Genomic DNA, 93025 nt, shown 5'->3' with positions numbered 1-93025 from the left:
TCGTATTTCTTCGCTGTATTTGACCATAAAGTAAAATCCGCACCCTTTCTTCTTAGAGGATTATATCATGTGTCTAAGATTTGGGGTGCGGTTCATAACTGGTCGGCGGGGATTGTTTTTTTTGATTTATCAGCATTGGTTTTTGGTTGAATTTTTCTACATGAGCAATGATTTTACAAATGTAATCATCTGTAATTTTTTCTGGAAAAGTGTCGCTACGATCTCGAATTATTTTTTCCAGTACCCAGGCTTTGCGCGTCCAATATTCATAATCCTCACCGGCAATTTCAGCATATTTTTGGGAATCTCCCTTTTGTTCAATGCCCTTTTTGATTATCCGCAATGAATTGTACCTCTCAGTACGCTCCTGGCGCACCAGACGCAAAAGCATAATTCATTGATTCGTAGGCCATTCCATAAGTCGTGAAGTGTTCTCCCTGGCATCATCTATAGAAACGTCACTAACGGAAAATACCTGAAGAGCGGAGTGATGGAAAACGGAATATGCCGCAAAACAGAAGAAGGTTCTCCGCAGGGCCGCTGTCGCCCCGCATGGCTGGAATCCCAAAGTATCGCACATTTTAAACAAGTGTTATCAATATACATCGATTAATACAATAATAAGTTGCCTAATGGCATGGGATCAAAACCTTATGACGGAATGGCATATCCGGTACCTCGGCCGCGGCGTCATGATTTATGGGCACGTTGAGAAGAATGACGTAGATTCACACGGCCAGAGCGAGGTTGCGTTTGCATTTTTAAACTCTGTTAAAACAAACATTGAATCGCATCATATTTCGTTGACAGAGTCCACAAAAATCATTAATATAATTGTTGCATAAGTCCACTAAATAGGGGGAGTTATACATCAATATAGATGCTGAGATCATTGCAGATATGAGGCGTTTCAATCGATTTTATACCAACATACTGGGTTTATTAGATAGACATGTGCTGGATAGTGGATATTCCTTTACCGAGGTACGCGTCATTATAGAGATCGGTATGATTGAGCCATGTATAGCCAATACGTTAGTCGATTCTCTTAAAATTGATCGCAGTTATATGAGTAGAATCATAGCTAAACTTTACAAAGAGGGCTTTCTTGTTAAGGAAAATTCTTCGGTGGATAATAGAACAAATCTGATTCGTTTGACGCCTAAAGGAAAAGCATTCTATCACCAACTGAATGAAAGATCTGACGAACAAGTTATACAATTAGTTCAAGGTCTATCCGAGGAAGAGGTTAAAGAATTACACACTTCTATGGTGTTCATTCAGAACAAACTAGAGAAATTGGAGAGAATACAAAATGATTCGATTTGAGTGCGACTATACCGAAGGTGCCCACAAGCGTATATTACAGCGACTATTGGAGACGAATGACGAACAAACTGGCGGCTATGGTGTGGATGAGCACTGTGAAAAAGCCAGAGCTTATATTAAAAAAGCATGTGGCTCTCCCAATGCAGATGTACACTTTTTAGTTGGAGGCACACAGACCAATACAACGATTATCTCTTCTATGTTGCGTCCACATCAAGGTGTCATTGCTGCAGTTTCTGGACATATTGCCGTACATGAGACCGGAGCGATTGAAGCTACTGGCCATAAAGTACTTACTTTGCCAAGTGATGATGGGAAAATCCGGGTCGAACAGGTAAAGGACCTGTATGATGCTCACTGGAATGATGCCGCTCCTGAGCATAGTGTACAGCCCGGTATGGTTTTTATTTCTTACCCTACCGAAAATGGAACGATCTATACTAAATCCGAGCTGGAAGCGTTAAGTCAAGTCTGCCGGGAATGTGGTTTACCATTATTTATAGATGGTGCCCGATTGGGGTATGGTTTAGTTGCAGACGACAGCGACGTATCTATAGCAGATATAGCAAAGCTATGCGATGTGTTTTATATTGGCGGGACCAAAGTGGGAGCAATGATGGGAGAAGCGGTAATCATTATAAATGATACATTGAAAAAAGATTTCCGATATATGATCAAGCAAAAAGGAGGACTGCTGGCTAAGGGAAGAATGTTGGGCATTCAATTCGAAACTTTGTTTGAAGACGGTTTATACTTTGAAATTTCCAGACACGCTATAGATATGGCAATGCTGCTTCAAAAAGGATTATCTGAGCAAGGTGTTTCTTTTCAATACCATTCTACAACCAATCAGCAGTTTCCAATTTTACCAGATCGTATACTAAAGGCAATAAGAGAAAAATATACTTACTCCTTTTGGGAAAAGGTTGATGATACACATAGTGCTGTTCGATTTTGTACCAGTTGGGCTACGAAGAAAGAAAATGTTGAAATGCTGATTCAGGACATTAAAGCATTGCAATAAAGGTAATGGAAAAATCGGTTCATAGATTCTTAAAGATGTAGAATGACTATGTAAGTGGATATAAGAATGGAAAAACAAGACAAGACAAGAGCAGATATATAAAATCGGCTTACTGCTGACGAAGCCAGTCAGGTACACAGTTAAAGCCGTTCTGGGCGGGAAAGATCATTGGAATCCGTGATGTTCAATGTATAAGCGGGGTATTCGCTTGAAGCGAATACCCCGCTTATTTGTGTGTTTTGCAATTATGTATTCGGAATATATGTAACCGTGAGATGCAACCACTACAAATGGGGTTAACACGCTGTTAATAGATTCATTTCTCTCGATATTTAAAATACTTGTTTTTATGGTATATATTATCTATATTAAGTGATAGATGTATTTCTTTCTAGTCTTACATTTATTATTCATTGGAATTTATTATGATGTTGGAGGTGTAGGGGATGGCACGTGTGTTGGTAGTGATCACACCTGCTGAAGGCCATATTAATCCGTCATTAGGATTAGTTAAGCAGTTGGTCGACAGTGGTGAGGAAGTGGATTATGTGTGTACGGAGGAATATCGTACGAGAATTCAACCAACGGGAGCAAAACTGATAACCTATCCTTTTAGTAAGGATGCTTTTTCTCGTAAATCTGAGTTAATGCCGGCTGAATACAAACATCATTACCAGTTCGTGAATATGATCGTTACAGGTTTGATTGAGCCGATTATTCCAAAGGTTTTGAAAGTAATCGAAAATAAGGTGTATGATTATTTGATTTATGACTTTTTGCTGGGCTGGGGAGGCAAGATTATTGCAGAGAAGCTGGGAATACCTGCAATATGTTCTAATGCTTCCTTTGTTTTCGTAGAGCCTTTGGGATCTGGTCAAGGCTTGGATGAGAATGACAAAGAAGTGAAAAAGCTTTATGAGGACACAATGAAAGTAACACGTCAATTAGCTAACGAGCTTCAGGTTGCCGTCCCTGCTATTGAGGAGATTTATTCACATTCAGGAAGCTTAAAGATCGTTTATACAAGCCGTTATTTTCAACCGCAAGCTGAAAAGCTGGATCACAGTTATATTTTCACAGGCCCTTCTATTGTACCCCGTACAGATGCACCCTCTTTCCCGTTCGAACAACTTCATGCTCTGCATCCACAGGCTGTTTACATCTCATTGGGAACCATTATTAATAGAAACTTAGATTTTTACAAGCTTTGTTTTGAAGCATTTCACGATTTACCTGTGCAGTTTGTACTTTCATCAGGCAAATATACAGATATGAAGCCGTTGGCCGATTGTATCCCTGACAATTTTATTGTCAAGCCCTATATTCCGCAGTTGGAAATGCTGCAGCATGTAGACGCTTTTATTACACATGCGGGGATGAACAGCACAAGCGAAGCCTTGTATAACAATGTGCCCCTGGTCATGGTTCCTATGACATCGGACCAGCCTGTCGTGGCCAATCGGGTGCAAGAGCTGGGAGCGGGTATTACTGTGGATAAAAATGAGCTTACACCCGCTATTTTGAGAGCTGCCTTAATAGAGGTTTTGAATCATTCTACCTATAAACAGCAGGCCCATGTGATTGGCGAATCATTACGTCAGGCTGGCGGGTACAGATATGCGGCAGATACCATTATGAGTCATTTCTCCACAATAGAAAAATAAGGTGCCAGACTATAGACTGTGATTCCTTTCTTGTAGAGCATCCGATTTTTCAAACTCTAATTTTTTTGAAATCGCCAGAAGACCAAGGGAGCAGAGGATCAGGGCCAAACATATCCAATAGGAGTTTCGATAGCCCATCCATTGAGCGGTTAATCCGCCCATTAAGCTCCCCGCCAGTCTTCCGATGGTTGTTGCATTGGAATACAGCGTCGAGGCGTACCCAGGAAGAGATGGCAACAAATCCTGCATGTAGCTGATGCCAATGGCTGATATCACTGCAACAAAGAAGGCTAGAAGAAGCTGCCCCACTAATAACTGCCACATCTCCGTAGACATAAGGACGAGGAGATAATAGACGACCCCGGTTAAAGCCCCCCAAAATACAAGCAGACGGTTGGAGTATTTAGCAGCAAGTACGCCCAACATGATCATCAAAGGTATTTCTAAAACCGCGCAAATACTGGATACTAGAGCAACGTCACTCATGTTTCCTTTTAAATTATGAATGATAAACAAGGAAATATTTAAACTATTCATCCAGTGAGACACATAGAGCAGAGTAAGAACTGAAAACGGTATCAGAATTTCAATATTTTTATGTAATTTAATGTGATAAAGTGAAGGTTGATTCTTACTTTTGAGCCGAGATGGGGATTGCTTCATAAAACAGAATAGAAGAATAGCTATAAGTATAAAAATGGAAGTCGTCCCTACAAAAATACCTTTAAAACCAGTATGTGAAATCAGAAAAGACCCAAGGAGCGGCCCCGTGATAAAGCCAAGAGAAAACATAGAACGAAGTGTTGAATTGGCAAAGGTATGATCTGCTGCCTCACTGCGATCAACCGCTTCACGTGCACTAGCAAATAACTGCGGCATTCCAGGTGCTCCCATGGCTGTGAAGACAGTCATATATACAAAGAGTACATAAAAGTTTTGAATGACAACATATCCTGCAAATGCTATCGCATTAAATAGCGTACAAATCACTAAAATTTGTTTACGGTCTAATCCAGTATCAGAACGTTTGGCAATAAGAGAGCTTATCCCTATACCACAAATCAAAGTCACAGCGGTAAAAATACCAAAGGTTCCAACAGATACGCCAAGTTTTGTTGTGAAATATACAGCCAAAAAAGGTGCGCTGATCGATATGGCCATACCTTGCAATAACATACAGATCATGAATAATGGGTAGTTAGGGATAACGAAAAGATTTTTAATACGCTTTAGCATTTCATTTGTACACCCCTTCAGATTTAGAAGCAGAACAATAAATATGTATCCTGTCTAAACTATATATGAAGTTAGCATAATTTGTATATTTACATTGTGAAAAATATTATTTGAAGCGGTCAACGAACTGCTTGATCCGTTCGTTCAATAGTCCGGCGGCCTTCGTAGGAACGCGGTGATCGACTTTTTTAATGAAAACCAGTTCACTCTTCGGCAATTGTTGGTGTAATATTTTGGCATAAGGTTGAAAGAGTTTATCATCCTCCCCATAAACGAGCAGGACAGGAAGATGGATTTCCCCGAGCCGCGAGGTACAGTTGTACTTCAAGCTGTACCGGTAATATTGTTCGACATTTCTGGAATTTCCCTGTTTCGCATCGTTGAATAACTCACGAAATAAAGAAAACTGTTTCGTCTGCGACCAAGCATTAGAAATCGCAATCGTACCGACTGCTCCGATTTTGGAGAGAGCAACGGCCAAAGAAATTTTGTTTCTTAGTCGCCATTCATTTACTTCCGACATTCCACTGATCACGATGCCTCCCCATGCCCGATCCGGATAAGTTAGGAGAAATTCAAGCACGATCGAGCCTCCAGTAGAATATCCACACAAAAAAACTTTATCAATACTCATCCGGTCCATCAACTGTTTAATATCCTGGGCGATTAGAGGGTAAGTAACCGCCTGTTCGGAAGGCTGACTCTTACCGTGTCCTCTGATGTCAAAAGCAATCGTTCGAAAATGAGGCGATAGCCCTTGGATTTGGTATGTGAAATTTAAGCTTGTGAGTACCGGAGGATGAATGAAAAGGATGGCGATTCCTTTTCCGGAATCAATATAATGCATCGAGTATCCGTTTATGTTTGTAATAGTCATCGTTATACTCCCCGTCTCTTTAATGATTTTGGTCTTACTGTAAAAATAACTCATGAATATAAAAAACATTAGAGATAATTTGGCCTATTAGATCAAAAAAATTCATGGAATAATTTTTTTAGGGTAAGAAAAAATAAAAGAATCAAGGGAACTGTGTTTTTCAAAGAAGGGGACACACACATGGGAATAAAGAATAAAATGACCATTGTACTCGTGCTAAGTTTAAGTTTACTGATCGTTGGTTGCAGGGCGAACTCCAGTCAACAGCTAAAGCAACAAAGCGTCAAACCCCATATCACAGCAAGTCAAAATGTTAAGCCTGTCATAGTTATTTTGATTGATTCTTTAATGAACAAGCCTTTACAAAAAGCGATTCAAGAAGGCCGCGCACCCGCAATGCAATATCTCCTTAAAAAAGGGCAATACTTCCCACAGGTTGTGAGTTCATTTCCCACGATGTCCGTGACGATCGACAGCACATTATTAACGGGGACGTATGCAGACCGACATCATGTGCCCGGACTTGTGTGGTACAGCGACCCAAGGAAACGCATGATTTTCTACGGAAATGGTATCAAAGAAGCCTTCAAGATAGATCAAATGCAGGTATTTATGGATGCTATCTGTCAGTTAAATCAAGTTCATTTGAACAAAAAAACAAAAACCATTCATGAAGAGTTGGCCGACAAAGGAAAAGAATCCGCGTCAATCAACGCTATTGTTTATAGAGGAAGAACAGAACATGTCCTAAAAGTGCCTCGCTTCATAGCGAACAGCAACCGTGTGCCAGAACAATTGAGAATAACAGGACCCAAATGGTTTTCCTATGCAACTTTTGCACAACTGGATCCGAAGAACAGCTGGAATACTCCCCCGTGGAAAAAATTCGGGATGAACGACGAGTTTTCCGCAAAAGAAACCGCTTTTTTAATCAATCAAAAAAAACTTCCAGGCGTAACCATCGCATACTTTCCAGAGAATGATAATTTGGTGCATAAAAAAGGCCCGACTCAGTTGGAGGGAATTGAAAAAGCGGATCAAGCGCTGCAAGGCGTGCTTAACGCACATGGTTCCTGGGAGCAGGCTGTAAAAAATGCTATATGGATCGTCATGGGTGACAGTGGGCAAAGTGCGGTTTATGATGACCGACAGGCAGCAACTGTTGAGATAAAGCCGCTGTTGAACCATTACCGCATAGCGAAGTTAAATCAATCTGTAAGAAAAGAAGACCAAATTGTGATTTCCACGAATGAACGAATGGCTTATGTCTATGCGATTGATGATAACGTTGAGTTATCCGATGTAGTGAAGCATTTACAAAAAGAGGAAAAGCTCGATATCATCGCAATGAAAGACGATAAAAATAATATTCGTGTTACAAGAGGGAAAAATAATACCATGTTTTCTTATCGTCCCGGTGGAAACTTTACTGATGAATATGGGCAATCGTGGACATTATCGGGTGAAACAAGCCTTGTCGATATTACGATAAATAACAACCGAATCAAGTATGGAATATATCCTGACGTTTTGGCGAGGTTATACGGGGCCATGTATTCTCATGAAGGAAGATACGCTGTTGTGACGGTCAAACCCGGATATGAACTCGTTGGTGAAAGTTCTCCTACCCACATCGGAGGAGGGGCTCATGGTTCGCTGCATGAAAAAGATTCCCTTGTCCCACTAATTATTTCCGGAACGAATACACGGCCAAAGACACTGCGAATTGTTGATATTAAAGACTGGATTCTGCAATTGGTGAACGGATAAGTTTTAAATTGGATAGTATATGACCATACTTAATCGGGTTAATATTTTCCCTGAATTATGATAGGTATGGGGTCTGTCAGCTTTGAATCGGATGGAATCACCGCTTCTTATTGTATATTCAAGGTCATTTACACGGACGGTTAATTCTCCATCAAAAACAGTTAAGAACTCCTCCGTTCCCTCTCCATGCGAATCAGCACTTAGGAAGCCGTTTTGTTCTATCTCGATGGAATAAACTTCAAAGCGTCTATCATCTTCGAAGGGGAAGTGGGGATAGACTCGATATTTTCCGTTGTCTTCCGTTAATATTTGAATTTCACTTCCTAAAACCACTTTTGTATCTGGCTGCGGATTATTTATGAGTGAAGTAAAAGAAATTTTTAATCCATTGGCTATTTTCCAAATCGTTGTAATCGTAGGGCTGGATTCGCCTCTTTCAATTTGACCTATCATCGTTTTACTTACTCCTGTTAGTTCTGAAACCCTTTCAAGACTTAATTTCTTATTTTCTCTAAAGGCTTTTAAGTTTTTGGCAATGATCAGATTGATAGTTTCCATAAATACCTCCTGAATCTGTGTACAATATAACGTCTGTATTGTACAATAAAACGTAAGACGTTATATTGTTCTTTTTGTACATTATAGCATACATCGAAGAGGGGGTTCCAATATGCCTTTATTATCGTTTTTGTTATATGTTTTTGTTACCAGTTTTACGCCAGGCCCCAATAACATTATGGCCATGCTCTTTGCTAATAAATTCGGGCTTAAAAAGACAATTCGATTTTGTTCAGGAGTAGGTGCAGGTTTCTTTGTGATCATGTTATTGAGTAGTTATTTTAATTTGTTGCTTGAAAATTTCATCCCCAAAATTCAATTTGTGATGACGATCCTGGGTGCAGCTTATATGCTATATCTGGCTGTAAAAATAATTATGAGTAAAGATAATGATGGGGGCAAGAATAACAGTTTTCTAACAGGTATGCTTTTACAATTTATTAATCCGAAAGGAATTTTATATGGTATCACTGCTATATCAACCTTCATCCTTCCATATCACCATTCAAATTTCAGCTTGATGATGTTTTCGTTATTTCTAGCTTTTGTTGGTTTTATGAGTACATTCTGTTGGAGTGTGTTTGGCTCCGTTTTTCAAAAGTTGTTATCCAAATATAGAAGTCAGTTTAATATAATAATGGCTTTGTTATTAGTATATAGTGCAGTTTCGATTCTTGTAGAATGAAGGCATGCAAGTAATACAAACAGTCCCATTGAAGGAACTCTTCATTGGGACTGTTTTGTATTTAAGCAGATAGCAGATGAAGCGATGGCGAAAAGGCCGTTCAGTCTGCTTTACTTTTTTTCCACACAAGGCTCTTCCACAGAATATTCCTCCAGCACCGTTGTTTTATCACCATAAACCCTGTCTAAGTGTTCTTCTCCCCATAAGCAAAAACGATCGAGCAGATCTTTAAAATCCCATCCGTATTCACTAAGCTCATACTCTACTTTGGGTGGAACCTGGTTATAGATAATTCGGTGGATGATTTCGTCCTTTTCCAGCTCTCTAAGCTGCTGTGTGAGCACTTTTTGGGTGATTTTCGGAATGAGCTGTCGGAGCTCGTATGTACGTTTTCTGCCGCTGGTTAGATGGTGCAGGATGATGGCTTTCCATTTCCCGCCGATGACCTCGAAGGTCGCTTCAATCCCGAGCATATATGTTTTGGCGTTATCTTTCATTTATTTTTCTCCCCTCGGATCTGTAGAACATGAAAAGTACTAAGGAACCTTAAAGTGCCTACAGTACCTTGAGGTGCGTACTTCACACCTTGTCGTATATCACCCATAATAGCATTTGTAGACAGGGTTCACCAATCACAAGGAGAAAGAAGGTTACGAATACATGAAAGTTTTATTGGTCGTTACGCATCCTAGAGAAGATTCACTTACCCTTGCGGTCATGAATCGTTTTGTAGAGGGATTGAAAGAGAATAAGCACGAGGTAGATATTTTGGACTTGGATCGGGATGGATACAATCCGGTGTACAGCGCAGCAGATGAGCTGGATTGGAATACGCCTCATAAACAATATGCTCCTGAAACACGGAAAGAAATGGATAGAATTGTTGCCGCGGATGCTCTGGTCTTTGTGTTTCCATTATGGTGGTACAGTGTCCCGTCCATGCTAAAGGGATACCTGGATAAAGTGTGGAACATAGGTTTACTTCAGGAGTTTACGAAAAAGCAGGTTTTGTGGATGTGCTTGGCGGGAGGGACGAAAGAACATCTGATCGAGTATCAATACCACGATATGGTAACTAATTATTTGAATAAAGGCATTGGTGGTTACGCAAGAGTAAGAGAGTCCAAGGTTGAGTTCTTCTATGATACTTTGTCCGAATCGAAAGATTACATTGAAGGTCTGTTGGAGCAGTCTTATCAATTAGGTCTGGCATATAAGTAAACCTGGGGAGCTATCCCAAAGCACCTTCAAAACCACTTTTATAGTGATTTCAAAGGTGCTTTTTTATTTTAAGTATGAGCTGAAGATTTTGCTGGACCAACGGAATGAGTTGCCCCCATTCCAGAAGCATCGCCTGTAGCATTTTTGGCCAGTTTTTGCTTTTCCCACAGCACTCTGGCTATGACCAGCATGGAGAGTACACCGACATATAGTAACAGCCTGTATGAAATCTTATTCGGAATGCTTTCTTTCGGCAGCTAGAGTGCGCTGAGTATGATCTTTTACACGATCCCGCTTTACTCGATTGCAAACCATGTGTTTTTGCTTAGTGCATGGGTAACAATGGCTTCAAAAGAGGTGAAATATCTTCCGTATGCTTTGTGGATAAAAGCGTTCATTATGATGCTTCCGTTCTCCGACATTTCGCTGAGTGGTTTGATACCTGTGGCAGTATACGCCTTTTTGGGATATATCCTGTTTAAATATTCGGCTACCGAATATGCAGTGAAGTAGGCTTTACATATCTATTGGCACGTAAATCACATCGTGTGAATAAATATGTAATTCCAGCCACAAAGGCCTTCATTCAAATGCTGGAAGAACGGCTTTTTATCCGCATGGAGGGGGTCAGCCATGTGATACGGGAACGATTTAGGGCATTCCGGTGGTAGATGCTTTTCTGGAAGAGGGCGATATTTGGCATCAGGTCTTTGAAACAAAATCATTCTGTCGCATAACGGTACACAGGATGTTGCCTGTGGAGCGTATTTTAAAGAGCATCTGGGCGCGTTTCAGGGAAAGGGTGGCGGCAGCAGCCAGTTGGCTCAGGCAGCATTCTCGTCCCATGAAGACCTTTTGAACTTTTTTGAAACCGCCCAGCGGCAGTTTATTCAGTGCTAATGCAGGATTAGTGGCGAAGGGGCATTCTCCACTTATGTTCTTTTTCCGTAAATAAAATAAAAGAAAAAATGAGTGCCACAACAGCGCCCCAGATGGCTTTATCCCCAATAGCTAACGTCAAAAATCCTCCCAGAAAAGCCCCGACCAGAAAGGTGATCAGGATGACACCGTAACGCATGGCGCGAATGGCAGCATTTGTGTCCTTGGTCGTAATGGCGATATACACCGCCTCTGTGGCAGATCTGAGGTTCCCCGTGCTGACGGTGGAAGTGTACGGCGCATCAATGAGCTTACGGAAGGAAGTCATTTGTACGGAAGCGACGAACGAGACGATCACCGTCACCACCGTATTGGGAACCGACTGCGGAATCAGACCCACGATGAAAAAAATGAAAATTTCCAACAGTATAATGGTACGGGCCCAGTCCGGTGTCAGGCGATGGGTGGATTTTCTCTTGATTCCCTCGGCTACAAAAACACCCAGCGAAAAGGCGATCAGGGGCGGGATATGGGCTAACGCCTGACTCCAGTTCCCCTGAATGGCTTTGACAGCCAGCAGTACGATATTGCCTGTCTGTGCATTGGCGAACACGCCATCTCTGCCGACAAACGTATATGTGTCGAGAAAACCCCCTACTAATGAAAGCAAGGCGCCCAGTCGTAGCGATTCGGACGTTACTTGATGTAAATGGATTTTGCCTTTCATATTCACGGCATAAGCCTCCTATGCTACAACGTCGATTTCTCTAACATAGCACGACTATTCCGATCTGACAATTCAATTGGACACTGTGGCACGAACAACAGGTGTAAAAGGAGAAAAAGCCATAGAGAATAAAGGATTTGTGGAGGCAATTCGAGCATGACTGCGGGCGAACAAAGACTATGGCTGATAGACATCATACAAGTGACAGAAGCTGTGAAACGGAACGAAGCTTATAAAGATGATTTGTATGAGCATGTGGCAGCTTCAGCAGGGGAACAATGCCCTCGAGCAGGTGGGGCTCCGTTTGACCATGTATCTGCTGAGGAATATGTGTAACGGAATTTGGGTTAAAAATGCGGCAGATGCTTACAGCCGTGTATTTAAACGTCCGGATGCTACAGGCTTACGATCAGGCGAGATATCTGCCGACAAACTACAAGCTATTCTAAATCGAGAGGTGTATCCCGAGGTGCCCTCAAAGGTGGAATATTCGATGACCAAGCTGGGGATGACCATTTTGCCGATTGTAAAGATGATGTATGATTGGGGGAACAAGCGGGTGCAATCTGTCATATGAAAAATAGAACGCCTTGCGTCATGAGTACGAATTGTGCTCGGGGCAAAGGCGTTCTTTGGCATGTTAGCAGTCTGTGTTCGTGTTGGTTAATGCAGGTTATTGCTGCTCAATTGCTGGCAAAATTTCAACCCAGCGGGTAGCCCAAGTGCCGATAAGATCAAACAATGGAGCTAAATCGCGTCCCTTATCTGTAAGGGAGTATTCGATCCGAACCGGCTTTTCGGGATAGACCATACGTAGTATAATTCCTTCTTCCTCCAGCTCTTTCAAGCGATCGGAAAGGACCTTCCCGCTTAAATTGGGGATTGAATTCTCAATAGCGACGAAACGTTGCGGACCGTTAGTTAGCTGAAATACGATTAACACCGTCCAACGTTTGCTCAGTAACTCCATAGCTTTTTCAAACCGTGGGCACATTGGTGGAATGTTCATGTGATCACCTCATGCACCTATTATTAACGATCAACTGTTAAAAGTAAATGATTTTACTTTACATAAATTTATTACTTGACGAAATCGAATGATATAAATATACTTTGTTACATAAAGTAACTTAATGGGTTCAACACGAAGATTCATAATATAAATGATGAAGATTGATATAGAGAATATGAAAAAGTTAAATCGGTTAGGTATGGGCTAACAGTTCACATTCCACAGCTCCGTTTTTTAGAGGCTCTGCTGAAGCAGGCGTCAATGTTTCAGTAGCCGCAGTGATACGTGGTCGCAGAACGGACTGGTCCTCATTGGAGATGCGGCGCATACCATGACACATGACACCTACCGGAGCTTTTGGCTTGAACGCAGCGTTGAAGGATGCCGATTACGATGGAATCCACATTTCATATACATTTTTTACAAGCAGAAAATCAAATCATATAGAAGTAAGCTTATATAAAGGATGGTGTAGAGAAATGAACCCAAAAGACGTAGCTATGCTACTTAACGATAAGATTCAAACGATTCGTGGAGAGCAATCTTCGATGATTTTGGTAGGGCCGATTAAGCTGCCGGTCAATTTGGAAGGGGAAACGGTTGTTTTTCAATGGTATTGCTGGTTGCCTGTACGGGATGAGGGAGATCGTCAGGACTTGCTGAATGCCACCGCTGACACGATTGTGAAGCGATTGTCGACACTGAATTTGGCAGAGGGACAACAGTCAAGTGTATTAGTGTATGGCGATCTTCACCAGTCGGAAAATGCACTTGTTCGTATGCATAGTATTTGCCATACTGGAGATATTTTTGGTAGCAAGCGTTGTGATTGCGGATTTCAGTTTCACCAATCCATGAAAATGATTGTGGAACATGGAACGGGTGCGTTGTTCTATCTGGCGAACCATGAGGGCCGTGGGATCGGCTTGTTCAGCAAAGCGATGGCTTACATTTTGCAGGAGGAAGGTATGGATACCGTCGAAGCTAACCACCAATTGGGCTTTGAAGATGATACCCGCAATTATGCGGATGCGATTCATGTACTCCGTCACCTGAGACAAAATCCGGTAACCTTAATTACGAATAACCCCAAAAAGCTGGAAGCCTTGAAGCAATCCGGTATGAATGTCGCAGGACGCATGCCCCTGTGGGGCGATGTGTCGCAATATAATGAACGTTATTTGAATACGAAGGTGGAACGGTCCGGCCATTTGCGGGATTTCGATTTCAGGGAGGTTCTATGATCACTCACGAGAAATATATGCGCCTGGCACTGGAAAATGCCAACAGCGCAAAGGGACAAACGGAACCGAATCCGCTCGTCGGCTCGGTCATTGTGAACAACGGCCGCATCGTCGGGATCGGCGCTCATCTGAAGCCCGGCGAGCCACATGCGGAGATTCATGCTTTGCGTATGGCGGGTGAACATGCCCGGGGAGCGACGATATATGTGACGCTGGAGCCGTGTTCCCATCATGGACGGACAGGCCCGTGCGCGGAAGCAATTGTGAAGGCTGGCATTCGTCGAGTTGTTATTGCAGCGCTGGACCCGAACCCGCTGGTTTCGGGCAGAGGGGTACAAATCTTGAAGGATGCGGGTATTGAGGTCATCGTTGGGGTATGTGAGCAGGAATCTGTCCGCATGAATGAAGTGTTTAATCAATATATCGTGAGCAAGCGTCCTTTTATCACGATCAAATCAGCGGTAACACTGGATGGCAAAATTGCAACTCGAACCTCGGAAAGCAAATGGATTACGTCCGAGGTGGCACGGGAGGATGTGCATCGCCTTCGTAACGAGCATGTAGGGATACTGGTCGGTGTACAGACAGTCATTCACGATAATCCGCAGCTGACGACTCGTCTGCCGGAAGGTCGGAATCCGATTCGCATCATTCTGGACAGCACGCTTCGCATTCCTTTGGATGCCCGTGTCATTACAGATGGTGAGGCGCCTACCTGGATATTTACAGGACGTGCTTATGATGGAAGCAAGCGGAATCAGCTGGAACAGTTGGGTGTAAAGGTATATCCGACACAGGATGAAAACAGTGATTGGGTCAACCTGCCGCAAATGCTGGATATTCTGGGCGCAGCGGAGGTGTCTTCGGTGTTCGTGGAAGGCGGGGCCGAGGTGAACGCTTCGTTCGTGCAGCAAGGACTGGCAGACAAGCTCGTGCTGTATATTGCGCCGAAGCTGGTCGGAGGGCGTGGAGCACCGGGCTTTCTCGGGGGAGAAGGCGTGTCCGCTATGAGCGATGCGGTAGCGTTACAAGATTTGAGCGTGACGCAGGTCGGTGAGGATTGGAAAATAGAAGGGTATTTTGGGCGGGAAAAATGAGTGAAGTTGTGGGTGGGGGAAGGGCTATAAGCCTGAAAAATTCTTTTTTTGTATCCTAAACATTTATTAGAAAGAATGGTTAATGGGATGAATAACTCATGGAGTGAACACCTAATGATGTGAATGGTTTAGGGAATGAAGAAGTTTACATACATTGCAATATGATAAAAGACACGAGGGGAGCGAATGTGCTTCTCAGGTGTCTTTTTTTGTTTTATTTAGGGGTCGTAATACTTTCGCCATGTCCGTGAGTGCGGGTGTGCGTAATGATGATAAAGGTTGATACAGAAAGATATTACTGAGGTGAGGATTTCAGTGACTTCCTTTCTCCTCAAGCTTTGGGTGGTATTTTACATCAATACGCTTAATTCGTCTTGGTTGAAGCGAGAAAAGCATCCATATCGATCACTGGAACGAGGGTGCCCTGTTGCTCCAGCACGGTAGGAAACAGCTCGCGCTGCCACCCTTCCTCGTTGCTTTTTAACTGGCTGTCCAGGGCGGAGGCCGTATCCTCTACCTGATCAACGAGCAAAGCAATTTTCGCCCTGCTGAGCAAAATCATTTTGTCCTCGGAGGACTCGTCTGAAGCGGGAAGCAGTAGTTTTTTTCTTAAATTAAGGATCGTAAATACGCTGTCGCGGATGGTAACCATTCCTTCATGCCACGCCTCGGAAAAGGGAAGCGGTGTCCCTTTCCTGGCATTCATGACTTCTTCCACTTCCAGAAAGTTTAAAGCGAATTTTTTGTCCGCAAGACTGCACACAATAAACTCAGACATAGCCATTCTCCTTACATATTCAGATAAGTCCACTACAGGTTTTTGTAAAGTGACGGTAAAACCGGTTAACTATTGCGTTTTGGCACATGGAACTATAAAGTTGAGGATGCGGTGAAGCTGCTTCAGTTAATCACAGAATATCACAAACTAGCAGTTAAATCTTCCAAAAGAGTAACTCAGGTGGCCAAAGCATAGCGTTCATTTTCCCTTCATGTATGATATTAGGGGTTGAGGTTGTGTCCGATGGCACTACATTTTAAGATAAGCGGGTTGAGGTAGAATGGATCATGAAAAGCAGCGATTAAGTATCGAGGCAGCCAGATTATACTATATGAACGACTATAGCCAGCAAGATATCGCGGTCAGACTCGGGGTTTCGCGTCCTACGGTATCGCGGCTGCTTCAGGCTGCCAAGGAACAGGGATACGTGCGGATCAGTATTGTTGATCCAATGGAGGATATGGATGCACTCGGAGAGCAGGTCAAGAAGAAATACGGTTTGGATACCGTTCTGGTCTGCTATTCTCCGTTAAATGAATATCAGGAGATCAAGAAGCATATTAGCAAAAAAGCTGCTGATTATTTGCATGAAACGGTACAAGATGCGGATATTATTGGAGTAACGTGGGGGACGACGATGCATGCGGTGGCGCTTCATCTCCAGCAAAAGCAGGTGAAGGGCGTCGAGGTCGTTCAGCTCAAAGGAGGCGTAAGCCATTCGCATGTCAACACGTATGCCGTGGAGACGGTGAATTTGTTCGCGGAAGCCTTTCACACGATTGCACGCTATTTGCCGCTGCCTGTCATTTTTGACAATCACGCCGTCAAGAAAATGGTCGAGGAGGATCGGCACATCCAGCGTATCATTGAGCTTGGCAGGCAAGCGAACATAGCCGTGTTTACGGTGGGTACGGTCAAGGAGGATGCGCTGTTGTTCAGATTGGGCTATTTTAACCATGAGGAGCAGAAGCTGTTACAGAAAATCGGCAAGGGCGATATTTGCTCACGTTTTTTTGATGATGAGGGTAATATATGCAGTCAGGAAATTAACAGCCGCACCGTTGGCATTGATCTGCCTGATTTGCGCAAGAAGGAGAAGGCGATTCTCGTAGCTGGAGGACAGCGCAAAGTGGAGGCCATACGGGCATCGTTGCGCGGTAAGTATGCGAATATTTTGGTGACAGATCAGTTTACGGCACAGGCACTTTTACAGTAGAGCATTTGATATCAACCAGACTAAACACATCGTTTTGGCGTGCGCCTATAGGGCAATGAACTGTAGGTGATCGTCCCATGTATAGGCTTGAACATAATTTCAAAATGTATTTTACATATGTTCAACACCGTGCTATGATGACCTTATCACAGAGAAGTAAAGGACATCGATCCTAACATATCTTTCTAATGAAGGAGCGTTTTGAGAATGAATATTGCAGCATTGATCGACCATACATTGTTGCGCGCAGATGCAACCAAGGATGAAATTATGGAATTGACCGCTGAGGCGAAGAAGTATCAGTTTGCTTCTGTATGTGTGAACCCGGCGTGGGTAGCTTACTCCGCAGAGCAACTGGCAGGTACAGGCGTGAACATTTGTACCGTTATTGGTTTCCCGCTGGGAGCCAATACGACGGCAACGAAAGCGTTCGAAACGAAGGATGCTATTGCTAACGGTGCGACTGAGGTTGATATGGTTATTCATATAGGCGCTTTGAAGGCGCGTGATTTACAGCTTGTTGAGCAGGACATCCGTGCAGTCGTGGAAGCAGCCGCGGGTACACTGGTAAAAGTAATCATCGAAGCATGCTTGCTGACAGACGAAGAAAAGGTACTGGCATGCGAGCTGTCCGTCAAAGCAGGAGCTAATTTCGTGAAAACCTCGACAGGCTTCTCTACTGGCGGAGCAACTGCGGAAGACGTGGCTTTGATGCGCAAAACCGTAGGACCTGAGATTGGTGTTAAGGCTTCCGGCGGTATACGCAGTCTGGAAGACGTACAGAAATTAGTAGAAGCTGGCGCAAGCCGGATTGGTGCAAGTTCCGGTGTGAAAATCATCGAGGGTGAGCAGTCTACATCTTCCTACTAAGTTCATTTTAAAGTCATGGAGGGATTCGCGATGAAGGATCAATTGATTCAGGAAGCGCTTGAGGCACGTAAACAGGCATATATTCCGTACTCGAATTTTCAGGTCGGTGCTGCGGTTCTCGGAAGCGATGGCACGATTTATCGCGGATGTAATGTAGAAAATGCTTCCTACGGCTTATGTAATTGTGCGGAACGGACAGCGATTTTTAAAATGGTATCTGAAGGCTGTCGTAAAATGGATGCCATTGCGATTGTAGCTGATACGGCAGGACCTGTGTCTCCATGCGGAGCCTGTCGTCAGGTGATTTCCGAATTTGCCCAACCAGAAACTAAAGTCTATCTGACCAACCTTCATGGCAACACGGAAGAGTGGACGGTGGACCAACTACTGCCGGGTGCATTTCGACCTGCTGATCTGGGGAAATAAGAAAAGAATGCCTCTTTCGGGGCGTATTCTTTTCATGGGTAATGTAAGCGCTTATGTAATAAGGGGGAATTAAAATGAAATATGTAATCGCTCTGGTGGGACTGCTCGTTGTGTTTGCACTTACTTACGTTGCCAGCAGTGACAAACGTAAAATCAGGTATCGTCCGCTAGTGGTTATGGTTGTTTTGCAGGCAGCGCTGGCTTATGTATTACTGAATACAAAGATTGGTGAAATTCTGGTCAAAGGTTTTGCAAAAGGGTTTAATAGTCTGATTGGATACGCTATGGAAGGGATTAACTTTGTATTCGGCGGAATTGCGAATGAAGGGGCTGCGCCATTTTTCATCGGTGTACTGCTGCCGATCGTGTTCATATCCGTGCTGATTGGGATTTTGCAATATGTAAAAGTGTTACCTTTTATCATTAAATATATCGGGCTCGTCTTGAGCAAAGTAAACGGAATGGGTAAACTGGAATCCTACAACGCTGTAGCTTCGGCTATTCTGGGTCAATCCGAGGTGTTTATTTCTGTTAAAAAGCAAATTGGTTTCCTGCCAAAGCATCGACTGTATACGCTGTGTGCGTCTGCGATGTCTACGGTGTCTATGTCGATTGTGGGAGCCTACATGCAAATGTTGAACCCCAAATATGTGGTTACTGCTTTGGTATTGAACCTGTTCGGCGGCTTTATTATCTCTTCGATTATTAATCCGTACAAGATTGAAAAGGAAGACGATTTGCTGGAGGTTCAGGAGGAAGAAAAGCAGTCCTTCTTCGAAATGCTCGGGGAGTATATTATGGACGGTTTCAAAGTCGCAATTACGGTAGCTGCGATGCTGATCGGTTTTGTGGCGCTGATTGCCATGGTTAACGGGATTTTCTCCTGGTTGTTTGGAATCAGTTTTCAATCATTGCTTGGTTATGTGTTTGCTCCTTTTGCCTTTGTCATGGGTATTCCATGGAGTGAAGCAGTTCGGGCAGGCAGCATTATGGCCACCAAGCTCGTATCCAACGAATTTGTGGCGATGCTGGATCTGACCAAGCAAACGGGCTTGTCGGAGCGCACGGTCGGGATCGTATCGGTATTCCTCGTATCTTTTGCAAACTTCTCGTCCATCGGTATCATTTCCGGTGCTGTGAAGGGGCTGCATGAGAAGCAGGGGAATGTGGTGGCCCGTTTTGGTCTGAAGCTGTTGTACGGCGCGACGCTGGTTAGCGTGCTGTCGGCAATTATTGCAGGGTTGTTTTTGTAAAAAAAACAGCGAGTTAGGAAAGGAATTTCATCATGTCTAAATTCAAACGGATTCACTTGGTTGTCATGGACTCTGTGGGGATCGGCGAAGCGCCGGATGCTGCCCAGTTTGATGATTACGATGTAGATACACTGGGTCATATTGCCCGCGAACGTGGTGGTCTGAACATGCCGAATATGGGTGAGCTCGGTTTGTCGAACATTCGTTCCATAGAAGGGGTGCAAGCGGCGGAGAAGCCGCTCGCGTATTACACTAAAATGCAGGAAGCGTCCAACGGCAAGGATACAATGACAGGACATTGGGAAATCATGGGCTTGAATATTGCGGTTCCTTTTCGCGTATTCCCCGATGGCTTTCCGGATGAGCTGATTCAGCGCATTGAGGAGCATACGGGCCGCAAAATCATTGGCAACAAGCCAGCCAGCGGAACGGAAATCATTGATGAACTGGGCGAGGAACATGTGAAAACAGGAGCGCTCATCATCTATACATCGGCGGATTCGGTGCTGCAAATTGCGGCGCATGAGGAAGTTGTACCTTTGAAGGAGCTTTATGAGATTTGCGAGTTCTGCCGTAAAATCACGCTGGAAGACCCGTACATGCTGGGCCGGATTATTGCGCGTCCGTTCGTAGGTGAGGCGGGAAACTTCTCCCGTACCTCCAATCGCCATGATTATGCGCTCAAGCCGTTTGGTCGTACCACGATGAACGAGTTGAAGGATGCAGGTCTGGATGTGATCGCATTGGGTAAAATCTCCGACATTTATGACGGCGAGGGTGTGACGAAAGCAGTGCGCACCGTGTCCAATATGGACGGCATGGATAAGCTGGTGGCTACGCTGGATGAAGATTTTACCGGATTAAGCTTCTTGAACCTGGTCGACTTTGACGCTGTATACGGTCACCGCCGTGATCCGCTAGGATATGGTCAGGCTTTGGATGATTATGATGCCCGTCTGCCGGAGGTATTCGCTAAAATGACGGATGAAGATCTGTTGATTATCACCGCAGACCATGGGAATGACCCGACGTATCGGGGAACGGATCATACCCGCGAATATGTGCCTTTGCTGGTGTATTCCCCACGTTTTGCAGCTGGAGGCAAGGAGCTTGCGGTACGTAAAACGTTTGCGGATATTGGAGCTACGGTAGCGGATAACTTTGGTGTGAAGCTGCCTGAACACGGAACGAGCTTTTTGGCAGAACTTCAATAATCAGGACGCAAGCAAGAATACAAGGAAGATCATAAGTAACGATATAAGCACGGACAAATGGGACGGAGGAATAAAAACATGAGTGTACACATTGGAGCCAAGCCAGGAGAGATTGCGGAAACGATTTTGCTGCCAGGAGACCCGCTGCGGGCGAAATTTATTGCTGAAACCTATCTGGAAGACGTGACCTGCTACAACGAGGTGCGCGGAATGCTCGGATTTACGGGAACGTATCAGGGTAAACGCCTGTCTGTACAGGGAACCGGAATGGGGCTACCGTCTATCAGTATTTATGTCAATGAACTGATTAGTGAGTACGGTGTGAAAAACTTGTTCCGCGTGGGTACATGCGGAGGAATGAAGGAGCATGTGCATGTTCGTGACGTGATTTTGGCACAGGCATCCTGTACGGATTCCGGCATGAACCGCCATATCTTTGGTGGCTATGATTATTCGCCGATTGCCAGCTTCCCCTTGTTGAAGGGCGCTTATGATCGCGGTGTTGCCAAGGGCTTGAAGATGCATGTGGGTAACGTATTCACCTCGGACAGCTTTTACCGTGATGACAAATCAGTAGTACAAAAGCTGATGGAATACGGCGTGCTGGGCGTGGAGATGGAAACTTCGGCTTTATATACGCTGGCAGCCAAGTTTGGCGTAAACGCACTGACGATTCTAACGGTAAGCGATCATTTGCTGACGGGTGAAGAAACGACAGCGGAAGAACGGCAAACGACCTTTAAAGAAATGATGGAAGTTGCCCTGGATACAGCAATATCCCTGTAAACAGCAATATCTCTGTTCACGATCATACGCACAGTGAGGAGAAATGACATATGAGAATGGTAGACTTGATCGAGAAAAAGCGCGATGGAAAAGAACTTACCACTGAGGAAATTAATTTTATTATCCAAGGTTACACTCAAGGTGAAATTCCTGACTATCAGGTCAGTGCATTGGCGATGTCCATTTTCTTCAAAGATATGACCGAGCGGGAACGTGCTGATTTGACGATGGCAATGGTTCATTCAGGGGATACGATTGATCTGTCCGCAATTGAAGGTGTAAAGGTAGATAAGCACTCCACTGGCGGTGTAGGCGATACGACAACGCTGGTACTGGCTCCACTCGTAGCGGCTTTGGACATTCCAGTAGCGAAAATGTCAGGTCGCGGTCTCGGACATACCGGGGGAACAATTGACAAGCTGGAGGCAATTGCCGGCTTCCACGTAGAAATCAGCAAGGATGAGTTCGTGGATCTGGTCAATCGCAGCAAAATTGCGGTAGTCGGACAAAGCGGCAACCTGACGCCTGCGGACAAAAAGCTGTATGCCTTGCGTGACGTTACGGCGACGGTAAATTCGATTCCGCTGATTGCCAGCTCGATTATGAGTAAAAAAATCGCTGCCGGTTCCGATGCTATCGTGCTCGATGTAAAAACAGGTGCAGGCGCGTTTATGAAAACGGTAGAAGATGCCCAAAAACTGGCACATGCGATGGTAAGCATCGGTAACAATGTGGGTCGCAAAACGATGGCAGTCATTTCCGATATGAGTCAGCCGCTGGGGCTGGCCATCGGTAACTCGCTGGAAGTCAAAGAAGCGATTGATACACTGCGCGGTGAAGGGCCAAAGGATCTGGAAGAGCTGTGTATGGCCTTGGGCAGTCAGATGGTATTTTTGGCTGGCAAAGCCAATTCCCTCGAAGACGCCGAAGAGAAGCTCAAAGAAGTCATTCGCAACGGCAAAGCGCTGGAGAAATTTAAAGAGTTTATTGCAAACCAGGGTGGTGACGCTTCGGTTGTGGATCATCCAGAACGCTTGCCACAAGCACAGTATCTCATTGAAGTGCCTGCGAAGCAGGATGGTGTGGTGGCTGAAATCGTAGCTGACGAAATCGGTACCGCTGCGATGCTGCTTGGAGCAGGACGCGCAACCAAGGAATCCGAGATTGATCTGGCTGTCGGCCTGATGCTGAACAAAAAGGTCGGCGATGCTGTAAAAGTGGGCGATTCACTGGTTACCATCCATGCGAACCGTGAAGATGTGGCCCAAGTGCTGGAAAAAATATACGCCAATATCCGTATTGCGGATCACGCGGAAGCGCCTGTGCTGATCTACGGAACGGTGACAGAGTAAACCGTATTCATAAAGTCGTAATTAATACCATGGTTATCGAGCCGGAGGTCCCCAGTTTAGGGGCTCCCGGCTTTTTTGTTGTTCTCGTTCTCGACAATTGCGAGAAAGGGATACGATGCGGCCTCAGTCCCGTAACACGCTGAACGTACAAGCTGCTATTACGTATGAATGATAGAGCGCTATCGTGTGGATGTCTTTGATCAAGTTTGTAAAATATTACAGATGGACTCATAATGGATATGAGTACGGCTTTTTTATGAAGGAGGAAACCAAATGGTGGAGAAATGGGTTTGGATGGGGGTTGCGGGGGCGATCGTGGTTTATGCCACTTCTGCCAGCTTATCGACGACCACGCATACTACATCAACGGCGAGTGAGGCGCACCCGGCTGCTCTGTTAAGTGTGCAGAATGAGCAAGGGGGCGCAACGAAGCGTATTGTACATGATCAGACTACGCAATTTGGGGGAGAGGGAGGAATGCTCTTTAGGTTTGAAGAGGGACGAAAGTTGTATGTGAGTATCAAGAATACGGGGAAGCAGTCTATACAGTACAAGATTACATCCTCGGCTACCTCTAGCTTGCAAGGTCAAACGGAGGGACTTTCCAGCCGAAGATTACAGCCGGGAGAACGGCATGATCTGTTGTTTATGAAGCCGGAGGGGCAGAATGGGGCTGGAAGCCAATCTTCCAACGAGCTGTTTTTAGATGTAGTAACTGAAGATGGCTCCACAGGTTCAATCAAAACCTTCGCCTATATCACGCTGTAAGCCCCCTCCATATGTGCACGACATGCGGTCATTAGCCTACTTATGTTACAATAGAACGATTGAAGACTTAATGAACAGAATAGGTCAGAGCAGAAAGGATGACCCGTTGTGCCCAAAACCCAAGATTACGGTAATCAGAAAATGTCACGGAGGCTGTCACTCATAGCCATTTTACTTACACTTACATTCATAGCTCTCGCTGGCTGCGGTCAGGATAAGAATGCTGAAACCGTCGAGATCAAAAGCGACACAAGTGCGATAGAGAATGGAACTAATGCGGATCGTAGTGGTTCAGCCCAAAATGAAAAAGTAGCGAAAGAGGGACAGAATGCGGAAAACAACGGAAGTGACGTGAAAAAGTCAAGTCCATCGGCCCCGGCTACTTCATCGGATGCTTCACAGGATGCTTCTTCTTCCCCAGAATCCGTCAATCCATCCCACAATCCTTTTGAGGTAGCAGGTATTCAGGACCCTAATGCGTTTTTAAACACATTCAAAGCATTACAGAAGGCTGTTGCTGACAATGACAAGGAGAAGGTGGCTAATTACATTTTCTACCCTCTGCGTGTCAATGATAGCGAAAAGGAGCTAACGATTTCGAACAAGAAAGAGTTCATTGCCAAGTACGATCAGATGTTTACGGACGCAATTCGTGAAGCGTTGGTGAATCAAAAGACAGACGACTTGTTTGTCAATTATCAGGGAGTCATGGTTGGCTCGGGCGAGCTGTGGTTGAGAAGAGATACAGACAATCCGAAGCTTTTTGGAGTTTTTTCCGTCAATCTCGAAACGGTCGCTAATTAAGCAGTCGGGAACATGCTAATGTTCCTGACTTTTATCCCCTCTGATCCCCTCAAGCAAGCCAAGCACAGATCATCCATGCCAAAAAAAGATTTGACAATGCTCGTAAACTCTCGTATTATATCTACATAACTCATTAAACAGGTAGGAATTATGCAATTAAAGTATGATCTCGCCATTATGGCGGAGAACCTCTAGGAACAGCAGGCAGACACTGTCCACGCGACAGGTTTGACCTATCAGGGCTGGGCTGCATCAGAGAATTCTCCGCTTTTTTTGAATATGTATGTAAATAACAGGCGTAAATGAATTTGTTTCCACAAATTACATAGAATTAGGGGTGTCTTGATGAAAGGGAAATGAAAAAGTGGACTTATTCTCGGACTATCTTTGGTTCTGACGATGACGTTAAGTGCTTGCGGAGCAAGCAAGGGGGAAACAAAGGCGAAAGGTAGCTCTGCTGCTGATTCCAAGGATGTGGAACTGCTCAATGTTTCTTATGATCCGACCCGTGAGCTGTATGAGGCGTATAACAAGGCGTTTGCCACCCACTGGGAGAAGGAGAAAGGGCAGAAGGTCACGATTAAGCAATCTCATGGAGGATCTGGCAAACAAAGCCGTTCTGTGCAGGATGGGCTGGATGGGGACGTAGTTACTTTGGCTCTGGGCTACGATATTGATGCGCTACAGGAAAAAGGGTTGATTAAAGAAGGATGGCAAAATAAAAATGAGCATAACAGCTCTCCATACACTTCAACGATCGTGCTGTTGGTACGTAAGGGCAATCCGAAAGGAATTAAGGACTGGGACGATCTGATCCGCGGCGATGTGCAGGTCATTACGCCGAATCCCAAGACATCGGGTGGAGCCCGCTGGAACTACCTGGCGGCATGGGCCTATGCGCTCAAGAAAAACAACAACGATGAAGCTAAAGCCCAGCAGTTTGTACAGGAACTGTATAAGCATGTGCCGGTACTCGACAGCGGTGCGCGTGGAGCGACAACGACCTTTGTAGAGCGCGGGATTGGTGACGTGCTGATCGCTTGGGAGAATGAAGCGCTGCTTTCCGTGAAGGAGCTGGGTACGGATAAATTCGATATCGTGTATCCGTCGATCAGCATTTTGGCCGAACCTCCGGTAGCGGTGGTCGATAAGGTTGTGGATAAAAAAGGTACACGCGAGGTAGCAGATGCGTACTTGAAATATTTGTACAGCGAAGAGGGGCAAACCATTGCTGCCGAGAACTATTATCGTCCAACGCTGGATAGCGTAAAGGCGAAGTTCAAGGATCAATTTCCCGAGCTGGAGATGGTGACCTTGAAGGATGTATTCGGAACGTGGAAGGAGACGCAGCAAAAGCATTTTAGCGACAAGGGCATCTTTGACCAAATTTATGTACCTGGAAGTTAATGAATTGCAGAGAGGGATGGACAGAACATGAGCCAAGTGCAAGTCACCCGAAAACGCGTACTTCCCGGGTTCGGGTTAACGATGGGATATAGTGTGCTGTACCTCAGTCTGGTGGTACTGTTGCCTTTATCGGCGCTGCTTCTGAACTCAACCGGACTGACGTGGGAGAAGTTTTGGGATGTGGCGACTGACGTCAGGGTACTGGCTTCTTACAAGGTAAGTTTTTTGTGCGCTGCGGCTGCGGCGCTGATCGATCTGTTCCTCGGTCTGCTGATCGCTTGGGTGCTGGTACGTTATGAGTTTCCAGGAAAACGGATCTTTGATGCGGTGATTGATCTGCCCTTTGCTTTACCCACGGCGGTTGCGGGTGTTGCTTTGACGGCTCTATATGCGCAAAATGGCTGGATCGGCTCGTTGTTTGAACCGCTTGGCTGGAAGATGGCATACTCGCAGACGGGCATTACGCTCGCGCTCATGTTTATCGGCATCCCGTTCGTCGTGCGGACAGTCCAGCCGGTGCTCGAGGAGCTGGACAAGGACGAGGAGGAGGTCGCTGCTACGCTGGGAGCGAGCAGATGGCGCACCTTCCGCAGCGTTATTGTGCCGGAGCTCGTGCCGCCGCTGCTGACAGGTTTTGCGCTCGCCTTTGCCCGTGGCATCGGGGAGTACGGCTCAGTCGTCTTCATTTCCGGCAATATGCCGATGAAGACCGAGATCGCTCCGTTGCTCATTATGTCCAAGCTGGAGCAAAATGACTATGCAGGAGCTACGGCGGTAGCCTTGATGCTGTTGGTCATTTCATTCCTGCTGCTGCTCGTGATTAACAGCATTCAGCGCTGGTCGCGGCGGCGTACCGTCTAACGTTATCACGCAGGACAGTATGCGCTTTGTTCACACGATAGCGGTACATCCGCTGTTTAAGGAGGAAGAAACATCATGTCACAAGCGATAACCAGACAGGAGCTTATCCATGCACCTGTGCCTTCATCTGCACCGCCCAACAGGGTCACAACCGAAGCCCCTTGGGTGAAGTGGTCGCTGATCGGTGCCGCTTTTCTGGCTTTGCTGTGGGTGCTGGTACTGCCGCTGATCGTCGTACTTACCGAAGCCCTCAAGCAGGGCTGGAGCGTATATGTTGAAGCGTTACGCGACCCGGACGCCATGTCGGCGCTGCGGCTAACGCTGCTGGTAGCAGCCATAACGGTACCTCTGAATACAGTATTTGGCGTAGCGGCCGCCTGGCTGATTACAAAGTTTCAATTTCGCGGCAAGGGCTTGCTGGTCACCTTGATTGATTTGCCCTTTGCCATCTCTCCTGTCGTCGGTGGATTGATGTATGTGCTAGTATTCGGCGCACAGGGCTGGCTTGGTCCGTGGCTGGATGAGCATGATATCCAAATTATTTTTGCCTTGCCGAGCATTATATTGGCGACGCTGTTCATCACGTTTCCTTTTGTAGCGCGGGAGCTGATTCCGCTAATGGAGGATCAGGGACAGCAGGAGGAAGAAGCAGCGGTCACGCTGGGCGCACGCGGCTGGCGTATTTTCTGGAAGGTGACGCTACCGAACATCAAATGGGGCCTGCTGTATGGCATTATTTTGTGTAATGCGAGAGCCATGGGTGAATTTGGGGCGGTGTCCGTTGTCTCAGGACATATTCGTGGAGAAACGAACACACTGCCCCTGCATGTGGAAATTTTGTACAACGAATATCAGTTCTCGGCATCCTTTGCGGTGGCTTCGCTGCTGTTGTTGCTGGCTCTCGCCACCTTGGTGCTTAAAAGCTGGTTTGGACGCAAACGGGTTCACTAATGAAACGAAGGAACGTGCTCGATCCCACAGGGCCTCTCTTCGCGTCTATCGTCTATGTTCGGCGATAAGATGGAAGGGAGGCTCTTGTTCTAAGATGGCTTTTATTTAAATGACGGATTGTCAAGCCACGTGGGACAGTTCCTCTAAAAAGGATTCGTGATCCGTTTTCCATCCCAAACCTTTTCCAAGGCTTCATCCGTGATTTGGGCGAAATCCGTCCCTTTGGGAAAGAACTCTCGCAGCAAGCCATTGGCATTCTCATTAGAGCCGCGCTGCCAGGAAGAGTAAGGATCAGCAAAGTAGACCTGAATGCCATGCGTAGCTTCCAGGCTGGCATAACAGGCAAACTTCTTGCCTCGGTCAGCGGTAGCGGTCTGAAAGGCTCCGGTTTGCTGCGTTCGATTAGGCTAAGATGAGTGTAGCTCATGGTGGATTCTCCTTGTGTAAATGGGGCGTGAGAACCTTCATTCTACACGAATCCGGCCATGGGCCCTTTGTTTATTGATTTCCAGTAGGTGTCGCCCTTCCTATTACAATCCGTTATGTCCTGAATCGCGTTTAAGTTGTTGACCTCCCATATAATTAGACATATACTTTGATTAAACAAATTTTGGTTTAAAAGGTAATGGAAAAGTCACCATCATTTGATGGAGGGGGTGTCCATTTGGAAAAAAACACCACGATTCGCGCAGAAATAGAAAAGTATATTCAAAGTGAAGGCATTTCGATGCAATGTTTCGCAGATGCTTCCAAGATAAATCCGGGTACACTTAGCGGCATACTTAACCGGAATCCACCACGGCCGATCTCAGTCAATCAGCTTGATCTGATTACCGAGGCGATGGGTTTGGAAGAAGGGTCTTTATTCGAGATGTATGTGGATGAATGTTTTATTCATTCCTTACCACACTGGAGGAGGTTGCGTCCGTTTCTTCTCCGTTGCTCAGAGTTGAACAAGCTGGACTGTATACGCAGTGTGCTTGGCTATTTGATGGACGATTTATCAAACATTTCGGCTATTTTTGAAACCGCAGAAGCGATGTTTGAGGTCGACAGATATGAAGCCGCCATGCTTCTGTACAATTGCGTCATCGAGAGTGAGAAATATACACACTCCGAGCGGTTGGCGATCAGCTATTTCCGCATATTCCAGATTAAGATCAAGGATAACAAACGGAGCTTGAAGGCTGCTGTACAATTTCATTTGTATCGTAGTCGTCTGCCGGAAACTTATGCATTGGAAGGCTTACATATGCTATCTCAAGTGTTTGCGTTAAAAATGCAATGGTCCGAGATGGAAATGTATGCGGACGAGCTGCGAGAATTGGCTCAGGCGTTATACCGCAATCGGAACCGCTTTGGAGATGAGCATCTGGAGTTGCTCAAACCGCTTGTCTACTATTATGCACAGGGTCATCTGCTCAAGGCCAGCTGCTATGAGTTTCAGGGCAGGTATGAGGAATCCAAGAAATGGATTGATGGGTATGCAGATTTGAGCTGGTTTGAAGGATTGGACGAGGAAGGCCGGAAAGTAGTAGATATGCATCGTGTGTATGCTCAAGGTAATCGGCTTTGTATCGAAATTAAAATGGGCAATACCTCTGCAATTTATGAATATATTACGTATTTGCGCGAGCATCCGGGCGAGACGCTGGAAGGCTTGAACACGCTGCTGGAATCAGCGAACAGGTTCGGTTATTTTGTGGATGCCGAGCTTGGACTATTCAGTCAGCAACTCAAGAGCTTCTGGGAGCTTGCCCCGAATCAATGGGACACTCACTACCGCAAGCATTTTAATGCATTCCGCTTCGCCTCCTTTTGTAAGGTGTATGCCGAATATCATTTTCGGAAGGGTGATTATGCGGAGGGACTGGGGCAAACAATGCACTGCTTACAGTTGTCTGTGAACAATAGTTATACGGAGTATATTATCGGTTGCATGGCTTTGTTTGAGCAGCACCGGAATTTTGCTTCCTCGGAACAGCAGCAGTTGTATCAAAGCCTTTGTTTGGGCGTACGGGAAAATGAAAAAAACCATGCCTATGATCACAGTACCGGTGGGTATTTGTAATTCTAACTTTCATTCAAACTCTTCATATAACACGTTCTTGTGACTTTTATCATAGGAAGAACGCATTGCGCGTTGACAAGTTTCGCATGCGGAAATAGGATAAATGCAGCAGTAAGTGAAGGAGAGCATGTGAAAATGACGGTTCCCAAAACATTAACAATAGCCGGCTCCGACACCAGTGGCGGTGCGGGTATTCAGGCAGACCTGAAAACCTTTCAGGAGCTTGGCGTATATGGCATGACTGTATTGACCACCGTAGTTGCGATGGGACCTAAAACTTGGGACCATCTTGTATATCCTGTTGCGTTGGATGTGGTAGAAGCGCAGCTGCGTACTGTATTGGAAGGTATTGGTTTTGATGCGATGAAGACCGGTATGCTTGGCTCCGTTGATATTATCGAGCTGGTTGCCAGCCATTTGAAAAAGCATGATCTGAAGTGGATCGTAATTGACCCGGTTATGGTCTGCAAAGGTACGGATGAAGTGCTGCAGCCGGAAAATACAGAAGCGATGCTGGAATTTCTGATCCCGGGCGCTGATCTGGTAACGCCGAATTTATTCGAGGCTTCGCAATTGGCGAAGAACGGACCGATCACGACGGTGGAACAGATGCAGGAAGCGGCAGCGATTATCCATGAGCGCGGTGCGAAGCACGTGCTGATCAAGGACCGTGGCAAAATCCGCGCAGGTAAAGTGATGGATCTGCTTTATGACGGAATCACCTTCGACTGGTTCGAGGCGGATGTTGTGAAAACAAGCTTCACCCATGGTGCAGGCTGCACAACTTCGGCAGCGGTAACGGCTGGCTTGGCCCAAGGGCTGACCGTACGTGAAGCGGTGGATCAGGCCAAAAAATTCATTACACAGGCGATTGCAGGCGGCTTCAAGCTGAACGAATTCGTTGGTCCGACTTTGCATGCGGCACATCGCTTGCAAAATCAGTAAAACATGAATGCACTTATAAAATCATGATTTTGCAAAATTCGATCCCAGTCGCTCCAAAGTGCAATATATAGACGAACTAGATCATTTCGATCCATACATTGTTCATGCGAAGTCGCTTATTGGATTTTTGCAAACTCCTCAAATGCCTGCATTAGGCAGTGCATCTACGATATTTAGCGTTAGGCTAGCGTCTTGAGCCGCAATACAGGGTATTGCGGCTTTTATTTTGTATTTTTTTGGAATTCCACCTTCCAGTTTTGTCTATTCGTACTGTATAATAGGCATCAGATTTATTAAATTTAGGGAGGACTCGAAGTAATGACATTATTCAGCCAAATGGCTTATACCCGACCAGAGCAAGCTGAAATTGAACAGCGGTTTAAAACGCTTTTGCAGCAGTTTCGCGAAGCGGACAGCGTAGAGCGTCAAAATGAAGTCATTCATGCCATTAATAAGCTGCGCAGTAACGTGGAAACGCAATTGCAATTAGTAGAGGTTCGACACTCCATTGATACGGAGGACGCATATTACAAAGCAGAGCAAGAGTACGCTGATGATTTCACGCCAGTCATTCAGGAGTATGTAACCGATTACTACCGGGCATTGGTAGACTCGCCGTTCAGAGCCGAGCTGGAGAGCCAGTGGGGTAGCCAGCTTTTCAGTATTGCCGAGGTATCACTCAAGTCGTTCCACCCGGATATCATCGAGGATTTGCAGCAGGAAAATAAGCTGACCTCCGAATATGCTCAGCTCATTGCTTCAGCCAAGATCCAGTTTGAGGGGCAAGAACGCACGTTAGCGCAGCTTTTGCCTTTTGAATTGGCTACAAACCGAGAAACACGCAAACAGGCCTCCGAGGCCAAATATCAATTTATGAGCGAACATGAGGGCGAGTGGGATCGGATTTATGATGAATTGGTCAAGGTCCGCACACGCATGGCACATAAGCTGGGCTATGACAACTTCGTAGAACTGGGCTATGCCCGCTTGGGACGTACAGATTACAATGCTGCGATGGTTGCCAATTTCCGTGAGCAGGTGCTGAAGCACATCGTTCCGCTGGCAACAAAGCTCAAGGAGCGTCAGCGCGAACGGATCGGTGTAGATCAGCTTCGTTATTATGATGAAAGCTTCAATTTCCTGTCAGGCAACCCTACGCCTAAGGGCGATCCGGAGTGGATTCTTCGTAATGGAGCACGTATGTATGAGGAACTTTCACCGGAAACCCATGAATTTTTCAGCTTTATGATCGAACGAGAATTGATGGACCTGATAAGCAAAAAGGGTAAGCAAAGCGGAGGCTATTGTACCTTTTTGAGCGAATATGGCACGCCGTTTATTTTCTCCAATTTCAATGGTACATCCGGTGATATCGATGTGTTGACGCATGAAGCGGGCCATGCTTTCCAGGTGTATGAAAGCCGTCATTTTGAAATTCCAGAGTACCATTGGCCAACCATGGAGGCAGCTGAAATCCATTCCATGAGTATGGAGTTTTTCGCATGGCCCTGGATGAAGCTGTTCTTCGAGGAGGATACGGATAAATATCACTTTGAACATTTGTCCTCATCGTTATTGTTCGTGCCTTACGGCGTAGCTGTGGATGAATTTCAGCATGCAGTATATGAACATCCAGACTGGACGCCAGCCGAACGTAAAAGTGCATGGCGCTCCATTGAACGCAAGTATAAACCGCATTTGGACTATGAAGGCAACGAGTATCTGGAGCAGGGCGGGTTCTGGCATAAGCAGGGACATATTTTCCAATCCCCGTTCTACTATATCGACTATACACTCGCGCAATTGTGCGCATTCCAATTCTGGAAACGTATGAGCATCGACCGGACAGCTGCGTGGGAAGATTACTTGAAGCTGTGCCGTGCCGGGGGGAGTCGTTCTTTTACCGGATTGGTGGAGCTGGCTGGTCTGATCTCGCCGTTCCAGGATGGATGTATCGCTTCTGTGATTGGAGAAATCGAAGCTTGGCTGAACAGCGTGGATGATAAAAAGCTGTAAGCTTAACAAAAAGGGCATTTCGCTTACCTGTAAAGGCCAAAAGGCTTGCAGATGAGATGTCCTTTTGGGTGGAAACAGAGCTGTTGCATGAAAAGAGCCGGGACCCTCTACATGATGTAGAAGTCCCGGCTTTGTGTGATTTTGGAGTGAATATAACACTATTAAATCTTGGTGTTCAGCGGCTTGAGGTTGGCTTCAATGGATGCGCGGCGCGATTCCAAAAATGGCGGTAACGCCAGCGATTCACCCAGAAATTCCAGTTCTTCATCCGTATCAAAGCCAGGTCCATCGGTTGCCAATTCAAACAAAATGCCATTCGGCTCGCGGAAATACAATGAACGGAAGTAAAAGCGATCCACGAACCCTGAGTTGGAAATTTGCAGTTGGTTAATACGTTCAATCCATTTTCTAAGTTCTTCCTCTGTCTCAACACGGAAGGCTACATGATGCACACTGCCTCGCCCCGGGCGCTCTTGTGGAAGATCGTTACGTTCTTCCAGATGAACCTCGGTCCCGGTCCCGCCTTCGCCGGTTTCATAGATGAGCACATCAGGCTGCCCGGCAACGGTGGAAGGATAGGAGCCCTTTTTGTGGAAGCCCATCACCTGTTCCAGAATGAGGATCGTGTTCTCCGCTTTGGGAATAGTCAGATGAACCGGACCAAGTCCGACGATGCCGTATTCAGCAGGGACAGGACTTTTCTCCCAAGGCGTACCCCCCCGCACTCCGTTGTCATGCTCATCCGAAACCAGGAAGAAGCGTTGCCCTTCAAAATCCTCAAACGAAAGCGCCAAGCGTCCCGCTTGATCCGTAATTTCACCATGTTTTACATCCATTTGCTCGAAACGGTTTTTCCAGTAATCCAGTGCCTTGTCATTCGGTACACGCAGGGAGAGCGCCGAAATGCTGTTATTCCCCGTACGGGTTTGCCCCGCATGTGGAATTTCAAAGAAAGTGACTTCGGTACCAGCCGTTCCGCGCTCATCCCCATAAAAGAGGTGATAAACGCTCACATCATCCTGATTCACCGTTTTCTTAATGAGTCGAAGACCCATTACCTGAGTATAAAATTCAACATTCTTAGCCGCCGCCGCCGTAATCGCCGAAACGTGATGCAATCCTAACAATTTCATGTCATTGTCCTCCTTGGTTTTATATGATTAGCATGTAAAAGCGAAATAAACAGTAGTAAACGTAACGTTGCTTTATATTTTTTTGTCTTGATATTAAGATATGCGATTTTGGAACGATTGTCAACCTCGAATTATGTATCCTGGCTCCAATAACTAAGGAGAAAAGAATACAAAATAATGCATAATCATGTAAAATAAATACTTAAAAGCAGATTGGGAATTTTATTAAAAAGGAGTGTGTTCGATGTATACGGATAAGGATTTAACCATTAGGCCCGTTACAGAAGAAGACTTACAGGCTCTTTGGGCGTTAACTTATAAAGAAGAAGCGCCAGAATGGAAGCAATGGGATGCGCCTTATTATGAACATAAGGCACTCTCCTGGAACGATTATTTAGAAGGTAAAGAAAATCGAGTTGAACAAGATGACTTTTGGCTCATTGAAGTGGAAGGTAAGATCATTGGATCGGTTAGCTACTATTGGGAGCATAAACCTTCCCAATGGCTTGAAATGGGAATTGGTATCTTTGATTCACAGTATTGGAGCGGTGGGTATGGTACCAGGGCACTTCGACTGTGGATCACGCATTTGTTTACTACACTACCTCTAGTAAGAGTAGGCTTTACAACCTGGTCAGGAAACCATCGGATGATAAGAGTTGGGGAAAAGCTGGGAATGACCTTGGAGGCCAGGCTTCGAAAGTGCAGATATTATAATGGACAGTATTATGATTCGATTCGAATGGGGCTTTTGCGGGGAGAGTGGAAGCCGTAATTTAATCATAAAGTACAGGAGACTCGGAAGATGCCCCCTTTTTTCAAAGGGGCATCTTCCGAGTCAAAGTTTAAATGGTCTGGCTATCGTTTCAGAATGAATAATTATTGAGGGCAATCAGCAAAAATAGTTTGTAATTCATCTGCATTCACTCCTGTGCCTACTTGTTGGGCAACAACTTTCCCATCTTTTATATATGCTAATGTTGGAGTGCCTTGCAAATTTATATGGTCTTTAAGAAATTGCCTAATTTCAGGACCCCAGTCACCACCATCCTGATTGTAGTAATATATTGGTTGTGATATCCGCCAAGAAAATTCTTTTAAAATGGGAGAAAATTCACGACAATAGTAACAACTAGGTCTACCTATATAAAAATAAAAACCTTCTCCCGAGTTGAATTTATCCATGGTTTCATTCGCACTGATTCTAGATAAATGTTTTACATTTTTTTCGTATTGTTTAATAGTTACGCCTTTTTTAGCTTGGGTAGCATAGTCAGTATCATTTATAGTTACGCCATTATCATTTTCAGCAGTATAGCTAATATCAATTGTAGTTACGCCATTTTCATTTTCGGCAGCATAGTTAGTATCATTGGCAACAAATAAACTCCCTAAACACATAAAAAATAAAAGGACTATTTTTAGCAGAAAGATTTTTTTTGTTTTTATCATAATAAAACCTCCATATTTGTTATAAATTAAAATAATAAGCTGAACTCATAAAATTGAGGTCTCCGCGAATCAGACAATGGATTAAAAAGAAATCCGACCTTTTCTCGAAGAACCTCCAAGACTCCGTCTCGTGTATAGCCCAATACAGCCCCGAGCTGAATCCAGTAATAGACTTATGGAAATAGCTAAATCATGATGTGGTTAATAATGTATTTTTTTTTAGATTATCACCTTCTTAGAGTATTTATACGAAAAGTTAACTACGCATTGAATTAGCTGCCCTATGTGATTTGTATGTTTTGAGCTATAGCAGTTTCACGGATTCAGGTTACTATAATCAGGCTATTTAAAAACATAACTGTAATAAATAACGCTATTTTCGTTATTTTTAGCCTCTCATTATTTTTGTAAATACTAATGTAAATGATAAATCTCTTTCATGTTCAAAATTTCGATTATTTTCTTCATGCCGTGGGCTTTCTAAACTGGCTCTTTATGAATAAACATATATTTCAGAATGAGTAGTGGTTAACGAATATGAATGATCAAATATGATTAAGGTTGGATTGTTTTTACTTTTTTCTGTCGAACAGTTGTTTTTTATAGCATAAAACAGTTAGTTCATGACATGAAGATTTCATTTTGAAAAATAGTGCTAATTTTGGATATAGCATTTTACAGATTAGATAGGATGGTGCCAGCCTATGTATAATAATAAACAAGTAGTAATAATTGATACGGGAATGGATATGACTAATCAAAGTTTAAGTAAACATGTTATAGATGGAGTGAGATTTCAATATTCAGGAAATAAAATTATCGAGGATGATGATTATCAGGATGACCATGGACATGGAACATCTGTCGCTGATACCATTTTGCAAGTTTTTAATGAGGCTCAATTCTATATTATTAAAATAGCTAATGCAGAAGGAAAAACAAGTACTGAACTCTTGCAGAAGGCTTTGAAAAAATGTCTTACTTTGAATATTAAATATATCTGCATCAGTATTTCGGTTACAACAGAAGGATATCAACAGGAGCTTAGCGAGGTTACGCAACAATTGGTAAATCAAAATAAACTCATTTTTATATCCGTGAAAAATGGTAGTCAGATTAGCTATCCTGCTAGTCTGCCAACTGTAATTGGTGTGAATGGACAAAAGTTTTGTTCAAATGAATCGTTTTTATTTACTAAAAATAGAGAGGTACAAGCTGTATTCGATGATTCTCCTATTTTTGTCTATACACTTGCCGAACGGTTTACCTTTTTTAAAGGTACTTCTAAAGCAAATGCTCTTTGTGTAGGGAGAAGTATGCAAATGATCTCTTCCGAGACAACGAACGACATCGTTTATAATAAGGCAGAGATCACATTTTCAGAATGTAATGATGTTCTTGAACGCAAAGCTTTAAAATGTGAAGTGACAATACCTGAATTTGAAACTGAAACTGAAACTGAAATGGATAATGACTTAATAGAAAAGTTTGGTAGCGCTATAGAGCAGGCTATATTTGAAACAACCCATCACAAAGTGGAGATCCGTTCCTTATATAATGGCCCTTTTATTTCACGATTAACAGGATTAACTTATACTAATTTCCATCTGTTTTGGAGTTGTTTAGAAAAAAAAATGCACTGTCATGTAGGCAATTATCACAATATCAATATATCAAATGTTTGTTCTCTGGCTGCATTGTTGAAGTATGTGGAGGAAGTAGCCATCTGCTCAAACGTACCAGAGAAGTAAATAAACCGCTCATGAGCCATCGCTCGCAAACCTAGCATGAAAATGGCAGCAGGGTTTGGGCGAACGAGAAGCGCTCTATACTGGTAATCCTGCCATGAAAAGCACAGGCATGACCTTTACGGGGCGTTTTTGGAGAAATCTCTGGCAAGCCTGGACGCAAAGATTGATGAGCATCTCAAGAACTACCGGATCGAATACGAGTTAATACAAACGATTTCCGGAAGGATAAAAAAATTACACATAGCAAAACAAATATGTTATAGTTTGGATAACATATATTCTTAATACTTAAAATAATAATTAAAAATGTACAATTATTAACACAGAAAGAATTATAGTATAAAAATGAGATTTTCACACTATTTTCACGTAATATGTGTTATTTATGACAACAAACCGTTCATTCATGACAAGTGAATTATAGAACAAGCCGTTCATTCTAGAATTGAAGTTACTAAGCCATATTAAGTTTTGTTTTCGAACATAATACTCAGGATAAACTTAAAATGGACCTGAATAATCAGCAAAGAGAAAGTTAACATTCCTGGCAACTATGAATCTATTCAGGTATGCAACATTCATAGGTTTATCTATACACAGATACTTTACAATTGATGTACTCATGAATTTATTGTAAGGGTGTGATGGAATGCTAAACATTGCTTTGTGCGATGATACAAATGTAGAACTGGCTCGGGTGGAGAGGTTTACGTTAGAATATCCCTTTACCAAAGTAGAAGTGGATACTTTTGGAAGTGGACAAAAATTGCTTCAGTATGTAGCTAAAAATAAAATTGAGTACAATATTTATCTTCTTGATATTGAGATGCCCGATATGGATGGAATTAGTTTGGCCAAAAAAATAAGGGAATTTGACAAAAGAGCTGTAATCGTTTTTATAACCAATTATAGTGAATACATGCCAGATGTATTTAAAGTGCAAACGTTTGATTACATACTGAAACCGGTTAATAAGGAAACCCTTTTTGAAATTCTCCAAAGAGCCGATCATTATTTGCATAGTTCACATAGTTATTTTGAGTTTAGTTATGAACGAAACAAGTTTGTCATAAATACAGATGAGATTATGTGCTTTGAGAAAAGTGGAAGGGCCGCTCATATTTATACGGAGAAAAAAGAATATAAGTGTAACCAGACGACTACACAAATACTGGCTCAACTTGATCATATGGTTTTCACTCAGATTCATGCTTCGTATATCATTAATCTAAAATATGTTGTTGGAATGAAATGTGAAAATATATTGATTAAACGAATCATAAATAATGAAATTCAGGACATTTATCAAGAATTACCCATCAGTAGAAAGTATAAAAAAGATTTCAAACAAAAAATGATGAATTACATGAGGAAGAGATTCTAATTGGAAAGAGCCATATTTGATCTTATACTAAATTCTTTTGATATTTTCATTATAAGTAGATTCCTGAATAAAGTTCTATTTGTTAAAAAAGGATTTTCAACAGAAAAAATCTTGATGCTAACGATTGCATTAATAGGTTTAACAGCAGTTGGTGTGTGCTTTTTACAAACAACATTTAATTTTGTGTTAAGTGTTGTTTTAGTGTGCGCTGTACTTTGTTTTTACCCAAAGAATCATATAACAACAAAACTATGTTGGGGCACAGTTGTAATTTTAATAGGAATCTTATCAGAAGGAGTATCTTGGGCCATCATGAATGTTTGTTTTCCAAATGTACTCCTAACATCAGGTGATTTATCTTATTACTACGAAACGGGTGCTATCCTCTCATGGATCAGTAAATTTTTCTTTTTTTTGTGGATCCCTTTGCTATTTAAAATAGATGTTTATCAAAGAGGAACTACGCCGCATTATTTATACGTTTTTTTGCTCGCCGCTCCTATCATAACTATTGGTTTATTATGCAACCGTTTTGATTTGATTTTAAGGTCAGACAGGATCCCAATTGAATGGTTAAGTGTAATTTTTATGATCGGTATTTTATTGATCAACATTATCGTATTAATTATTTATGAACAATTGAGACAAATGTACGGCGAAATGATGGAACAGGAATTATTAAGTTTCAATTTTAAGACAAAAAAAAATCACTATGACAACCTGGAGAAATCACAAAAAGAAATCCGTAAAATCAGACATAATATGAAAAATGAGTTGTTGACCTTAAAAGGATTGCTGAAAGAAAATAACAGAGAGGCGGCAGAGGAGTATATAGAAGAAATTCTCTCAGATATTAAATGTACTGAAACTCAGAAATATACACCGAACAATGTCCTTAATTACGTACTCACTGAGAAAATAAATTTGGCTACTGAAAAAAACATTTTAGTGAATGTTGATAGTTTTCTTCCAGAAAAATTTTCTCTAAATAATAAAATTATAGCCGTTGTATTTGGTAATTTGCTGGACAATGCAGTAGAGGGTTGTGACAAGATAAGCGAAGGTGAGAAAACAATTGATATAAAAATAAAATATCACGAAAGGCAGCTTTATATAGAAATTTCCAATACTTTTAATCCGGAGTTTGTAAATAGTAATTTTATAAGTAATAAAAAGAATAGAAGAAACCATGGTTTTGGATTGAAAAGTGTCAAGCAGATCGTAAAAGAAAACTCGGGAATCCTGGATATAAGAACCGTAGAAGATAGGTTTTATGTCAATATTATATTATGGGACTTCAAATAAAAGACCGAATTAATGAAAGGGCATGCTATGTAATCCTAATACAGATTTCAAAACACAACCTGCTTCTGGATTATAAAGCTACGCCCTTTTCTTATAAATATTTTTCATATATCATGTAAAGTCTCTTAACTTAGATTATTTTACAAAAAGATAACTATGCATCTGAATTTTTAATTAAATATTTATAAGTTAATAAGTTATTTAATAATTTTACTGATTAATATTACCACCCTCCTGTAAACCAACCGCTACAATCATTTTTTCCCTTAGGAGCACAATCGTGACCGCAATCATTTGGGTCACAATAACCTTGAACCAACATATCAAATTTTTCCATATCCAGCGTTTCTAATTGCTCCATTTTTTCCATTGTATAGTCTCCTTTAATTATAATTTTATATATTCAGATGCATAGTTAACTAATTAAATGGTTCTTTATCATTTTTGGAAAGTAGCAATAGGTTCTAACGAACTGTTCTTATACAGAATACAATTAAAAGCGTGGAAAAAAAAACGAATGTAATAATAAGCGCTTTTTGTGTAATATTTGGTTTCTTTATGTGGAATTATTAATGATTCGGATGACTACTATTACAGTATGTCAGCCAAATGGTCAACCTTTAATTTAGAATATCTCGCTCTTAGCAACAGAAGGCTGACCCATAATAGGATTACTGCTTTTGGGCCAGCCTCATCTGCTTTAACGACTGGACAAAAATAAACTCATACATTTACTCTGTCTGTCGTAGCTGCTCCACGATACTTTGTTTATTGTTTAGAGAGTAAATCATTAATGGAATGGATACCCCGAGAACAACCAATACAGGTAATATAGCTATTATGGGCCATATTAAGAAGTGATAGCTGAAAAACCACATTGTCTCACTAATAGGTTTTGCAACGGAAACCGAAAATATGATGGCTAATAGGATAGAGAGTAAGCTGGTGCCGACTACATAATACAGTCCTTCATAGGGCAGCATGCTGCGCAGTTGCTTTTTGGTCATCCCAATGCTTTGCAACATGGCAAGTTCCTGACGCCGGGTTAATATGTTGGTTAGAATCGCATTTACAAAGTTCAGGATACCGATCAGGCCAATGATCGAGCTGAGTGTACCACCAATCATCACAAACGTGCTTTGTAACCCCGACATTTCATTCATTACAGTGAATTTGGATTTATAGTCCATCATCGGTTCCGTTGTTTCTGTGTATCTTTTTAAAAAATTCTCCATATCTGCTTCCTTATCGGAGGATACATTAAATGCATAACTCATCACAGCAGGCTGTTCGACTAGCGTCTTGTAAACATCCGCTGGGAGATAAAATTGATAATTACTAATTCGATCCTTATACGTATTGGTTGCAACATGTCCAAGCACTACTAATTCGTGGGTGACATATTTTTTATCCAACGGATCTTCTGTTGTTCCCATAAAATTATGGAAGGTCACTTTTTTTCCAATTTTATGTTGAGCATATTCCATGTAGGGGACGTTATAATCGTTTAAATCTATTCCTTCCAATATATATTTCCCAGATTCCAGTTTTTTTAAGTCAATTTCACCATCGATTAGTTGTAATCGCTGGAGGAGAACATCTTCCATTCCATAAACCTGTGTAAGAAAGTTTCCTCGAGAGTCCGTCGTGTCTCCTGTGGTATTCGTTTTGTCCTCAACAGTAAGTGCTGAGGTACCCCTTGTTCTGGCTGGGCCAGCATATATCCTTTCACCCCATTCAAACCCAGGCTGAGCCTCTACGGCCTGAATAAAGCTCTCGGTAGTCTCGGTTGCAGAGCCATTATAATGAGAAAGCTGAAAATACTCTGCATGCGCAATAAGAAAGTCGGTGTCATTGAATTTAGACAAATACTTATTCATATCCATACTCTGAGATAGCGTAAACGTTGTATTCAAGAGTACTAGACTTAAAGAAAGACTGAATGACCAGCAGAAGGGTACGTTTCTTGTTGCGTCCCAGATTGGCGCGAGCCATGCAGTGCATACTTGCTCCCCGGGTCGATTTTCTCAACTTTGTCTTGTTCCTACGGTCTCTGTCTACATATCTTACCGCCTCGACTGGTGATACTTGATTTTATACTAAATTCTTTTGATATTTTCATTATAAGTAGATTTCTGAATAAAGTTCTATTTGTTAAAAAAGGATTTTCAAAAGACGGATTGTAAAATGAAGTGCGACACCTGCTGGAAATAAATAAAAAAGGGCCCATGGCCGGATTCGTGTAGAATGAAAGTTCCAACACCCACATTTACACAAGGAGAATCCACCATGAGCTACACACATCTTAGCATAATCGAACGAAGCAAGCTAGAAATCCTGCATCAGCAGGGGAAAAGTTCAAGAGCCATCGCTGAGGAGCTGGGGCGACATCATGCGACCAATTGCCGGGAAATCCGTCGGAATGTGCTGAGCTAGAGTCCTACGATGCACAGCGCTCCCAACATGCTTACGAGCAGCGCCGTAGAGCCTCTGTACCCCAAGGCAAATGGACAGAGGAACAAGCGGTAGAGCTCGAAGAGAAGTTGCATGCGACATGGTCACCTGATCAGATCGTGGAGCGTTTTAGAATAGAAGGCAAGCCCACCGTGTGCTGCAAAACCATCTATCGCTGGCTCTATGTAGGCCGCCTTGCCCAGGCGGACGTGAAGGTGCTACGGCACAAAGGTAAACGGCAACAGCCTGCTGAAAAACGAGGGAAGTTTGCCGTGGGTAAGTCGATTTCCGAACGCCCCAAGGAGGTGCGTTCCCGGGACACCTTTGGACACTGGGAGCTAGACACGGTGGTGTCTGGTCGTGGGAAAAGCAAAGGCTGTGTGGCGACCTTCATTGAACGGAAAACCCGTCTGTACACCGCGATTCAAATGCCCGATCGCACGGCATTGTCGATGGAGATTGCCTTTGGCGTAGCGGCTTCTCAGTACCCTGCTGGGGCGTTTCAAACAGCGACTGCAGATCGAGGCAAAGAGTTTGCCTGTTACGCGAACCTGGAAACCACACATGGCGTGCAGATCTACTTTGCTGACCCATACTCCTCCTAGCAAAGAGGGTCGAATGAGAACGCGAACGGCTTGCTTCGAGAGTTTTTTCCTAAAGGCACAGACTTTGCCCAAGTATTCGATGGGGCATTGGAGCGTTCGCTTGATTTAATCAACCATCGCCCCCGAAAATGTCTGGAGTGGAAAACCGCTCACGAATCTTTCACACAGGAACTGTCGCACTTGGCTTGACAATCCGTCATTTTTACAGTTTATTGGAAGCGAATTTGCTCATTTATAGTTATTACTACGAAACGGGTGCTATCCTCTCAGGGATCAGTAAATTTTTCTTTTTTTTGTGGATCCCTTTGTTATTTAAAATAGATGTTTATCAAAGAGGAACTACGCCGCATTATTTATACGTTTTTTTGCTTGTCGTTCCTATCATAACTCTTGGTTTATTATGCAACCGTTTTGATTTGATTTTAAGGTCAGACAGGATCCCAATTGAATGGTTAAGTGTAATTTTTATGATCGGTATTTTATTGATCAACATTATCGTGTTAATTATTTATGAACAATTGAGCCAAATGTACGGCGAAATGATGGAACAGGAATTATTAAGTTTCAATTTTAAGACAAAAAATAATCACTATGACAACCTGGAGAAATCACAAAAAGAAATCCGTAAAATCAGACATAATATGAAAAATGAGTTGTTGATCTTAAAAGGATTGCTGAAAGAAAATAACAGAGAGGCGGCAGAGGAGTATATAGAAGAAATTCTCTCAGATATTAAATGTACTGAAACTCAGAAATATACACCGAACAATGTCCTTAATTACGTACTCACTGAGAAAATAAATTTGGCTACTGAAAAAAACATTTTAGTGAATGTTGATAGTTTTCTTCCAGAAAAATTTTCTCTAAATAATAAAATTATAGCCGTTGTATTTGGTAATTTGCTGGACAATGCAGTAGAGGGTTGTGACAAGATAAGCGAAGGTGAGAAAACAATTGACATAAAAATAAAATATCACGAAAGGCAGCTTTATATAGAAATTTCCAATACTTTTAATCCGGGGTTCATAAATAGTAATTTTATAAGTAATAAAAAGAATAGAAGAAACCATGGTTTTGGATTGAAAAGTGTTAAGCAGATCGTAAAAGAAAACTCGGGAATCCTGGATATAAGAACCGTAGAAGATAGGTTTTATGTCAATATTATATTATGGGACTTCAAATAAAAGACCGAATTAATGAAAGGGCATGCTATGTAATCCTAATACAGAATTCAAAACATAACCTGCTTCTGGATTACATAGCTACGCCCTCTTTCTATTAAAATATTTTTCATATATCATATAAAGTCTCTTAACTCAGATTATTTTACAAAAAAGATAACTATGCATCTGAATTTTTAATTAAATATTTATAAGTTAATAAGTCATTTAATAATTTTACTGATTAATATTACCACCATCCTGTATACATAGCGTTACAATCAGTACCTGAACGACGAGCACAATCGTGTTTGCAATCATTTGGGTCACAAATAGCTTGAATCAACATATCAAACTTTTCCATATTTAGAGATTCTAATTTTTCCTTTTTTTCCATTATATAATCTCCTTTGATTAAATTTTATATATTCAGATGCATAGTTAACTAATTAAATGGTTCTTTATCATTTTTGGAAAGTAGCAATAGGTTCTAACGAACTGTTCTTATACAGAATACAATTAAAAGCGTGGAAAAAAAACGAATATAATAATAAGCGCTTTTTGTGTAATATTTGGTTTCTTTATGTGGAATTATGAATGATTCGGATGACTACTATTACAGCATGTCAGTCAAGTGGTCAACCTTTAATTTAGAATATCTCGTTCTTAACAATAGAAGGCTGACCCATAATAGGATTACTGCTTTTGGGCCAGCCTCATCTGTTTTAACGACTGGACAAAAATAAACTCATACATTTACTCTGTCTGTCGTAGCTGCTCCACGATACTTTGTTTATTGTTTAGAGAGTAAATCATTAATGGAATGGACACCCCGAGAATAACCAATACAGGTAATATAGCTATTATGGGCCATATTAAGAAATGATAGCTGAAAAACCACATTGTCTCACTAATAGGTTTTGCAACGGAAACCGAAAATATGATGGCTAACACGATGGAGAGCAGGCTTGTGCCCACTACATAATAAAGTCCTTCATAGGCCAACATGCTACGTAGCTGCTTTTTGGTCATCCCGATGCTTTGCAGCATGGCAAATTCCTGACGTCGGATCAATATATTCGTAAGCATTGCATTTATAAAGTTCAGGATACCGATCAGTCCAATGATCGAGCTGAGTGTACCACCAATCATCACAAACGTGCTTTGTAACCCCGACATTTCATTCATTACAGTGAATTTGGATTTATAGTCCATCATCGGTTCCGTTGTTTCTGTGTATCTTTTCAAAAAATTCTCCATATCTGCTTCCTTGTCGGAGGATACATTAAATGCATAACTCATCACAGCAGGCTGTTCGACTAGCGTCTTGTAAACATCCGCTGGGAGATAAAATTGATAACTAGTAATTCGATCCTTATACGTATTGGTTGCAACATGTCCAAGCACTACTAATTCGTGGGTGACATATTTTTTATCCAATGGATCTTCTGTTGTTCCCATAAAATTATGGAAGGTCACTTTTTCTCCAATTTTATGTTGAGCATATTCCATGTAGGGGACGTTATAATCGTTTAAATCTATTCCTTCTAATATATATTTCCCGGATGCCAGTTTTTTCAAGTCAATCTCACCATCGATTAGTTGTAATCGCTGGAGTAAACGATCTTCCATTCCATAAACCTGTGTAAGAAAGTTTCCTCGAGAGTCCGTCGTGTCTCCCGTGGTATTCGTTTTGTCCTCAACAGTAAGCGCTGAGGTGCCCCTTGTTCTGGCTGGGCCAGCATATATCCTTTCACCCCATTCAAACCCAGGCTGAGCCTCTACGGCCTGAATAAAGCTCTCGGTAGTCTCGGTTGCAGAGCCATTATACTGAGAAAGCTGAAAATACTCTGTATGCGCAATAAGAAAGTCGGTGTCATTGAATTTAGACAAATACTTATTCATATCCATACTCTGAGATAGCGTAAACGTTGTATTCAAGAGTACTAGACTTAAAGAAAGACTGATGACCACCAGAAGGGTACGTTTCTTGTTGCGTCCCAGATTGGCGCGAGCCATGCAGTGCATACTTGCTCCCCGGGTCGATTTTCTCAACTTTGTCTTGTTCCTACGGTCTCTGTCTATATATCTTACCGCCTCGACTGGCGATACGTTGGCGGCTATTTTGCCTGGCTTAAAAATGCTGATGAACACCGTAATAAGTGTGAACAACGCTGCTCCTATAAAAATCCATGGACTTGGGGATACCGATACTTCCATACCAGCTAAAGCTGTGTTGTTTATAATCAGTGGAACAAGCGACTTACCCACTATAAAGCCTATGATTAAGCCAATGGGAATCCCGATTACGGAGAGGTGTAGGGCTTGTCTGCGAATGATCTTACGGATCTGCCTGCCGCTTGTACCGATCGTCTTCAGTAGACCGTAAAAACGAATATCTCGCATCACCGAAATTTGGAAGATATTATAGATAATCAAGTATCCGGTGAACAAGATTAGCAGCACACCTGAAATGAGTGCAAAGATGATTCCAGGGTCCATACTGAAATTGGTCGAAAGATAAGCCCAGTTAACATTGCTTTGTACATAATTAGCTGCGTCTTTATCAAGGGAATAACCGCTTTCTATGATTACTTTATCCAGCTTACTTTGTAAATCGAGACTATTGTCGAACATGATAAAGGGATTAATGGTCCCCGTATAGGAATGATCTGTTTTATATGTGTTTTGCAATTCAGCAACATGCGCATCCAGATAAGCTTTGGAAGCGTAGATTTGTCCTACATTAAACATGGAATCGCTCTCCCACCAGCCGGAGAGGACAAAGTTGCGTTCTAAATGTTCGCCACGAATGTCAAGCTGCAGGGTTACAGGCGCACCAACCTTTAAGGGAATCCCTAGCAGCCGCAGCGTCTGAACATCTGCTATTACTTCATTTTCGGCTGTAGGTTTATGACCACCATCCAGCTCAATGAATCCGAGCTTTAGCGCTACATCATCGTAATACCAGAACTCCGTGTGGCGTTTTAGAAATTCCTTGTTCAAGACACCGTCACACAAGATGCGTCTGTACGCCATTTCTTTGATCAACGGGTGTTCTTTAACCTTTGTAAACACCTCATCATTGATATATTTGATCACGGCATGACCATCCCCACCGGCTTGCCGCATGCTTGCCCGCTGCATGCTGTCCACAGTGCCCAGCCCCATGGTGTACAACGTCGTAAATAACAATGAAGTGAGGGCTATGGCTATAATGGCAATGAGATTCCTTGTTTTATTGACTTTATAGCTTTTATCTGCCAAATTACGGATCACTTTTTTGTTTTTAACCTGGATCATCTGGACACACCACCAACCATTTTACCGTCCTCAATGCGGATGATGCGATCTGCCATTTGAGCAATTTCTTCGTTATGGGTAATCATCACGATTGTTTGGCGAAACTGCTGGCTAGACACCTTAATAAGGCCCATGACATCCATGCTGGTTTTGCTGTCTAGGTTACCAGTAGGTTCATCTGCCAAAATGATGGCCGGCTTCGCTGCCAGTGCTCTTGCAATGGCTACGCGCTGTTGCTGTCCTCCCGAAAGATTGCTCGGCAGATTGTTTAGTTTGTTCTTAAGGCCCAGCGTATTCACAATTTTGTCCAGATAGACTTTGTCCGGTTGCTTCCCGTCCAATTCAATAGGGAGCACAATATTTTCGTACACATTTAAGACAGGCACCAGATTATAATTTTGAAAGATAAATCCGATCTTTCGTCTTCGGAAAATAGTCAACTCTTCATCTTTCAGCGAAAAGATATCCTTGCCGTCAACCGTGACATTTCCGCTTGTCGGTCGGTCCAGTCCACCTAGCATATGCAACAGGGTGGACTTGCCGCTGCCAGATGTACCTATAATGGCTACAAACTCCCCGTGGTCTACCTCCAAGTCCACCCCGTCCAAAGCATGAACAGCCGTATCCCCGTTGCCGTAAATTTTTTTCAGGTTATTCGTTTCTAATATCTTCATTTTGCTCTCCTCCAAATAAATAATGTCTGTATCGTAGTCATCTACAATACAGACATTATCATATTAATCTTTCCACAATCTTTCAGAAATCTAACAGTGTTGAAAGAACTTTAAATGATTTAGCATTCATTTACTTGCCTACTGCGAAGTTCTCTAATATATATTCGAATTTTTTTACGGTAGCATAATGGATTTTTTGAGCTGTACAGAACACGGGGGAAGCATTATAATAATTTTCGGTTTGGATTTTATTAATAATTTTGCACATTTTACTACGACAATTATTGAACATTGCGCAGCGCGTACAAGTGCCTTCTTCGTGTTGATTAATTTCATGTAAATTGGTTAACTTATGGTCATTTAGACCTGTGAATATATCCCCCAAGGAGAATTCTTCGTGCCCAACTGCATAAATACAAGGATAAATTTCACCTGTACTGGAGAAATGAAAGTTTGTCAGACAGCCATCACAGGCACCTCTTGGACGGAAATGCTCATTTTTGAAATTGTATAAATGATACTGAGACTGTCTAAAATCCTTTTCAACCAGATAGGAGAAGACCTTGTTGAGATTTTGTTGATATATATGCATAAGCTCCTTGTTCCAATGTGGATCATTTTCATCTATAGCAAAAGTAACAAGCGGACAACCTTTCTCATAAAGATCAATGTAGTTGTCAGCAAAGTGCATCACATTATTAGCTGTAACAGTCATTCTCAAGCGATAAAATTGTTTTTTGTTATTTAAATAGTTAATAGTCTTCATAACATGTGTATAACTGCCATGTCCACTCTTATATACCCTATTGATATCATGGCTTTCCTGCTTTCCATCCACACTAACGGTTAATTCGACTTGATTGGCGACATAATCAAGTCTATCTTTACTGTGAGTTGTTCCGTTGGTTGTCATTGAAAAAACAACGTTACCAGAGAGCCTAGATTTTAATTCTTCAATAAGATAATGAACGATTGGGTAATTAAGCAGCGGCTCCCCACCATGTAACCCTATATGAATTTTATCTTTATGTTTTTCAGGATTTGCAGCAAGTATTTTTTCCGTATATTCAATAGCTTTAGTAGCCGTTTCCTGATTCATTGTTTTTGGGGCTTTGTTAACATAGCAATATTTGCATCTCAAGTTGCAATCTTCGGTCACCCAATAGGTAAAATTCATTTTGTCACTCTCCTGTCAATAATTTAGTTATTCCAAACTAATTGTTGAAGTTGCTTCTTTTGTTTTTGGCAAATGGAATCGAATAGCTCTTGATTTTGATGCAAATAATAAATATTGCTAATACAATGGTGGCAAAATAAATTAACATCGCAGTCCTTGCAAGGCTCAAATTTCCAGGGTCTTACACGTCCAATTTGATCATAATCCGCTCTTTGATTGCCCTTAGCCATTAATTCAATTAACTGATCATCAAATACATTTCCTAGAACAAAATCTTCAGATTCCATCAATCCTCCACACGGATAGATATTCCCGTTTCCGCCTATAAAGATTTCTTTTTTTCCTGGTGAACAAAGTCGGCAGGCAACATCTTGGGAGGTCAGATAATCTACAAAAGGTTTCACCGGGAATATCTCTTGGCTATTTTCTCCGGCTCTTCCTTCAGGTGTCATCGTACGTACTAGGGGTTCCACTTTTAACTTTTTACACAATTTTAGGAATCTTTCTCTTCCTCCGTCAAGGGTGTAGTTAGTAATCGTCATCGATAAAGCAATTTTCTGTAACCCCTTGCTCTGCAGTAATTTGATACTTTTAATCACTCTATTAAAGACACCTTTACCTCTAATTTTTGCGCAAGTTTCTTCATCATACCCATCTACACTCATAGAAACCTTATCCACGTACTTAAGGAGTTGTTCAGCGTTTCTCTCAGAAATAAAAAGACCGTTCGTTGATAACAAAATGGTACCATCAAACTTGCGTCTTAGGTAAGCCAAAATGTCCATAATATCTATACGCAGCATAGGTTCTCCGCCTGTCACATTAATGGCTTGGGGCCGAAGTACGACGATCTGATCAATAACCTCTTTTACTTTTTCTGTTGTTAAAGCATCGGTGAACTTTAGATCAGCGCTGGCGCTGCAATGTTTACATTTTAGGTTGCATTTATTTGTCAAAGCCAGATATACGACATCTAAGGACTCTTTATAAATATGGGTGAGCTGATCTTCAGTTAGGATACATTGAATATTTACTAATCCATGAAAAAGGTTCGATAAATTTTGGGCGACTTCAGCGTGCGGTGAACCTTCAGTGGGCGATAGGAATAACTCAGTTTCCCCTTCATCTACCATATCCTTCAATACACAATAATAAGATTTGGATGTTTTTAGAAAATTACCCGTTTTTGTATTAGCGATAATGGCTTGATGATTATGATACAACTCATGCAAATAAGGATTAAAGACATATTTCATGATCAATTCCCCTCTCATACAATCTACTTCTCTGCATTAAATACATCATTATTTTTGCAAGTAAATAGTTTATATGTCATAATCCGATGTTTTATTGACAAAATGAACAGAGAATTAGTTGAATAAAAACAAGCAAAATGTATTTTATGACATGAAAAAGGTGCTTAATGTCATGAACAGGGTAAAAGGGACATTAAGCTGTAAAATGAATAGCAGTGTATTTAGAAATTGCGACAAATTACGCTAGCTATAATGTTTTTATAGTTACTCTGGGGGCGGTATAAAGTCTATGCTTAAAAAATATAAGTGGATTGTTGCAGGGGCCCATAATTTTAATCTTTTTGTTTTCTTAATTTTAGTTTTACAAGCTTTAGATACGGTAGTTAGCATGATTTTACCCCAGTATATAAGCAAAATTGTTGACGCTGGGTTAGATTCAAAAAATGTGTCTCTAATTGTAAAATTTATGATGATATCCATTGGCTTGTATGTTCTATCACATTTATTTAGTCTGTTTTCTGCATTTATATTTACAGAACTAGGGAAGAGGATATCTTACAATTTGCAGAAGAAGTTATTGACAAAAATCTTTGATTTACCAGGCGAAATGATCAATGCACACAATGATAAGTTATTATCCTTATTCATGAATGACATCGGAATTATAGAAGGATTAGTTTCCTCTGGTATTCCCATGTTTATATCCAATCTGCTTTTTCTTATTGTTATTTGTACCGTTCTGTTTTTTTACAGCTATACATTATTTTTTATTATCCTTTTGATTATGTTATTAATATTATTGAGCCAAATGTACTTTAACAGAAAAATTACTCAAAAAAGCAAATTGGTTATGGAAGCTTATGATAATTCTTTTTTTTATATTAGGGAGACGCTACACTCGGTTCTTTATTCGATCGGCATGGGGTTAAAGGACTATATTCTTGGTAAATATATGCCCTTGGAGGAGAAGTCACTTGAGGCGAATAGGAGAAGGGGAAATACCTTTAAAATAGCTGCTATTGTTCCTTCTGTTATTATTTCTGTTGGGAATGTTTTTCTTTTAGGAATTGGTGCGTTGTTAATTATTAAAGGTCAAACAAGTATTGGTATATTAACGGTGTTTGTTTATTATTCAAATCAAATTATAGGGCCCATTAAAGGGGTAACTAATTATGTAGCGGGTTGGAAACAGGCTAAAGTGTCCATTGAGAGAATTGAGTTAATTATGAAGGCCGAAGAGGTGGATTAACATTGAATATAGAATTCAAGGACGTCAGTTATAGTTATAACGGATTGGAAAAAGCCTTATCGCATATTTCCTTCTCTGTGGATAGAAACGATATATTTTGTCTTTCCGGACGTAATGGGGCTGGAAAAAGTACGCTATTAAAGTTATTAACGAAAATTAATTGTAATTATACTGGTAATATTTTGTTGGATGGCAAAGAGTTGAGAAACTGGAAACGGGAGGAGGTTAGCGATAAAATAGGAATTTGTTTTCAGGAACCTGTGATGTATATGGATACAATCATGAATAATATAACGTTGGGAAAGCAAGGAATCCCAATTGAGCAGTTGAATGTTTATATTGAATTATTGGATACCAAAAACTTTATCCAAGGGCATGGTGAAGGTCAAATAATTGGGAGGAATTTTTCCTTATCAGGGGGACAACAGCAACTCATTTCTATATTGCGGAATATTTATGTCAATAAAGAGGTACTAATTTTTGATGAACCAACTTCAAACTTGGATGTTGTTGTAAAAGAACATTTTATTACGATTCTGGATGAACTTAAACAAAGTCACATCATTATGTTGATTACTCATGATAGCAAAGTGGAGAGCAAATATAATAAAATACTGTTGAATAACTAAAAAATGGCCCAGCCAGGTGAAGTGCACCCCTTAGAATAGACATTGGAATAAACCCCTAGTTTATCCATAAAATCTAGGGGGTGCATTTTTTATGCCAGCGAAAAAGTGAGCAAAGGTTAACGAGTATACGTTTGAAACCAAGGTAGAGGCCATATGGCTCCATATCGAAGAAGGTTGGACGTATCGTAGACTTATGGAGAAGTTTGGGATTGCAGATCGACATCGATTAAAAGAATAGATGCGAAAATACAAGGAACTCGGGAATTCGGGCTGATGGACCAGCAAGGACGACGTAAGGAATATATCGACCAGGATAAGTATGTACAGAAGCTAAAACGGGAAAACGACATGCTAAAAAGGGTTTGAAAATCTGGATACAGGAGATGAAGCACACAAATACGTAACCATTAAGAAAGCCGCCAAAGACTATCCCGTTAGCGAACTATGTAAGCTCTTTAAGGTCTCGACAATGCCTCCATGGAGAGCTTCTTCTCGCATCTCAAAACGGAAGGACTCACCCTTATGAAATCCGAAATATGGAACGAGGAACAAAGGAGAATGGAGGTGAGATGATCATGGAAAGACTCGAAACTTTGGCAGCAGTAGACTTTGAATGGAAGTGCAATATCACGATTGTGATGGCACGTGCAGGGGAGATTGTATTGAAGCCCCTAATTGCTGTAATTCAAATCTTACTTATTGGTATTAATAAGCTACGCAAGGACTTATTTAAACGGAAAGAAGACAGAAAGCTGGAGCGGTATTTGATCCTAGCTCGCGGCTGTCCATTTGCGTGTGATATAGATCGTCGTCATGTAGAGCATTTTGAGCAGGCTAGAATTGAACTTGGAGGACTCGTTTTCTCCGATCCACATGCTCAGTACGTCCTTGTTGCCGTCCAAATCTCATGTGTTCTCTCTGTTTTCTCTATAATTATAATAAATTTCGGGAGTTTACACGCTTTATTTTACAGACTCCGCTCTTTATGTATGTGAATCAGCATGGAGTCGTTGCAAAAGGGAACTGGCTAGAGAGCGGGTATCAAAAATACTGTTGAACAACTAATAAATGGCCCAGCCAGAAGTTTGGCTGGGTCATTTATTTTGCTGACCAGGCAAAATCCAATGGGATATTTATTCTGCTGTTCGCAGTCGTTCTACGATAGTTTTCTGGTTGCTCAGAGAATAAATAGCGAGAGGAAGACAGATCCCAAGCACGAGCAGAACAGGCAGCACGAGGATCAGCGGCCAAATAATAAATGTATAACTCATAAACCACATTACGTTACTCAAGGGTCTTGCAATCAAGACGGAAAATAAGCTTCCTAATAAGATGGAGCATATGCTAGTACCGAGCACATAGTACAGACCCTCATAAATGAGCATTGTCTTTAATTGTTTATTAGTCATACCGATACTTTGTAGTATAGCAAATTCTTGATGGCGGGTCAGAATGCTAGTTAGAAGCGCGTTTGCAAAATTAAGAGTACCAATCAAACCGATAATAACACTGAGTATACCGCCAATCATCAAAATAGTATTTCGCATACCTAATAACGCGGTAATTACGGTAGATTTGGATCGATAGTGCATCGTTCGCTCCTTTACTCCGGTATAGTTCTTTAAGAAGCTCTCCATCGTTTTTTCTTTACTGTTGGATACATTAAAATTATAACTCATCACCGTAGGCTTCTTCACAAGCGTTTTGTAGATATCCGCCGGAAGAAAGAATTCAACACTAGCACCTATTACACCATTATTAATTCCTTTTCGGGCGGCATGACCGAGGACTGTGAATTCATGGCTAGTATACTCCTGGACTTTTGCTGTGTCCATATAGTTATGAAGGACAACCTTTTCACCTATCTTATATTCCGAATATTTCATTTTGGGATTACCATCGTTATCCAGTCTGGCATTTTCCAGGATATATTTACCCGAAGCCAGCTTGCCATAATCAAGCTCACCGTCAATTAATTGTAGTCGGTGAAGAGGAAACTCTTCGAGACCATATGCTGCTGCTGATATGTTGCCACGAGCGTCGGTGTCGTATGGTAAAGAGCCACAAGCATTAATGCCTGCTGGCGTTGCAGATAAGTTGCCACGAGCGTCGGTGCCGTCTCCCTTTAAGGTCTCTTTACAATCAGCAGTGAGTAAATTGCTGCCACTGTACAATCGTCCACCTTCTTCAAAACCAGGTTGTGCTTGTACGGCCTGGATATAACTTTCCGTCGTTGCATTGTCAGGACCTGTGAAATGTTCTTGAAAATAACCTGCATGTGCAATCACAAAGTCAGCGTCAATGCTTCTAGACACATATTTATCCATATCCACACTTTGGGATATTGTAAAAGTAGTATTCAGTAGCGCCAGACTTAGAGAAAGGCCAATCAGCACTAAAGTAGTCCGCTTCTTATTGCGCCCTAAGTTGGCTTGAGCCATCAGCGGTATTTTAGCACCGTTAGTTGATTTTTTCGGTTTTTTCTTACCCTTTTTGATAGCTCCGTCTACGTATCTTACTGCCTCGATTGGAGACACAGTCGCTGCAATCCTAATAGGCTTATAAATACTGATGATAACTGTAATGGCTGCAAACAAAGCGGAGCTGATAAAAATCCATGGGTTGGGGGATAGGGTTACCTCAGCGTGCCCAAAAGTGTTCATAAGCAGAGGGAGAAGCGATTTTCCGACCCCAAAACCCACAAGTAAGCCAATGGGAACTCCGACCAAGGAAAGAAATAATGCCTGTCTATGAATGAGCCTACGGAGTTGGCTACTGCTTGTGCCGATGGTTTTTAGAAGACCGTAGAAACGAATATCACGCATCACCGAGATTTGGAAAATATTATAGATGATCAGATAGCCAGTAAGCATGATCAGTAACAGACCACCAGCTAAGACAAAGACGACTTCAGGGTTCGAACTGAAAGTGTTGGAAAAATACGCCCAGTTCACAGAACTTGCAATGTAGTTCGGTGCATTTTGGTCTAGGGAATAACCGCTTTCTGTAATCACTTGATCAAGTTTTCCCTGGATGTTCGAGCTGTTATCGAACATGATATCTGCCCTGATGACTCCGGTCCGATTATAATCCTGCTTATATGTGTTAATTAATTCTTCAGCATGGGCATCCACATAAGCTTTAGAAGCATAGATTGTGCCTACGTCCATTCCGGCGGCGAGGTCACTCTTCCACCAGCCGGCGAGGATAAATTCACGCGGCACCGTTTTGCCGTGAACCTCAAGCTTCAAGGTCAATGGGACGCCCTCTTTCAGGGGAATACCCAGTAACTGTAAGGTGCTAGAGTCCGCGATAACCTCATTTTCTGCCACCGGTTTGTGGCCTTTTTCTAGCTCAACCAATCCTAGCTTTAGCCCTAGATCGTCACGATACCAGAACTCCGTTTTGCGCTTTAAAAATTGTTCGTTTGTTACCTTTTGACTTAACGAGCGGCAATATGCTATCTCCTTAATAAGAGGGTGGTCTTTGATGTGATTAAATTCCTCATCGTTGATAAATTTGAGAGAAGCATGCGCTTCCCCACCAACCTGTCGCATCGTTGCCTGCTGGAAACTTTCCATCGCGCCAATCCCCATAGTAAACACAGATGTAAATAACAAAGTGGTTAAGGCAATAGCGATAATCGCAATAATATTGCGGGTTTTATTCGCTTTAAAACTTTTATCTGATAAATTACGAACCGCCTTACTGTTTTTTACTTTGATCATCTAGTCGCACCACCTACTATTTTACCGTCCTCAATGCGGATGATCCGGTCGGCCATCTGCGCGATTTCTTCATTGTGGGTAATCATCACCATCGTTTGGCGGAACTGCTGGCTGGATACTTTGATCAATCCCATCACATCCAGACTGGTTTTACTGTCCAGGTTTCCGGTGGGTTCATCTGCCAAGATAATGGCAGGCTTGGCTGCCAGTGCTCTGGCAATGGCTACACGTTGCTGTTGTCCACCGGAAAGATGGTTTGGCAGATTATTCATTTTGTGGTCAAGGCCCAAGGTATGTACAATTTTATCTACGTGGGCTTTGTCCGGTTCTTTTCCGTCCAGTTCAATGGGCAGTACAATATTCTCATAGACATTTAAGACAGGCACCAGATTGTAATTCTGAAAAACGAAGCCAATCTTTCGTCTGCGAAAAATGGTCAATTCTTCGTCTTTCAGTGAAAAAATATCCTTACCGTCAATCGTGACGCTTCCGCTAGTCGGACGATCCAGTCCACCCAGCATATGCAGCAAGGTCGACTTGCCACTGCCGGATGTACCAATGATGGCGACAAATTCTCCGCTTTCCACATCAAGGCTCACACCGTCTAATGCGCGAACAGAAGTGTCTCCCTTGCCATAATGTTTTTTTAATTCCCTGGTAGTTAATATGGTCATTTTATTTTCCTCCAAAGAAAATAGTCTGTATCGCAGTGCTCTGCAATACAGACTGTACCATATCAATCTTTCCGAAATCTAACAGTGTTGAAAGAATTACTTGTCTATGGGAAGAAAAATCGAGAAGGTGGAACCGCTGCCTCGACGCGACCATAGTTTGATGTATCCACCCTCGGCCGCGATGATTTCTCTCGCCAAAAATAGGCCAATACCCACACCTTCCTGAGAGTTTACAGTTGAGGAGCGGTAGAAGCGCGTAAAGATTTTACTGTGTTCTTCCTCTGAAATCCCAATTCCACTATCAGTAATATCAATGCGGCAAAATAAGTCATACGCAATCACTTTTATGGCTATGCTCCCGCCGGTTTCTGTATACTTCACGGCATTATCCATAATATTGTAGACTGCTTCGACCGTCCATTTCAGGTCAAAGCAAGCATGAATGGTTGTATTCTCCATAACAACTGAGATGCCTTTGGCATCCGCCTTCGGCGTAATTTGCCCCCGTGCAGTGTGCAGGAGCTTTTGAACAGATTCCTGCCTTGGCGATACCTTGATCATTCCCGTTTCGAGCTGCGATGTTTTCAACAATGCCTGGATAAGAAAGTTAAGCTTTTCTGCCTGTGTGGAGAGAGCTTTTACACAAATGGAACCATCCTCCGGCAATTCGTATTCGCTAAGCAGTTGGGAATAGAGCAGGATATTAGCAACAGGCGTTTTCGTTTGATGTGAAATGTCGGAAATCAACTCGTTTATTTTATTCTTTTCTGCCAGCAAATTCTTCGAGGAAACGGAGCAAATAGAAAGAAATTGCGCAAATTTGGCCTCTACTGCTGATAAAACGGATTCGTCAAAAACACGCTCCGAAAAGTTGCCATCTATTGCAGTTTCAATCATTTTCTCAAGGGTTTTCATTGTTTTATGTATGTTCTTACGATATAGGAGAATGACAGCTGTAGCAGCGAATACAGCAGTAATGGCAATTCCGATACACACATAATTCAGGGTAGTCATTCATTTCACCGCCCATGTGTAGCCGATCCCATATACGGTCTTAATGTACTGGGGAGAGGAGGGAAGATCCTCTAGCTTGTCACGTAGCCTTTTTATGGTGACTGACAAGGCATTTTCGCCTACATACTCAGCACCATCTGTCCAGATGCTGTCTACCAAATGATCGCGGGTAACGGTAATCCCTCGATTATCAATTAAGAGGCGGAGTAATTTCTGCTCGGTTTTACTTAGCTCCACAGGTGTACCATTTTTAAGAAACTCCATCTTTTCAAAAGAAAAGGAAAATGCGTCTAGCTGAAAAGGATCTTCCAGTCGGTGTCTTACTTTCTTTAACTGAACGCCCACTCTTGCCCTTAATACCATCAGACTGAAAGGTTTGGTGATATAGTCATCTGCACCCAGATCAAGACCAGTTACAATATCTGTTTCCATGTCATGTGCAGTCAGAATAATGACTGGCAAAGTTGTTGTTTTCCGAATATCAGTTAAAAAGTTTAGTCCGTTTCCATCCGGCAAATTTAGATCAAGAATCACTAGGTCAAACGCAGCGCTTGCCAATTGTTCCTTTGCAGTAGTGAGGTCATAGGTTTGCACAAAGTCGTTGTTAGGTCCTTTAAGAGCAAGAGCAATGCCATTACTCAAGGCCATATCATCTTCGACAATTAATATGCGATTCATCGTTTTCCTCCTAAACGTATTCACAGCTGTACTTCAAAAGCAATACACAACAAAAACATAGAAAGGACTACAAATACTCTTTTTCTAGTTTAATGGATATTACTCTTGTTTGTCCTGACAGTTTTTTGGCGTGCTTTAAATCTTCAAAGACTGACTGATAAGTGGGGTGTTTTTTGTTTTCATGATTCTTCAGTATTAGTTCAGCATTTTGCATAATTCGATTCCTAACGCTTAAAGTAGTCTTCGTATAGATCTCGCCATAGAGCGCCCGAACTAGCCACTTGACCGTGGAGCCTCTTGCCCTTTGTGGTTGTTTTTTTCGTATAATAGAGTAATATTCAAAATTTGATGTTACACGCTAATGAAAGTGAGGGAACCCATATATGAAGAAAAATCGCCTGGGGTCTTCGGATTTGCGGGTAGGCGAGATTGGCTTGGGTTGTATGTCGGTCGGTACGGAACAGCAGCGAGGTGTCTATCTGATCCATGAAGCGCTGGATCGGGGCGTGAACCTGCTGGATACAGCGGATTTGTATCATCAAGGACGTAATGAGGAAATTGTGGGGGCAGCGATTCGTGGACGGCGTCAAGATGTCGTTTTGGCGACCAAGGTCGGTAATCGGCGTATGCCGGGCCAAGAGGGCTGGGGGTGGGACCCGTCCAAGGAGTATATTCTGTCTGCGGTCAAAGAAAGCCTGCGCCGCCTGGGAACGGACTATATCGACCTGTATCAGCTTCACGGTGGGACGATTGACGATCCCATCGACGAAACGATTGAGGCTTTTGAACAGCTCCAAAGGGAGGGGGTCATCCGTTATTATGGCATTTCCTCGATTCGTCCTCACGTCATCCGTGAATATGTCGAGCGTTCGAATATCGTCAGTGTCATGAATCAATATAGCTTGCTGGACCGTCGGGCAGAGGAAGAGGTACTGTCATTACTTCAGGAGCGGGAAATCAGCGTCATTGCACGCGGGCCTGTCGCCAGCGGCGTATTGACCGACGAAGGAGAAGGCAAGGTAGCCAAGGGCTATCTGGACTACGAAGAGGCAGAGCTACTAGACATACGCAAGCAATTGAAGGCATTTACGGGTGCAGAGCGCAGCATGGAGCAGACAGCTATCCGTTATAGCCTGTCTCACCCGGCTGTCGCTGCTGTCATCCCGGGTGCAAGCTCACTGGGGCAATTGAAGCATAATATCGCAGCAGCCAGTATCCCGTCGTTATCCAAGCAGGAGCGGGATGCGCTACAGCGAATTAGCCTGGCCAACCGCTATGATGCGCAATACCGCTAATACGAGCACAGATCGGGCAGAGGGAGGGGGCTTTGTCGCACGGTCGGAAATGCTACTGGCCAACCGATAAATCGATCTATACTTTCGAACGTGTACTCGCCATAGTTGCAATATATGGAATAATCATTACAATATAAGAATAAGCTCAGGTTTATTATCATATTTGAGTATGGAGACGTTCATAAATATACGCTAGGAGGAACTAACAAATGGAACGCATCGAATCACAGCAGCAGTATCAGGATTTGATTAACGGTGAAGGTTTGACGGTCGTAAAATTTGATACAACCTGGTGTCCGGATTGCAAGACAATGGATAAATTCATGGGTGGCATTATCGAGGAAAATGCGGATAAACGTTTCTTTGCTCTTGATGCTGAGAAATTCCAGCCGATTGCCGAAGAAAACCAGGTACGCGGTATTCCGAGTCTGCTCGTTTTCCGTAACGGTGAAAAAATTGCTCATTTGCACAGCAAATATGCCAAGACGCCAGCACAAATTTCCGAATACCTGACCACGCTGGAATCCAAGCAGTAATCCAAACCATAATTATAATCGCACGCTTCAAGGGATTGAATCAGACGTATCTTTCATTTCAGTAAAATAGAAAAAGGGATATCCCATGGCTGACGAATCATGCTCATGGGATATCCCTTTTTTTGTCATGCGAAACGAGCTGTTATTGCTGAAAAGCATGAAGGCTTTGCGGCAACAAACAACAGTTTACAAAATAATGAAGAAGAACACAGCCGCCAATACGAAGCGGTAGATGGCGAATGAAGTCAGGCTCAAGCGTTTGAGCAGACCGAGGAACGTTTTGATCGCCAGCATTCCGACGATAAAGGCAGTGATAAAGCCTGCCGCGAACACTGGAAAATCGCTCATGGACAGATGATCCATGCTTTTGATCATATCAATACCCGATGCGCCCAACATGACCGGAACAGATACCAAAAATGTAAATTCAGCGGCTGCTGTATGGCTTACACGGGCGAATAGGCCCCCGGACATGGTTGAGCCTGAACGGGAGAAGCCCGGCCATAAAGCCAGAACCTGAAACAAGCCAATCGTAAAAGCCTGCTTATACGTAATGTCATCCACCGTATGCGATTTAATGGGCGGATGGAATTTTTCAGCCGCGATCATTAGCAAGCCTCCGATGACCAGACTGTACAGAACGGTTTGAGGGCCAAACAGGTATTGCTTGATTACATCACGGAACAGCACGCCAATCACACCCGCAGGGATCATGGCCAGAATAATGTGTAGCAGGTTCAGCCGTGGCTGAGTCGAGATTCTACGTCTGAAATCAAACAGGCTCAGGAACCTGCGCCAGTACAATACGACGACCGCCAGGACAGCACCCAACTGCACAATAACCTCGAACGTTTTGACTGTATCATTCTCCGTGTTTAACCCCAGAAGATCAGCCGTCAGGATCATATGACCCGTCGAAGAGACCGGCAAAAACTCTGTCAGCCCTTCAATAATGCCCATAATAATAGATGATAAAATATCCACTTTATTAGTTCCTCCTTACACGCGTGCAGGGCAAACGGCCTAAGCCGTTTGCCCTGGAAGTATGTCATTTCAGTAGGAGTGAACGCAAGTGCCAAGTGCAAGCCACTCAGGTCACAGCGGTTCACTCCCGGGAAGAAGTGCCCGATTCCGCTTCCAACTCAGATACAGGAGATTCATTGTGTAGAATAATCTCCACCCGTCGAATACGATTTTTACCCATTTCCCGAATGATAAATTTCACATCATCTTCTATGAATTCCTTGCCCTGTCTCGGTTCCGGAACCCGACTATACACCCACCCTCCGACAGTATCCACGTCCTCATCGTCCAACATCAAGCCAGTCAGATCACTCAGATCGGAAAGCATCACCTTGCCATCCATCAAATAACGGTTCTCCGTCAATTTCTCGATTTCCTTCCGTTCATCCTTATCAAATTCGTCACGGATTTCGCCAACAATTTCCTCTAAAATGTCCTCAATGGTAATCAGACCAGAGGTTCCGCCGTATTCATCGACGAGAAGAGCGATATGAACCTGCTCCTTTTGCATGCGTTTGAGCAGTATGTTGACGGGTATAACTTCGGGAACGGTCAGGATCGGTTGAATCAGATTATTGAAATCAAGCTCAGGGTTGCGGTCATACTCAAGGAACAACTGCTTGGTATTAATCATACCGATGATCTGATCCTTGTTCTCTGTCGCCACCGGAAAACGGGTATACTGCTCTTCGTGAATGGTCAGCATGTTTTCTTTCAGCGAGCGATTCGTAAACAAGCATACCATATCTGTACGTGGCACCATAATTTCCTTGGCAACGGTCTCGTCAAAAGCAAAGATACGATTCACGTAGCCATATTCGGTGTTATTGATCTTACCACTTTCCACGCTTTCGGACAAAATGATCTGAATTTCCTCCTGAGAGTGCGCTTCCTCATGCTCACTTGCCGGTTGAAGACCAAACAGACGAACCAGACGGTTGGCTGAGCCATTCAGGAGCCAGATAAACGGATACATAATCCGGTTAAACCATACGATAACCGGGGAGGTCAACAAGCTTACGGCTTCCGCTTTGCGGATCGCCAACGTTTTGGGAGCCAACTCACCGATAACCACGTGCAGGTAAGTTACAATGACAAATGAAATAATAAAGGCCAGGATATGTGAAAATTCCCCATTGATGTTGAGCTGTTGAAAGAGAGGCTCCAGCAATTTGACCACGGTCGGTTCACCGAGCCACCCGAGTCCCAACGCTGTAATCGTAATACCAAGCTGACAGGCGGACAGGTAGCCGTCCAAATTATTGACGACCTTTTGTAGCGCCAGTGCGTTTTTTCGATTTTCCACGACCAGCTGATCGACCCGGCTGGAACGGATTTTAATAATCGCAAACTCAGTAGCCACGAAGAAAGCACTACATATAATCAACACCGCAAACAAAAATAGACTGACACCTATACCCATATAATTTTCACTCATCCCTTTTTCGTTCAAGTTTTATTGAACTCCATTTTAAGTTCACTTGAACTTATTTTAAGAACTTAAAAGCAAATATACAAGGTTCATATGTAATCATAACAGGTCACCTGCCTCCAATTTGCACGGAAAATAAGGAAAAACAGAACTCGTACGGCTCATTGCTTCACTTTACAAGCCTAGTTTATGGGCGTATGATGAGTTCGAATGAACTTGAATGGTTTAAAGGGAGGAAAGCAGATGGAGTCTTTTACCCTCACACGCCGTGATATGGCCCATTTGCTGCTGGCGATGGAAGGTCGCCGTGAATTGCAGCCGTTGGCCGTTCTTCAGGATGCCTGGAGACGCACTCATATCCATACGGGCCGTCCCGGCAGCACGATGCCGACATTTTTGTATACTGAGGTAACGCCTGTGCTGAATAAAATTATCAAGGGCAAGTACAGCGCAGCCTTTTCGCTACAGGAGATCGTTTCTCTCGGTCAACTGGTCGAATATAGCCATGTTTCACTGGCCTCTATGCAAAATTGGGTCAAACGCGACTTCAAGGAATTTCTCGGATCGCCGAAGATCGGTAAAAAATATTCAGTCAACCAGGCGGCACTGCTGCTCATTGTGGAGGATTTGAAATCGTGCCTTGATTTTGAATCCATCCGTCAGTTATTTCATATCCTGTTCCAACAGCCGGAAGATGATACGGATGATCTGATCCAGCCGGTTGATTTGTACGCCGCTTATTCAACCTTGTTTGAGGAACTGGATGCGAATGGAGATCAACTGCTGGATGTGGCAGGGGCCGGGATTGCCAAAGGAAACGGAAATTCTGCTACAGGGCAGCAGCGTCAGGAAGGTGCGACAGAGGAATTGCTGATTCAGGCGGCAGATCAATACACCAGTCGTTTGCAGCATTTGACCCCTAACCAGTGTGAAGCGGTGCGTAATACATTGCTGGTAGCAGCGGTATCGGTGCAAAATAGTTATTTTTTGTCCATGGCACGCAGGTATGTGAATGCGACGTTGTTTCTGGACTTTCGAGGGTAGATCAGGATTGGCGCTAGAAGCCGATCCTATTTTTTTTGCCCTTTTTCGAGTATTGTCTACCCTTTTAGAGACTGAAAAAGTATACAAAAGAGGTATATACACTCAAACGCTGTCAAAGATACAATAAATATATATCATCCAGCAATTGGGAAAACTTTGAATATCTCTTCCAAAGCATCTGGATACACAAACAGGAGGTAATGGCATGTCCGATGTCTCCATCATCATTTGTACCCGCAATCGGATCGAAGATCTGACACGCTGTATACAATCTATTGCAGAACAGCAGGAGCTGGAGCATACGGCTGTAGAGCTGCTGATTGTGGATGACGGTGATATTTCCGACCAACAGGTCGAGCTGTACCGTGACATGGTATCCGGCTTGCCTCAAGGCGTTTTGAAGTATCATAAAAAAAGTCGTCCCGGCGTTTGGTTGTCCCGCTACGAAGCGTTGTCTCTCGTTCGGTATGATATCGTGCTGTATTTTGACGATGATGCCGAACTGAACGATAAACTCTATATCCGGCGCTTGCTCGATACCTATGATCAGGATGAAACGATTGTGGGTGTTGGAGGGATTGCAAAGGGACTACATTCGAGCCGGGCAGGGAAGCTGCTGGGCATTTTGACATTTCAGATGTCTCCGTCTCTCGGCAAGCTTTCGCCCAGTAGTCTGGCAGGTTCATTGCTGCGCTGGGGAGAAGCGAGGGAGGTTTTTGATACGGAGTTTTTTCATGGCTGCAATATGTCATTTCGGCGGGATGCGCTTCGGGATATGAAGCCGTATCCGTGGATGACCAGCTATGCCGTGGCTGATGATTTGTATATGTGCCAGTTGGCGAGCCGTTACGGCAAGCTGGTTATCAATCCCGACTTGACGATCATTCATCACGAATCTCCAAGCTCGCGCGATAAGGCGGGCAAAGTAGCCAAGGCTACAGCGATCAATCACTATTATTTTCTTGCTCTGAAAAAGGCGAGGGCCATCCAGTACGGAGCGCTTTTATGGACCTTGTCCTACCTGATGTTTAAGGAAATACTACGCCGTAACTTTAATGCCGCAGAAGGATACAAGCAGGGGGTGCTGTTCATTCTGAACCCGCGCAAGCCCAAATATAACGAATATTTAGGCCCGGTGGTTCAGTAATCAGAAATTTGTTGTAAACGTGTAGTCTGCGAAGAGCGGGTAGCTTATGGCTACATATATTTTAAGGAAAAAGGGGGAGTATGATGTTAAGCTTGTCCATTGCCCTGTGCACCTGAAATCGGGTTGACGATCTGACCCGATGCATCAATTCAATTGCTATTGGTGGGGCACCGGAGGCATGTGAAATCGAGCTGTGGATTAATGATGATGGAGAACCACCCAAGCATGTGGTGAAACGCTATGAGCGTCAATTGGGCAGAGCGGGGATTATCTACCGATACTATTGCAAGAAACATCCGGGCTTATGGCTTCCACGTGTGAAAACGGTTGGGCTGGCGCAGGGCGGCATTGCATAAGGGATGAATAACAGCTGGATGAGAACCATCCGTTGCTTGCTTTCATTCCAGCAGTCCTTCTCCAAAGGAAAGCTGTCTCTCTGCGGTTAGTCCGGCTCGATGTACACTTGGCACAAGGCGAAGATGACGTTTTGAACCGAATTTTTTCACGGTTGCAATATGTCATTTCGTCGTGAGGCGATTCGCAGTCTGGAGCCGGTTCCTTGGTGGCAAGCCATAGCGTAGGGGAAGACCTGTTACTTTCGCGCATTGCCATGAAAAGCGGGCCGTTGTACATTAACCTGGCACTTACGCTGCTTTACCACGAATCGCCATGACTATAGTGCTATATAGAGCCAAAGGTATGATTAATTAGATAAACAATTAAGGCAATGAATATTTAATGGCTTAATCTAAAAGAGTAGGATATTTTCTGTATCGCAATATTATAGAAGCAACTGGATTATTCAGACTTTCAAAAAAACAGTTTGTTTACATCTCTCGACTGCCGTTTTATTTTGACAATTCATTTCATTAATAGATATAATTCATGGGATAAAACTTGCAGTAAAACCGAGGGTTTTACCTATATTCTACAGGATCACATGAGGTATATTTATTAAAATGAATTGAGGCTGACGAATGAGCAATCAACCGATGGACATGCTTCTCACGAAGGATATCGTGCGCGAAGGGGAGCCAATTTTGCGTACGAAGGTTGATCCGGTATGCTTGCCGCTGCGTGAAGTGGACCTTCAACAGATGCGGTGGATGATGGATTATCTGAAAAATAGTCAAAATGAAGAGCTGGCAGCCCGTTATGATCTGCGTCCGGGTGTGGGATTATCAGCCAACCAGGTAGGTCTGAACAAAAGAATGTGTGCTGTCTATTATCAGGATGGAGACAAAACGGTGGAGTATGCGCTGTTTAATCCCAAGCTGGTCAGTCACTCGACGTCCATGATTTATTTGGAGCAGGGAGAGGGCTGCTTGTCAGTGGATCGTTACATATCCGGATATGTCCCGCGTTATGAAAAAATTCGCATTAAGGCCTGTTTGCCAAACGGAACGCAGGAACTGCTGACTTTCAAAGGCTATGCGGCGATTGTGGTACAGCACGAGATGGACCATTTGGATGGCATTATGTTCTATGACCGTATTAACCCGGACGATCCTCAAAAGCTGCCGGAGGGAGTGCATATCGAACCTTTTGTGCGTGAATAGTTCATGATCTGTAAATTGTGGTGACTCCGTTCGCCACATTTTTATTTTGCGAAAAATTATAGCTATAGATGTTGCGTAGCTCTAAACTGGAATCATGTACATCGTGATGCGGTAAGTAGGGAGTACATATTAATGTAAGCGATTACCTAACAGGGAATGGCATGTATCGTGGAGTTCGGCATCTAATGAATAATATGCGTATGCGAAATAAGCTGCTGCCAGCCTCAAGTGTGAGCGGATTAACGATTATTTCGGTGTTTTCGACGGAACACATTGTACAGGGAGCGAACCAGATCAGCTTGATCGGCGCATTGTGTGTTCTTGCGGTGCTGGTCATTGGCCAGCGCCGTGTAATTTCACCTTTGATCCGGATTAAAGTTTGTTCGTTTACAACCGGGTATAAGATATCTTTAACAACTCCCTCCCTCCGGATGCTCAATGGCGGTCTGCGTCAGGCTAAATAAAATGCCATACTTGTTGCTGACTCGTCGTAGATCGTTCAGTATTTCCTTCTTGAGAACAATGACAATAAATTAAAACATGTTACAATCTAAACAATGATTAAAACAATGATTGAATTATGGTTGTGAGGAGGGCGTATGACAAGAGAAAAAATACTTGAAGTAACAGGCAAGTTACTTAAATCGAAAGGTATAAAGGGTATTACAACTCGTAAAATAGCTGAACTTACTGGATTTAATGCTGCATCTGTCAATTATTATTTTGGTTCAAAAGACAACTAATTAATGAAGTACTAAGGAAACACTTGGATTCCGCCCCAGTGGCATTTGATGTACTTGATAAAACCGATGTTCACCCGCTCTATATTCCTCAGTGTTGTTGGCACATCCATAACTAGCTAGATTTATTCTTTCACAGGATCAATGTTCGATTCTTTACTTTCACAAATTTGGAGAGAAAAAATCATGAATTTCATTAGAAGACATTGGTTGTTGCAATTGCATCCGTTATTTATTTAATTTTTGGTTGGCAGGATTTTGTACAAAAATCCAGGTGGCGAGCCAGCTATTATGAACATCGTATTACCATTTATCCCAGCCCAATACCCGAAAATTATCCATTCAATTAGTAGCCTATACAAGTATCTCCGTCCTGTTTTCTTTCCAGATATAATCTGCTTGGGAGTAGCTCCTATACTGATGGGAGTATGTTGTTTGCGACTCGTGGCATTCAAACACCTAATGATATCAAGTGGGATTTCGCTAAATTCTTGGTCAATAGGAAAGGCGAAGTTATTCAGCGTTTTGAGTCTTATATTGAGCCGGAACAAATTGCGCCTTACATCGAATTATTGTTGCTGGCAGATGTATAACCCATTTTATTGAAAGAAGGAAAACTAATGAAAAAACAGGTGCTTATTGTTGGTGCAGGTCCTACTGGTTTAGTATTAGCACTGGGCTTCAAAAACAAGGAATTCCTTTTCGGATTATTGAAAAAAATGCTGGACCGGGAACAGCTTCTAGAGCGATCGTAGTTCACGCACGGACTCTAGAGTTTTATCGTCAGTTCGGTATTGCGGAAGACTTGGTTCAATATGGGATTATTTCAGGAAAAACGAAATTTTATAAAAATGGAAAATTGAAAGCAGAAATTCCTTTTAAGGATATAGGTAAACAAATCAGCCCATATCCTTTTTTACTGAGTTTACCCCAGGATGAACATGAAACAATTTTAGTGGAACAACTTAAGGCAAGAGGTGTAGAAGTAGAATGGAATACTCAGTTGGTCTCATTTACTGAAAACAAAGATCAAATACAAGTCAATATAGATAAATCAGGGGCCAAAGAAGAAGAAACATAGGATATATTGAATCAGGGGATTCCATCAGATTTTACTTCTTTAATTCCCTATGTGGAGAAGAATGTTGATGTGAAGGTCGATACAGTAAACTGGTACTCGTCATATAAAGTTCATCACCGGGTGAGTGAACATTTCCGTAAAGGCAGAGTATTCATTGCAGGAGATGCTGGACATATACATAGTCCGGTAGGTGGTCAAGGGATGAATACCGGGATTGGGGATGCCATGAATTTGGCATGGAAACTTTCGGCTGTTCTTCGTAAAAAAGCAGATGAAAAAATACTGAATTCATATGAAGAAGAACGGATTGCATTTGCAAAAACATTAGTATCAACAACAGACAGAGTATTTCAAGCAGTAGTTAGCCATGGTATCGTAGGAAATACCATTCCTTATCTTTTGCCTAGGATGATAAGCATCCCAGCGATAAGAAAGAAAATGTTCAGGTTGATATCCCAAACGCACATCCATTATCCAACCAGTATGCTCAGTGAGGGAAGAGCAGGGCACGTACATGGAGGGGATCGATTACCATGGATAGAAACTGATGATGGAGATAATTTTAATGATCTGCAATCTGTAGACTGGCAATTCCATGTTTACGGTGAATCAACCGAGGATCTTCGCCAACTTGCAGAGTCTTCAGCGATTCCAATACATGAAATTAAATGGAAGAAATCCATGAAAGGTGTTGGAATCATTCCCAATTGTGTCTTATTGGTGAGACCAGATGGCTATGTAGCTTTAGCGAATGCCGATCAGGATACTGATAAAATTAAATCCTACCTTGATAAATATAAAATCTCTTCAATTAGATGTTAGGTCAATCAATGGCAGCCGTTACTGTCCCCATTAGGGTTATCTACTAAAATGGGCGTAGCACAAAAAATCCCTATACTGTGACTGTTCAATGTGCTGTTCAAGGTGTCTGTAGCAGGGGGTTATCCGCTAAGTAAAAAGGAAGTAATGGCATGAGATTCTTTTACAGGCATGGCAGTTGATAGCTTCCCTCAGTTTCACTCTATGAAGTCTCTCTTGCAGATGTCGGAGGAAGGTTCTCCGAACGAAGAGAGACTTTTTTGCGCGAAAAAACGAGGTAGATCAATCGCAAATGTCGCATTTTCCATAAAAAAGGATTTTTTCATAAATTGGAATTATTACGACACAGCTTTGACACGATGTTCACACTTTCGATTCTATTTCATTCAAACCTATTCTATATAATGATGATATTCTGAAGCCGGATCATGAGACTACGCAATGAAGATGCCTGAGGGAGCTTTTCATAATAAGTGATCGTTCCACATGTAACAATGTGAATATGTTCACAATTATGAAGGGAGGCTTCAGAACCTAATTATTAACATTCATTCTTAAGAGAAGCGCAGGGGGAGGAATAACATCATGGACGTATTAGAATTGGCAAGGTTGCAGTTTGCAACCACAACAATTCTTCACTTTGTTTATGTGCCGATCTCCATTGGATTGTCGTTGCTGGTGGCAATAATGGAGACCATGTATGTAATCAAAAAAAATGATTTGTACAAAAAAATGGCTCAATTCTGGGGAACGTTTCTGCTCATTAACTTTGCAGTGGGCGTGGTCACTGGGATTTTGCAGGAGTTCCAGTTCGGGATGAACTGGTCGGACTTTTCCCGTTTTGTCGGTGATGTGTTCGGTACGCCGCTGGCGATTGAGGCACTGCTCGCCTTTTTCCTGGAATCAACCTTTATCGGATTGTGGGTATTCGGCTGGGAACGGCTGTCCAAAGCAGTCCATTTAACTTGTATGTGGCTAGTATCCATCGGTACGATGCTGTCTGCCCTGTGGATTTTGGCAGCCAATTCATTCATGCAACGTCCAGTAGGATATGAGATTCATAACGGTCGTGCAGAAATGAAAGATTTTTTAGCTCTGTTGACAAACGAACAGCTGTTATGGGAGTTTCCACATACGCTGTTTGCGGCTTTTGCGACAGGTGCTTTTCTCGTCGCGGGTATTAGCGCATGGAAGCTGATGCACAAGAAGAATCTGCATTTTTTCAAGCCTTCTTTCAAAGTAAGTATTATTGTCGCATTGATTAGTTCGATGCTGATCCCGATGTTTGGTCACGGACAGGCTCAATATCTGGTGGAAACACAGCCGATGAAGATGGCTGCCAGTGAAGGGTTATGGGATAACAGTAGTGACCCGGCCCCTTGGACGGTTATCGCAGGCATTGACCCTGAAAGGAAGGAAAATAGCTTTGAGTTAAAGCTTCCTTATCTCCTGAGTTTGCTGTCCTATAATAAGCTATCCGGCGCGGTACTGGGGATGGATGAGCTTCAGGCACAATATGAGAAAGCCTACGGCCCGGGTAATTATATCCCGCCGGTACGTACTACATTTTGGAGTTTTCGCATTATGATTGCGGCCGGATGTGCCATGATTGTACTTGCTTTGTACGGGGCTTATCTGACATTCCGTAAAAAATTGGAGGGTTCGCATCGCTGGTTCTTCCGCTTGATGATGTTGGGCATATCTCTTCCATTCATTGGGAACACCGCGGGTTGGATCATGACGGAAGTGGGGCGTCAGCCTTGGACTGTCTTTGGTTTACTTCAAACCAAAGATTCCGTTTCGCCTACCGTTGTGGCAGGGGAAGTGCTGTTCTCACTGATCTCGTTTACCGCATTGTATTTAATTTTAACGGGTGTGCTGGCATTCCTGTTTGTCCGTACAGCTCGCAAAGGTCCGGATATCGAACCACATCTGGAAACGGTAATCCATGATCCATTCGCTCAAGGGGGTGACACCATTGTCGTTAAATGATTTGTGGTTCTTATTGATTGCTGTGCTGTTCACCGGATTCTTCTTCCTGGAGGGCTTCGATTTTGGCGTGGGTATGGCTACAGGTCTGGTGCCGCGTAATGACCAGCAAAAACGGTTGATGATCAATACGATTGGTCCATTTTGGGATGCGAACGAAGTATGGCTGATCACAGCAGCAGGCGCGATGTTCGCGGCTTTCCCGCACTGGTATGCGACGATGTTCAGCGGATATTATCTGGTATTTGTACTTATTCTGCTTGGTTTGATCTTACGTGGAGTTTCCTTTGAGTTCCGAGGCAAGGCAGAAGGAAAATGGTGGACAGGGACGTGGGATGCCTGCATTCTGATGGGTAGCTTTCTGCCGCCGATGCTGTTCGGTATGGCTTTTGCGGCTTTGGTAAAGGGTGTACCTATTCAGCAAAACATGGACTTGAAAGCCGGATTCTCCGATGTGTTTAACGGATATACGGTATGGATTGGACTGACCGTGGTGGGGATGTGCCTGATGCATGGGCTGACGTTTATTTCCCTGCGGACGATTGGAGAAGTGCGGGATCGTGCCCGTGTGATTGCGTCTAAATTCCTTCCGATATTAGGAATTTTGCTGGCGGGTATGGTGGTGTGGACTTATTTTGCAACAGATGTATTCGCACGTCGTGGCCCTTATATGTATGCCGCAATTGCAGTGGGGATCGTCGCCTATGCGCTGTCATGGTATTTCCTGAAGCAGCGCCGCGAAGGCTGGGCCTTCGGGATGACGGGAGCTATCATTTTGCTGACATTCGTTTCGTTGTTCGTCGGCTTGTTCCCGAGATTTATGGTGAGCTCGATCAACAGTGCATTTGATTTGACGATTTATAATGCAAGTTCCAGTCCTTACACACTGAAGGCCATGACGATTGTTGCAGCAACGCTTTTACCCTTTGTGCTGGCTTATCAGGCATGGAGCTATTTTGTTTTCCATAAGCGTCTCAGTGAAAAGGATCATTTGGAATACTAATGGATAAAGCATGGTTTGGATTAAAGGGCATTCGACTGGTAATGCTGCTGCTGGCCGCCCTTTCCCTGGCCCAGGGGGCCGCCGTGATTGCACAAGCGATTTTTTTGGCAAAGGCTGTTACGATTTTATTTGATAAACATCCGCTGGTGATGGCTTGGCCGTCACTGGCGTTGTTTTTCGCGGCTTTTGCGGCGAGGCATACGATGATCTGGCTGCAACGCCGGACAGCAGGCCGTTTTGCCGAAGCAGCAGGCGCTTCCTTGCGGGAGCGTCTGCTTGCTCGTTTGTTCGAGCGAGGACCTGTTTTTGCTGCCAAGGAGGGCAGCGGCAAGCTGGTGACGTTGGCGCTGGATGGAGTGGATCGTTTTCGCACGTATTTGGAACTTTCCATTCCTCGAATGATAGACATGATGTGTGTGACGATATTTGTACTTGTGTCTGTTTTCACATTGGATGTAATTTCAGGTGTGATTTTGACGGCTACAATGCCCATCCTGATTGGCTTTTTTATTCTGCTGGGCTTGGCGGCGGGGAAGCAGGCAGATAAACAGTGGCGCTCCTATCGCCTATTGTCGCATCATTTCACGGATTCGTTGCGCGGCCTACAGACGCTGCGGTTTTTGGGCCGTAGCCGGGAGCATGGAGAAACGGTCGGGAAGGTCAGCGACCAGTACCGCACGGCTACGATGCGTACGCTGCGGGTCGCGTTCCTGTCCTCTTTTGCTCTCGATTTTTTTAGTATGCTGTCGGTCGCTTTTGTGGCGGTAGGCTTGGGCTTGCGCCTGATTAGCGGATCGGTGGGACTGGAAGCGGCACTTGCGGTACTCATTCTGGCCCCGGAATATTTTATGCCTGTACGCCAGTTAGGATCGGACTATCATGCCTCGCTGGATGGCAAGGAGGCTTGGGGTGCGATGCGCTCCATTCTCGGTACAGAGGATGAAGCGGCTCAGCAAACAGATTCCGTGGATATCCTTACGGGGAGTGGCAGCACAGACAATGCAAAGAGTGACGGCAATGCCCTAAATATCACGGGACAGGATACAATCAGGTTATCGGATATATGCCTTCTCAACGAGGACGGTTCCGCACGGCTTGACCACATATCCGCGGGTGTTGAGCCGTATATGAATATGATCGGCATCGTTGGAGCCAGCGGTGCAGGTAAAACAACGCTGCTCAGTTTGCTTGGCGGCTTCGCTGAACCGACCTCGGGCGAGCTGAACGTGAATGGATGGGCATTGGCAGGTGATGCCAAAGCCGAATGGCAGCGTCATATTGCCTATATTCCGCAGCATCCGTACCTGTTCAGCGCTTCCTTGGCGGATAATATCCGGTTTTATGAACCGGAGGCATCCAACGAGCAAGTGGAATGGGCGATTGACGCGGTTAGACTGCGTGAGCTGGTGGATAGTCTTCCGAATGGATTGGATGAGCCGATTGGTGAAGCGGGCCGGACACTGAGTGGAGGGCAGGCGCAGCGGATTGCGTTGGCGCGTGCTTTGCTGAGCAACCGTCCGGTGATTTTGCTGGACGAGCCGACTGCACATTTGGATATCGAGACGGAATGGGAGCTAAAACAGACGATTTTATCAGTTTTGAAACACAAAAGAGTGTTTCTCGCGACTCATCGACTCCATTGGATGCCGAATATGGACTGTGTCTGGATGATGAATCAAGGTCGTCTGGAAGAATTAGGATCACATAAGCAATTGGTTGCCCGCAAGGGAGGATATTACCGTTTGCTGACGGGAATGACGGAAGGAGGGGGCGGACGATATGAGAGCCACGGACAATAGCGGCCAAGGCTGGCTTGTATTTTATCTGAGACAATATTTTTGGGCCTTTCTGGCTGCGGCGCTTTTGGGCGCTCTGGCGATAGGATGTGCAGGCGCATTGCTCTTTACGTCCGGTCACCTGATTACCCGTTCGGCTTTAAAACCGGAAAATATATTGATGGTGTACGTTCCGATTGTGCTTGTACGAACGTTTGGTTTTAGTAAAGCGGTCATTCAGTATGTGGAACGGTTGGTGGGGCATGATGCCGCGCTGCGTCTCGTGTCCCGTATGCGAGTGCGGCTGTATCGGGCAGTAGAACCGCAAGCGCTTATGATTCGCAGCAAGTTTCGCACAGGGGATCTGTTGGGTTTGCTGGCTGAGGATATTGAGCAGCTTCAAAACATATATTTGAAGCTGGTTCTGCCTGCGATATCGGCATTGCTCATCTATGCATTAGGCATTTCGGCGCTCGGGTGGATGGACGGAACTTTTGCTCTGATGATGGCGCTATATTGTGGATTTTTGTTTTTTATCGCCCCGGCCATCTCGCTGTGGACCTCGCTCGCCAAACGGCGAACGTTCAAGCAGGAACGGAGTACAGCCTATCAGGAACTGACCGATGCATTGTTTGGCATGAGTGATCTGGTGCTGAGCGGTCGGGCTGGACATTTTCTGGCTTCCTTTACCCAACGGCAAAACAAGGCTGCTGTAGTGGAAAATTCACTTCGGCGGGGTGAATGGAGCTCTCATTGGATCGCACAGTGCGTCGTAGGTGGCGGAATTGTGATTATGACCGTGTGGGCTGGAGGGCTGGTAGCGGAGAACCGTATAGAGGCAACATGGCTGGCATCCTTTGTGCTTGTTGCTTTTCCGTTGCTGGATGCCTTCGTCCGCGCTGGAGAAGCGGTGGTCCATGCGCCGGAGTATCAGGATTCACTACGACGGCTGAAGGATTCGGAAAAAGATACATATATACCGACTGCACCGGCATCGTTTTCGAACTCGGCTTCTGTGAAAACAGGGCAGCAAGCAGCAGGTGGCACGGCAAGCAAAACAGTAGCGGGCCATGTAACCGTCCAGCTATCTGGCAACGCAGGCGAGCTGCTGCTGAACAACGTGAGCTACCGCTATACAGCAACGCAAGAATGGAGCGTGCACGGCATTTCCCTGCGTGTGCCGCAAGGAGGTAAGGTTGCACTGCTTGGTCGCAGCGGTGCGGGCAAGTCCACACTGCTGAATCTGATTCAGGGTGCATTGCAACCGGATGAAGGGAGCGTCACTGTCGCAGGTGCGCCCGTGTATACAGGCGGGGCGTATTCCAGCCTGTTTGCAGTGTTAAACCAGCAACCGTATTTGTTCGATACAACGGTAGCGAATAATATTCGGTTGGGGCGGCCCGATGCTGCGTTGGAAGAGGTTCGTGCAGTAACGGAGCAGGTGGGGCTGGGAGCGCTGATTGATTCCTTGCCGGATGGATACAACACCCGGATGCAGGAAACGGGCCTGCGCTTTTCTGGTGGAGAAAGGCAGCGAATTGCGCTGGCGCGGATTTTGCTTCAAAATCACTCCATTGTTCTACTGGATGAGCCAACGGTTGGACTCGATCCGCTGACAGAGCATGAACTAATGCAGACGATGTTTCGTGTGCTGGAGGGCAAAACGCTCATCTGGATTACACATCATCTGACGGGAATGGAGTTTATGGACGAGGTGATCTTTATGGAGCAAGGCGGCATTTCCATGCGAGGCAGTCATGAGCAGCTTTGGCAGGAGCAGCCCCGATACCGCAACTTGTATGAACTGGATCATCCCGGTCTGTAAAGAAATAGAGAAGATCAGGCTTCGGTGCAACATAGCTCGAATAAAGTATTTTAAATTTTGATTAACTTTTATATACTGGTTAGAGTTGAAGTGTTACACGTGAACGATCAACTGGAGGGGGTTGATTTGAATGAAAACATTCATTTCTAAAAATTGGCACTTGATGCTGATTGGTTTTGTAGCGCTCATCGTGGGCGGATTTGTCTTGTTTTATTTTCAGGGGAGCGTGTCGTCGTTTCCGGCTAGCCAACCTAAAACCATTCAAGAAGAGCCGGACAAAGCCAAGTATGAGATGGCTACGGTAAATGTAGAGGGGGACGGTTTTTATCCTAAAAATATTGAAATAAAAGCCGGTGTCCCGACTAAAATTAATTTTAAGAGATCAACATCCTTTACTTGCATAGACGAAGTACAATCGTTGAAGCTTGGAATGGACGTTTTTATGGACCATGAAAATAACTATTTTACCGTCAAAGACCTGAAACCGGGTGTATATGAGTATAATTGCGGCATGTACATGTTCTATGGGACGATTACGGTGAAATAAATCAGTACCAGCTTTCCAGCCAGCCATCAACGTCGGGTACAATTTGCTGGTAGCGCATGGCCTATCCGTACACCGTTTCCGCGAGATCGGCACCGGCGGTCAGATCGGCATAGCAACGAACGCCTCCTGGGCTGAACCCTACAGCACCTCCGAGGAAGACAAAGCGGCGTGTGTGCGTAAGGTTTCCCTGCATAGTGACTGATTTCTCCAGTCCATCTATCAGGGTTCGTATCCTCAGGGGGAATAATCCTCAAGACAAATTGTAGGTTGTTATAAGTATGGTGAGGTTACCAAGAATAAAATCACAGGGATTGTGCACACTGACAATAATACCTGAAAAGGGCGTTTCAACAATTTCAGCCCAGAGGGAGTGGAGGATATGGCTTCGAATTTCAGAAAATCAGGATCGAACGAAAAGCAAATGAGCCGCTCGGTGTCTGTCATCGCTTGGATCGCTTGGATTGTAGGTACCATACTTATTTTGTCTAATTTAGGTAATCTAAGTGATCGTAATATATATTTAATGGTGGGTATTGGATGTGTCGTTGGCGGATTATTTTTTTATATGATCGGAAAAGGGCTGGTCATTGCCCGCAAGAAGGATGATCAGGAGAAGGGACGCAGTTAATACAACTGAAAAAACATCTGTAGAATAACAACAACGGGAGTCTTCGCACAGTGTGGAACAATACTGTCTGGAGCCTCGTTTTTTGCTTCCTGAAATGATATCGCAAGAATAAACTTCAGCTAAGACGGTTTGTTTTCTCTGTAATGCTTCGATTAAGTTTTTCTTATGTCATCTTTGTAGTAATGAGAGATTTTGAATTTGCAAGATAAATTTTATTTTTAGAGATATTTTTCACAAAAAAAGGACGAATAATCGACAATTCTGTTAACAATAAAAAAAATCTCCGCTTTTCTGATATCTTATATAGGAGCAACATTACAGGAGTTCGTTAGTTTTGAGTAATTTATTATTTTAAGGAGAGGGGAACAACATGAACAAAAAACCAAAAGCGATTATTGCGTTGGTTTTGACCGTGCTCACGGTAGCATTGCTCATTTGGACGTGTTTTTATGCTGGCGGAAAATACGTTGTTTTCGATCCGAAAGGACCTATTGGGCAAGCACAAAAAGAGCTGATCATTCTTTCAACGTCTATGGCTGCACTTCTAATTGTACCGGTTATGGTTTTGACTTTTTTCATCATTTGGCGTTATCGCGACGCACCGGATAACAAGGCGAAATACGAACCCCACTGGGACGACAGTAAAAAGCTGGAGATCGTATGGTGGAGTATTCCAATCGTCGTCATCTTGGTTCTCGCAATTATAACTGCGAAATATACCTACTTGCTGGAGCCTTCCAAGCCAATGGCAAGTACACAAAAGCCAGTAACCATCCAAGTAACTGCACTGGACTGGAAATGGCTCTTTATGTATCCGGAAGAAGGTATTGCTACAGTCAATGAAATTCACATTCCTAAAGGCGTTCCGGTCCGTTTCGAGCTGACTGCTGATGCGCCGATGAACTCGTTCTGGATTCCGCAATTGGGCGGCCAGATCTACACCATGTCAGGCATGGCTATGAAGCTGCATTTGCAGGCCGATCACGAAGGAACTTACTTTGGTTCGGGCGCAAACTTCAGCGGTGAGCATTTTGGACAAATGCGCTTTGATGTAGAGGTTCAGTCGGATAAAGATTATAAAAACTGGGTCGCTAACATTAAGAAGCAATCCAAGCCGCTGACGAAGGATGGCTATTTGGCGCTTGCCAAACCAGGCCTTTCCCAGACTGACGAGTATTCTTCGATTCCAGACGGTTTGTTCCAGGATATTGTGACCAAGTATGCAGTGGAAGGCGCTACTAATCCTCATGCTGGGCATGGCGGAGCTTCCACAGAAGGTTCTTCCAAGTCTGTCAGCACTGAACATACAGGCGCCATGAGTAATATGAATATGAGCGGACACAATTAAATGATTATAGGGAAGGAGGCCCCCAATGCTTGACAAAATAAAAGAGTTTGCATCTACTTTCTTCGTTACTGGAGACCCAATGATTTATGGAGCGGACGTTTCTATCGCTTTTGCGACGATCGGGATCGTGTTTGTGCTCACTTATTTCAAAAAATGGGGCTGGCTTTGGAAAAATTGGTTGACTACCGTTGACCATAAAAAAGTCGGTATCATGTATATCCTCGCATCCCTCTTGATGCTATTCCGCGGAGGCGTGGATGCATTATTGATGCGTTTACAGCTTGCTACACCGGATGTTACACTTTTGCATCCTGAGCATTACAATCAGATCTTTACAACGCATGGCACGATCATGATCTTGTTTATGGCGATGCCATTGATGTTTGGTTTGTTTAACATCGCGGTACCACTTCAAATTGGTGCGCGTGATGTTGCGTTTCCTTTCTTGAACGCACTGAGCTTCTGGCTGTTCTTTATGGGAGCGATGTTGTTCAACCTGTCCTTCGTTATTGGTGGTTCGCCGGACGCAGGTTGGTTGAGTTATCCGCCGCTTTCGGAGCTGCAATTTAGTCCCGGCGTCGGTCAGAACTTCTATATCTGGGGTATTCAGATTTCCGGTATAGGTTCATTGGCTACGGGTATTAACTTTATTGTTACCATAATTAAAATGCGCGCACCTGGTATGACATGGATGAAAATGCCTGTCTTTACGTGGTCCGTATTTTCATCATGTGTTATCATCATTTTCGCGTTTCCGATTCTGACGGTAACTTTGGCTCTTCTGTTCCTTGACCGCTTCGGAGGAGGACACTTCTTTACACTTGATTTCGGCGGTAACCCGATGATGTATATCAACCTGATCTGGATGTGGGGTCACCCTGAGGTATACATTGTCGTTTTGCCTGCCTTCGGTATTTATTCTGAAGTCATTAGCGTATTCTCCAAAAAGAAATTGTTTGGCTACAAGTCCATGGTTTACGCCATGTTCATTATTGCTATTCTGTCCTTCTTCACCTGGGCGCATCACTTCTTCACGATGGGATCAGGTGCAGACGTTAATGCATTCTTTGCGATTTCGACGATGGTCATCGCGATACCTACAGGGGTTAAAGTATTTAACTGGCTGTTCACGATGTATCGGGGTAAGATCACATTCCAGACACCTATGATGTGGGCAATTGCTTTTATTCCGAACTTCCTGATTGCAGGTTTGACCGGTGTTATGTTGTCGGTAGCTCCTGCGGACTTCCAGTTCCATAACAGTTACTTCCTGGTCGCTCACTTTCACTCCGCTCTAATTGGTGGCGTGGTGTTCGGTTACCTTGCAGGTCTGTACTACTGGTGGCCTAAAATGTTTGGTTTCACTCTGCCTGAAACGCCTGGTAAATGGGCTTTCTGGTTCTGGAACATCGGTTTCTATGTATGCTTTATTCCGCAATATTCCCTCGGTCTGATGGGTATGACGCGTCGTCTGAGCACTTATGGCTGGGATACCGGCTGGCAGCCGCTGAACCTCGTTTCGACTGTTGGGGCATTCCTGATGGGGATTGGTTTCTTGTTCCAGGTTCTTCAAATTCTTCTGGGTATCAAGAATTACCGCAAGCTGAAGGATACAACGGGCGACCCTTGGGGTGGTCATACGTTGGAATGGTCGATTCCTTCACCTGCACCGGAATACAATTTTGCTACCATTCCGCAAGTAGAAGAACGCGATGACTGGTGGGCAGAAAAAGATAAACGTACAAAAGGTATTTTCAGAAAGCAACAGCCAATTGAAGCGATTCATATGCCGAAAAACTCGGCGATTCCTTTCATTATGTCGGTATTCTTTTTCATCGCAGGTTTCGGTTTTGTATTCGGATGGTCGTTCTTCTATATTCCGGGACTGATCGGCGTTGCGATTTGTATGATTTGTCGTTCTTTCTTCTCGTATGATGGCGACTACTACATCCCTGCGGATGAAGTAAAACGCACGGAAGCGGCAATAAGGGGGTCAGTATAATGGCACAAGCAGCAGCACATCAAAGCCATGATCATGACCACGGGCATCACGATCCACAAGAATTGAAGATGCTTGGTTTCTGGATTTTCCTTGTAACGGACGTAATCCTGTTCAGTACCTTGTTTGCAACCTTCGTCGTTCTTCGGAACAGCACAGCCGGAGGACCGGGGGGCGCAGAGCTGTTTAACATGACGGGCGTTATCATCGAAACGTTCCTCTTGCTCACGAGCAGCTTCACAAGCGGTCTGGCTGTGTTGGCCATGAACAAAGGAAGCATGAAGGGATTAATCAACTGGCTAATCGTGACGGCGATCCTGGGTCTGGGTTTTATCGGTTTTGAGGTTTACGAGTTTGTTGAATTGGTACACGAAGGAGCCAATTTTGGAACGAGTGCGTTCTTGTCGGCATTTTTCACTTTGGTCGGAACGCACGGACTTCACGTTTCGTTAGGTCTGGTTTGGATGATTGGACTTATGTTCCAATTGAAAAAACACGGGCTCACACCAGAGACGAAGGGCAAAGTTTCGGCATTGAGCTTATACTGGCACTTTTTGGACGCTGTCTGGATCTTCTTGCTGACAGTCGTCTATTTGATGGGGGTGATGTAGATGGCACAGCATCAATCAGGAGCGGGTTCGCATGGTCATGATGATTCTCACGGTTCAGTGAAATCCTATGTTATCGGGTTTATTCTGTCCATCGTACTGACCATCATTCCTCTCGGTGTGGTTATGAATCATATGTTGAGCCGCACTTCGACCATGGTTGTTATTTTAGCCGCGGCAGTGCTGCAATTTCTGGTTCAGCTTTTCTTCTTCATGCACATCCGTGAAAGCAATGGACCACGCTGGAATGTCATGACTTTGATTTTCGGTGTAGTTATCCTGTTGACTATCGTTGGTGGTTCTGTATGGATTATGGAATACAACATGGTGGGACACTAATACATTAGGATTTTTGCAAAATCACTCAAGTACACACTAATTAGGAAAGAAGAAGCGGACTTAGAACCGCTTCTTCTTTTTTTGTGTAGCTTATTAAAATTAAAACTGTGGCTTCTTAAACTAAAGTTTATATATGCATAAAATGGAATTGTATAACAGTAGAGTGAAAACGATAATACTAGTGGAGAGCGGAGGGAAAAATAATGAACACAGAATTACTGTTTAAACCTTTTAAGGCAGGTAATTTATCTCTTTCCAATCGGATTGTTATGGCGCCTATGACACGGAATTTTTCTCCTCAAGGTATTCCAGGGTCTGAAGTGGCCGCGTATTATCGTCGCCGTGCGGAAAATGCAGTTGGATTGATTATTACGGAGGGGACTGCTATTAATCATCCTGCAGCCGTGGAGCACACGAGTATTCCTAACTTTTATGGTGAAGGTTTGAAGGGATGGGCGAAGGTAGTCGAGGAGGTCCATACGGTAGGTGGCAAGATTATACCGCAGCTCTGGCACGTAGGTGCAGCGCGGAAAATAGGCGCATCTAACCAACCGAATCCCGAGGCATTACCCGTCGGTCCGTCCGGTATCACTCCTGCTGGTGAAAAGGTAGTTGAGCCGTTGAAGGAGGCCGAGATTGCGAATATTATCGAAGCCTATGCCCAGGCAGCAGCCGATGCCCAGCGGGTGGGTTTCGACGGCATTGAGCTTCATGGTGCACACGGCTATTTAATTGACCAGTTTTTCTGGGACAAAACCAACAAGCGTACAGATCCATATGGGGGGGATTTAGCCCAACGCACTCGGTTTGCGGTGGAGGTCATTGAGGCTTGTCGCCGTGCAGTGGGGCCGGATTTTCCAATTGTACTTCGATTTTCTCAGTGGAAGATGTACCATTATGAAGAGAAACTGGCACAGACACCGGAGGAGCTTGAACAGTTTCTGTCTCCATTGGTGGAGGCCGGGGTGGATGTATTCCATTGCTCAAGCCGCCGTTTTTGGGAACCGGAATTTGAAGGGTCTGATCTAAACCTGGCAGCTTGGACCAAAAAGATAACAGGCAAGCCAGTTATTACTGTGGGCTCGATTGGTTTAGAGAAGGCCTTTTTGAGTGAACTGGAAAAAAATAATAGCAGTCAGACCGATCAATCAAGTAGTATACAGGAAAGATTAGAACAACTCGTGGGGCAAGTAGAACGAGAGGAAGCTGATCTGGTTGCGGTTGGACGAGCTTTACTGGTTGACCCGGCGTTTGCGGTTAAGTTACGTGATAAACGGATAGAGGAAATCGTGCCTTACAGTGATGAAGCATTAAAAACGTTGAATTAAGCTTTATTTAGCGCAACGTTATATAGGGCGGAGTGCGGATAGCCAGGCATGGAGACTTGAAAATTCTCTGTTACAGGACAAGCTGTAATATAAGCTATTCGTAAACTCTACGAATTTGCTATAATAGGAGCATCAAGTCGAAATACACGGGGTGAAAAGGATGAATTCTGAAACGGAAGCTTTGGATTGCGAGCCGGCTTGTCACGGTTCAGACAAAGAAATTGAGCACATAAAATCCTCCCTTGTTGAGGATTCTATCGCATACAAAATGTCGGAGCTGTTTAAAGCCTTGGGTGATCCGACACGGATCAAGCTAATCTACGCTTTGGCTCAGAAGGAGCTGTGTGTACATGATCTGACCCAGGTATTGAATATGGGACAGTCTGCCGTATCTCACCAGCTTCGTTATTTGCGCAATCTGCGGATTGTCAAACGGCGCAAGGAAGGCAAAACGGTGTTTTATTCGCTGGATGATAATCATGTGGAGCAGATATTTTTGCAAACCCACCAGCACATTTCACATCAATGATTGTTGGATAGAAAAAAAGCAGGGCGCCAAGCGATTGGCGCTCTTTTGGTGTTTGTTCGATGAAATAGATTTATTTGGGGGAAAGGGGCTATTATCATTGACTTTTACTCATGATACTGAATATAATGAGTTTAATAAATAATATATGAACAGTTGCTCATATATAGTTAATTGGAGGCCAATGATTATGGATGCTCTGAAAAGAACGGAACGGCACGAATGGATTTTGGAAGGCTTGGATTGTGCCAACTGTGCTCTAAAGATCGAAAATGGAGTCAGTAAAATAGAAGGTGTGCATGATTGCTCGGTCAATTTTGTTACGAAAACATTGACGATGACAGCAAGCCTAGATCAAAAAGAGGAGATTCTTCGTCAGACGGAACGGAAGGTTCACAGACTGGAACCTCACGTCCGAATGATCGTAAAAAGCGCTCGGGGACGCTCGCGTGAGAACAGTCGCAGTGTGGCAGGTGCAGCACAGACAGGCAGCGCAGGGGAGCGCGCACGTAGTCATGAGCATGGTGAAGGACACTCGCACGAGAACGGCCAACAACATGAAGCTCACAGCCACACGGGTCATACTCATAGCCATAAAGCGCATGCTGAGGAAGCTCATGCCCATGATGGGCACAGCCATGGCGAACATGCACATGATCATGGTGATGGTGATGCCACACATACTCATTCACATTCGCATGGAGATGACAGCCATGCCGGGCATACCCATGACCACGGTGCGGACGGTATGCGCCGGATGATTGCACGCTTGGCTATTGGTGCAGTCGTTGCGGCTGTTGCCTGGTGGCTGCCTGTAGAGGGCCTAGGCAAGCTGGCACTGTTTTTACTGGCATATATCATTGTCGGCGGAGATGTAGTTTTGCAGGCTGTGCGCAGTCTGGTGCGGGGAATGGCCTTTGACGAATATTTTCTGATGACGCTGGCGACGGTTGGCGCATTTGCAATTGGGCAATATCCGGAGGGCGTAGCCGTCATGTTCTTTTATCAAATCGGTGAGCTATTCCAAGGCATTGCGGTTAATCGTTCGCGCAAATCCATCAGTGACCTTATGGATATTCGACCGGACTATGCCAACCTGAAGACGGCTGATTCCGTAAGTCGGGTGTCGCCCGAGGATGTGCGTGTAGGTGATCTGATAGTAATCAAGCCGGGCGAGAAGATTCCGCTGGATGGTAAAGTTGTAGACGGAAAATCGCATGTGGATACCTCGGCGCTGACGGGTGAATCCGTGCCTCGTACTGTGGAGCCGGGAAGTAGTGTGATGAGCGGATTTATCAATACGAACGGACTTTTAACTGTAGAGGTTAGCAAGGAATTCAGCGAATCGGCAGTTTCCAAAATTTTGGAACTGGTGCAAAATGCGAGCGCCAAAAAAGCGCCGACTGAAAAGTTTATCACCAAGTTTTCCAGATACTATACTCCTGTTGTGGTTATCGTTGCGCTGCTGCTGGCAGCCGTTCCACCGCTCGTCGTACCGGGGGCACAGTTTGCAGATTGGATATATCGTGCACTTGTTTTCCTCGTCATTTCTTGCCCCTGTGCGCTGGTCGTATCCATTCCGTTGGGCTTCTTTGGCGGCATCGGGGCAGCCTCCCGTTCAGGTGTGCTGATTAAAGGCGGGAACTATCTTGAAGCACTGAATCATGTGAAATATGCTGTTTTTGATAAAACAGGTACACTCACCAAAGGGGTTTTCCGTGTAACAGGCATTTATCCTGCCGGGGAGTTTACGAAGGAAAGTCTACTGGAAACGGCTGCTTTTGCGGAGCTGCATTCCACGCATCCTATTGCGGCATCCCTGCGTGATTCCTATGGCAAGGAGCTTCAAGCCGAGCGGGTACAGCAATATAGCGAGGTTTCCGGTCATGGGATTCAAGCGCAGATAGATGGTCGCCTGGTGTTGGCCGGGAATGCGAAGCTGATGAAGCGGGAGCAAGTCGCTTTTAACGATGCACAACGTGTAGGAACGATGGATGAAGGAACGGTCGTTCATGTAGCTGTAGACGGAACGTATGCCGGATGCATCTTGATTTCGGATGAGGTCAAGGAGGACGCGGCACGAACGATTGCTTCACTGAAAAAGCTGGGTATAGTGAAAACGATCATGCTGACAGGTGACAATCGGACGGTTGCAGAGGCCGTTGGACGACAGTTGGGTCTGGATGAAGTACGTGCAGAGCTGTTACCCCAGCATAAAGCCGAAGCGATTGAACAACTGTCTGCAAGTAAAAAAGCGGGCGACAAGATTTTGTTCGTGGGCGATGGGATTAATGATACTCCGGTTCTGACGTTGGCGGATGTAGGTGTAGCGATGGGCGGTTTAGGTTCAGATGCCGCGATTGAGGCGGCGGATATCGTGATCATGAACGACGAGCCTTCGAGACTGGTTACAGCGATTCATATCGCCAAGCGTACACGTCGGATCGTATGGCAGAATATTATATTTGCGCTAGGTGTCAAAGCCGTGTTTCTCACTTTGGGGGCGTTCGGTATTGCTACCATGTGGGAAGCTGTATTTTCCGATGTGGGTGTAACACTGCTTGCTGTACTGAATGTTATGCGTGTACTGAAAGTACGTTCTTTCGAATAAAAAAATAGTTCCCTCGGGTTATCATCGGATGTATTCATCCTGTGGAATCGGGGGGCTTTTTTTCGTTCAAAGCCGTGGTTTAATCTATGCTTTCCTGTCGTTCTACAGATATGTATAAATGTGGGGTGCGCCTAATACGTTAAGGTAGGGACCTTATAGGTAAGGCTCATTTGAATTCCACTTGACGTCTGATGGGTAAGCGTTTTCTTTTCTGATGGAATACCCAAATTCGTGTGTGCCATCTTGCTGCGGGAGAAAGGATGGATTTGTAGCATGGAGGCTAAACTGATGTATGAATTCGCAGAACTATTGAGTGAAAAAAACAGTCTGGATTGCGATGACCCCGGGTCGGGGAGTGAGGCCGCTGCTACACAGAGATTGGCTATTGAGTCAGTGCTCACAGGATTCAGTGAAGTATGTGCCTCACAGGAGGAAGACCCGCTGGGCTGGCTGGTCGGATTAGCCAAACAGGGCAGGATCAGTCAAGAGGAGGCGTTGCTGGCTGCGGACTCCGGGCTAATAGAGGAAACGCTGCTGAATAAGGGCAACGATAATAGGGAGGCGATGACCACAGGCGTACATTCATACGTATCTATGCTGATGATTCCTGTCCAGGTGAATTATACAAGCAAGGAGTCAGCGATAGGGCTAAGTGTGAGCAGCCTTGATGGCTATAGTCTTCTGCACGGCCCCTTGTCGCAGTCGTCCAGCCGCGTGGCTGAATTATGCCGTGCCTATCTGGACGCGGCATAGTCCGGGCATACGATTCATGGTCCTGACGGGGAATCTGCCCCCCTCCTTATTCCAGGCTCCCGTGCATCAGACACGTACAAAGCCTTTAATCAGGCATCTGGCTTGTCTGGATTGTGTGAGCATCTGTCCCGGCGAATTATCGGGCTGCTGGAAACAGAGTATGAAGGCTTGTTCGAGTCTCTAAACGGATTGCCGCTCACCATCGCCCTGATCGAACAGAACAACGCGGTGGGCATCGGAAGCCTGCAAGATATGCAGTTGGAGGCGCTACTGCGTGCAGCGTTGCGAAATGTGCAGCAGGGGGGAGAACCGCAGCTGGAGATTGTGGTGCGCAATCCGACTAACGTGAACCAATTCCGGGCAACCCGGGACTGGATCGACGGCGTTGCGGAGCAGACCTTATGCGGCCGCCTGCGGTGCATTCCATATCGGGTAGGCGTGCTTTTGACTGTGGATGCGTCCTCCAACCTCAACGTCAGCCAAACATGGAACGGGCAGCTCAAACAGTCCTATGAGTCTGCCCGCGCCAATCTCATGCCGGAAGTGAAAGCGCAACAGATCAAGCAGTCGGCTCAAGCCGCAGATATGGCACGTTTTGCCGATGCGGTGATTTTGGAAGCTACGCGGTTTCCTTCATATGATGTGGACGCGGATCTGTCCGATCTGTCTGTCGACGGTCATGAGGGGACGAGCGATACGATAGAACGCATGACGCAGGCCATCCGGGGCGTGAAGCCCAAACTTCCCGTATGGGCTGCGTTTGACGAAGTCCATACGCTATTGGATGGAGCCGGAATATGGGCAAGCAGGCTGACTGGCATCATTTGCCCGGAAACGGGGGCTATCGCCGCGCGCCTTGCGGCTGCACGTTACGCATTGCTGCAAGACCTAGAGGGGGAATATGGTTCCAACACCTCGCATAACCAAGCACAGCATTTTCCCTTGTAGCCCGAATGTAACGCGAATTTCATTTCATAAAAGATGCTTAAGCTGTATAGAAAGGATATCTGCGCTGTTGCGCGGATATCCTTTTTTCTTGGTGATGGGAAGAAAAAATATTATGCCTATATAAAGTAATTATATTGAAGGTATATGAAAACATTGCAAATAATGGCATACTAATTCCAGAAGTGCTACATACCATTTGATTGTGAAGTTTCTGTCTTAAAATGATTGATATCCTACTTATTTAAAAGGGGTGGTTTATTTTGTCCAATACAACCACGATACTTGCAGAATTGATGAAATACATACATGAGAACACGCCTTTTGATTAACCATTAAATGGTAGAAAAAGAGTCGTCAACCCGGTAAAATGTTTGTACTCCTACAAACCAACCGAAAGGTGACGACTCCATGGGAAAGTCTACCATGTTCCAGAATTTCCTTCAATCTTTGATCACGGAAGAAGATGTGAAGATAGCCAGTGATAACTCAAAATATAAAGAAACTGCACGTAAATTCACCGTCCACACCTTGCTTCAGTACTGGGCCCAGGCAGCCTTTGAGCAGTGGAATGGATTTCGAGATGGCGCAGACCGCGCCTTCGTTTCCGGTTTACCCCAAGCCGATTATTCCACGTTCTCTAAAAAAGCGAAATCCGTTCCCTTTTACTTGGCAAACTACCAACCACTTGGCTCGAAAAACTCAGTATCTTTACAGAAAAGGTGAGGTTGCTTTATACAAGTTGAATTTCCAAAAACTTGTTAATCAACAGGTGTGAAATTATTTAATAATAAGTCTATTATCCTCGGTATTGCCCAAGACAATCCTACATTTGTAAAACCGGAAAATTGTCGCTACGATGCATGTTTGGTTGTTCCTGATGATTACTGTGTAAATGCTGTAGAGGCAGGGGGTTGACGGGACCACTTAGTAGGTAAAACAATAAGACATCTCGTTGGAATGGTGGAGGGAAACCTTTATGTATAAACAATTTCGAAAAAATCCTTTATGGTTTAATATACTAGCTCTTACCGCAGCAGTAATCGAATTTAGCAGCATATTTTTTGTGAGCAATGCCTATTGCCGAAGTGGTGCCCAATTCACTATGGCTATCTTTTGCTGTGCTTATGGAATTAAAGAGCGGAAGAATAACACTAGAATTTCCATTGCCTTTTTTACTCTAGCAGCTCTTTTCGTTTTTGTATCATTGCTAACTTTGGGTACCTACTAGTCGTTTCCTGTTTCTGTAATGATTTTTATGAACAGCAAATATAACGCAGATACCTATCTGCGTTATATTTGCTGTTTACTCGTTTATCGGCATCTTGATTCTTGCGGCGCTCGCTGCAATGGTCCGAATCTTAGCCAGCACGGCATCGTCGAGTTTAACATCCACGGCCGGCAGCGACTTCTGGATATGTTCAGGCTTGCGGACGCCGACGAGCGCGCTCGTTAAAGCCGGATGAGCCAGGACGTAAGCGAGGGCCAGTTGGGCGACTGTAATGCCGAGGTCCGCCGCCACTTCTTTGAGCTGTCCGACTACCGCGATATTTTGCTTGAAGCCTTCTCCGGAATGGGATGGGGACTTGGAGCGCCAATCCTGTTTGTCAAATCGGGTGTCCGCGTTGTAGTTTCCGGAGAGTAGACCCGAGGCTAGCGGGCTATAGGCAATCACGCCGATGCCCTGTTTCTGGCTGTAGGGGAGGAGTTCCTTCTCCGCATCCGCGGCCAGAATGGAGTAGGGCGGCTGTAAGGAATCTACGTGCCGGATCTTCAAGGCCTCTTCCAGCAGCGCAACTGGAAAATTGCTGACTCCGACATAGCGGATTTTACCGTCCTGCAGCAGTTTTTCAAGGGCGCGTATCGTTTCCTCTACCGACGCTTTGGCGTCCGTATCCGGCCAGTGCATTTGATACAGGTCAATATAGTCGGTGCCGAGACGGCGCAGGGAAGCCTCGACCTCGCGAAGGATCGACGCATAGGTGCCGTTGCGCGAGACATTGCCCTGTTCATCCCAAACGAGGCCGAATTTGGTGGCGATGACCGCTTTATCGCGGTCGCCTTTCAGCGCTTTGCCGATCACTTCTTCGGAGTGGCCCAAGCCGTAAACTGCAGCCGTATCGAAGAAATTAATCCCTGCATCCAGCGCCGCGCGGATGCTGTTATGCGATAGCCGATCTTCCTGATTACCCCAGGTGTAATTCCAATTTCCTCCGCCGATGGCCCAAGCGCCGAAGCCGATCACCGAAATAACGGGTCCGTTTTTTCCTAATTTCCGATATTGCATCTTACATCTCTCCTTGAGTTCTTTTGTTTCTGCACAGTATGGCGTGTGCTATGTTATGATTATGGCACGGGTGTCAAAGGGATAACGAGGAGCTTATTTATCATAGGTGTAATAACACCAGTTAGAATGGAACGGCATTTCCCAAATTAACCGGGGATTACTTTACGGTAAAGGAGTTGATTAAACCTGAGCAAGAACAGTCGTCGAGTTGAGCTAGGGGATTTTTTAAGGACGCGAAGAGAGCGGCTTGACCCGCAGGAATACGGCTTTCCCACAGGAGGAAGACGAAGAACTACTGGGTTAAGAAGAGAGGAGCTCGCGCAGGTTGCTGGCGTCGGTGTTTCTTGGTACACCTGGCTGGAACAAGGGCGCGATATTAACGTTTCGCCGCAGGTACTGGACAGCATAGCCCGGGCGCTGCAACTGGACTGGGTGGAGCGCAGACATATGTTCGATCTTGCAATAGATCCGGCCGCCCGCGAGCTTCCAAACCAGGGACCGACGTATGATCCCGTACTACAAGGCATATTGGATTCCTGGGGGTGGTGCCCTGCATACGCCGTGGACCGCAGGTGGAACTATGTGGCCTGGAACGAAGCTGCAAGCGAGGTGTTCGCCGATTATGGGAAGCTTACCGGACGGGATCGCAATTTGGTCTGGTACCTGTTCACTCATCCTTCACAGCGCCAGCTTCTCGTGCATTGGGAGAGGGAAGCGCGGAAATGTCTGGCTTTGTTTCGGGCGAGCAGTGATCAGTTTGCGGATGATCCGTGGTTCAGGGAATTCAGCCACGAATTAAGCGAAGCCAGTCCGGAATTTGGGGAATGGTGGCCGCTGCACGATATCCGGATCGCGCATACCGGCCATAAAGAGCTGAATCATCCTGTTGCAGGAAAACTGTCCCTGCGACCGACGACACTAATGCCGGCCGAGTTCCCCGAGCTGAAAATTTTATTGTATATACCACTTCCTCAGGAGAATACGGCGGAGAAGCTTCAGCGGCTCGCTCCGTCCGGACGGTGGTCAGGAGCGCTGGAGCTTCAACTTGATCCGGCAAAATCATAAATGGAGTGAAAGATAATCCGAAGGTTCCGAATTAACTTGATCTAAGTTGGTCGGGCCTTCTTTTGCTCCCGGAACCGATTAACCCGAATCACTCAAAATGAACGGATTCCCCTGCATAGAAAAAGGTCTTAGTTTGTTCAACTATACCAGCTAATAGCTTGTCAACATTTCCAGCAAAACAATTTAGAAACCTTATGGTATAGTGAAAAATAAGCATGCCCAACAACCCTCCAATTCGAGTTGTGTTGGAAGGTTATACCATTAACTTTTTGTTATGTCAGACGGAATGATTTCTTACTTTTTAAAATGGCATACAGCCAATGAACCAGCTTATTTGCACATGCCACTAGAGCAACTTTGTGAGGCTTTCCTTCGGCTCTTTTGCGGTCGTAAAAATCTTTAATCCGAGTGTTGCGAGAACGGATCAACCCACACTGCACGGCCATAACTAGGACATATCGAAGCTGCCGGGAACCGCGTTTGGTGATTCGATTTCGAGTTGCTGTGAACTTACCTGAAGCAAAAACACTGGGGTCAATGCCAGCAAACGCGACCGGTTTCTTTGGATGGTCAAATCGGTCGACTTCTCCAATTTCCGATAAAATTGTTGCAGCAATTTTATGGCCAATACCGGGAATAGACTGGATTAAACCATACTCTTCGATCTCTTTAGCCAGGGCATCTATGTTCTGTTCTAACCCAGCAAGATGCTCCTGGTACTGAAGAATAAGGGCGATCAGGTTGGACGCCTTTATATGCAGGGAAAACCTGATCCAAGACAGCTTGGAACTGCAGCTTTGTTTGCACACACATCTTTGAGAATGCCTCATATTGCCGAGTCAGATAGCGCAGATTAAGCAGCTGCACACCCCTTTTTTTGAAAGGTTCGAACTCTTCCCTATAGTAAAGATCGCCCAAAAGATAAGCATCCGCGGCATCCGTTTTAACTTTCCGAAGATTGGATTTTCTAAGCCGATTTGAAATGAGCAGATGGATAACAATGAATAAATAGTGATGCTCCTCAAAGAACTGAACGACGGGGCTTTGGTAGTGCCCGGTTGCTTCGAGAATCAACGTAGGACGATATCCAGATACATGCTCGACGTCTCGAATAGCTTGAAGCCATTTCTCAAGTCCTTCACACGTATGTTCGAAATGAAAGGTCCCTCTGTATGGTTTTCCACGATCTAAAAAGGCCTGTCCGTGGCTTTCTTCTTTAGAAATGTTTAGCCCAATAACGGGGTTCATCTGATCTCTCCTTCATGTAAATTTACCGGGGATCTAAAGTCCCAACCAGCCTCAATCATGGTCATGACAAGTAGGGGGGAACATTATAGCGCTCGGGATCAAGTCCCACGGGCAGGATAATTAAAGGAAATACCCAGAGTTTAACGAATAATAAAAATAAGTTTACAGAGGGGGAAATGGTCATGCCAGACCTAATAAAGCATGTACTCGAAGACATGAACAAGCAGCTCGATCGAATTATAAAGAGCATAAACCCGCTTGATGATGATTTGATTTGGAAGAAAATGAAGGATTCCATGAACAGCATCGGTAATCTTTGCTTACATTTAGCAGGTAACGAATATCAGAACCTCATAAGTGCAATCGGAAACAAACCATTCATTCGGGAACGTACTCGAGAATTTAATTCTGAAGGTGGCATATCGAAAGGTGAGTTGATTAGCGTTCTTATGAGGACACGATCCGAATCGGTAAGTATATTATCAGTTTTGTCTGATGAGGATTTAAAAAGAGAAGTTACAATCCGCTATGACCACGAGGATTGGAACAGAATGCTTCGGGTTAGCGCTTCAGAGGATGAAACCTATGAAGCGAGAGAAATTAGCCAGCTTCTTGTTCAGGTTGCGGCACACTACGGATATCATGCAGGGCAAATTGTGTTACTCTCCAAAATACTGAAAGATGCGAATGAACACATTACAGGCCAGTATCATTGATGATTCATTCAACTAACGGGCAGATTTGCTCAATCATCGGGCATTATCGGACTATATTTATGGGGAGCGATGGTGCGGCTAATCCGAGTCGTTATGCAAAAGAAGATAATAATTGGTTGAATCTATCGCGCTCCTCTAAAAA

General features: G+C 44.1%; 88 protein-coding genes and 9 pseudogenes. 70 read left to right on the top strand and 27 right to left on the bottom strand.

Annotated features, from left to right (window positions below; all coding sequences use genetic code 11):
• Positions 1-73: 73 nt before the first annotated feature.
• Positions 74-391, bottom strand: a complete 318-nt coding sequence (locus ACWGOO_RS18330) for a hypothetical protein (protein WP_452485742.1) — start codon at positions 389-391, stop codon at positions 74-76.
• 244 nt (positions 392-635) lie between these two features.
• Between ACWGOO_RS18330 and ACWGOO_RS18325 the strand changes: the two are divergent.
• The 4 genes and pseudogenes from ACWGOO_RS18325 to ACWGOO_RS18310 form a co-directional block, all read left to right on the top strand.
• Positions 636-719 (top strand): annotated as a pseudogene (locus ACWGOO_RS18325) (Tn3 family transposase); the annotation flags it as partial.
• A 181-nt stretch (positions 720-900) separates the two neighbouring features.
• Positions 901-1329, top strand: a complete 429-nt coding sequence (locus ACWGOO_RS18320) for a MarR family winged helix-turn-helix transcriptional regulator (protein ID WP_452485741.1) — start codon at positions 901-903, stop codon at positions 1327-1329.
• Entirely contained in the window at positions 1316-2353 is a 1038-nt protein-coding gene (locus ACWGOO_RS18315) for a threonine aldolase family protein (protein ID WP_452485739.1), read from the top strand. Before ACWGOO_RS18320 ends, ACWGOO_RS18315 begins: the two co-directional genes overlap by 14 nt.
• A 446-nt stretch (positions 2354-2799) precedes the next feature.
• Positions 2800-4017: a macrolide family glycosyltransferase gene (locus ACWGOO_RS18310; protein ID WP_452485737.1), complete on the top strand. Its 1218-nt coding sequence runs from the start codon at positions 2800-2802 to the stop codon at positions 4015-4017.
• Between the two features lie 9 nt (positions 4018-4026).
• Here the strand turns inward: ACWGOO_RS18310 and ACWGOO_RS18305 are convergent, their stop codons facing one another.
• Together ACWGOO_RS18305 and ACWGOO_RS18300 are read right to left on the bottom strand one after the other, a co-directional pair.
• On the bottom strand, positions 4027-5253 hold the full coding sequence (locus ACWGOO_RS18305) for a sugar efflux transporter (protein WP_452485735.1): 1227 nt from the start codon (positions 5251-5253) through the stop codon (positions 4027-4029).
• 106 nt (positions 5254-5359) lie between these two features.
• Positions 5360-6130, bottom strand: coding sequence for an alpha/beta fold hydrolase (locus ACWGOO_RS18300; RefSeq protein ID WP_452485733.1), 771 nt, complete (start codon positions 6128-6130; stop codon positions 5360-5362).
• A 180-nt stretch (positions 6131-6310) separates the two neighbouring features.
• On the opposite strand from ACWGOO_RS18300, the gene ACWGOO_RS18295 reads away from it, so the two are divergent.
• The gene (locus ACWGOO_RS18295; RefSeq protein ID WP_452485731.1) at positions 6311-7900 is read left to right on the top strand and encodes an alkaline phosphatase family protein; all 1590 of its coding nucleotides are present in this window, start codon (positions 6311-6313) and stop codon (positions 7898-7900) included.
• A 3-nt stretch (positions 7901-7903) separates the two neighbouring features.
• Here ACWGOO_RS18295 and ACWGOO_RS18290 read toward each other — a convergent pair whose 3' ends face one another.
• Complete coding sequence (locus ACWGOO_RS18290) at positions 7904-8458, bottom strand: helix-turn-helix domain-containing protein (protein WP_452485729.1); 555 nt, start codon at positions 8456-8458, stop codon at positions 7904-7906.
• A 112-nt stretch (positions 8459-8570) separates the two neighbouring features.
• Here ACWGOO_RS18290 and ACWGOO_RS18285 point away from each other — a divergent pair, with 112 nt between their 5' ends.
• Positions 8571-9143 carry a LysE family transporter gene (locus ACWGOO_RS18285; protein WP_452485727.1) on the top strand — a complete coding sequence of 191 codons (573 nt, stop codon included), beginning with the start codon at positions 8571-8573 and terminating at the stop codon, positions 9141-9143.
• Positions 9144-9253: 110 nt separating this feature from the next.
• Here ACWGOO_RS18285 and ACWGOO_RS18280 read toward each other — a convergent pair whose 3' ends face one another.
• Positions 9254-9640, bottom strand: coding sequence for a winged helix-turn-helix transcriptional regulator (locus tag ACWGOO_RS18280; RefSeq protein ID WP_025686161.1), 387 nt, complete (start codon positions 9638-9640; stop codon positions 9254-9256).
• Between the two features lie 163 nt (positions 9641-9803).
• Here ACWGOO_RS18280 and ACWGOO_RS18275 point away from each other — a divergent pair, with 163 nt between their 5' ends.
• Complete coding sequence (locus ACWGOO_RS18275; protein ID WP_452485725.1) at positions 9804-10364, top strand: NAD(P)H oxidoreductase; 561 nt, start codon at positions 9804-9806, stop codon at positions 10362-10364.
• A gap of 68 nt (positions 10365-10432) precedes the next feature.
• On the opposite strand, the gene ACWGOO_RS18270 is transcribed toward ACWGOO_RS18275, so the two are convergent.
• Together ACWGOO_RS18270 and ACWGOO_RS18265 are read right to left on the bottom strand one after the other, a co-directional pair.
• Positions 10433-10555, bottom strand: a complete 123-nt coding sequence (locus ACWGOO_RS18270) for a hypothetical protein (RefSeq protein WP_452485723.1) — start codon at positions 10553-10555, stop codon at positions 10433-10435.
• 716 nt (positions 10556-11271) lie between these two features.
• On the bottom strand, positions 11272-11976 hold the full coding sequence (locus ACWGOO_RS18265; protein ID WP_452485721.1) for a YoaK family protein: 705 nt from the start codon (positions 11974-11976) through the stop codon (positions 11272-11274).
• Between the two features lie 150 nt (positions 11977-12126).
• On the opposite strand from ACWGOO_RS18265, the gene ACWGOO_RS18260 reads away from it, so the two are divergent.
• Positions 12127-12306 (top strand): hypothetical protein, encoded by a 180-nt coding sequence (locus ACWGOO_RS18260; RefSeq protein ID WP_452485719.1) that lies wholly within the window; start codon positions 12127-12129, stop codon positions 12304-12306.
• 106 nt (positions 12307-12412) lie between these two features.
• Positions 12413-12547: pseudogene (locus ACWGOO_RS18255) on the top strand (winged helix-turn-helix transcriptional regulator); the annotation flags it as partial.
• A 96-nt stretch (positions 12548-12643) separates the two neighbouring features.
• On the opposite strand, the gene ACWGOO_RS18250 reads toward ACWGOO_RS18255, so the two are convergent.
• Positions 12644-12979, bottom strand: coding sequence for a winged helix-turn-helix transcriptional regulator (locus ACWGOO_RS18250; protein ID WP_452485717.1), 336 nt, complete (start codon positions 12977-12979; stop codon positions 12644-12646).
• 268 nt (positions 12980-13247) lie between these two features.
• Here ACWGOO_RS18250 and ACWGOO_RS18245 point away from each other — a divergent pair.
• From ACWGOO_RS18245 to ribD, 3 genes and pseudogenes are all read left to right on the top strand, one after another.
• Positions 13248-13371 (top strand): annotated as a pseudogene (locus ACWGOO_RS18245) (FAD-dependent monooxygenase); the annotation flags it as partial.
• Between the two features lie 90 nt (positions 13372-13461).
• Entirely contained in the window at positions 13462-14226 is a 765-nt protein-coding gene (locus ACWGOO_RS18240; RefSeq protein WP_452485715.1) for a GTP cyclohydrolase II, read from the top strand.
• Positions 14223-15323, top strand: coding sequence for a bifunctional diaminohydroxyphosphoribosylaminopyrimidine deaminase/5-amino-6-(5-phosphoribosylamino)uracil reductase RibD (gene ribD / locus ACWGOO_RS18235; RefSeq protein WP_452485713.1), 1101 nt, complete (start codon positions 14223-14225; stop codon positions 15321-15323). The genes ACWGOO_RS18240 and ribD overlap by 4 nt, the downstream gene beginning before the upstream one ends.
• A gap of 364 nt (positions 15324-15687) precedes the next feature.
• Here ribD and ACWGOO_RS18230 read toward each other — a convergent pair whose 3' ends face one another.
• Positions 15688-16101 carry a chemotaxis protein CheW gene (locus tag ACWGOO_RS18230; RefSeq protein ID WP_452485711.1) on the bottom strand — a complete coding sequence of 138 codons (414 nt, stop codon included), beginning with the start codon at positions 16099-16101 and terminating at the stop codon, positions 15688-15690.
• Between the two features lie 280 nt (positions 16102-16381).
• On the opposite strand from ACWGOO_RS18230, the gene ACWGOO_RS18225 reads away from it, so the two are divergent.
• From ACWGOO_RS18225 to cysW, 12 genes are all read left to right on the top strand, one after another.
• Entirely contained in the window at positions 16382-17317 is a 936-nt protein-coding gene (locus ACWGOO_RS18225) for a sugar-binding transcriptional regulator (RefSeq protein ID WP_452485709.1), read from the top strand.
• 207 nt (positions 17318-17524) lie between these two features.
• The gene (deoC, locus tag ACWGOO_RS18220) at positions 17525-18187 is read left to right on the top strand and encodes a deoxyribose-phosphate aldolase (RefSeq protein WP_452485707.1); all 663 of its coding nucleotides are present in this window, start codon (positions 17525-17527) and stop codon (positions 18185-18187) included.
• A 30-nt stretch (positions 18188-18217) separates the two neighbouring features.
• Entirely contained in the window at positions 18218-18613 is a 396-nt protein-coding gene (locus tag ACWGOO_RS18215) for a cytidine deaminase (RefSeq protein WP_452485705.1), read from the top strand.
• A gap of 74 nt (positions 18614-18687) precedes the next feature.
• Positions 18688-19866 carry a NupC/NupG family nucleoside CNT transporter gene (locus ACWGOO_RS18210; RefSeq protein ID WP_452485703.1) on the top strand — a complete coding sequence of 393 codons (1179 nt, stop codon included), beginning with the start codon at positions 18688-18690 and terminating at the stop codon, positions 19864-19866.
• Between the two features lie 32 nt (positions 19867-19898).
• Complete coding sequence (gene deoB, locus ACWGOO_RS18205; protein ID WP_452485701.1) at positions 19899-21080, top strand: phosphopentomutase; 1182 nt, start codon at positions 19899-19901, stop codon at positions 21078-21080.
• A gap of 78 nt (positions 21081-21158) precedes the next feature.
• Positions 21159-21866, top strand: coding sequence for a purine-nucleoside phosphorylase (deoD, locus tag ACWGOO_RS18200; protein WP_354452403.1), 708 nt, complete (start codon positions 21159-21161; stop codon positions 21864-21866).
• A 50-nt stretch (positions 21867-21916) separates the two neighbouring features.
• Positions 21917-23218 carry a pyrimidine-nucleoside phosphorylase gene (locus tag ACWGOO_RS18195; protein WP_452485699.1) on the top strand — a complete coding sequence of 434 codons (1302 nt, stop codon included), beginning with the start codon at positions 21917-21919 and terminating at the stop codon, positions 23216-23218.
• 273 nt (positions 23219-23491) lie between these two features.
• Complete coding sequence (locus ACWGOO_RS18190) at positions 23492-23986, top strand: hypothetical protein (protein ID WP_452485697.1); 495 nt, start codon at positions 23492-23494, stop codon at positions 23984-23986.
• A gap of 108 nt (positions 23987-24094) precedes the next feature.
• A complete protein-coding gene (locus ACWGOO_RS18185; RefSeq protein WP_452485695.1) occupies positions 24095-24790 on the top strand; it encodes a hypothetical protein in 696 nt (231 codons plus the stop codon).
• A 399-nt stretch (positions 24791-25189) separates the two neighbouring features.
• Entirely contained in the window at positions 25190-26197 is a 1008-nt protein-coding gene (locus ACWGOO_RS18180) for a sulfate ABC transporter substrate-binding protein (RefSeq protein ID WP_452485693.1), read from the top strand.
• A gap of 27 nt (positions 26198-26224) precedes the next feature.
• On the top strand, positions 26225-27058 hold the full coding sequence (gene cysT / locus ACWGOO_RS18175) for a sulfate ABC transporter permease subunit CysT (protein ID WP_452485692.1): 834 nt from the start codon (positions 26225-26227) through the stop codon (positions 27056-27058).
• Between the two features lie 75 nt (positions 27059-27133).
• Positions 27134-28009 (top strand): sulfate ABC transporter permease subunit CysW, encoded by an 876-nt coding sequence (gene cysW / locus ACWGOO_RS18170; protein WP_452485690.1) that lies wholly within the window; start codon positions 27134-27136, stop codon positions 28007-28009.
• Positions 28010-28179: 170 nt separating this feature from the next.
• Here cysW and ACWGOO_RS18165 read toward each other — a convergent pair.
• Positions 28180-28395 (bottom strand): annotated as a pseudogene (locus tag ACWGOO_RS18165) (IS30 family transposase); the annotation flags it as partial.
• Between the two features lie 278 nt (positions 28396-28673).
• On the opposite strand from ACWGOO_RS18165, the gene ACWGOO_RS18160 reads away from it, so the two are divergent.
• The 3 genes from ACWGOO_RS18160 to ACWGOO_RS18150 all read left to right on the top strand — a co-directional run bounded on the left by ACWGOO_RS18160 (position 28674) and on the right by ACWGOO_RS18150 (position 33041).
• Positions 28674-30080, top strand: coding sequence for a DNA-binding protein (locus ACWGOO_RS18160; protein ID WP_452485688.1), 1407 nt, complete (start codon positions 28674-28676; stop codon positions 30078-30080).
• A gap of 135 nt (positions 30081-30215) precedes the next feature.
• Positions 30216-31025, top strand: coding sequence for a bifunctional hydroxymethylpyrimidine kinase/phosphomethylpyrimidine kinase (thiD, locus tag ACWGOO_RS18155; RefSeq protein ID WP_452485686.1), 810 nt, complete (start codon positions 30216-30218; stop codon positions 31023-31025).
• A 318-nt stretch (positions 31026-31343) separates the two neighbouring features.
• Positions 31344-33041 carry a M3 family oligoendopeptidase gene (locus ACWGOO_RS18150; RefSeq protein WP_452485684.1) on the top strand — a complete coding sequence of 566 codons (1698 nt, stop codon included), beginning with the start codon at positions 31344-31346 and terminating at the stop codon, positions 33039-33041.
• 161 nt (positions 33042-33202) lie between these two features.
• On the opposite strand, the gene ACWGOO_RS18145 is transcribed toward ACWGOO_RS18150, so the two are convergent.
• Positions 33203-34174 (bottom strand): ring-cleaving dioxygenase, encoded by a 972-nt coding sequence (locus tag ACWGOO_RS18145; RefSeq protein WP_452485682.1) that lies wholly within the window; start codon positions 34172-34174, stop codon positions 33203-33205.
• A 244-nt stretch (positions 34175-34418) separates the two neighbouring features.
• Between ACWGOO_RS18145 and ACWGOO_RS18140 the strand changes: the two genes are divergently transcribed.
• The gene (locus ACWGOO_RS18140) at positions 34419-34949 is read left to right on the top strand and encodes a GNAT family N-acetyltransferase (protein ID WP_452485680.1); all 531 of its coding nucleotides are present in this window, start codon (positions 34419-34421) and stop codon (positions 34947-34949) included.
• A 104-nt stretch (positions 34950-35053) separates the two neighbouring features.
• Here ACWGOO_RS18140 and ACWGOO_RS18135 read toward each other — a convergent pair whose 3' ends face one another.
• Positions 35054-35626: a thiol reductase thioredoxin gene (locus ACWGOO_RS18135; protein WP_452485678.1), complete on the bottom strand. Its 573-nt coding sequence runs from the start codon at positions 35624-35626 to the stop codon at positions 35054-35056.
• A 704-nt stretch (positions 35627-36330) separates the two neighbouring features.
• Here ACWGOO_RS18135 and ACWGOO_RS18130 point away from each other — a divergent pair.
• From ACWGOO_RS18130 to ACWGOO_RS18120, 3 genes are all read left to right on the top strand, one after another.
• A complete protein-coding gene (locus ACWGOO_RS18130; RefSeq protein ID WP_452485676.1) occupies positions 36331-37377 on the top strand; it encodes a S8 family serine peptidase in 1047 nt (348 codons plus the stop codon).
• A 649-nt stretch (positions 37378-38026) separates the two neighbouring features.
• Positions 38027-38761 carry a LytR/AlgR family response regulator transcription factor gene (locus ACWGOO_RS18125; protein ID WP_452485674.1) on the top strand — a complete coding sequence of 245 codons (735 nt, stop codon included), beginning with the start codon at positions 38027-38029 and terminating at the stop codon, positions 38759-38761.
• Between the two features lie 114 nt (positions 38762-38875).
• The gene (locus ACWGOO_RS18120) at positions 38876-40066 is read left to right on the top strand and encodes a GHKL domain-containing protein (protein WP_452485672.1); all 1191 of its coding nucleotides are present in this window, start codon (positions 38876-38878) and stop codon (positions 40064-40066) included.
• Positions 40067-40289: 223 nt separating this feature from the next.
• Here the strand turns inward: ACWGOO_RS18120 and ACWGOO_RS18115 are convergent, their stop codons facing one another.
• Both ACWGOO_RS18115 and ACWGOO_RS18110 read right to left on the bottom strand, forming a co-directional pair.
• Entirely contained in the window at positions 40290-40436 is a 147-nt protein-coding gene (locus ACWGOO_RS18115; RefSeq protein WP_452485670.1) for a hypothetical protein, read from the bottom strand.
• 361 nt (positions 40437-40797) lie between these two features.
• Positions 40798-42154, bottom strand: a pseudogene (locus tag ACWGOO_RS18110) (ABC transporter permease); the annotation flags it as partial.
• Positions 42155-42355: 201 nt separating this feature from the next.
• Here ACWGOO_RS18110 and ACWGOO_RS18105 point away from each other — a divergent pair.
• Both ACWGOO_RS18105 and ACWGOO_RS18100 read left to right on the top strand, forming a co-directional pair.
• A pseudogene (locus ACWGOO_RS18105) lies at positions 42356-43314 on the top strand (IS30 family transposase).
• Entirely contained in the window at positions 43254-44309 is a 1056-nt protein-coding gene (locus ACWGOO_RS18100) for an ATP-binding protein (protein WP_452485668.1), read from the top strand. The pseudogene ACWGOO_RS18105 and the gene ACWGOO_RS18100 overlap by 61 nt, the downstream one beginning before the upstream one ends.
• A gap of 226 nt (positions 44310-44535) precedes the next feature.
• Here the strand turns inward: ACWGOO_RS18100 and ACWGOO_RS18095 are convergent, their stop codons facing one another.
• From ACWGOO_RS18095 to ACWGOO_RS18075, 5 genes are all read right to left on the bottom strand, one after another.
• The gene (locus tag ACWGOO_RS18095; RefSeq protein ID WP_452485667.1) at positions 44536-44682 is read right to left on the bottom strand and encodes a hypothetical protein; all 147 of its coding nucleotides are present in this window, start codon (positions 44680-44682) and stop codon (positions 44536-44538) included.
• A 359-nt stretch (positions 44683-45041) separates the two neighbouring features.
• Entirely contained in the window at positions 45042-47588 is a 2547-nt protein-coding gene (locus ACWGOO_RS18090) for an ABC transporter permease (RefSeq protein ID WP_452485665.1), read from the bottom strand.
• Positions 47585-48262 (bottom strand): ABC transporter ATP-binding protein, encoded by a 678-nt coding sequence (locus ACWGOO_RS18085; RefSeq protein WP_452485663.1) that lies wholly within the window; start codon positions 48260-48262, stop codon positions 47585-47587. The genes ACWGOO_RS18090 and ACWGOO_RS18085 overlap by 4 nt, the downstream gene beginning before the upstream one ends.
• 130 nt (positions 48263-48392) lie before the next feature.
• Positions 48393-49439 (bottom strand): radical SAM protein, encoded by a 1047-nt coding sequence (locus ACWGOO_RS18080; RefSeq protein ID WP_452485661.1) that lies wholly within the window; start codon positions 49437-49439, stop codon positions 48393-48395.
• Between the two features lie 23 nt (positions 49440-49462).
• Positions 49463-50695, bottom strand: coding sequence for a radical SAM/SPASM domain-containing protein (locus ACWGOO_RS18075; RefSeq protein WP_452485659.1), 1233 nt, complete (start codon positions 50693-50695; stop codon positions 49463-49465).
• A gap of 289 nt (positions 50696-50984) precedes the next feature.
• Here ACWGOO_RS18075 and ACWGOO_RS18070 point away from each other — a divergent pair, with 289 nt between their 5' ends.
• From ACWGOO_RS18070 to ACWGOO_RS18060, 3 genes are all read left to right on the top strand, one after another.
• Complete coding sequence (locus ACWGOO_RS18070) at positions 50985-51944, top strand: ABC transporter transmembrane domain-containing protein (RefSeq protein WP_452485657.1); 960 nt, start codon at positions 50985-50987, stop codon at positions 51942-51944.
• 2 nt (positions 51945-51946) lie between these two features.
• Positions 51947-52573 (top strand): ATP-binding cassette domain-containing protein, encoded by a 627-nt coding sequence (locus ACWGOO_RS18065; RefSeq protein ID WP_452485655.1) that lies wholly within the window; start codon positions 51947-51949, stop codon positions 52571-52573.
• A gap of 575 nt (positions 52574-53148) precedes the next feature.
• Positions 53149-53568, top strand: a complete 420-nt coding sequence (locus ACWGOO_RS18060) for a hypothetical protein (RefSeq protein WP_452485654.1) — start codon at positions 53149-53151, stop codon at positions 53566-53568.
• A 138-nt stretch (positions 53569-53706) separates the two neighbouring features.
• On the opposite strand, the gene ACWGOO_RS18055 is transcribed toward ACWGOO_RS18060, so the two are convergent.
• The 4 genes from ACWGOO_RS18055 to ACWGOO_RS18040 form a co-directional block, all read right to left on the bottom strand.
• Entirely contained in the window at positions 53707-56301 is a 2595-nt protein-coding gene (locus ACWGOO_RS18055; RefSeq protein ID WP_452485652.1) for an FtsX-like permease family protein, read from the bottom strand.
• Positions 56298-56975 carry an ABC transporter ATP-binding protein gene (locus ACWGOO_RS18050; protein ID WP_452485650.1) on the bottom strand — a complete coding sequence of 226 codons (678 nt, stop codon included), beginning with the start codon at positions 56973-56975 and terminating at the stop codon, positions 56298-56300. The genes ACWGOO_RS18055 and ACWGOO_RS18050 overlap by 4 nt, the downstream gene beginning before the upstream one ends.
• Before the next feature lie 96 nt (positions 56976-57071).
• Complete coding sequence (locus ACWGOO_RS18045; RefSeq protein ID WP_452485648.1) at positions 57072-57989, bottom strand: sensor histidine kinase; 918 nt, start codon at positions 57987-57989, stop codon at positions 57072-57074.
• Entirely contained in the window at positions 57990-58667 is a 678-nt protein-coding gene (locus ACWGOO_RS18040; protein WP_452485646.1) for a response regulator transcription factor, read from the bottom strand. It lies immediately after the preceding gene.
• A 383-nt stretch (positions 58668-59050) separates the two neighbouring features.
• On the opposite strand from ACWGOO_RS18040, the gene ACWGOO_RS18035 reads away from it, so the two are divergent.
• Entirely contained in the window at positions 59051-59962 is a 912-nt protein-coding gene (locus ACWGOO_RS18035) for an aldo/keto reductase (RefSeq protein WP_452485644.1), read from the top strand.
• A gap of 209 nt (positions 59963-60171) precedes the next feature.
• The gene (locus ACWGOO_RS18030) at positions 60172-60498 is read left to right on the top strand and encodes a thioredoxin family protein (RefSeq protein ID WP_452485642.1); all 327 of its coding nucleotides are present in this window, start codon (positions 60172-60174) and stop codon (positions 60496-60498) included.
• A gap of 186 nt (positions 60499-60684) precedes the next feature.
• Here ACWGOO_RS18030 and bacA read toward each other — a convergent pair whose 3' ends face one another.
• Entirely contained in the window at positions 60685-61482 is a 798-nt protein-coding gene (bacA, locus tag ACWGOO_RS18025) for an undecaprenyl-diphosphate phosphatase (protein ID WP_082067091.1), read from the bottom strand.
• Positions 61483-61603: 121 nt separating this feature from the next.
• Complete coding sequence (locus ACWGOO_RS18020) at positions 61604-62974, bottom strand: hemolysin family protein (protein ID WP_452485640.1); 1371 nt, start codon at positions 62972-62974, stop codon at positions 61604-61606.
• 222 nt (positions 62975-63196) lie between these two features.
• Between ACWGOO_RS18020 and ACWGOO_RS18015 the strand changes: the two genes are divergently transcribed.
• The 29 genes and pseudogenes from ACWGOO_RS18015 to ACWGOO_RS17875 all read left to right on the top strand — a co-directional run bounded on the left by ACWGOO_RS18015 (position 63197) and on the right by ACWGOO_RS17875 (position 88798).
• On the top strand, positions 63197-63997 hold the full coding sequence (locus tag ACWGOO_RS18015) for a DUF1836 domain-containing protein (RefSeq protein ID WP_452485638.1): 801 nt from the start codon (positions 63197-63199) through the stop codon (positions 63995-63997).
• 205 nt (positions 63998-64202) lie between these two features.
• Positions 64203-65144 (top strand): glycosyltransferase family 2 protein, encoded by a 942-nt coding sequence (locus ACWGOO_RS18010; protein ID WP_452485637.1) that lies wholly within the window; start codon positions 64203-64205, stop codon positions 65142-65144.
• A gap of 230 nt (positions 65145-65374) precedes the next feature.
• Positions 65375-65500 carry a hypothetical protein gene (locus ACWGOO_RS18005; RefSeq protein ID WP_452485635.1) on the top strand — a complete coding sequence of 42 codons (126 nt, stop codon included), beginning with the start codon at positions 65375-65377 and terminating at the stop codon, positions 65498-65500.
• Between the two features lie 621 nt (positions 65501-66121).
• Entirely contained in the window at positions 66122-66703 is a 582-nt protein-coding gene (def, locus tag ACWGOO_RS18000; protein WP_452485633.1) for a peptide deformylase, read from the top strand.
• Positions 66704-66888: 185 nt separating this feature from the next.
• Positions 66889-67167 (top strand): hypothetical protein, encoded by a 279-nt coding sequence (locus ACWGOO_RS17995; protein WP_452485748.1) that lies wholly within the window; start codon positions 66889-66891, stop codon positions 67165-67167.
• A gap of 135 nt (positions 67168-67302) precedes the next feature.
• Positions 67303-67446, top strand: a complete 144-nt coding sequence (locus ACWGOO_RS17990; protein ID WP_452485631.1) for a TetR/AcrR family transcriptional regulator — start codon at positions 67303-67305, stop codon at positions 67444-67446.
• A 425-nt stretch (positions 67447-67871) separates the two neighbouring features.
• On the top strand, positions 67872-68036 hold the full coding sequence (locus tag ACWGOO_RS17985; RefSeq protein WP_452485630.1) for a hypothetical protein: 165 nt from the start codon (positions 67872-67874) through the stop codon (positions 68034-68036).
• A gap of 27 nt (positions 68037-68063) precedes the next feature.
• Positions 68064-68198 carry a hypothetical protein gene (locus ACWGOO_RS17980; protein ID WP_452485628.1) on the top strand — a complete coding sequence of 45 codons (135 nt, stop codon included), beginning with the start codon at positions 68064-68066 and terminating at the stop codon, positions 68196-68198.
• A complete protein-coding gene (locus tag ACWGOO_RS17975; RefSeq protein ID WP_452485746.1) occupies positions 68138-68524 on the top strand; it encodes an FAD-dependent oxidoreductase in 387 nt (128 codons plus the stop codon). The genes ACWGOO_RS17980 and ACWGOO_RS17975 overlap by 61 nt, the downstream gene beginning before the upstream one ends.
• 6 nt (positions 68525-68530) lie before the next feature.
• Positions 68531-69346, top strand: coding sequence for an FAD-dependent monooxygenase (locus ACWGOO_RS17970; RefSeq protein WP_452485626.1), 816 nt, complete (start codon positions 68531-68533; stop codon positions 69344-69346).
• A 582-nt stretch (positions 69347-69928) separates the two neighbouring features.
• A complete protein-coding gene (locus tag ACWGOO_RS17965) occupies positions 69929-71335 on the top strand; it encodes a cytochrome ubiquinol oxidase subunit I (RefSeq protein WP_452485624.1) in 1407 nt (468 codons plus the stop codon).
• Positions 71322-72335 carry a cytochrome d ubiquinol oxidase subunit II gene (cydB, locus tag ACWGOO_RS17960; RefSeq protein ID WP_452485622.1) on the top strand — a complete coding sequence of 338 codons (1014 nt, stop codon included), beginning with the start codon at positions 71322-71324 and terminating at the stop codon, positions 72333-72335. The genes ACWGOO_RS17965 and cydB overlap by 14 nt, the downstream gene beginning before the upstream one ends.
• A complete protein-coding gene (cydD, locus tag ACWGOO_RS17955) occupies positions 72335-74134 on the top strand; it encodes a thiol reductant ABC exporter subunit CydD (RefSeq protein WP_452485620.1) in 1800 nt (599 codons plus the stop codon). Before cydB ends, cydD begins: the two co-directional genes overlap by 1 nt.
• Positions 74115-75935: a thiol reductant ABC exporter subunit CydC gene (cydC, locus tag ACWGOO_RS17950; RefSeq protein WP_452485618.1), complete on the top strand. Its 1821-nt coding sequence runs from the start codon at positions 74115-74117 to the stop codon at positions 75933-75935. The genes cydD and cydC overlap by 20 nt, the downstream gene beginning before the upstream one ends.
• Positions 75936-76065: 130 nt before the next feature.
• Entirely contained in the window at positions 76066-76482 is a 417-nt protein-coding gene (locus ACWGOO_RS17945; protein ID WP_452485616.1) for a cupredoxin domain-containing protein, read from the top strand.
• Positions 76483-76507: 25 nt separating this feature from the next.
• The gene (locus ACWGOO_RS17940) at positions 76508-76684 is read left to right on the top strand and encodes a family 1 glycosylhydrolase (RefSeq protein ID WP_452485744.1); all 177 of its coding nucleotides are present in this window, start codon (positions 76508-76510) and stop codon (positions 76682-76684) included.
• Between the two features lie 177 nt (positions 76685-76861).
• On the top strand, positions 76862-77110 hold the full coding sequence (locus tag ACWGOO_RS17935) for a hypothetical protein (RefSeq protein ID WP_452485615.1): 249 nt from the start codon (positions 76862-76864) through the stop codon (positions 77108-77110).
• 370 nt (positions 77111-77480) lie between these two features.
• Positions 77481-78458, top strand: coding sequence for a ubiquinol oxidase subunit II (cyoA, locus tag ACWGOO_RS17930; RefSeq protein ID WP_452485613.1), 978 nt, complete (start codon positions 77481-77483; stop codon positions 78456-78458).
• Positions 78459-78483: 25 nt separating this feature from the next.
• The gene (locus ACWGOO_RS17925) at positions 78484-80460 is read left to right on the top strand and encodes a cbb3-type cytochrome c oxidase subunit I (protein WP_452485611.1); all 1977 of its coding nucleotides are present in this window, start codon (positions 78484-78486) and stop codon (positions 80458-80460) included.
• Positions 80460-81068, top strand: coding sequence for a cytochrome o ubiquinol oxidase subunit III (gene cyoC / locus ACWGOO_RS17920; protein ID WP_452485609.1), 609 nt, complete (start codon positions 80460-80462; stop codon positions 81066-81068). The genes ACWGOO_RS17925 and cyoC overlap by 1 nt, the downstream gene beginning before the upstream one ends.
• Entirely contained in the window at positions 81069-81404 is a 336-nt protein-coding gene (cyoD, locus tag ACWGOO_RS17915; protein WP_452485607.1) for a cytochrome o ubiquinol oxidase subunit IV, read from the top strand.
• Positions 81405-81607: 203 nt separating this feature from the next.
• Positions 81608-82732: an NADH:flavin oxidoreductase gene (locus ACWGOO_RS17910; RefSeq protein ID WP_452485605.1), complete on the top strand. Its 1125-nt coding sequence runs from the start codon at positions 81608-81610 to the stop codon at positions 82730-82732.
• A gap of 160 nt (positions 82733-82892) precedes the next feature.
• Positions 82893-83261: an ArsR/SmtB family transcription factor gene (locus ACWGOO_RS17905; RefSeq protein WP_014278144.1), complete on the top strand. Its 369-nt coding sequence runs from the start codon at positions 82893-82895 to the stop codon at positions 83259-83261.
• 187 nt (positions 83262-83448) lie between these two features.
• A complete protein-coding gene (locus ACWGOO_RS17900) occupies positions 83449-85869 on the top strand; it encodes a heavy metal translocating P-type ATPase (RefSeq protein ID WP_452485602.1) in 2421 nt (806 codons plus the stop codon).
• A 273-nt stretch (positions 85870-86142) separates the two neighbouring features.
• Positions 86143-86622 (top strand): hypothetical protein, encoded by a 480-nt coding sequence (locus ACWGOO_RS17895; protein WP_452485600.1) that lies wholly within the window; start codon positions 86143-86145, stop codon positions 86620-86622.
• A gap of 102 nt (positions 86623-86724) precedes the next feature.
• Positions 86725-87570, top strand: coding sequence for a hypothetical protein (locus tag ACWGOO_RS17890; RefSeq protein WP_452485598.1), 846 nt, complete (start codon positions 86725-86727; stop codon positions 87568-87570).
• A gap of 408 nt (positions 87571-87978) precedes the next feature.
• The gene (locus ACWGOO_RS17885; protein WP_452485596.1) at positions 87979-88293 is read left to right on the top strand and encodes a hypothetical protein; all 315 of its coding nucleotides are present in this window, start codon (positions 87979-87981) and stop codon (positions 88291-88293) included.
• Positions 88294-88347: 54 nt separating this feature from the next.
• Positions 88348-88473: pseudogene (locus tag ACWGOO_RS17880) on the top strand (DNA gyrase inhibitor); the annotation flags it as partial.
• A gap of 73 nt (positions 88474-88546) precedes the next feature.
• On the top strand, positions 88547-88798 hold the full coding sequence (locus ACWGOO_RS17875) for a hypothetical protein (RefSeq protein WP_452485594.1): 252 nt from the start codon (positions 88547-88549) through the stop codon (positions 88796-88798).
• A gap of 75 nt (positions 88799-88873) precedes the next feature.
• Here ACWGOO_RS17875 and ACWGOO_RS17870 read toward each other — a convergent pair whose 3' ends face one another.
• Entirely contained in the window at positions 88874-89854 is a 981-nt protein-coding gene (locus tag ACWGOO_RS17870) for an aldo/keto reductase (protein WP_025717161.1), read from the bottom strand.
• A 186-nt stretch (positions 89855-90040) separates the two neighbouring features.
• Here ACWGOO_RS17870 and ACWGOO_RS17865 point away from each other — a divergent pair.
• Positions 90041-90289: pseudogene (locus ACWGOO_RS17865) on the top strand (helix-turn-helix domain-containing protein); the annotation flags it as partial.
• Positions 90290-90301: 12 nt separating this feature from the next.
• Positions 90302-90919, top strand: coding sequence for an MmyB family transcriptional regulator (locus ACWGOO_RS17860; RefSeq protein ID WP_223821857.1), 618 nt, complete (start codon positions 90302-90304; stop codon positions 90917-90919).
• A gap of 272 nt (positions 90920-91191) precedes the next feature.
• Here the strand turns inward: ACWGOO_RS17860 and ACWGOO_RS17855 are convergent.
• A pseudogene (locus ACWGOO_RS17855) lies at positions 91192-92167 on the bottom strand (IS110 family transposase).
• A 182-nt stretch (positions 92168-92349) separates the two neighbouring features.
• Between ACWGOO_RS17855 and ACWGOO_RS17850 the strand changes: the two are divergent.
• Entirely contained in the window at positions 92350-92883 is a 534-nt protein-coding gene (locus tag ACWGOO_RS17850) for a DUF1572 family protein (RefSeq protein ID WP_452485591.1), read from the top strand.
• Positions 92884-93025 lie beyond the last annotated feature (142 nt).

It is taken from the genome of Paenibacillus sp. NPDC055715, from assembly GCF_053617595.1.
Note: the sequence above shows the minus strand (reverse complement) of the source record. Positions and strands in the feature narration are given on the sequence as shown.

Excerpts from the sequence above, each read along its gene's own strand:
- ACWGOO_RS18330 (WP_452485742.1), bottom strand. The coding sequence starts at position 391 with ATGCTTTTGCGTCTGGTGCGCCAGGAGCGTACTGAGAGGTACAATTCA.
- ACWGOO_RS18320 (WP_452485741.1), top strand. The coding sequence starts at position 901 with ATGAGGCGTTTCAATCGATTTTATACCAACATACTGGGTTTATTAGAT.
- ACWGOO_RS18315 (WP_452485739.1), top strand. The coding sequence starts at position 1,316 with ATGATTCGATTTGAGTGCGACTATACCGAAGGTGCCCACAAGCGTATA.
- ACWGOO_RS18310 (WP_452485737.1), top strand. The coding sequence starts at position 2,800 with ATGGCACGTGTGTTGGTAGTGATCACACCTGCTGAAGGCCATATTAAT.
- ACWGOO_RS18305 (WP_452485735.1), bottom strand. The coding sequence starts at position 5,253 with ATGCTAAAGCGTATTAAAAATCTTTTCGTTATCCCTAACTACCCATTA.
- ACWGOO_RS18300 (WP_452485733.1), bottom strand. The coding sequence starts at position 6,130 with ATGACTATTACAAACATAAACGGATACTCGATGCATTATATTGATTCC.
- ACWGOO_RS18295 (WP_452485731.1), top strand. The coding sequence starts at position 6,311 with ATGGGAATAAAGAATAAAATGACCATTGTACTCGTGCTAAGTTTAAGT.
- ACWGOO_RS18290 (WP_452485729.1), bottom strand. The coding sequence starts at position 8,458 with ATGGAAACTATCAATCTGATCATTGCCAAAAACTTAAAAGCCTTTAGA.
- ACWGOO_RS18285 (WP_452485727.1), top strand. The coding sequence starts at position 8,571 with ATGCCTTTATTATCGTTTTTGTTATATGTTTTTGTTACCAGTTTTACG.
- ACWGOO_RS18280 (WP_025686161.1), bottom strand. The coding sequence starts at position 9,640 with ATGAAAGATAACGCCAAAACATATATGCTCGGGATTGAAGCGACCTTC.
- ACWGOO_RS18275 (WP_452485725.1), top strand. The coding sequence starts at position 9,804 with ATGAAAGTTTTATTGGTCGTTACGCATCCTAGAGAAGATTCACTTACC.
- ACWGOO_RS18270 (WP_452485723.1), bottom strand. The coding sequence starts at position 10,555 with ATGCTGGTCATAGCCAGAGTGCTGTGGGAAAAGCAAAAACTGGCCAAA.
- ACWGOO_RS18260 (WP_452485719.1), top strand. The coding sequence starts at position 12,127 with ATGACTGCGGGCGAACAAAGACTATGGCTGATAGACATCATACAAGTG.
- ACWGOO_RS18250 (WP_452485717.1), bottom strand. The coding sequence starts at position 12,979 with ATGAACATTCCACCAATGTGCCCACGGTTTGAAAAAGCTATGGAGTTA.
- ACWGOO_RS18240 (WP_452485715.1), top strand. The coding sequence starts at position 13,462 with ATGAACCCAAAAGACGTAGCTATGCTACTTAACGATAAGATTCAAACG.
- ribD (WP_452485713.1), top strand. The coding sequence starts at position 14,223 with ATGATCACTCACGAGAAATATATGCGCCTGGCACTGGAAAATGCCAAC.
- ACWGOO_RS18230 (WP_452485711.1), bottom strand. The coding sequence starts at position 16,101 with ATGTCTGAGTTTATTGTGTGCAGTCTTGCGGACAAAAAATTCGCTTTA.
- ACWGOO_RS18225 (WP_452485709.1), top strand. The coding sequence starts at position 16,382 with ATGGATCATGAAAAGCAGCGATTAAGTATCGAGGCAGCCAGATTATAC.
- deoC (WP_452485707.1), top strand. The coding sequence starts at position 17,525 with ATGAATATTGCAGCATTGATCGACCATACATTGTTGCGCGCAGATGCA.
- ACWGOO_RS18215 (WP_452485705.1), top strand. The coding sequence starts at position 18,218 with ATGAAGGATCAATTGATTCAGGAAGCGCTTGAGGCACGTAAACAGGCA.
- ACWGOO_RS18210 (WP_452485703.1), top strand. The coding sequence starts at position 18,688 with ATGAAATATGTAATCGCTCTGGTGGGACTGCTCGTTGTGTTTGCACTT.
- deoB (WP_452485701.1), top strand. The coding sequence starts at position 19,899 with ATGTCTAAATTCAAACGGATTCACTTGGTTGTCATGGACTCTGTGGGG.
- deoD (WP_354452403.1), top strand. The coding sequence starts at position 21,159 with ATGAGTGTACACATTGGAGCCAAGCCAGGAGAGATTGCGGAAACGATT.
- ACWGOO_RS18195 (WP_452485699.1), top strand. The coding sequence starts at position 21,917 with ATGAGAATGGTAGACTTGATCGAGAAAAAGCGCGATGGAAAAGAACTT.
- ACWGOO_RS18190 (WP_452485697.1), top strand. The coding sequence starts at position 23,492 with ATGGTGGAGAAATGGGTTTGGATGGGGGTTGCGGGGGCGATCGTGGTT.
- ACWGOO_RS18180 (WP_452485693.1), top strand. The coding sequence starts at position 25,190 with ATGACGTTAAGTGCTTGCGGAGCAAGCAAGGGGGAAACAAAGGCGAAA.
- cysT (WP_452485692.1), top strand. The coding sequence starts at position 26,225 with ATGAGCCAAGTGCAAGTCACCCGAAAACGCGTACTTCCCGGGTTCGGG.
- cysW (WP_452485690.1), top strand. The coding sequence starts at position 27,134 with ATGTCACAAGCGATAACCAGACAGGAGCTTATCCATGCACCTGTGCCT.
- thiD (WP_452485686.1), top strand. The coding sequence starts at position 30,216 with ATGACGGTTCCCAAAACATTAACAATAGCCGGCTCCGACACCAGTGGC.
- ACWGOO_RS18150 (WP_452485684.1), top strand. The coding sequence starts at position 31,344 with ATGACATTATTCAGCCAAATGGCTTATACCCGACCAGAGCAAGCTGAA.
- ACWGOO_RS18145 (WP_452485682.1), bottom strand. The coding sequence starts at position 34,174 with ATGAAATTGTTAGGATTGCATCACGTTTCGGCGATTACGGCGGCGGCG.
- ACWGOO_RS18140 (WP_452485680.1), top strand. The coding sequence starts at position 34,419 with ATGTATACGGATAAGGATTTAACCATTAGGCCCGTTACAGAAGAAGAC.
- ACWGOO_RS18135 (WP_452485678.1), bottom strand. The coding sequence starts at position 35,626 with ATGATAAAAACAAAAAAAATCTTTCTGCTAAAAATAGTCCTTTTATTT.
- ACWGOO_RS18130 (WP_452485676.1), top strand. The coding sequence starts at position 36,331 with ATGTATAATAATAAACAAGTAGTAATAATTGATACGGGAATGGATATG.
- ACWGOO_RS18125 (WP_452485674.1), top strand. The coding sequence starts at position 38,027 with ATGCTAAACATTGCTTTGTGCGATGATACAAATGTAGAACTGGCTCGG.
- ACWGOO_RS18120 (WP_452485672.1), top strand. The coding sequence starts at position 38,876 with ATGCTAACGATTGCATTAATAGGTTTAACAGCAGTTGGTGTGTGCTTT.
- ACWGOO_RS18115 (WP_452485670.1), bottom strand. The coding sequence starts at position 40,436 with ATGGAAAAAATGGAGCAATTAGAAACGCTGGATATGGAAAAATTTGAT.
- ACWGOO_RS18100 (WP_452485668.1), top strand. The coding sequence starts at position 43,254 with ATGTCTGGAGTGGAAAACCGCTCACGAATCTTTCACACAGGAACTGTC.
- ACWGOO_RS18095 (WP_452485667.1), bottom strand. The coding sequence starts at position 44,682 with ATGGAAAAAAAGGAAAAATTAGAATCTCTAAATATGGAAAAGTTTGAT.
- ACWGOO_RS18090 (WP_452485665.1), bottom strand. The coding sequence starts at position 47,588 with ATGATCCAGGTTAAAAACAAAAAAGTGATCCGTAATTTGGCAGATAAA.
- ACWGOO_RS18085 (WP_452485663.1), bottom strand. The coding sequence starts at position 48,262 with ATGAAGATATTAGAAACGAATAACCTGAAAAAAATTTACGGCAACGGG.
- ACWGOO_RS18080 (WP_452485661.1), bottom strand. The coding sequence starts at position 49,439 with ATGAATTTTACCTATTGGGTGACCGAAGATTGCAACTTGAGATGCAAA.
- ACWGOO_RS18075 (WP_452485659.1), bottom strand. The coding sequence starts at position 50,695 with ATGAAATATGTCTTTAATCCTTATTTGCATGAGTTGTATCATAATCAT.
- ACWGOO_RS18070 (WP_452485657.1), top strand. The coding sequence starts at position 50,985 with ATGCTTAAAAAATATAAGTGGATTGTTGCAGGGGCCCATAATTTTAAT.
- ACWGOO_RS18060 (WP_452485654.1), top strand. The coding sequence starts at position 53,149 with ATGGAAAGACTCGAAACTTTGGCAGCAGTAGACTTTGAATGGAAGTGC.
- ACWGOO_RS18055 (WP_452485652.1), bottom strand. The coding sequence starts at position 56,301 with ATGATCAAAGTAAAAAACAGTAAGGCGGTTCGTAATTTATCAGATAAA.
- ACWGOO_RS18050 (WP_452485650.1), bottom strand. The coding sequence starts at position 56,975 with ATGACCATATTAACTACCAGGGAATTAAAAAAACATTATGGCAAGGGA.
- ACWGOO_RS18045 (WP_452485648.1), bottom strand. The coding sequence starts at position 57,989 with ATGACTACCCTGAATTATGTGTGTATCGGAATTGCCATTACTGCTGTA.
- ACWGOO_RS18040 (WP_452485646.1), bottom strand. The coding sequence starts at position 58,667 with ATGAATCGCATATTAATTGTCGAAGATGATATGGCCTTGAGTAATGGC.
- ACWGOO_RS18035 (WP_452485644.1), top strand. The coding sequence starts at position 59,051 with ATGAAGAAAAATCGCCTGGGGTCTTCGGATTTGCGGGTAGGCGAGATT.
- ACWGOO_RS18030 (WP_452485642.1), top strand. The coding sequence starts at position 60,172 with ATGGAACGCATCGAATCACAGCAGCAGTATCAGGATTTGATTAACGGT.
- ACWGOO_RS18015 (WP_452485638.1), top strand. The coding sequence starts at position 63,197 with ATGGAGTCTTTTACCCTCACACGCCGTGATATGGCCCATTTGCTGCTG.
- ACWGOO_RS18010 (WP_452485637.1), top strand. The coding sequence starts at position 64,203 with ATGTCCGATGTCTCCATCATCATTTGTACCCGCAATCGGATCGAAGAT.
- def (WP_452485633.1), top strand. The coding sequence starts at position 66,122 with ATGAGCAATCAACCGATGGACATGCTTCTCACGAAGGATATCGTGCGC.
- ACWGOO_RS17995 (WP_452485748.1), top strand. The coding sequence starts at position 66,889 with ATGAATAATATGCGTATGCGAAATAAGCTGCTGCCAGCCTCAAGTGTG.
- ACWGOO_RS17990 (WP_452485631.1), top strand. The coding sequence starts at position 67,303 with ATGACAAGAGAAAAAATACTTGAAGTAACAGGCAAGTTACTTAAATCG.
- ACWGOO_RS17985 (WP_452485630.1), top strand. The coding sequence starts at position 67,872 with ATGTTGTTTGCGACTCGTGGCATTCAAACACCTAATGATATCAAGTGG.
- ACWGOO_RS17980 (WP_452485628.1), top strand. The coding sequence starts at position 68,064 with ATGAAAAAACAGGTGCTTATTGTTGGTGCAGGTCCTACTGGTTTAGTA.
- ACWGOO_RS17965 (WP_452485624.1), top strand. The coding sequence starts at position 69,929 with ATGGACGTATTAGAATTGGCAAGGTTGCAGTTTGCAACCACAACAATT.
- cydD (WP_452485620.1), top strand. The coding sequence starts at position 72,335 with ATGGATAAAGCATGGTTTGGATTAAAGGGCATTCGACTGGTAATGCTG.
- cydC (WP_452485618.1), top strand. The coding sequence starts at position 74,115 with ATGAGAGCCACGGACAATAGCGGCCAAGGCTGGCTTGTATTTTATCTG.
- ACWGOO_RS17945 (WP_452485616.1), top strand. The coding sequence starts at position 76,066 with ATGAAAACATTCATTTCTAAAAATTGGCACTTGATGCTGATTGGTTTT.
- ACWGOO_RS17935 (WP_452485615.1), top strand. The coding sequence starts at position 76,862 with ATGGCTTCGAATTTCAGAAAATCAGGATCGAACGAAAAGCAAATGAGC.
- cyoA (WP_452485613.1), top strand. The coding sequence starts at position 77,481 with ATGAACAAAAAACCAAAAGCGATTATTGCGTTGGTTTTGACCGTGCTC.
- ACWGOO_RS17925 (WP_452485611.1), top strand. The coding sequence starts at position 78,484 with ATGCTTGACAAAATAAAAGAGTTTGCATCTACTTTCTTCGTTACTGGA.
- cyoC (WP_452485609.1), top strand. The coding sequence starts at position 80,460 with ATGGCACAAGCAGCAGCACATCAAAGCCATGATCATGACCACGGGCAT.
- cyoD (WP_452485607.1), top strand. The coding sequence starts at position 81,069 with ATGGCACAGCATCAATCAGGAGCGGGTTCGCATGGTCATGATGATTCT.
- ACWGOO_RS17910 (WP_452485605.1), top strand. The coding sequence starts at position 81,608 with ATGAACACAGAATTACTGTTTAAACCTTTTAAGGCAGGTAATTTATCT.
- ACWGOO_RS17905 (WP_014278144.1), top strand. The coding sequence starts at position 82,893 with ATGAATTCTGAAACGGAAGCTTTGGATTGCGAGCCGGCTTGTCACGGT.
- ACWGOO_RS17900 (WP_452485602.1), top strand. The coding sequence starts at position 83,449 with ATGGATGCTCTGAAAAGAACGGAACGGCACGAATGGATTTTGGAAGGC.
- ACWGOO_RS17895 (WP_452485600.1), top strand. The coding sequence starts at position 86,143 with ATGGAGGCTAAACTGATGTATGAATTCGCAGAACTATTGAGTGAAAAA.
- ACWGOO_RS17885 (WP_452485596.1), top strand. The coding sequence starts at position 87,979 with ATGGGAAAGTCTACCATGTTCCAGAATTTCCTTCAATCTTTGATCACG.
- ACWGOO_RS17875 (WP_452485594.1), top strand. The coding sequence starts at position 88,547 with ATGTATAAACAATTTCGAAAAAATCCTTTATGGTTTAATATACTAGCT.
- ACWGOO_RS17870 (WP_025717161.1), bottom strand. The coding sequence starts at position 89,854 with ATGCAATATCGGAAATTAGGAAAAAACGGACCCGTTATTTCGGTGATC.
- ACWGOO_RS17860 (WP_223821857.1), top strand. The coding sequence starts at position 90,302 with ATGTTCGATCTTGCAATAGATCCGGCCGCCCGCGAGCTTCCAAACCAG.
- ACWGOO_RS17850 (WP_452485591.1), top strand. The coding sequence starts at position 92,350 with ATGCCAGACCTAATAAAGCATGTACTCGAAGACATGAACAAGCAGCTC.